108 protein-coding genes and 2 riboswitches (2 of these 110 cut by a window edge) are annotated in these 115343 nt (G+C 43.1%); of the genes, 90 read left to right on the top strand and 18 right to left on the bottom strand.

Features of this window, described 5'->3' with window-relative positions; translation table 11 throughout:
* The 9 genes from NAF01_RS22660 to NAF01_RS22620 form a co-directional block, all read left to right on the top strand.
* Window positions 1-11: the end of a glycosyltransferase family 4 protein gene (locus NAF01_RS22660; RefSeq protein WP_250801200.1), read on the top strand. 1072 nt of this gene lie to the left of the window's left edge; 11 of the gene's 1083 nt are visible here — the last part of the coding sequence; its start codon lies beyond the left edge, outside the window; it ends in the stop codon at window positions 9-11.
* A gap of 270 nt (window positions 12-281) precedes the next feature.
* Complete coding sequence (locus tag NAF01_RS22655; RefSeq protein ID WP_250801199.1) at window positions 282-1394, top strand: DegT/DnrJ/EryC1/StrS family aminotransferase; 1113 nt, start codon at window positions 282-284, stop codon at window positions 1392-1394.
* Window positions 1395-1483: 89 nt separating this feature from the next.
* The gene (locus NAF01_RS22650) at window positions 1484-2497 is read left to right on the top strand and encodes a Gfo/Idh/MocA family protein (protein ID WP_250801198.1); all 1014 of its coding nucleotides are present in this window, start codon (window positions 1484-1486) and stop codon (window positions 2495-2497) included.
* Window positions 2498-2511: 14 nt separating this feature from the next.
* Window positions 2512-3825, top strand: coding sequence for a nucleotide sugar dehydrogenase (locus NAF01_RS22645; protein ID WP_250801197.1), 1314 nt, complete (start codon window positions 2512-2514; stop codon window positions 3823-3825).
* A 24-nt stretch (window positions 3826-3849) separates the two neighbouring features.
* Window positions 3850-4581 (top strand): acyltransferase, encoded by a 732-nt coding sequence (locus NAF01_RS22640; protein WP_250801196.1) that lies wholly within the window; start codon window positions 3850-3852, stop codon window positions 4579-4581.
* 102 nt (window positions 4582-4683) lie between these two features.
* Entirely contained in the window at window positions 4684-5751 is a 1068-nt protein-coding gene (wecB, locus tag NAF01_RS22635; RefSeq protein ID WP_250801195.1) for a non-hydrolyzing UDP-N-acetylglucosamine 2-epimerase, read from the top strand.
* Between the two features lie 104 nt (window positions 5752-5855).
* Window positions 5856-6968: a glycosyltransferase gene (locus NAF01_RS22630; RefSeq protein WP_250801194.1), complete on the top strand. Its 1113-nt coding sequence runs from the start codon at window positions 5856-5858 to the stop codon at window positions 6966-6968.
* On the top strand, window positions 6965-8038 hold the full coding sequence (locus NAF01_RS22625; protein ID WP_250801193.1) for a glycosyltransferase: 1074 nt from the start codon (window positions 6965-6967) through the stop codon (window positions 8036-8038). The genes NAF01_RS22630 and NAF01_RS22625 overlap by 4 nt, the downstream gene beginning before the upstream one ends.
* A 35-nt stretch (window positions 8039-8073) precedes the next feature.
* Complete coding sequence (locus NAF01_RS22620) at window positions 8074-9318, top strand: glycosyltransferase family 4 protein (RefSeq protein ID WP_250801192.1); 1245 nt, start codon at window positions 8074-8076, stop codon at window positions 9316-9318.
* 27 nt (window positions 9319-9345) lie between these two features.
* Here the strand turns inward: NAF01_RS22620 and NAF01_RS22615 are convergent, their stop codons facing one another.
* From NAF01_RS22615 to NAF01_RS22595, 5 genes are all read right to left on the bottom strand, one after another.
* Window positions 9346-10878, bottom strand: coding sequence for a SpoIID/LytB domain-containing protein (locus NAF01_RS22615; protein WP_250801191.1), 1533 nt, complete (start codon window positions 10876-10878; stop codon window positions 9346-9348).
* A 1-nt stretch (window position 10879) separates the two neighbouring features.
* Complete coding sequence (locus NAF01_RS22610) at window positions 10880-11581, bottom strand: SH3 domain-containing protein (RefSeq protein ID WP_250801190.1); 702 nt, start codon at window positions 11579-11581, stop codon at window positions 10880-10882.
* A 90-nt stretch (window positions 11582-11671) separates the two neighbouring features.
* The gene (locus tag NAF01_RS22605; protein ID WP_250801189.1) at window positions 11672-14527 is read right to left on the bottom strand and encodes an N-acetylmuramoyl-L-alanine amidase family protein; all 2856 of its coding nucleotides are present in this window, start codon (window positions 14525-14527) and stop codon (window positions 11672-11674) included.
* 152 nt (window positions 14528-14679) lie between these two features.
* Window positions 14680-15819 carry an LCP family protein gene (locus NAF01_RS22600; RefSeq protein WP_250801188.1) on the bottom strand — a complete coding sequence of 380 codons (1140 nt, stop codon included), beginning with the start codon at window positions 15817-15819 and terminating at the stop codon, window positions 14680-14682.
* 77 nt (window positions 15820-15896) lie between these two features.
* A complete protein-coding gene (locus NAF01_RS22595; protein ID WP_250801187.1) occupies window positions 15897-16529 on the bottom strand; it encodes a YigZ family protein in 633 nt (210 codons plus the stop codon).
* Between the two features lie 413 nt (window positions 16530-16942).
* Here NAF01_RS22595 and NAF01_RS22590 point away from each other — a divergent pair, with 413 nt between their 5' ends.
* Window positions 16943-18082: a sensor histidine kinase gene (locus NAF01_RS22590; protein ID WP_250801186.1), complete on the top strand. Its 1140-nt coding sequence runs from the start codon at window positions 16943-16945 to the stop codon at window positions 18080-18082.
* Window positions 18083-18141: 59 nt separating this feature from the next.
* Window positions 18142-18822 carry a response regulator gene (locus NAF01_RS22585; RefSeq protein WP_095243405.1) on the top strand — a complete coding sequence of 227 codons (681 nt, stop codon included), beginning with the start codon at window positions 18142-18144 and terminating at the stop codon, window positions 18820-18822.
* Window positions 18823-19037: 215 nt separating this feature from the next.
* On the opposite strand, the gene NAF01_RS22580 is transcribed toward NAF01_RS22585, so the two are convergent.
* Window positions 19038-19316, bottom strand: a complete 279-nt coding sequence (locus tag NAF01_RS22580; protein WP_250801185.1) for a hypothetical protein — start codon at window positions 19314-19316, stop codon at window positions 19038-19040.
* Between the two features lie 216 nt (window positions 19317-19532).
* On the opposite strand from NAF01_RS22580, the gene NAF01_RS22575 reads away from it, so the two are divergent.
* The 21 genes from NAF01_RS22575 to hpf all read left to right on the top strand — a co-directional run bounded on the left by NAF01_RS22575 (window position 19533) and on the right by hpf (window position 37707).
* Window positions 19533-20372, top strand: a complete 840-nt coding sequence (locus NAF01_RS22575) for a DegV family protein (RefSeq protein WP_250801184.1) — start codon at window positions 19533-19535, stop codon at window positions 20370-20372.
* Window positions 20373-20600: 228 nt separating this feature from the next.
* Window positions 20601-22070: an ATP-dependent helicase ComFA gene (locus NAF01_RS22570; RefSeq protein ID WP_250802520.1), complete on the top strand. Its 1470-nt coding sequence runs from the start codon at window positions 20601-20603 to the stop codon at window positions 22068-22070.
* A complete protein-coding gene (locus NAF01_RS22565; protein WP_250801183.1) occupies window positions 22060-22767 on the top strand; it encodes a ComFC family protein in 708 nt (235 codons plus the stop codon). Before NAF01_RS22570 ends, NAF01_RS22565 begins: the two co-directional genes overlap by 11 nt.
* Before the next feature lie 195 nt (window positions 22768-22962).
* Complete coding sequence (locus NAF01_RS22560) at window positions 22963-25548, top strand: EAL domain-containing protein (protein ID WP_250801182.1); 2586 nt, start codon at window positions 22963-22965, stop codon at window positions 25546-25548.
* A 71-nt stretch (window positions 25549-25619) separates the two neighbouring features.
* Window positions 25620-26051 (top strand): TIGR03826 family flagellar region protein, encoded by a 432-nt coding sequence (locus NAF01_RS22555; protein WP_095243410.1) that lies wholly within the window; start codon window positions 25620-25622, stop codon window positions 26049-26051.
* Window positions 26052-26196: 145 nt separating this feature from the next.
* Window positions 26197-26463, top strand: a complete 267-nt coding sequence (gene flgM, locus NAF01_RS22550; protein WP_095243411.1) for a flagellar biosynthesis anti-sigma factor FlgM — start codon at window positions 26197-26199, stop codon at window positions 26461-26463.
* Between the two features lie 15 nt (window positions 26464-26478).
* Window positions 26479-26958: a flagellar protein FlgN gene (locus tag NAF01_RS22545; protein ID WP_250801181.1), complete on the top strand. Its 480-nt coding sequence runs from the start codon at window positions 26479-26481 to the stop codon at window positions 26956-26958.
* Window positions 26959-26976: 18 nt separating this feature from the next.
* Window positions 26977-28539: a flagellar hook-associated protein FlgK gene (gene flgK, locus NAF01_RS22540; RefSeq protein WP_250801180.1), complete on the top strand. Its 1563-nt coding sequence runs from the start codon at window positions 26977-26979 to the stop codon at window positions 28537-28539.
* Window positions 28540-28552: 13 nt separating this feature from the next.
* Window positions 28553-29413, top strand: coding sequence for a flagellar hook-associated protein FlgL (gene flgL / locus NAF01_RS22535; protein ID WP_250801179.1), 861 nt, complete (start codon window positions 28553-28555; stop codon window positions 29411-29413).
* Between the two features lie 56 nt (window positions 29414-29469).
* On the top strand, window positions 29470-30033 hold the full coding sequence (locus tag NAF01_RS22530; protein ID WP_250801178.1) for a DUF6470 family protein: 564 nt from the start codon (window positions 29470-29472) through the stop codon (window positions 30031-30033).
* Window positions 30034-30048: 15 nt separating this feature from the next.
* Window positions 30049-30489, top strand: a complete 441-nt coding sequence (gene fliW, locus NAF01_RS22525) for a flagellar assembly protein FliW (RefSeq protein WP_250801177.1) — start codon at window positions 30049-30051, stop codon at window positions 30487-30489.
* Complete coding sequence (gene csrA / locus NAF01_RS22520; RefSeq protein ID WP_250801176.1) at window positions 30489-30719, top strand: carbon storage regulator CsrA; 231 nt, start codon at window positions 30489-30491, stop codon at window positions 30717-30719. The genes fliW and csrA overlap by 1 nt, the downstream gene beginning before the upstream one ends.
* A gap of 145 nt (window positions 30720-30864) precedes the next feature.
* A complete protein-coding gene (locus NAF01_RS22515) occupies window positions 30865-31995 on the top strand; it encodes a flagellin N-terminal helical domain-containing protein (RefSeq protein WP_250801175.1) in 1131 nt (376 codons plus the stop codon).
* Window positions 31996-32438: 443 nt separating this feature from the next.
* A complete protein-coding gene (locus NAF01_RS22510; protein WP_250801174.1) occupies window positions 32439-32735 on the top strand; it encodes a hypothetical protein in 297 nt (98 codons plus the stop codon).
* Between the two features lie 298 nt (window positions 32736-33033).
* Window positions 33034-33393 (top strand): flagellar protein FlaG, encoded by a 360-nt coding sequence (flaG, locus tag NAF01_RS22505; RefSeq protein ID WP_250801173.1) that lies wholly within the window; start codon window positions 33034-33036, stop codon window positions 33391-33393.
* A gap of 14 nt (window positions 33394-33407) precedes the next feature.
* Entirely contained in the window at window positions 33408-35531 is a 2124-nt protein-coding gene (fliD, locus tag NAF01_RS22500) for a flagellar filament capping protein FliD (RefSeq protein ID WP_250801172.1), read from the top strand.
* An 18-nt stretch (window positions 35532-35549) separates the two neighbouring features.
* Complete coding sequence (gene fliS, locus NAF01_RS22495) at window positions 35550-35951, top strand: flagellar export chaperone FliS (protein ID WP_076257527.1); 402 nt, start codon at window positions 35550-35552, stop codon at window positions 35949-35951.
* On the top strand, window positions 35951-36295 hold the full coding sequence (locus NAF01_RS22490; RefSeq protein WP_250801171.1) for a flagellar protein FliT: 345 nt from the start codon (window positions 35951-35953) through the stop codon (window positions 36293-36295). Before fliS ends, NAF01_RS22490 begins: the two co-directional genes overlap by 1 nt.
* 10 nt (window positions 36296-36305) lie before the next feature.
* Window positions 36306-36692 carry a DUF8042 domain-containing protein gene (locus NAF01_RS22485; protein ID WP_250801170.1) on the top strand — a complete coding sequence of 129 codons (387 nt, stop codon included), beginning with the start codon at window positions 36306-36308 and terminating at the stop codon, window positions 36690-36692.
* A 28-nt stretch (window positions 36693-36720) separates the two neighbouring features.
* Window positions 36721-36864: a YjfB family protein gene (locus NAF01_RS22480; protein ID WP_250801169.1), complete on the top strand. Its 144-nt coding sequence runs from the start codon at window positions 36721-36723 to the stop codon at window positions 36862-36864.
* A gap of 285 nt (window positions 36865-37149) precedes the next feature.
* Window positions 37150-37707: a ribosome hibernation-promoting factor, HPF/YfiA family gene (hpf, locus tag NAF01_RS22475; protein WP_048009852.1), complete on the top strand. Its 558-nt coding sequence runs from the start codon at window positions 37150-37152 to the stop codon at window positions 37705-37707.
* Between the two features lie 195 nt (window positions 37708-37902).
* Here hpf and NAF01_RS22470 read toward each other — a convergent pair whose 3' ends face one another.
* The 4 genes from NAF01_RS22470 to NAF01_RS22455 all read right to left on the bottom strand — a co-directional run bounded on the left by NAF01_RS22470 (window position 37903) and on the right by NAF01_RS22455 (window position 41588).
* On the bottom strand, window positions 37903-39564 hold the full coding sequence (locus tag NAF01_RS22470; protein ID WP_250801168.1) for a methyl-accepting chemotaxis protein: 1662 nt from the start codon (window positions 39562-39564) through the stop codon (window positions 37903-37905).
* 12 nt (window positions 39565-39576) lie between these two features.
* Window positions 39577-40551, bottom strand: a complete 975-nt coding sequence (locus NAF01_RS22465) for a BMP family lipoprotein (RefSeq protein WP_250801167.1) — start codon at window positions 40549-40551, stop codon at window positions 39577-39579.
* A gap of 133 nt (window positions 40552-40684) precedes the next feature.
* Window positions 40685-40963: a YkvA family protein gene (locus NAF01_RS22460; protein WP_095243428.1), complete on the bottom strand. Its 279-nt coding sequence runs from the start codon at window positions 40961-40963 to the stop codon at window positions 40685-40687.
* Window positions 40964-41198: 235 nt separating this feature from the next.
* Entirely contained in the window at window positions 41199-41588 is a 390-nt protein-coding gene (locus NAF01_RS22455) for a sporulation protein (RefSeq protein WP_250801166.1), read from the bottom strand.
* A gap of 481 nt (window positions 41589-42069) precedes the next feature.
* On the opposite strand from NAF01_RS22455, the gene NAF01_RS22450 reads away from it, so the two are divergent.
* From NAF01_RS22450 to NAF01_RS22320, 27 genes are all read left to right on the top strand, one after another.
* Window positions 42070-43680 carry a gamma-glutamyltransferase family protein gene (locus NAF01_RS22450; protein WP_250801165.1) on the top strand — a complete coding sequence of 537 codons (1611 nt, stop codon included), beginning with the start codon at window positions 42070-42072 and terminating at the stop codon, window positions 43678-43680.
* A 139-nt stretch (window positions 43681-43819) separates the two neighbouring features.
* On the top strand, window positions 43820-44395 hold the full coding sequence (locus NAF01_RS22445) for a chromate transporter (protein WP_250801164.1): 576 nt from the start codon (window positions 43820-43822) through the stop codon (window positions 44393-44395).
* On the top strand, window positions 44392-44922 hold the full coding sequence (locus tag NAF01_RS22440) for a chromate transporter (RefSeq protein ID WP_250801163.1): 531 nt from the start codon (window positions 44392-44394) through the stop codon (window positions 44920-44922). Before NAF01_RS22445 ends, NAF01_RS22440 begins: the two co-directional genes overlap by 4 nt.
* A 12-nt stretch (window positions 44923-44934) precedes the next feature.
* Window positions 44935-45774 carry a DUF1028 domain-containing protein gene (locus NAF01_RS22435; RefSeq protein ID WP_250801162.1) on the top strand — a complete coding sequence of 280 codons (840 nt, stop codon included), beginning with the start codon at window positions 44935-44937 and terminating at the stop codon, window positions 45772-45774.
* A gap of 182 nt (window positions 45775-45956) precedes the next feature.
* Entirely contained in the window at window positions 45957-47012 is a 1056-nt protein-coding gene (locus NAF01_RS22430; protein WP_250801161.1) for a YecA family protein, read from the top strand.
* A 1022-nt stretch (window positions 47013-48034) separates the two neighbouring features.
* Window positions 48035-50545, top strand: coding sequence for a preprotein translocase subunit SecA (gene secA, locus NAF01_RS22425; RefSeq protein WP_095243438.1), 2511 nt, complete (start codon window positions 48035-48037; stop codon window positions 50543-50545).
* Between the two features lie 286 nt (window positions 50546-50831).
* A protein-coding gene (gene prfB / locus NAF01_RS22420; RefSeq protein ID WP_226618546.1) for a peptide chain release factor 2 occupies window positions 50832-51945 on the top strand; the annotation gives its coding sequence in 2 pieces (ribosomal slippage) (window positions 50832-50903 and window positions 50905-51945; 1113 coding nt in all).
* 480 nt (window positions 51946-52425) lie between these two features.
* Entirely contained in the window at window positions 52426-53475 is a 1050-nt protein-coding gene (locus NAF01_RS22415) for a TRAP transporter substrate-binding protein (protein ID WP_250801160.1), read from the top strand.
* A gap of 66 nt (window positions 53476-53541) precedes the next feature.
* On the top strand, window positions 53542-54075 hold the full coding sequence (locus NAF01_RS22410) for a TRAP transporter small permease (protein ID WP_009331943.1): 534 nt from the start codon (window positions 53542-53544) through the stop codon (window positions 54073-54075).
* A gap of 23 nt (window positions 54076-54098) precedes the next feature.
* Complete coding sequence (locus NAF01_RS22405; RefSeq protein WP_174750551.1) at window positions 54099-55364, top strand: TRAP transporter large permease; 1266 nt, start codon at window positions 54099-54101, stop codon at window positions 55362-55364.
* Window positions 55365-55522: 158 nt separating this feature from the next.
* A complete protein-coding gene (locus NAF01_RS22400) occupies window positions 55523-56551 on the top strand; it encodes a TRAP transporter substrate-binding protein (protein ID WP_248349626.1) in 1029 nt (342 codons plus the stop codon).
* Between the two features lie 70 nt (window positions 56552-56621).
* Window positions 56622-57173, top strand: a complete 552-nt coding sequence (locus NAF01_RS22395; protein WP_250801159.1) for a TRAP transporter small permease — start codon at window positions 56622-56624, stop codon at window positions 57171-57173.
* A 30-nt stretch (window positions 57174-57203) separates the two neighbouring features.
* The gene (locus NAF01_RS22390) at window positions 57204-58478 is read left to right on the top strand and encodes a TRAP transporter large permease (RefSeq protein WP_250801158.1); all 1275 of its coding nucleotides are present in this window, start codon (window positions 57204-57206) and stop codon (window positions 58476-58478) included.
* Between the two features lie 16 nt (window positions 58479-58494).
* Complete coding sequence (locus NAF01_RS22385; RefSeq protein ID WP_250801157.1) at window positions 58495-59745, top strand: nickel pincer cofactor-dependent isomerase, group 22; 1251 nt, start codon at window positions 58495-58497, stop codon at window positions 59743-59745.
* Between the two features lie 57 nt (window positions 59746-59802).
* Entirely contained in the window at window positions 59803-62013 is a 2211-nt protein-coding gene (locus NAF01_RS22380; protein ID WP_250801156.1) for a dihydroxy-acid dehydratase domain-containing protein, read from the top strand.
* 63 nt (window positions 62014-62076) lie between these two features.
* Window positions 62077-62844: an IclR family transcriptional regulator gene (locus NAF01_RS22375; RefSeq protein ID WP_048009833.1), complete on the top strand. Its 768-nt coding sequence runs from the start codon at window positions 62077-62079 to the stop codon at window positions 62842-62844.
* Window positions 62845-62994: 150 nt separating this feature from the next.
* Window positions 62995-63891, top strand: coding sequence for a fumarylacetoacetate hydrolase family protein (locus NAF01_RS22370; protein ID WP_250801155.1), 897 nt, complete (start codon window positions 62995-62997; stop codon window positions 63889-63891).
* Between the two features lie 4 nt (window positions 63892-63895).
* The gene (locus tag NAF01_RS22365; RefSeq protein ID WP_048009831.1) at window positions 63896-64195 is read left to right on the top strand and encodes a UxaA family hydrolase; all 300 of its coding nucleotides are present in this window, start codon (window positions 63896-63898) and stop codon (window positions 64193-64195) included.
* Window positions 64185-65357 (top strand): UxaA family hydrolase, encoded by a 1173-nt coding sequence (locus tag NAF01_RS22360; protein ID WP_226618541.1) that lies wholly within the window; start codon window positions 64185-64187, stop codon window positions 65355-65357. Before NAF01_RS22365 ends, NAF01_RS22360 begins: the two co-directional genes overlap by 11 nt.
* Window positions 65358-65730: 373 nt before the next feature.
* Window positions 65731-67197 (top strand): alpha-ketoglutaric semialdehyde dehydrogenase GucD, encoded by a 1467-nt coding sequence (gene gucD / locus NAF01_RS22355; RefSeq protein ID WP_197247114.1) that lies wholly within the window; start codon window positions 65731-65733, stop codon window positions 67195-67197.
* A 90-nt stretch (window positions 67198-67287) separates the two neighbouring features.
* Window positions 67288-68436: a galactonate dehydratase gene (gene dgoD / locus NAF01_RS22350; protein WP_197218271.1), complete on the top strand. Its 1149-nt coding sequence runs from the start codon at window positions 67288-67290 to the stop codon at window positions 68434-68436.
* 16 nt (window positions 68437-68452) lie between these two features.
* Complete coding sequence (locus NAF01_RS22345; RefSeq protein ID WP_250801154.1) at window positions 68453-69364, top strand: dihydrodipicolinate synthase family protein; 912 nt, start codon at window positions 68453-68455, stop codon at window positions 69362-69364.
* Window positions 69361-70308, top strand: a complete 948-nt coding sequence (locus tag NAF01_RS22340; RefSeq protein WP_071156370.1) for a U32 family peptidase — start codon at window positions 69361-69363, stop codon at window positions 70306-70308. Before NAF01_RS22345 ends, NAF01_RS22340 begins: the two co-directional genes overlap by 4 nt.
* A gap of 67 nt (window positions 70309-70375) precedes the next feature.
* Window positions 70376-71335 carry a C-terminal binding protein gene (locus NAF01_RS22335; protein WP_250801153.1) on the top strand — a complete coding sequence of 320 codons (960 nt, stop codon included), beginning with the start codon at window positions 70376-70378 and terminating at the stop codon, window positions 71333-71335.
* A gap of 18 nt (window positions 71336-71353) precedes the next feature.
* A complete protein-coding gene (locus tag NAF01_RS22330) occupies window positions 71354-72238 on the top strand; it encodes a fumarylacetoacetate hydrolase family protein (protein ID WP_250801152.1) in 885 nt (294 codons plus the stop codon).
* Between the two features lie 5 nt (window positions 72239-72243).
* Window positions 72244-73200 (top strand): sugar kinase, encoded by a 957-nt coding sequence (locus tag NAF01_RS22325; protein ID WP_197218279.1) that lies wholly within the window; start codon window positions 72244-72246, stop codon window positions 73198-73200.
* Window positions 73201-73215: 15 nt separating this feature from the next.
* A complete protein-coding gene (locus NAF01_RS22320; RefSeq protein ID WP_250801151.1) occupies window positions 73216-73845 on the top strand; it encodes a bifunctional 4-hydroxy-2-oxoglutarate aldolase/2-dehydro-3-deoxy-phosphogluconate aldolase in 630 nt (209 codons plus the stop codon).
* A gap of 98 nt (window positions 73846-73943) precedes the next feature.
* Here NAF01_RS22320 and larC read toward each other — a convergent pair whose 3' ends face one another.
* On the bottom strand, window positions 73944-74399 hold the full coding sequence (gene larC, locus NAF01_RS22315; RefSeq protein ID WP_048009821.1) for a nickel pincer cofactor biosynthesis protein LarC2: 456 nt from the start codon (window positions 74397-74399) through the stop codon (window positions 73944-73946).
* A 61-nt stretch (window positions 74400-74460) separates the two neighbouring features.
* On the opposite strand from larC, the gene larB reads away from it, so the two are divergent.
* Genes larB through NAF01_RS22295 form a run of 4 tightly spaced genes read left to right on the top strand, consistent with a single transcriptional unit; the run spans window position 74461 to window position 77480 of the window.
* Entirely contained in the window at window positions 74461-75201 is a 741-nt protein-coding gene (larB, locus tag NAF01_RS22310; RefSeq protein WP_250801150.1) for a nickel pincer cofactor biosynthesis protein LarB, read from the top strand.
* A 28-nt stretch (window positions 75202-75229) separates the two neighbouring features.
* Entirely contained in the window at window positions 75230-75952 is a 723-nt protein-coding gene (locus NAF01_RS22305) for a nickel pincer cofactor biosynthesis protein LarC (RefSeq protein ID WP_048009819.1), read from the top strand.
* 19 nt (window positions 75953-75971) lie between these two features.
* Window positions 75972-76796, top strand: a complete 825-nt coding sequence (larE, locus tag NAF01_RS22300; protein ID WP_174750507.1) for an ATP-dependent sacrificial sulfur transferase LarE — start codon at window positions 75972-75974, stop codon at window positions 76794-76796.
* A gap of 60 nt (window positions 76797-76856) precedes the next feature.
* Window positions 76857-77480 (top strand): HoxN/HupN/NixA family nickel/cobalt transporter, encoded by a 624-nt coding sequence (locus NAF01_RS22295; protein WP_250801149.1) that lies wholly within the window; start codon window positions 76857-76859, stop codon window positions 77478-77480.
* A gap of 168 nt (window positions 77481-77648) precedes the next feature.
* Here the strand turns inward: NAF01_RS22295 and NAF01_RS22290 are convergent, their stop codons facing one another.
* A complete protein-coding gene (locus tag NAF01_RS22290) occupies window positions 77649-78284 on the bottom strand; it encodes a tropomyosin (RefSeq protein WP_346769636.1) in 636 nt (211 codons plus the stop codon).
* A gap of 249 nt (window positions 78285-78533) precedes the next feature.
* On the opposite strand from NAF01_RS22290, the gene NAF01_RS22285 reads away from it, so the two are divergent.
* The 12 genes from NAF01_RS22285 (at window position 78534) to NAF01_RS22230 (ending at window position 92739) form a co-directional block, all read left to right on the top strand.
* On the top strand, window positions 78534-79400 hold the full coding sequence (locus NAF01_RS22285; RefSeq protein WP_197205118.1) for a YitT family protein: 867 nt from the start codon (window positions 78534-78536) through the stop codon (window positions 79398-79400).
* Between the two features lie 52 nt (window positions 79401-79452).
* A complete protein-coding gene (gene cccB / locus NAF01_RS22280) occupies window positions 79453-79806 on the top strand; it encodes a cytochrome c551 (RefSeq protein ID WP_048009814.1) in 354 nt (117 codons plus the stop codon).
* Window positions 79807-80316: 510 nt separating this feature from the next.
* Window positions 80317-81003, top strand: coding sequence for a cell division ATP-binding protein FtsE (ftsE, locus tag NAF01_RS22275; protein WP_048009813.1), 687 nt, complete (start codon window positions 80317-80319; stop codon window positions 81001-81003).
* Window positions 80993-81886: a permease-like cell division protein FtsX gene (ftsX, locus tag NAF01_RS22270; protein WP_048009812.1), complete on the top strand. Its 894-nt coding sequence runs from the start codon at window positions 80993-80995 to the stop codon at window positions 81884-81886. The genes ftsE and ftsX overlap by 11 nt, the downstream gene beginning before the upstream one ends.
* Before the next feature lie 156 nt (window positions 81887-82042).
* Window positions 82043-83410 (top strand): murein hydrolase activator EnvC family protein, encoded by a 1368-nt coding sequence (locus tag NAF01_RS22265; RefSeq protein ID WP_250801148.1) that lies wholly within the window; start codon window positions 82043-82045, stop codon window positions 83408-83410.
* Window positions 83411-83668: 258 nt separating this feature from the next.
* Window positions 83669-85120: a S41 family peptidase gene (locus NAF01_RS22260; RefSeq protein WP_250801146.1), complete on the top strand. Its 1452-nt coding sequence runs from the start codon at window positions 83669-83671 to the stop codon at window positions 85118-85120.
* A gap of 179 nt (window positions 85121-85299) precedes the next feature.
* Entirely contained in the window at window positions 85300-86493 is a 1194-nt protein-coding gene (locus NAF01_RS22255; RefSeq protein WP_250801145.1) for a PDZ domain-containing protein, read from the top strand.
* Window positions 86494-86767: 274 nt separating this feature from the next.
* Complete coding sequence (locus NAF01_RS22250; RefSeq protein WP_250801144.1) at window positions 86768-88063, top strand: IS110 family RNA-guided transposase; 1296 nt, start codon at window positions 86768-86770, stop codon at window positions 88061-88063.
* 487 nt (window positions 88064-88550) lie between these two features.
* On the top strand, window positions 88551-89009 hold the full coding sequence (locus NAF01_RS22245; RefSeq protein WP_197247089.1) for a 2-thiouracil desulfurase family protein: 459 nt from the start codon (window positions 88551-88553) through the stop codon (window positions 89007-89009).
* Window positions 89010-89486: 477 nt separating this feature from the next.
* On the top strand, window positions 89487-90962 hold the full coding sequence (locus tag NAF01_RS22240; protein WP_350457422.1) for a sugar phosphate nucleotidyltransferase: 1476 nt from the start codon (window positions 89487-89489) through the stop codon (window positions 90960-90962).
* The gene (locus NAF01_RS22235; RefSeq protein WP_226618530.1) at window positions 90869-91582 is read left to right on the top strand and encodes a glycosyltransferase family 2 protein; all 714 of its coding nucleotides are present in this window, start codon (window positions 90869-90871) and stop codon (window positions 91580-91582) included. The genes NAF01_RS22240 and NAF01_RS22235 overlap by 94 nt, the downstream gene beginning before the upstream one ends.
* A complete protein-coding gene (locus NAF01_RS22230) occupies window positions 91579-92739 on the top strand; it encodes a glycosyltransferase (RefSeq protein WP_250801141.1) in 1161 nt (386 codons plus the stop codon). Before NAF01_RS22235 ends, NAF01_RS22230 begins: the two co-directional genes overlap by 4 nt.
* Here NAF01_RS22230 and NAF01_RS22225 read toward each other — a convergent pair.
* Together NAF01_RS22225 and NAF01_RS22220 are read right to left on the bottom strand one after the other, a co-directional pair.
* Window positions 92732-93907, bottom strand: coding sequence for a glycosyltransferase family 4 protein (locus tag NAF01_RS22225; RefSeq protein WP_226618528.1), 1176 nt, complete (start codon window positions 93905-93907; stop codon window positions 92732-92734). The genes NAF01_RS22230 and NAF01_RS22225 overlap by 8 nt on opposite strands.
* A gap of 12 nt (window positions 93908-93919) precedes the next feature.
* Window positions 93920-95023, bottom strand: a complete 1104-nt coding sequence (locus NAF01_RS22220; RefSeq protein ID WP_250801139.1) for a glycosyltransferase family 4 protein — start codon at window positions 95021-95023, stop codon at window positions 93920-93922.
* A 136-nt stretch (window positions 95024-95159) separates the two neighbouring features.
* Between NAF01_RS22220 and NAF01_RS22215 the strand changes: the two genes are divergently transcribed.
* Window positions 95160-95711 carry a hypothetical protein gene (locus tag NAF01_RS22215; RefSeq protein ID WP_197218311.1) on the top strand — a complete coding sequence of 184 codons (552 nt, stop codon included), beginning with the start codon at window positions 95160-95162 and terminating at the stop codon, window positions 95709-95711.
* Window positions 95712-95777: 66 nt separating this feature from the next.
* Here the strand turns inward: NAF01_RS22215 and NAF01_RS22210 are convergent, their stop codons facing one another.
* On the bottom strand, window positions 95778-95948 hold the full coding sequence (locus tag NAF01_RS22210) for a hypothetical protein (RefSeq protein WP_197218313.1): 171 nt from the start codon (window positions 95946-95948) through the stop codon (window positions 95778-95780).
* Between the two features lie 245 nt (window positions 95949-96193).
* Between NAF01_RS22210 and NAF01_RS22205 the strand changes: the two genes are divergently transcribed.
* Both NAF01_RS22205 and NAF01_RS22200 read left to right on the top strand, forming a co-directional pair.
* A complete protein-coding gene (locus NAF01_RS22205) occupies window positions 96194-97297 on the top strand; it encodes an AI-2E family transporter (RefSeq protein WP_197218315.1) in 1104 nt (367 codons plus the stop codon).
* An 88-nt stretch (window positions 97298-97385) separates the two neighbouring features.
* Complete coding sequence (locus NAF01_RS22200) at window positions 97386-98141, top strand: NRDE family protein (RefSeq protein ID WP_226618526.1); 756 nt, start codon at window positions 97386-97388, stop codon at window positions 98139-98141.
* 31 nt (window positions 98142-98172) lie between these two features.
* Here NAF01_RS22200 and NAF01_RS22195 read toward each other — a convergent pair whose 3' ends face one another.
* Both NAF01_RS22195 and NAF01_RS22190 read right to left on the bottom strand, forming a co-directional pair.
* Window positions 98173-99588: a PAS domain-containing sensor histidine kinase gene (locus NAF01_RS22195; protein ID WP_197218322.1), complete on the bottom strand. Its 1416-nt coding sequence runs from the start codon at window positions 99586-99588 to the stop codon at window positions 98173-98175.
* Between the two features lie 122 nt (window positions 99589-99710).
* A complete protein-coding gene (locus tag NAF01_RS22190; RefSeq protein ID WP_226618525.1) occupies window positions 99711-101135 on the bottom strand; it encodes a MocR-like pyridoxine biosynthesis transcription factor PdxR in 1425 nt (474 codons plus the stop codon).
* 130 nt (window positions 101136-101265) lie between these two features.
* Between NAF01_RS22190 and NAF01_RS22185 the strand changes: the two genes are divergently transcribed.
* The 5 genes from NAF01_RS22185 (at window position 101266) to NAF01_RS22165 (ending at window position 106724) form a co-directional block, all read left to right on the top strand.
* Complete coding sequence (locus NAF01_RS22185; RefSeq protein ID WP_226618524.1) at window positions 101266-102180, top strand: DMT family transporter; 915 nt, start codon at window positions 101266-101268, stop codon at window positions 102178-102180.
* 72 nt (window positions 102181-102252) lie between these two features.
* A riboswitch (SAM riboswitch) is annotated at window positions 102253-102351 on the top strand.
* A gap of 100 nt (window positions 102352-102451) precedes the next feature.
* A riboswitch (SAM riboswitch) is annotated at window positions 102452-102553 on the top strand.
* Window positions 102554-102711: 158 nt separating this feature from the next.
* The gene (locus NAF01_RS22180) at window positions 102712-103743 is read left to right on the top strand and encodes a methionine ABC transporter ATP-binding protein (RefSeq protein ID WP_197218330.1); all 1032 of its coding nucleotides are present in this window, start codon (window positions 102712-102714) and stop codon (window positions 103741-103743) included.
* Window positions 103733-104383, top strand: a complete 651-nt coding sequence (locus tag NAF01_RS22175) for a methionine ABC transporter permease (protein WP_035329251.1) — start codon at window positions 103733-103735, stop codon at window positions 104381-104383. Before NAF01_RS22180 ends, NAF01_RS22175 begins: the two co-directional genes overlap by 11 nt.
* Window positions 104384-104401: 18 nt before the next feature.
* Window positions 104402-105229, top strand: a complete 828-nt coding sequence (locus tag NAF01_RS22170; protein WP_250801138.1) for a MetQ/NlpA family ABC transporter substrate-binding protein — start codon at window positions 104402-104404, stop codon at window positions 105227-105229.
* A 286-nt stretch (window positions 105230-105515) separates the two neighbouring features.
* Window positions 105516-106724 carry a M20 family metallopeptidase gene (locus NAF01_RS22165; protein WP_250801136.1) on the top strand — a complete coding sequence of 403 codons (1209 nt, stop codon included), beginning with the start codon at window positions 105516-105518 and terminating at the stop codon, window positions 106722-106724.
* Between the two features lie 154 nt (window positions 106725-106878).
* Here the strand turns inward: NAF01_RS22165 and NAF01_RS22160 are convergent, their stop codons facing one another.
* Window positions 106879-107154, bottom strand: coding sequence for an alpha/beta-type small acid-soluble spore protein (locus tag NAF01_RS22160; protein ID WP_048009343.1), 276 nt, complete (start codon window positions 107152-107154; stop codon window positions 106879-106881).
* Window positions 107155-107303: 149 nt separating this feature from the next.
* Here NAF01_RS22160 and NAF01_RS22155 point away from each other — a divergent pair, with 149 nt between their 5' ends.
* From NAF01_RS22155 to NAF01_RS22125, 7 genes are all read left to right on the top strand, one after another.
* On the top strand, window positions 107304-107540 hold the full coding sequence (locus NAF01_RS22155) for a DUF2198 family protein (protein ID WP_048009342.1): 237 nt from the start codon (window positions 107304-107306) through the stop codon (window positions 107538-107540).
* Window positions 107541-107933: 393 nt separating this feature from the next.
* Entirely contained in the window at window positions 107934-109913 is a 1980-nt protein-coding gene (gene uvrB / locus NAF01_RS22150; RefSeq protein WP_226618522.1) for an excinuclease ABC subunit UvrB, read from the top strand.
* A 7-nt stretch (window positions 109914-109920) separates the two neighbouring features.
* Window positions 109921-112797, top strand: a complete 2877-nt coding sequence (uvrA, locus tag NAF01_RS22145) for an excinuclease ABC subunit UvrA (RefSeq protein WP_048009340.1) — start codon at window positions 109921-109923, stop codon at window positions 112795-112797.
* Window positions 112798-113024: 227 nt separating this feature from the next.
* Entirely contained in the window at window positions 113025-113738 is a 714-nt protein-coding gene (locus NAF01_RS22140; protein ID WP_250801135.1) for a DUF459 domain-containing protein, read from the top strand.
* Window positions 113739-114151: 413 nt separating this feature from the next.
* Window positions 114152-114496 (top strand): hypothetical protein, encoded by a 345-nt coding sequence (locus tag NAF01_RS22135; protein ID WP_035329260.1) that lies wholly within the window; start codon window positions 114152-114154, stop codon window positions 114494-114496.
* A 350-nt stretch (window positions 114497-114846) separates the two neighbouring features.
* Window positions 114847-115161: a magnetosome magnetite crystal formation protein family gene (locus tag NAF01_RS22130; RefSeq protein WP_163142209.1), complete on the top strand. Its 315-nt coding sequence runs from the start codon at window positions 114847-114849 to the stop codon at window positions 115159-115161.
* Between the two features lie 23 nt (window positions 115162-115184).
* Window positions 115185-115343: the beginning of a DUF4097 family beta strand repeat-containing protein gene (locus NAF01_RS22125; RefSeq protein ID WP_048009338.1), read on the top strand. It continues 951 nt past the right edge of the window; 159 of the gene's 1110 nt are visible here — the first part of the coding sequence; the start codon lies at window positions 115185-115187; its stop codon lies off the right edge, out of view.

The raw sequence follows: 115343 nt of genomic DNA, 5'->3' as shown, positions 1-115343 counted from the left end.
GAAATAAGTAAAATTTAATAAATATTAAACCGTTTGTTAGCTGCAAAGTGACAAACGGTTTTTTTAAGAAATGTTGTTAGATAAAAGTATTGGCAAGAAATAGTGTGTTTATGCATTTTTTTCACATTTTTGATAAAAATAGATTTAAAGCCTATTTATGCCAGAGGGTTTGCTTGTTATACGTTTTTAGACACAAATAAATCATATAAATACTATGATTTGTGATAAACTAAACATGTTTTTAAACATGTTGATATTTTACATTTTCGGAGGTAAAAAAAATGAAAGTTCCTATGCTTGACCTTAGTGAACAATACCAATCCTTAAGAAGTGAAGTTTTGGAAGTGCTTGATGGCGTAATGAGTTCATCACGTTTTATATTAGGAGATAATGTAAAGAAGCTGGAACAAGATGTTGCTAAATACAGTAATGTTGCCCATGGAATTGGCTGCGGCAACGGAAGCGATGCTATACATATTGCACTGCAGGCATTAGGTGTGAGTGAAGGCGATGAAGTGATCACAACTCCTTTCACATTCTTTGCAACTGGTGGAGCCATTGCAAGAGCAGGAGCTACACCTGTTTACGTAGATATTGACCCTGTTACATTTAATATTGACCCGGACAAGATTGAAGAAGCTATTACAGAAAAAACCAAAGCCATTATTCCTGTGCATTTATACGGGCAAATGGCTGACATGGAGAAAATTGCTGAAATCGCAAAGAAACATAATCTTGCCGTTGTTGAAGATGCAGCTCAAGCTATTGGCGCAAAACATAATGGGAAATCAGTGGGAGAGCTGGGCACTGCAGCTACTTACAGCTTCTTCCCTACTAAAAACCTGGGTGCCTATGGAGACGGTGGAATGGTTGTAACAAATGATGATGAGGTTGCTGAACAGAGCCGTGTTATCCGTGTACATGGAAGCAAGCCTAAATATTATCATCATGTTCTTGGCTACAACAGCCGTTTGGATGAGCTTCAAGCAGCCGTTTTAAATGTTAAATTCCCGCATTTGGATCATTGGAGTGAGCTTAGACGCGAAAAGGCGGAAAATTACACTAAGCTTCTTAAAGAGTCTCTAGGCGATCAAGTTGCTACACCAGTGGAGAAAGAAGGAAACTATCACGTCTTCCATCAGTATACAATTAGAGTGGAAAAGCGTGATGAGCTTCAGGAATATCTGAAAGAACAGGGAGTAGCTACAATGATTTACTACCCGCTTCCTCTACATGTTCAGCCTGTATTCAAGGAGCTTGGATATAAAGAAGGGGACTTCCCTGTTACGGAGAAGGCGGCTAAAGAAGCATTATCATTGCCGATGTTCCCTGAACTAAAATTAGAGCAGCAAGAATATGTTGTGGCGAAAATAGCCGAATTCTACGGAAAATAATTTTTTTAGGAGACGTCGCCGGCAATAAGGGGGCGTTTTCTTTGCTTGTTTCCGTTTAAGATTGGCACCGCAGGAAGGAGAATAAAAGCATGATTAATTTTGCAATAGTAGGAATGGGTCATATAGCCAACAAGCATATCGAATCCATTCAAAAGGTGGATGGCGCAAATCTCTATGCTATCTGTGATACAAACCCTGATAGGCTGGAGCTTGATTTGCCGGGAGTTAAAAAATATACTGACTTAAATGTAATGCTTTCTGAAAACGAAGACATCCATGTAGTCAATATCTGTGTTCCTTCAGGTTTGCATGCAAGGTTGACAAAAGTGGTTGCGGACCATAAGCGTCATATAATCGTGGAAAAGCCGATGTCCTTAAAACTGGAGGATTCGGAAGAAATGATCAAAGTGGCGCAGGAAAATAATATAAAGCTTGCGATTGTTCACCCCAACCGTTTCCGTCCTGCCGTTCAGAAACTGAAAGCAGAGCTTGAAAAAGGTTCTTTCGGTAAACTGAGCCATGCCAATGCAACCGTTAGGTGGAACCGTGGCCAGGCATATTATGATCAAGCCGATTGGCGCGGTACAAAAGAGTTTGATGGCGGCGTTCTAATGAATCAGGCAATTCATGATCTGGATTTAATGTTATGGCTAATGGGTCCTGTTGAATCAGTTCAGGCTATGGCAGCCACTCGCCTCCGCAAAATTGAAACTGAGGATGTTGCAGCTGCTGTCGTACAATTTAAAAGCGGGGCTTTAGGTGTTATTGAAGCAGCAACGACGATCTACCCTAAAAATCTGGAAGAATCCATCTCTGTTTTCGGTGAAACTGCTTCAGTGAAAATCAGCGGCCGAACAGCGAATTACATTGAAACTTGGGATATTGAAGGTGTCTCAGAGGAAGAAGCAGCTTCCCTTAAGGAAGAGGTAAGCAAAGATCCCTTTGGCACTCCTGGTCATCAGTGCATAATTGAGGACATGGTACATGCCGTTAAAGAAGATCGTGAGCCAATTGTTACTGGCGAAGATGGGATAGCTCCAGTTAAATTGATTTTATCCATCCTGGAATCCGCAGAAACTGGAAAAAAAGTCTTTATCCAATAAAGGAGTAGAAGAAAATGAGCCACCATAAAACATTATTAGAAAAAATTAATAATAAAGAAGCTGTCATTGGAGTAGTTGGATTAGGTTATGTAGGATTACCTCTGGCTGTTGAAAAAGCAAAAGCCGGATTTAAAGTTATCGGCTTTGATGTCCAGGCAGCAAGAGTAGAAGAAGTTAACATGGGAATCAACTATATTGGTGATGTTGTGGATGAAGACCTGAAGGATATGGTCAAGGGCGGAAAGCTGGAAGCGACTACGGATTATCAGCGCATCCAGGAAGTTGATGCTGTTGCCATTTGTGTTCCAACGCCTCTTGATGTTTATCAGCAGCCAGATACTTCTTATGTAGAATCATCCGCTAAGGAAATTGCCAAATATGCTCATGAGGGCATGCTTGTTGTTCTTGAATCAACAACATATCCAGGTACTACGGAAGAAATCGTTAAGCCTGCTCTTGAGGAAAAAGGACTTAAAACAGGAGAAACCGTGTTTGTTGCCTACTCACCTGAACGTGTTGATCCGGGCAATAAGCAGTTTAAAACAAAGAATACACCTAAGGTTGTCGGCGGTATTACGGCTAACTGTACGGAAGTAGCAGCAGCATTGTACCGCAATGTGCTTGAAGGGGACGTTTTTGAAGTATCCAGCCCGGCTATTGCGGAAATGGAGAAAATTTTTGAAAATACGTTCCGCCATATTAATATTGCCCTTGCGAATGAAATGGCTATTCTATGCGACAGAATGGGAATTGATGTTTGGGAAGTAATTGATGCAGCGAAAACAAAGCCTTATGGCTTCATGGCATTCTATCCGGGCCCTGGTCTTGGCGGCCACTGTATTCCAATTGATCCTTTCTACTTAACATGGAAAGCAAGAGAATATAATTACCACACAAGACTGATTGAATTAGCCGGAGAGATTAACAATTCAATGCCTGAATTTGTAGTTAACCGTGCGATGCACCTTCTGAATGAAGATGGAAAAGCGCTGAGAGGCTCAAAAGTAACATTATTGGGTGTAGCCTACAAGAAGGATATTGATGATGTGCGTGAATCTCCTGTCCTTAAAATTATTGAATTACTGGATGCCCAGGGCGCAGATTATAAAGTTGTCGATCCTTATGTTAAATCATTTAAATCTTGTAACACACGAGTTGAAACGGTGGAATTAACAAAAGAACTGTTAAACGACTCTGATCTTGTGCTTGTTACGACAGACCACTCTGATTTTGATTATGAAATGATTGCCAGAGAGAGCAAGTCCATCTTTGACACACGTAATGCCATGAAAGATGTGCAAAAGCCTAATAAATACGACAAACTATAATTGTTATATAAGGGAGAGCTCAACATGAACTTTATCGATCCTTCCGCATCAGTAGATTCTTCTGCAAAAGTTGGATATTTTTCAGTTATTGAAAAGGGTGCAAAAATTGGAAAAGATGTAGTAATTGGGAATCGTGTCACGATTCATGAAGATACTGTTATTGGCGATCATACGACGATTGCTGATGGTGCAGTAGTTGGGAAGCCGCCAAAGCCAGCAAAAACAAGTACTGTAAAGCTATCGGACTCCATTCCAGCGCTTGAAATTGGGGAAGATGTCACAATAGGGGCTAACTGTGTGATTTACCGTGGAGCAACAGTCGGTTCTAATACATTGATTGCCGACCTGGCCAGTGTGAGAGAAAATGTGGAAATTGGTGATTATGTGATAGTGGGCCGCGGTGTTACAGTGGAAAACCACGTGAAGATTGGCACCCGGACTAAAATTCAATCCAATTCCTACATCACGGCTTATACGACACTTGAGGATCACGTGTTCATCGCGCCGTGTGTGACCACAACCAATGATAACTATATGGGAAGAACGGAAGAGAGATTCGATAAAATCAAGGGAGCAACCGTTAAACGCGGAGCAAGAGTGGGCGGTGCCTCCATCATTCTGCCTGGTATCACAGTTGCAGAAGAAACATTTGTTGCTGCTGGTGCACTTGTTACAAAAGATACCGAAGAGAAGACTGTTGTGAAGGGACTGCCTGCCAAGTTCCTCCGCATGGTTGATGACAGAGAACTATTATAATTGCCAATAAAGTAAAAACGTATAGGGGGCGGTTACGCTCCTTTACGCTTTTATAATTGTCATTCCCATTTCCAAACTAAGAGTATATGGAGGTTTCGATTCATGAAAATCGTTACAGTTCTGGGAGCACGCCCTCAGTTTATAAAGGCTGCTCCGGTATCAAGGGCTTTAAGGCAAAACCATCAGGAAATTATTGTACATACAGGACAGCATTATGATGCCAATATGTCGGATATTTTCTTTGAGGAATTAAATATTCCAAAGCCTGACTACCATTTGGCGGTTGGGTCAGGAAACCACGGGAAGCAGACTGGCGAAATGATGGCCAAAATTGAAGAAATTGTCCTAAAAGAAAAACCGGATTATGTACTGGTTTACGGTGATACAAATTCAACTCTTGCAGGCTCATTGGTTGCTGCAAAGCTTCATATCCCTGTCATTCATATTGAAGCAGGATTAAGAAGCTTTAATAAGCTAATGCCTGAAGAAGTGAACCGAATCTTGACTGATCATATTTCAGAATACCTTTTCTGCCCGACTGATACAGCGGTTGAAAATCTAAAGAATGAAAATATTACAAGAAACGTCATCAATATCGGGGACGTTATGTATGACGCCGTTTTGTATAATCGTGAGCTTGCAAAGGAAAAGTCGCGTATTCTTGATGACGCACAACTAAACAAGGGAGATTATCTGCTCATCACGATTCACCGTGCTGAGAATACAGATGATCCTGAAAAAATGAAAGGCATTCTTCAGGCATTTTCAAGCACGGAAGAAACCAAGGTTTGGCCTATTCACCCGCGTACAAAACACAAGCTAGCTGATTACGGTCTAAATGTGGAGGAAATCCCTAATCTGAAAATCATTGATCCAGTAGGGTATCTTGATATGTTAACGCTTGAGGCAAATGCACGAAAGATTGTAACAGATTCTGGCGGTGTGCAGAAGGAAGCCTATTTCATGGAGGTTCCATGTGTTACGGTTAGAGAGCAGACAGAATGGGTGGAAACCCTTGAAGGAGAGGCCAATATCCTTGTAGGGACAGATCAGACAAAAATGACTGAAGCCATTAATAAAGAGGTAAAGCCTGAATACAAGCAATTATTCGGAAACGGTGAAGCTGCCAGTAAAATTGTTGAAGTGCTTGAACAGGGGTTAAAGGCGTAAACTTTTTAGTCCTTTTACCAGCAGTGCTATCCGTTACCAAAGTATAACTTGTGCAGTTAAATGGGCAAGCATGTTAGTTAATGCATGAATAAAGGAGTATTAGCATGAAATCAGTTTTAGTTTATTACCCTTTCCCATTATCGGAAAATGCCAATAGCGGATCCAAGCTTCGCCCGCTTGAAATGAAAAAGGCTTTTCATACTTGGGGAACTGAAAATGAGGTTAATATCATCGTGATATCAGGAACATCTGATCAGCGTGATCAGCAGTTTCAGCAGCTCCTTTCATCGGGGAAGCTGGATAACTTATGGTTCTGCTATATGGAGAACCAGACCATTCCCCTCTGGCTTACAGATCCCGGGCACAAACCCAAAAGGCCATTTATAGATCGGAAAATCCTCCGTTATCTCAAGCAGCATAATGTGCCAGTAGGAGTTTTTTATCGGGATGTGTATTGGAAATTCGATCATATCTATCCGCTAACAGGAGCAAAAAAGAAAATCATGCAGTCCATCTACCGGATTGAAGAGAAATTTTACGAAAAATATTGCGATGTAATCTTTCTTCCCAGCCTGGAGATGGGAAAATATGTAGACATTGACCGGAAAATGGCTGACTTGCCGCCGGGCGGCAAAGAGCGGCCTATACCTGCCAGGAAAAAGCATGAGGAGCCTTTCAAAGCTATTTATGTTGGAGCCATTAATGGGGAAGATTACGGTTTATCTTTAATGCTCGATGCCCTAATGGAAACAAATAAGGAATCAGAGATTTGTAAGCTGACGATTGTATGCAGGCAAGGGGAATATGAGGCTGCAGATCAAGCGAATATAGAGAAAATTAAAGAGCTGGATATTGACGTACGGCATATTAGCGGAAGCGAGCTTGATTCACTATATGAGGAGATGGATTTTGCGTTTATCCCGCGAAAATGTACAGAGTATCAGAACTTTTCCATGCCTGTAAAGCTTGTTGAGTACTTATCCAATGGCTTGCCGATCGTTGCAACCGCATGTGATGCACAAAAGCGTTTTCTTGAAAGCAATAGGTATGGTGTTATCTGTGAAGATAATCCTTCTTCCATGGCTGAAGCAATAAAAGAAATGGCTGATTCCCTTGAGCAATATCAGGCAAATATCGAAGCTACATTCCTTAAAAATCATTCCTGGGTGGCCAGAGTGGAAAAAGTTAAAGCTTCGCTGGCAGGGGAACAGTCATGAAGGTAGTGCTGCTTTCGCCGAGTAAATCATCACATACCCACAAATGGGCGCTTTTTTATAAGCAGCAGGGAATTGATGTTACGGTGGTTACCTTTAAGGATCATTACTCCGAAGACAATGCGAAAGAGGTTCATACCGTTGTTCTGCCTAAGCTCTTGCCCGGCAAGCTTTCCTACTTATTTGCTGTTTCTCATTTGCGCAAGCTATTAAAGGACTTAAAGCCGGATATCCTGCATGCCCACTTTGTATCAAGCTATGGATTGGTAGGCGCTTTAACTCAATTTCATCCATTTTATGTTTCCGTGTGGGGTACAGATATTTACCAATTCCCATTAAAAAGCAATGTGAATCGCAGAATCGTAGAATACACATTAGGGAAAGCGGATGTGATCTGCTCTACAAGCCATATCATGGCTAAGGAAACAAGCAAGTATACAGATAAGGAAATAGAAGTAACTCCATTCGGTGTTGACCTTTCCCTTTTTAGCCCTAAAAAGAAAGAAGAGGGGACAAGCCTTAAAATCGGGATTGCCAAAGGGCTGGATGATGTCTACGGGTTCCGTGATCTATTTCAGGCATTCGTCACTTTACACTCTTCTTTTCAGGACTTGGAGCTGATGATTGTTGGCGACGGACCTATGAGGGAAGAGTATCAAGATCTCTGCCGGTCATTGGGAATAGGAGATGCTGTCCGCTTTATAGGCCGGGTGCCCAACCATCTGGTTCCTGACTATCTTCGTGAAATGGATGTGGTTGTAATGCCTTCTCTTGAAGAAAGCTTTGGGGTAACAGCAGTAGAGGCTATGGCTTGTGGAGTCCCGGTTGTTGTATCGGATGCAGATGGATTAAAGGAAGTTGTAAAGAATCGGGAAACAGGGCTGATTGTCTCTAAGGGAAACCCTGAAATGCTTGCAGAGGCTGTTGCAGAATTGCTGAACGATGAAGGCCTTCGCGACATTATGGGACAAAATGGAGTCAAGCATGTTCGTGATCATTACGATTGGCAGGAAAATGCCGGCCGGATGCTAAAGCTTTATAGGGCTTCTATAGTCCGGACAAACAATAAATAATATACGATAAATTAAGACATATTGGAGTTGGGAAAATGAGAGTAATCTATTTATGTCAGCATTTTCCCCCTGAAACAGGTGCTCCTCAAATACGAGTGTATGAAGTGAGCAAGGAACTCATGAATAGAGGACATCAGGTGGAAGTATTAACAGCTTTTCCTCATCATCCGCATGGCATTATTCCGGATGAATATAAAGGCAGGTTTTATCAATTTGAACACTGGGATGGAATTCCTGTCCATCGTTCATGGATCTATCCATCACCGAAAGGAAGCTTTTGGAAAAGGCTTGCTTCCTATTTTTCTTTTACATTTAGTGCTTTTTATTCTCTGGCAAAAGCAAAGCCTACAGATGTCATCATTTGTAATTCGCCTCCATTATTTCTTGGCATAACGGGATGGGTGGGCGCTAAATTAAAGAGGGCCAAATTTGTATTTAATGTTGCGGATATTTGGCCGGAATCTGCTGTTGAGCTGGGATTGGTTAAGAATAAAACCTTTATCAGAATGGCTGAAAAACTGGAGAATTTCCTATACCGCAATGCCTGGAAAATAGCAGGTGCCACAGAAGGGATATGCAGTTATTATGTCAAAAAGGGGAAATCAAGCGAGGATGTTTTCCTTTTGCCCAATGGCGTAAATACTGATTACTTTAAGCCGTTAGATAAAGACCAGGCTATCATAAAAAAAGCCGGGCTGGAAGGTAAAAAGGTGTTCACTTATGCCGGCAATTTTGGATATGCACAGGGCCTTGATTCCGTTTTGCAGGCAGCTGCCCTGGTTAAGGATTCCCATCCGGATGTCCACTTTTTATTTGTAGGGGATGGACAGGAGAAGGATAAGCTGCTCGCATTAAAAGAAGAGCTGCAGCTGACAAACGTCACTTTTTATGGTTCGGTTCCATTAGACGAAATGCCAAAGATTTTTTCTGTATCTGATTTTAGTGTTGTATCTCTTAGAAATATTGATTTGTTTAAGGGAGCGCGGCCTTCGAAGATTTTTCCGGCCATCTCAACTGGAACGCCGGTATTGTATTGCGGAGTTGGAGAGAGTGCCGAGATTTTAAATGAATATAATTGCGGCAGAATCGCACCTCCGGAAAATCCTGAAGGAATTGCTGCGGCAGTTAAAGAATTAGCGGTGATAACTGGTGCGGATTATCAGCAAATGTGTCAGAATGGCCGAAAATTAGCCATCGATCAATACTCCTGGAAGAGCATTGTTGAAGATCTGATTCACCATCTGGAAGGTGAAAATAAAAAGGAGAGAAGCATGGGTTAAACCTTCATGTCTTCTCTCCTTTTATTTTTATTTAGAAACGGTCGTTCCTTTGAAGTAATGCGTTATGATCTGGCTGGCTGTCCAGCCGTTTTCGGCATATGCCTTTGCTCCATATTGACTCATTCCAATACGGTGGCCCCAGCCTTTTCCGTTTAGGGTTACAGAAAGTACCTCTCCTGTCCCGCTTTCACTAGCAATGACCCCAGACGGAGTTTGGACAGATACCTGAGATTCAGTAAGCGTCATTTGTCCGCTCGGTGTTTGTACGGTCTGGCCTTTCATATCTTCGATAGGAAAAGTTCCGCTATTCGTTTGAACAGAAAGGGCAGGCTGTGATCTCGTTACCTCCATTGTAAACCAGTTGGAGTAAAGGAGATTATAATGTGCTGAGCTTGAGACAGGAAATAGCCTTCTGATGACTGACTCATTACCGCTTACCGTCTTCTCTCCTTTAGTGGTTTTAACGGTAACAGCACCTACTTCTCCATTCGCCCCTTTTACTTCAAAGCTAATATCCAGCAATTTTGCCGTACTGTCAATACCGAATGACTTTAAAATTGCAGCAGCTGAGTATTCCTCGCTCCAATTGCTGTAAGGGGATACTTCGTATTTATCCTCGACTGAAACAAGGTAAGGGAAGGAGCTCTGATTGGAATTCCAAACATCTCCCACATTGGCAGTCCTGCCTCCGCTCGTTGAAAAGAAAAATGTTTGGATTGGCTTTCCATTGTATTTTACTAACAAGCCTTCTGTTTCTTTAATTGCGGTATTTGCCCGAGTATCTTCAGAGGTGTATCCCCTGTATACTTGGCTTGCAGCTGTGCTCGTAAGGAGCATCATATTGGCCGCATAGCTTCGGGCTGCGATCGCCTGTGCTTTAAGGGACTCCTTATGCCATGAGGCTGGCATTTCATTAGGGACAACTCCCTTAAGATAATCTTCCATATCCAGCATGTTGATTACTTCAACCTGGGAGCCGTTTTTCTTCAAATAGAAGCTGCCTCTATAAGTAAGGCCATTGCTGACTTTCGCGAGGGATAGCTTGTCCCCTTCTGTTAACTTAGCATTCTTGGCTGGAACCCACCCTGTATAGGACCCCACGGTTACGTTATACCAAAGTTCACCCGTTGTCTTGTTTGTGAAGGAACCAAGGTAATTCGCGCTGTCTCCTGTTTGGAAAGTATATATCTTTGAATAGGAGGCATCGGCACCTCGTCTCATATCCGTCTGGCTTGTGAATACAGCTAATGATGCGGTTCCGGCAAGCTCCTGGACATCAAAGCCGGAAGTCGAGGATTGACTGAATCCGGTATAGGAGACAGTTACGGCTGTTCCATTGCTTGATGACGTAATAGTTGTTCCTGGCGGGATGATGGACTTGCTGCCCGTTTGCCTATTTGTAAGCTGATAGCTTCCATTAAGGGTTAAAGTCAGACTGTTGTTTATGTGCACAGATACATTTACACTATTCGAGTACGTTTTAACTTCAGCTGCACTGGGATATTGACCCCCTGAAAATAGTAAAGCCATAAATAAAATGATTGAGATAAATTTCTTCAACTTATCTCACCTCACCAAAGGTGCTGATAATCCATCCTCTGCTGCCTGATGAGGTTTCAACATTATACCAGGTTTCTCCCTTTGAGTTCTTATAGGTTTGAACTAATTTCAGAACAGTGCCTTTTGGAAGTAATTCTACTACAGCATAATCTGTTGTAGCTCCTCTGCGCATGTTGACATCTGAAGTGGTTACAACAGTTTTTAAAGAATCCGGCTTAGTTGTTGAAACATCACCCGAATAAACCCAGCCCAAAACGGACGGAGATAGCTGCACTCTGTACCAAAGGCCTGAACTGGAGTTGTGGGAGTCTACTACGGTTAAAGCAGTGCTTTTTGAAACAGTTGCTACGACTTTATAGGTTCTTAAAGCACCTGAATGGATTGTTACATTATCCTTAATTGAGTAGACGGCAGATGGCAAGCCGCTTGGAGGTGGTGTTGTCGGAGTCGTTGTCCCGCTATCTGACTTCAGCGCCTCAATCTCTTTCTGCTGTGAAGCGACCTTTGCTTCTAAACTGCTAATCTTTGTTTCTAAAGAAGATAGTTTTGTATTAATGGGATTTATCTTTGTATTAACCCATTCCACGCTTGCCAATACGACATTTGATGCAGCATCAGATCCGGATGGTGTAAACAAAACAGCGCCTGTTCCAATTCCAGCAGTGACAATTCCAGCAACGACCAACTTTTTTATGCGATTCATTTTACGAAATTTCCCCCTAATTATGTTTAGAAAAATGTGCTTTGGGTATGTGTTACCCAAAGCTTAAAAAATTTTTAAAAGCTTAGAAACTTAGAAACTGCTGTAATAATCCTGGAACCCTTTTCTGATTCCCTCAGCGGCCTTTTGGCGGAAAGCTGTAGTACGAAGCAGACTTTCTTCGTTAGGATTAGAAATAAAAGCAAGTTCCACAAGTATGCTTGGAAGATGATTCATTCTATTAACATAGAATTCTTGTTCCTTAACACCTCTGTTATAGGTGCCGAGTGATGATACCATGTACTTTTGAACAGAATCGGCTAGTTCCTCGCTAATAGGGCCGTTAAAGTTCACAGTTGAGTTAAAGAACGTTGTTGAACCTCTGGATGTGCTTGAGAAAGAATCTGCATGAATACTGATAAAGGCATCATAAGTGCTGGAATTAGCAATAGCTGTTCTTTCGGCAAGCTCGAGGAAAATATCTCTGCTTCGTGTTAATAAAACAGATGCACCGTTTCTTTCAAGCTCGGATTTTAATAATAAAGCAGTGGCTAGATTAACATCCTTTTCCATTAGGCCAGTTGGACCAATAGCACCTGCATCTTTTCCGCCATGTCCGGCATCAATAACGATTTGCTTTCCTAATAAACCTGTAGGGATTACCTTAATGGTAACTTTATCGCTATAATCTCGAATAGTGAAGGTATAGCCAGGTTCAAAGGTTAAAATGACCGCCTTTTCGGTGGATGTTGATTGTACCGTTTCAACTGTTTTGATTCCTTTTATTTTAAAGTTAGGCAATTCTGCATCTGTTATGCCTTGCGTCAGCTTTAAGCGATAATCCGATAACTTTGAATAAGTAAAGTCAAAGTTTGTTGGTTTTTTCCATACCAGATAGTTTGCATTGCCCTCTGTGTAAGTAGAAGGGGAAGCCAGCCGTTTCAGCGAAACCTCGGAAGTTTGGGACTCCAGAATCCATCCGCGTATTCCTGCAGCGGTTTCAACGTTTAACCATCCATTCAATTTGCTGAGAACGAGCAGAGGTTCATCTGCTTTTAGTGGAGCAGCTATACCGTATGAGGTTGATGCACCTCTTCTTAATGCTGCGCTGCTCAACGCATATACATAATCCAGTTCTGATGTTGATTTGACTAAGTCTTTTAAAGGAACCCATCCAGTATTTCCAGTCGAAGTGCTTACCCTAGCCCAAGTTTGCAGAGAGTCGTTTATAAACCCGCTCAAAACGGTCACTTTTCCTGTGAAGTTTAGCCTTTCTACCACTCTATAATCATATGTAGCGCCGGAATATAGATTTGTATTCCGATTGCCGACGTAATAAGTTCCACTTAATGAGATAGTGCCTGGTTGAGGTTTTTCAAAAGCAGTGCTGTTAACCCAGCCGATAACATCTCCAAGGTCTGCTCTATACCAAAGCTCACCGCTTGAATTTGTAAATTCGTCGATAATTTTAATCTCTTGATTCCTGCTTACTGCTGCTACAGCTTCATAGCTGGAAGATGCACCTCTGCGTACAGCAGCACTTTCAACTTGTACCACTTTAGTCGTGATTGAATATTGTGGTTTATCAAAAGCGGAACTGATGACCCAGCCGATGATATTGCTGCCAATGTCCACTCGGTACCAGAGTTCGCCTTTGGAGTTTTTATGTTCCCCGATGACTTTGACCGATTGATTTTTGCTTAAGGTAGAGACTGATTCATAATCAGAGGAAGCCCCTCTGCGTACGGCAGTCTTCTCAACTTGTACTACCTTAGTTGTCACAGTATAAGGAGGTACAACAAAAGCGGAGCTGATGACCCAGCCGATGATATTGCTGCCAATGTCCACTCGGTACCAGAGTTCGCCTTTGGAGTTTTTATGTTCCCCGATGACTTTGACCGATTGATTTTTGCTTAAGGTAGAGACTGACTCATAATCAGAGGAAGCCCCTCTGCGTACGGCAGTCTTCTCAATTTGTACCACTTTGGTGGTCACAGTATAAGGGGGGGCTATAAAAGCGGTGTTGATGACCCAGCCGACAATATTGCTGCCAAGATCCACGCGGTACCAGAGCTCACCTTTGGAGTTTTTATGTTCCCCGATGACTTTCACTCCTTGGTTTTTGCTCAAAGTTGCCACTGACTCATAGTCAGAGGAAGCGCCCCTGCGTACATCAGCCTTTTCAACTAGCACTGTCTTAGTGGTGATTGTATAAGCCGGTTTTACAAAAGCAGAGCTAATTACCCAGCCGATCACACTGCCCAAGTCTACCCGATACCAAAGCTCGCCTTTTGAATTTTTATATTCAGCAATGATCGAAACTTCCTGATTTTTGCTTAAAGTGGCAACCGCTTGATAATCAGAAGAAGCGCCTCTTCGTACCGCGGCACTGTCAACCTGCACTGTTTTCTTGATAATGGCAGGTTCAGAGGGAGGCGGTTCTGTTGAGCCTGAGTCCGCTTTTAGGAAATCTGCTATTACCCAGCCTAACTGGCCATTAAATGAAATTCTATACCAAAGCTCGCCTTGGCTGTTTGCGTGCTGATCGATGACTTTTACTTTCTGGCCAAGTGTTAGCTTGCCAATTACTTCATAAGAGGTTGATGCTCCTCTTCTGACATTTACATTCGAACCAGTAGAAACTGCATCCTGGCCAACAAGAGATGCGTCTGCCTCTTGGAATCCTGTAGAGAGTCCCCACCCTGAAATGCCATCACTTTCAACCTTGTACCAAAGTTCACCTGATGAATTTGTAAATTCATCAACTACTACTACACTTTCTCCATCAGGCAAGGTAGTTACAACCTGATCATCAGGCGTTGTTCCTTTTCTGATTTCAACAGCAGAATCCGTTGTCATACTGGCAGGATATGTTGTTTCTTCTGCATATGTAAAGTTGGGAAGCAACGCTGCAGTAGCCAAAACAGAAGAAGCAATAATTTTCTTCACGATAAACCTCCATTTTAATAGTTTTTAAGACCCATGTCATATTCTATCAAAAAATGTCAAATGTTCCAATCTATGTTTTTAGTAGAAATGAAGGAAATATATAACAAAAAAGGAAGCTCTCCATTTAGAAAGCTTCCTAAGAAGTAGATTTATTAATAATTTGAGTCTGAATTATAGTCTGTATCTGTTTCACTTTCAGATTGATACTCAGAATTTTCTTCTGAATTATATTCCGTTTCCGATTCATTAGAATCGTATCCGGATTCAGAGTTTGAATCATATTCTGAATTAGATTCATTCCCAAATTCAGAGTCAGATAATGATGTGCCATCTGATATGGCAAGTGCTGTTTCAAGGGTACTATTAATTTCAAATAGAGAATCTTTATCTGGAATATAATAATATACACCGTCTATATATTCATCCGTACCATTTAGAGTAAGGTTCTGGATTTTGGTGTCTTTGATTTTAGAATATAATTTTACAAAGCTTGCAAATTTTGATGGCGGGATATTCGTCTTGACATTCTTCCCTAAGTCATCCATTACATCATCAATTTTCGTAATGGATGAGAACGAAGTGCCTTTATCAATGATCGCTTTTATGACTTGCTGCTGGCGCTCATTTCTCCCATGGTCTCCGCGTGGATCCGCTTTTCTCATTCTTACATAAGCAAGTGCTTCATTTCCATTTAGGTTCATTTTGCCTTCATAATAAGTCTTCCATTTTAAGCTGCCTGTCAGCTGGGCATCGAAGGTAAATGGTACATCTACGGTTACGCCGTCAAATGTATCGACAATATCCTCAAAACCGTCAAAGTTAGTGGTTATATAATAATCAATCGGAATATCAATCATATCATTGATCGTAGCAATGGTTGTCTCAATACCGCCTGCGCCATAGGAATGATTTAATTTTGTCTTATAGCCGAGGTCTTCTATATATGTTCTTGTGTCACGGGGGATGCTCAGCAGGTAAACTTCTTCTGTTTTTGGATTGACCGTTGCCAGCATCATTACATCTGAACGTTCTCCACCCTCTTGATCTTCTATTCCAACGACTAGAACGGTGAAAGGATCCTTGGTAATTTCGACTTCCTCTGTTCGGTGATTCGGAATTTTACTTCTATCCAACTCCTGAAAAATCTTACTGGAGGCGCTGTTGGCATGAGAATATAGGTTGTAGGCGAAGTATGTTCCGCCGCCAATAACCGTAATGAGTGTCAACAGCAGGAGTACTCGCCAAATTCTGAGCTTTTTCTTCTTGCGCCTGACAATTCTGGTACCAGACATATATTATCCCTACTTTATTTAAGAATTTATCGTTAGCAATAGTTAATTTTATCGAATTTTCACGATATAGTAAACGATTAAATCTGTGTTTCCAAGTATAGTTTATTTCCAGCGGTTGTTTGGCTTTGGCCATTCGTTAATTCCGTCATCCAGCTGGTGAAAGAGTCAATGAGTTCGTCCTTAACATAGGTTTCAATCTCTACTGATTCAAGGTAGTGGATTTCCTTAATCGGATATATGGAGGACCGGAGTTCATTCTCTATTTTTCCAAGCCAGGTATAGTCTATTTTGGTATGCATGATCGTGACTAGTTCTCTTTCGACAATCCCGGTTGTTTGCAATCCTTCCGAAGTTGCTTTCCCATAGGCGCGAATCAGGCCGCCTGCGCCAAGCTTTATACCGCCAAAGTATCGGGTTACGACTACAACGGAATCCTTCAGCTTTTTTTTCTTCAACACCTCTAATATCGGAACACCAGCCGTGCCGCTCGGCTCTCCGTCATCATTCGCCTTTTGAATTTGATCATTTTCCCCTATTAAATAGGCAGAGCAATTATGTGTGGCATTATAATGTTTTTTCTTTATAGATTGGATAAATTCCTGTGCTTCCTCTTCTGAATTCGCTCGGGATACATGTGCAATAAATCGGGATTTATCTATTATTATTTCGTTTTCTCCATATCCCTTAACTGTATAGTAATGAGGCAGCATGTAAACCGCTCCTTCCAGTTTCTCTAAAATAAACTAAAAATTGACCTATTTCATTATAAATCGACAAAGTTTGAAACACACAATTTTCAACAGAATGTAATGAAACTTTAATATAGAACATTTTTTCCCATGTTATAATGTAAGCAATTCTGATGTTTATGCTGCTATAATAAAAAAATGTGCCGATTTTAATCTTTAAGTGGTATAAATATACATATTATTTTCCCTGGTAGTCATGTTTACCCTACTTTTTTATAGGATATAAGACATGGGGTGAAATCACAAGTCTAAGCCTTTTTACCGAATTTTAGGTAACTTGGTATAATTTTCAGACTGGAAAGATAGTATCTTTGCTCATTTAGCGCTAAAATAAAGGTACATAGCGGAAGGGCTGCGCCCTTGGAGGAGTGTAAATGAGTATTAAGAAATTCGATTCCAAGACTCTGGATCTTATTCTTGAAAAAATGGTTCAAACAGTAGGTACCAGTAAAGATGAAATATTCCGTATAGGTGAGCAATGCCGTAATGACCATAAGACTTTGACGGAAGAATTGATGGAAGTTAAGCAAATGGTTCTTAAGGTAATTGAAGAAGGGGATCGGCTTGAAGTGCAAACCCGGTTTGCAAGAAAGCGCCTTTCTGAAGTAAGCATGCATTTTAAGGATTATTCAGAGTCTGAAGTGCGTGAAGCATATGAGAAGGCCCATCAGCTGCAAATGGATTTATCCATGAACCGTCAGCTTGAAAAACAGCTGAGGGATCGCCGTGATGATATTGAAAGAAGGCTTATAGGTGTTAACGACACTATTGATAGAGCGGAAGTCCTTATTTCTCAAATAACGGTTGTGATGAACTATCTGACAAGTGATTTGAAACAAATGGGAGAAATCATTGAAGACGCGAAACTCAAACAGGATTTTGGCCTGAAGATCATCGAAGCACAGGAAGAAGAGCGGAAAAGAGTATCCCGTGAGATCCATGACGGACCTGCCCAGATGATGGCGAATGTCATGATGAGATCCGATTTAATTGAGCGGGTATACAAAGAACGCGGTGCTGATGAAGCCATTACGGAAATAAAAGACCTGAAAAAAATGGTCCGAAATGCTTTATATGAAGTCCGCAGGATTATTTATGACTTGCGTCCGATGGCTCTTGATGATTTGGGATTAATACCCACCCTCAAAAAATACTTAACAACGATCGAAGAGTATCACAGGAGTACAAAGATATATTTCGCGAATGTTGGCGAAGAAAGGCGACTGCCGCCACAATATGAAGTTGCATTGTTCCGTCTGATTCAAGAGTCTGTGACAAATGCTCTCAAGCATGCGGAAGCTAAAGAAATTCAAGTGAAAATAGAGATTAATAATTCTAGGGTAGCTGTAGTCATTAAAGACGACGGGAAAGGGTTCAATATACGTGAGAAGCGTCCGGGCTCTTTTGGAATTATGGGGATGGGTGAAAGGCTTGAACTTTTGGAAGGCCAGATGTCCATAGATTCCAAGCCAGGCAAAGGAACCATTGTCATTATTCAGGTGCCATTGAAATAGGAAACATCTTAAGAATAGAGATAGATAAAAACGAACTGGAGATTTGGGAGGCGAAGCATTTGAATACAAAGATCGTCATAATTGATGACCATCAATTATTCAGAGAAGGGGTAAAACGCATTTTAGATTTCGAAAAGAGCTTTAGTGTAGTGGCAGAAGGCGATGATGGCAGTGAAGCCATGGCTCTTGTCGAAGAGTATGATCCAGATGTGATTATCATGGATATCAATATGCCAAATACAAATGGTGTGGAAGCGACCCGCCAGCTGATTAATAAATATCCAGAATCCAAGGTAATCATTCTTTCCATCCACGATGATGAGAATTATGTAACGCACGCACTTAAGACAGGAGCGAGCGGATACCTGCTAAAAGAAATGGATGCAGATGCATTAGTGGAGGCTGTGAAGGTTGTTGCTGATGGAGGATCTTATTTACATCCGAAAGTGACACATAACCTGGTAAATGAGTACCGCCGCTTGGCAGCAGAGGGAACTAGCAACAGCTCCTATTCACAGGTGGAAATCCGCCGTCCTCTTCACTTGCTGACACGCCGCGAATGTGAAGTGCTTCAGCTCCTAGCTGATGGCAAAAGCAACCGCGGAATTGGGGAAGCTTTATACATAAGCGAAAAAACGGTAAAGAACCATGTGAGCAATATCCTGCAAAAAATGAATGTAAATGACCGTACTCAGGCAGTTGTTGTGGCTATTAAGAACGGCTGGGTAGAGGTGCGATAATTTTATTGAGAGAAAAAGTCCTTTTTGGAAGGGGCTTTTTCTTTTTTGTCTTAAAATGCTTTTTTAGCGAGTCCTCAACTAAAAATAGATGAGGAAACTTCACCTATCTTTATTCACTTCAATATTAATAGTAAATGAAAGGCTGTGCAATTAAAAGGTATTTATACACTTTTAAAGAAAAAATAACCAAATAATGAAGCGATCACTTTGCTTGGCTATTTAATAAGAGCAGCAGCGGCTGTTTGAAATATAGCTTTTGTATTGGAAGATCTCTTTTTGGCTTGGTTCACAATAAAAACAAGCTGCTCAATTTCTTTTGGAGGCAAACTGTCTATCAGCCAGGAAGCAAGTTCGGGTCCGCTTATAGAATGGTCAATATTTGGAACTTTAATATGTTTATATTTACTTAATTCATTATTAAGCATTTGATGAAGAGTATCTAAGCTATATTTATTTGATGTGGTGGTATTTGTGGAAGAAGTGCTTTTACTCAATGTGTTACAGCTCCTTTACAAATTAAAGACACAAAAGGCATTTTATCATACACAAGGGATGGATTTTAAGGTAAAAAATTACCAGTTCTTAAAAGTAGGTATAAAGGGGCAAAGGATTATTTGCTTCCCAATTCTATAACTTAATGCATTTTCCCCCGCTATCATATAAAATGGAACATACAGTAGAGAAAAAAGATAAGGATGGTACCTCTATTTATGAAAACGGCTGTTGTAACGGATAGTACAGCATATATTCCTAAGCATTTAAGAGAAAAGTTAAATATACATATGATTCCGCTGAGCGTGATCTTCGGCGGTGAGACTTACCAGGAAGAAGTGGAAATTACCGCTGAAGACTTTTATGAAGAAGTGAAGCATAAAGAGCTCCCAACAACTTCACAGCCGCCGGTGGGTGAGTTTGCCGAGCTGTTTGAGAATTTATCGAAAGAGTATGATGCGGTAATTTCGATTCATCTGTCGAGCGGCATAAGCGGCACATTTCAGGGGGCAGTTACTGCCGGGAGCATGGTGGACGATATTCAGGTATTCCCCTTTGATTCCGAAATCAGCTGTATGGTGCAGGGGTTTTATGTGATTGAAGCCGCTGAACTGGCTGCTGCCGGTAAGAGTCCACAGGAAATCGTGGAACGGCTTGAGGAAATGAAAAAGAGCATTCGCGCTTATTTCATGGTAGACAACCTTTCACATCTTCAGCGCGGAGGACGTTTGTCCAGTGCACAGGCCTTGATTGGCAGCCTGCTCCAGGTCAAGCCGCTGCTTCATTTTGAAGATAAGAAAATTGTTCCGTTTGAAAAGATTCGCACTCGGAAGAAAGCGATGAAGCGGATGGTTGACCTTTTCTGGGAAGATGTGAAAAGCGGGGAGCCGTATCAGGCGGTGATTATCCACGCCAATCGCGAAGAAGAGGCGCGTGAGTGGAAAGCGGAGCTTGCGGCGCAGTATCCGAATGTTGAGTTTATGATCAGCTATTTTGGTCCGGTCATCGGAACCCATCTGGGTGAAGGCGCTATGGGATTTGGCTGGGTGAAGAAGTAATGTTTGTTTGGAGTTGCGCCATTCTTTGGGATGGCGCAGATTTTTTGGGAGGGGTGATGTGGATTTGCAAATAGATTGAGGACTCCTGCAAATAGAAAGCTTGAATATGCAAATAGCGAGCCTAAATCTGCAAATAGATCGGAGAATTTGCAAATAGAACCGCAAAACTGCAAATAGAGAAATAAACTTTTTAATCAAGAGGTGAACTAATTGAGATTTACCCCTAAAATGACCCCCTATATAAACGATTTTCCTCCAGAAAGCCTCCCGATATCCTCTATTGACACCATTCCAGAGCCGCCACTCAACGAAAACTACCCATTCAACAAAGAACTCCAGCAAGTCCTCTACGGAAAACAGCTTCTACTAGAAAACCTTCAGCATTCATTCGAAGAAATCCATCAGCACTATGAAAATGGCTATATTACTTATCGAAAAGGGATAATTAAGACCAAAAACAAGACAGTTTGTGCCAGGTGCGGCAATAAAGATAGCTCATTGTTCGCAGGCTTTCCTTGTGCCAGATGCGGTGAGAAGGAGTGTACGTACTGCCGGAAGTGCATCATGATGGACAGAGTCAGTGAGTGCACCCCTCTGATTGGCTGGTGCGGACCTGAGCCAGACCGTGAATTAACCGAGCCCCCCTTAGAATGGGATGGCACTCTTTCACCCGGACAGCAGTTTGCCTCCGATCACGTAAAGCAGGCAGTGAAAGAAAATAGAGAGCTCCTCGTCTGGGCTGTCTGCGGTGCAGGAAAGACGGAAGTTCTGTTTGAAGGAATCAGCACTGCCCTCTCTTCCGGAAAAAGAGTCTGCATTGCCACTCCAAGAACAGATGTTGTACTCGAGCTTGGTCCGCGGCTAAAAGCAGTTTTTCCTGGCATCCAGGTGGCTGTCCTCTACGGCGGAAGTGAAGACCGACATATCCAGGCACCTTTAACCATCGCTACCACGCATCAGCTGCTCCGTTTTTACAAGGCTTTTGATACAGTCATTCTGGACGAAGTGGATGCCTTTCCTTATACGGCAGACGAAAGTCTTCAGTATGCTGTCCGCCAGTCCCGCAAAGAACATTCCTCGATGATTTATCTCACAGCTACCCCAAATCAAAAATGGCAGAATGATTGCCGGAGCGGGAAGAGGAATTTTGTCACCATTCCAGCCAGATATCACCGACATCCCTTGACAGTGCCATCTTTCAAATGGTGCGGCAATTGGGAGAAATCCCTTAAGAAAGATAAACTCCCGCCAATCGTCACCCAATGGATCAAAAGGAGGCTAGATTATCAGAAGCAGTGCCTAATCTTCCTCCCCCAAATCGATAAAATGGATAAAGTCCTCACCATACTCCGTAAAACCTATCCTAATATTCAAGCTGTGCACGCAGAAGACCCTGAGCGAAAAGATAAAATCCAAATGATGCGCAATAACGAAATCCCCATGCTCCTAACAACAACCATCCTTGAAAGAGGCGTAACGTTTCCTAACGTAGATGTAGCTGTTCTGGGAGCAGAAGACCGCATCTTCACAGAAAGCGCTCTAGTCCAGATCGCAGGCAGGGTTGGAAGAAGTGCTCAATTTCCAACTGGAGATATTACCTTTTTCCATTACGGTAAAACCGAAAGCATGGTCAAGGCACGAAAGCAAATTCTTAAAATGAACACTGAAGCCAAAAAGAAAGGATTGATTGACTATTAACTGTTTAATATGCCATGAAGAAATCCTGTCCGTTGTCAGCTGGACAACCCTTTGGTCGCGGCCAAAAGAGAATTGTTTATGCCAGACCTGCACCGACAAACTCCCAGTTATCAAAGGCGATACTTGCGGTAAATGCAGCCGCCCCTTCAGCACGCTAGATCCCCAATTTCGAAAAGGGAATCTATGCAAAGATTGCGTAAGGTGGAACCAGGACACAGTCTGGTCAGGACAGCTTGATAAAAACCATTCTATTTTCGGTTATGATGACTTTTTAAAAGAGACAATTGCCCGCTATAAGTTCCGCGGTGATTATATCCTAGCTAAAGCATTCTCCCCTTTCATAATTGAAAGACTCCAGTCTCTTCATTTCGACTTCCTCGTTCCCATCCCGCTAAGTCCTGAGCGGATTTACGAAAGAGGATTCAATCAATCATCTGCCCTTATTCAGGAAGCAGGCTTTACAACTGTAGAGCTTCTTCAGCGCAGCCATTCGGAAAAACAATCAAAAAAATCGCGAAAAGAGCGCATACATCTAACACAGGTCTTCGAGTTATTTCCAGAGACAGCGGTTAAAGACAAGAATATCCTCCTCATCGACGATATTTATACAACTGGATCTACTTTATACCATGCAGCGAAGGTTTTGAAGGAACGAGGAGCTGCATCGGTATGTTCATTTACATTGGCCAGAGGATAAGTAATGGAAGATATTACAAAGTAATATTTTGGATTGATCAGTTATTAGGAAAATACTCCTATGTTAAAATATTCTAATCAAGGGTAATTTTTACCGATGGGAAAGACACCAGCTGGTGATCTAAAGTATTGTAGCTGCCATGGCGACATAAAAATGTTTTTTTAGTTGCCATTTTGTTTGGAAAGGATGTTTGGAGTGAAAGAATTAAACTCGCAGGAAGATGATATCAATCCAAAAGATATGACTGAATATTACATCCATCAAATGGAATTGACTAAAATAAAAAATAACCTCAACCAGGCCCAAAAGATCGCCAACATTGGAAGCCTGGAGTACGATGTTGAAGCCGATAAAGGATTTTGGACTGATCAGCTGTTTCGGATTTTTGGTCTAAAGCCTCAAAAAGATTTTTTCCCGGACTATCAAATGTATTTGAGCTATCTTCATCAGGATGACCGCCCGGCCTTTGAAAAGCAGTTTAAAAGGCTTCTCAAAGAAAAGGACAGTGTGGACCTGGTATGCAGGATGATCAGGCAGGATGGTGAAGAACGGTATATTCACCATCGGGCAGATTATTTTGCAGATGGAGATAGATCGCCCAAAATCATTGCCACCATTCAGGATATAACCGAAAAGCGGCGCATGGAAGAAAAACTCTATGAAAACGAGCGGAAAATTGGACAGATATATGAAAATCTTGATGTGGGCATTTATTCTGCAGATTTACTGGAAAGAAAGGTTCTTCATTTTTCGAGAGGGGTAGAAGGGATTTTCGGCTACACGGCCGAGGAGTTTATTGCCGACTTCGATTTGTGGAACAATGTAATCCATCCGGAGGATATGCAGGTAGTAGAGGCAGAGCGGGTTAAACTTCTGAATGGGAATAGCATCCGCTATCAATATCGGATTGTTCATAAGTCCGGTGAGTTCAGATGGATTAATGATCACAGTATCCCGTATCTGAATGAAAAAGGAGAGCTTATACGCGTTGATGGATTTGTAACGGATATAACGGAACAAAAATGGCTTGAAAAAAGAATGAGGCGTATGGCTTTTTATGATCATTTGACAGATCTGCCGAACCGGCGGTACTTTGATCAGAAGCTCCAAACCCTTATTGAAGACGCTGAACACCAGGGATTTGCCATCTTGTTTTTTGACTTGCAGCGCTTAAAACAGATTAATGATACATTTGGACACTCATCAGGAGATGAACTTCTTAGGCTTGTTTCACAAAGAATGAAGGAGAAGCTAAATTCAGTCTGTTTTTCAGCAAGAATTTCCGGTGATCAATTCGCAGTTATTAAGGAACCTATCCAGGAGAAGGAGGATCCTGCGCAATTAGCGGAGTCCATTAATCAAATTTTCTCTGAACCATTCCATATCAACAGCTTTGAGCTCAGTATTACCCCGTCTATAGGCATTAGTTTATATCCGGATAATGGGAGTACGGCTGATGAATTGGTCAGAAATACGGAATCTTCCCTATACCATGCCAAGCAGAAAGGGAATAATAGATTCCAGGCTTACCATCCCTCCATGGATATTGAATCTTATAAGCTTTTTACTTTGGAACAGGATATGCGGAAAGCACTTCAGAATGACGAGTTTTTTCTTGAATACCAGCCAAGAGTTGATACGAAAACACGGAAAATACTAAGTGCGGAAGCTTTATTAAGATGGAATCATCCGGAATGGGGCAGAGTTTCACCGCTGGAGTTTATCCCCGTTGCAGAAGAAACCGGTTTAATCGTAGATATAGGCGAATACGTGATAAGGAAGGTATGCAGGCAGATTCATTCCTGGAAGGAAAGCGGGCTGCCGATTGTTCCGATATCAGTGAACATCTCTCCGCTGAGCTTTTTGAAAAGCTGTTTTGTTTCCACGATAAAGGCAGCATTGGATGAGAATTGTCTGGACGCATCATTGCTTGAGATTGAATTGACCGAGTCTTCCCTGATCAATTACTCAGAGAACGTGATAGCAGTGCTTAAGGAATTGGGTGAGATGGGAGTGAAAATTGCGCTGGACGACTTTGGAACCGGCTATTCTTCCATCACTCAATTAAAGAAATATAAATTCGATGTTTTAAAGATTGATAAAACGTTTATCCAGGCAATGGATAAAAACGCAGAAGATGCCATCATTACGGCCAATCTGATTCAGCTCGCCCATGGGCTGAATATGAAGGTGGTAGCAGAAGGCGTTGAGACATTTGAACAGTTCTATTCCTTAAGAAAAAATGAGTGTGACCAAATACAGGGCTATCTTTTCAGTAAGCCAATTCCGCCTTCCGCCTTTGAGCAGAATCTGTTAATTGGCACCCTGAAGCCGCGGAATATTAAGGAAGACAATGTGTTTAAAGGTTTGCGCAAGTATGTCCGGGTCGAGTTTCCCTATCCCCTGGAGGCGGACATGACCATCTTAGAGCTTAACAGCAAGCCTGTCAAAATGGGCAGCACGAAGATCCTGATTGAAGATATGAGTGCAGGCGGAGTAAAATTTGTATCAAAGATGAAACTCCCTGTGAGGAAAGATATCATTCTATTAATTGAGACCAAGCTTTCAGGAGAGGATCTTTCCTATACCGGAACGATTGTCCGAAAAGCTGAAATATCAGATGCTCTGACTAATTATGGATTTCAATTTATTATCGAAGAGGCACCAAGAGCGGAATTGACGGGGATGCTTGATATTTTGCAAAGTCAGCTCGAGCAAGACCTCCCCGTTCCCGAATCTCGATTCATAGAAATAGCCAGCAGCCAGCAGTACTTCGAATAACATTTTCCTATAATTATCCTATTCTTCGAGCTATAATAATTTCATCACAAACTGAGAGAGGAAGAAATCATATGGCTGAGTTATCTAACTGCCCGAAATGTGATGCGATTTATGTAAAAAATCAATTCCGCGATGTCTGCCAGGATTGCTGGAAGGAAGAAGAAAAGGCCTATGAGACGGTGTACCAGTTTATACGGAAGCGGGAGAATCGGACGGCAAAAATGCTAGAGGTTGTAGATGCGACCGGAGTTAAAGAAGAGCTCATTATTAAATTCATTAAAACCGGCCGATTGAAGTTGGCGCATTTTCCAAACCTGGGGTATCCTTGCGAGAAATGCGGTACAAGCATCCGGGAAGGCAAGCTTTGCGGCAGCTGTGCAGTAGAGCTGCGGAAGGATCTTCAGCAGTTTACAGCTGAAGAAGAACGAAGAAAAGAAGCAGCCCAGCGGGAAAAACACGGCACTTATTTTGCCGTAAATGAAAAAATTAATAGGCGTTTTTAAGCTATGTGTCCCATTCACATAGCTTTTTCTATAGGCTAATCGATGTATTTTTTTCCAAACTTAAAATAACATTTAAACAAACCGCCCCGTTAGCCGATAATAAACTTAGGGTAAAATTGACCGGAAAAGAAAGTGAGGGGTACACATGAAAATCAATAATTTTGGTCCTTCAGGCGTGAACCCATACAAACGCCAACTGAATAAGCTTGAAAATGCAGGAAAACCAGCCAGAGCGGCATCAGATAAAATTGAAATCAGCTCCACTGCAAAGGAAATGCAGCAGGTATCACAGCTGAGCGAAAACCGTAAAGCAAAAGTAGAAGAGCTTAAAATCCAGGTAGAGAACGGCACCTATAAAATCAATCCAAAAGAAGTCGCGAAAAGCATCGCTAATTTTTATACGAAAAAATAAAGAGGAGGGGATGGCGTGTCAGCCGAAACACTTACTGCATCAATGGAGAAACTGCTTAAGCTTCATAAAAGCCTATATGAACTCGCAGTTAAAAAGACAGATATTATTAAAAACGGTGACATGGACGCCCTGAATCAGATGCTGAAGGATGAGCAGGCTCATATTGCGGCTATTAGCAGATTGGATAAAGAGCGGGAGAAAGCAGCAAATTCCATCGCACCTATGCTGGAAAGCCCAACAGTATCAGATTGTTTAAATATCCTCACACAGTCTGATCGCCTTAGGCTGGAGGCCATCACGGAGGAGCTAGCTGAGCTGGTGTACGAACTGAAAGAGCAGAACTTCCTAAACCAGCAGCTTGTTCATCAGTCGCTTCAGTTTGTGAATGTATCTATGAGTCTATTAAGGCCGCAGCCTGAAAATATCAATTACGGCCCGCCTGCCAGAAAGAAATCTGAAAAGATGAATCCAGGAATTTTCAACTCGAAAGTGTAGCAGAACGGAGGAACTAACATGCGTTCAACTTTCATGGGACTTGAAACAGCCCGCCGCGGCATGTTCACCCAGCAAAGTGCTTTATATACAACAGGTCATAATATTTCAAATGCGAATACGCCGGGATACACCAGGCAGCGCATTAATTTCGCACAAACCGAGCCTTATCCGGGCGTGGGCATGAACCGCCCGCAGATACCCGGTCAAATGGGAACAGGTGTTGAGGCGGGAACAGTTCAGAGAATAAGAGAATCATTCCTGGATCTGCAATATAGAACCGAAAACACCAAAATGGGCTATTACGGTGCCATGAGCGAGTCTTTAACCAAGATGGAAGAAATCATAAATGAACCGTCTGAGAATGGATTGCACAGTACGCTGGAAAAGTTCTGGAATGCGCTGCAGGATTTATCAAGCCATACTGAAAACACCGGAGCCAGAGATGTAGTGGCAGCCACCGGGCAGATGGTTGCGGATACGCTGAATTATTATCATAACTCCCTGTCGCGTGTTCAAGAGGATATTGGCAATCAGGTTGGCGTGAAAGTTGATGAAATTAACGCGATCGTCGCGCAAATTGATCATCTGAATAAGCAGATTGCCTCTGTTGAGCCGCACGGATACATGCCAAATGATCTGTATGACGAACGGGATCTATTGGTCGATAGCCTTTCACAATTGGTTAACGTGAAAGTGAGCGGTGTGGTTCCGAATACATATGGAGATGCCAAACCGATGGCAGCGGGCCTTTATAATATCGAGATTGTCCAAAAGGATGGAAAATCCTATAATCCGCCTATTAACCTCATATCTGTAACAAAAGAGAGCGGCATTGTTGGCACAAACAAGGTGGAGTTGGAAAAAAATGAAGAGAGCGGACTTGTAACAGGATTAAAAATTGGATCCTCTTCATTTACACAATTTGAGACTTTATCAGGCGAACTATCCGGTTTAATTAACAGCTATGGTTATGAAGCAGGTGGTTCTGCTAAGGGTGCTTACCCTGAAATGCTGGAGAAGCTGAATAGAATGGCGTCTGCTTTTGCCAAGGAATTCAATGAGATTCATAAGAATGGATATGCCCTTGGAGCAGATACAACGTCTGGATTGGACTTTTTCGAGTTTGATGAGAAAAATCCGGCGCAAAGCATGAAAGTAAATCAAGCATTGCTTGATGACTCATCTAAAATTGCCGCGGCAGCCGAAAAAGGCGGAGCATCAGGTGATAACAAAAATGCTCAGCTGCTGGCTGATTTAAGGAAAAAAAGCTTTAGTGATTATTCTTCATTGACGGATAATGAAAAATCAAAGCTGAACGGGAGCCTCGATTCCTATTATTCAGGAATTATTGGACGGTTAGGGGTAGACTCTCAGAGTGCTAAAAAGGATCTCAAAAACTCCGCCGTGCTGGCAGATTCAGTAGACCGGAACAGACAATCCGTCAGTGCAGTCTCATTAGATGAAGAAATGACCAATATGATTAAATTCCAACATGCGTATAACGCCTCGGCCCGCAATATCACTGTGGTCGATGAAATGCTAGATAAAATCATAAACGGCATGGGCGTTGTAGGCAGATAAAGGGTGAAATAAAGTGCGTGTAACACAATCAATGCTATCAAATAACATGCTTCGAAACTTAAGCAATAGCTATAGCAGGATGGACAAGCTACAGGATCAAATTTCTACGCAAAAGAAATTTACCAAGCCATCGGATGATCCAGTTGCTGCGATGATGGGGATGAATTATCGTACGGACTTAAACCGGATTCAGCAATTCACCCGCAACATCGGGGAAGTGAGAAACTGGGTTGACAGTACGGATGATGCTCTGGATAAAGGGGTGCTGGCCCTGCAGCGAATAAGGGAACTGACTCTTCGAGCAAGCAACGGCACGCTGGAAGGAGATCAGCGCAAAGCTGTAGCCGAAGAGGTAAAGCAGCTTAAAGAGCATCTGCAGAATATCGGTGATACACAAGTTGGCGGTAAGTATATTTTTAATGGTAATCAGACTAATGTTCGGCCATCTGAATCAGGCTTTCAAAGTGGGACCATTGAACTTGAGGTTTTTTCAGGCATAAAGATACCTGTCAACACTGAAGGAAAAGCTTTGTTTGGGGATATGCTCAGTGATGATGGAGATATTCAAAAACTAATCACAGCTCTCGAAACGAATGACCCAGCCGTTTGGGACATGCTTGAAAGTGTGGATAAAAACATAGATAATTTCTTATCTGCCCGTGCCCTGATTGGTGCCAAACAGAATCGGGTTGAGCTGATGGAGGACCGTTTATCCCAGCAGGAGGTCTTCTCAACAAGAATCCTATCTGATAATGAAGACATCGATATGGAAAAAGCCATCATCGAGCTGACAACTCAGGAAAGTATCCATCGTGCAGCACTAAGCGTTGGGGCGAGAATCATCCAGCCGAGCTTAACCGACTTTTTAAGATAATTAATGAAAAGCTATCCTTAGGAGATAGCTTTTTTTCATAAAATGAGGTGTCTAATATGAACGTTCCGCAAATCAGGCTGGAATCTAACTTTATCAAGATGGGATTAACAATAGAAAAACCGGTGCAGGAAATCGAACAGCCCCCAGCCGTCCAATCCATCCAGCAGCCTAAAGCCATCCTGGAAATCGAAAAAATCCAGGGGAAGCTTACAATCGACCAGACAAAAGCACGCGAGGACGTCGACCTTAAAAGTGTCGGCAGAAGGATAGAGGAATTTGACCAAAACGGGTACCAGGATTGGCTGAAAGGGCTGGAGAGAAGAGCTGCACAGGGAACAGAGCTCATGAAAATTGAAAACGGCGGCAACCCTATCGCCTATCAGGCCAAAGAAAACAGTGAGGGTCCTCCCCTGCAGTTCAATATTGGCTGGGTGCCATCTCATAATAGCGTAAGGATTCAATACGAACCTGCAAAAGTAAACATTGAGGCTCAGCCGCAAAAGCCGAAAATTGATGTTGAAATCAGAAAGCCGGTACATAACTATACGCCAGGTAAAGTCAGTACAGAGATTATTGAGAAAAATAGCCTAAGCGTTGATTTTATCAATCTAACAATATAGCAATGAGGTGAAAAGATGAATATTCAAACAAAGTTTCATGGTGAGCAAGAAATTAATAAGGATGACATTATTTATTTTCCATCCGGGATACCGGGGTTCTTAGACGAGAAGGAATTTTATATTCTCCCTCTTGAAGGGACAGAGTTATTTGTGATGCAGTCAGTAAAAACAATTGAGGTGGTTTTTATTGTTACAGATCCGTTCGTTCTATTTCCTCAGTACGAGTTTGATCTGCCAGAAGAGGCATTAGAAAAGTTAGAAATCCAATCAGATAAAGATGTGGCTACCTTTACGATTTTGACAGTAAAGGATCCATTTGAGGAAACAACCGCTAACCTGCAGGCCCCTTTGGTCATTAACCAAACAAAAAAAATAGGCAAACAAATTATACTTAATCAAACACCTTACCAAACCAAGCATAAAATCATGACACCTCAAGAACAGGGGGAGAGATAATGCTTGTACTCACAAGGAGACTGCAAGAATCGATCATGATTGGTGACGATATTGAAATCTCAATCCTCTCTATCGAAGGCGACCAGATAAAGCTGGGCATCAGTGCACCGAAAAATGTGGATATTCATAGGAAAGAAATATACCTATCCATTCAGCAGGAAAACAGCAGCGCAACTCAAACAGATGCTGGTGCAATTGAAAGTTTAAGCAACTTTTTTAAAAAGCAATAAAAAATTTTTCCAAACCATTAAACTCCTGTCAAAATAAGTCGATATAACCATTGTAAAGCTGAACAGCAAAAAGGCGGCCGACTTTTCTGCTGATTGGTAAACAAACCACATGGATGTGGGATATATACTCAAGGAGGAAATGAAAATGAGAATTAATCATAATATTGCGGCGTTGAATACTTATCGTCAGTTGAATAGTGCTGGTAGTGCACAATCAAAATCAATGGAAAAACTATCTTCAGGTCTTCGTATTAATCGTGCTGGAGATGATGCAGCTGGTCTAGCAATCTCTGAAAAAATGCGTGGACAAATTCGCGGATTAGACCAAGCTTCTAAAAATGCTCAAGATGGTATTTCATTAATTCAAACAGCTGAGGGTGCATTAAACGAAACTCATTCTATTTTACAACGTATGAATGAGCTTGCTACACAAGCTTCTAATGAAACATTATCAACTAATGACCGTAACTCTATCGGTGATGAGATTACACAATTAAATTCTGAACTTAATAGAATCTCTCAAGCGACTAAGTTTAACGGAGAAACATTATTAGATGGTACTTTTGGAGTACAGTTAGGTACATCAGGTTTAGCTGTAGGTAGTAATGGAGTTACTAATATTGATATATCAGGAGCAGCAGCAAGTAACACATATACCATTACTTCTTCAGGTGCTGGTAGCTATACTTTAACTGACACAACAGGTGGTACTGGAACACAAACGGTAACACTTGCAGATAATACAGCAGGTGTATTAAATTTTGAAAAATTTGGAATTAAAGTGTCAGTAAATGGAACGCAAACAGCTGCAGGTATTGCTGGAACAACTGCGGGTGGTGGAGCTACTGGTACTATTATTACAGGGGCTGCTGCTGCAAAGAACATACAAATAGGTTCTGAAAATGCTGGCGCTCAGAGACTAGGAATATCAATTGCTAAAATGGACAGCAGTGCATCATCTTTGAATACTACATCGATTTCTGTTGCTAGTGCTTCAGGCGCAAGAACTGCTATGGATACAGTTCAAACTGCTATTGATACTGTATCTCGAGAACGCTCTAAGTTAGGTGCATTCCAAAACCGTTTAGAACATACAATCAATAACTTAGGTACAACTTCTGAAAACTTAACTGCTGCGGAATCTCGTATTCGTGATGTGGATATGGCGAAAGAAATGATGAACCAAACAAAGAATTCTATTCTTTCTCAAGCAGCACAAGCAATGTTAGCTCAATCCAATCAAATACCTCAAGGAGTTTTACAACTCTTGAGATAATGATTAGAGGGCGTCTAGCTTGGTAACGGGCTAGAGGATAACTGGGTGAATTGCTGGAACTTCCTAAAGCTTCATCAACCACAACGTGACTAGAAATGGTAAGTGTGAAGGTTTGAAAATGATGAAGATGAAACAATGGATAATCAGCAGCCAAGCTCCTGTGAGGAAACTCTGGAGAAGGTTCAACGACTAGAGAACACGGTCTAAGGCAAAAGTTATGATTATGAATCTCGTAGGGCAGCAAAAGCTGTTCGAAGTGCCCAGCCCCTTGAACTATAAGGGTGAAGATATAGTCTATTCTGTAACTGAAAGGTGCAGTCGCAAAGCAAGCGAACCAACAGCCACAAGGAGTTTTACAACTTCTTCGTTAATTTTAGATAATATGAAAGAGACTCTAGTATGGTAGGGTCTCTTTTACTAATTTAGAAGTGTAGGTGGTAGTATTGTTTAGAAGAAATGTGGAACTTTATAGTTACACGTTTAATGGGCATAAATTTATTTTGAAAACGAAATATATTTCTCAAGATCCAATGGATTTTATTGATATTAATTATAAATGGGTATTAAGTCTGCCGAATAAGGACTGTATCCCGATTAAAACAGTAGACAAAGAAATTACTCAAAGTCAATTAGATTCCTTTGAGTTTAATGTTCACAATCAGTTACCTATGTTTGATAGCAAGGTATTTGTCCAAGATGTGCTTAGAAAGATAACAATATTAGAAAAAGGCTTATGTTAATGACGTGCAATTAAAATCGATGCCAATTTTCATGAGAAAAGCTTGTGAACATTGTTAGCTAGTCTGGAGGATGGTTTACAATTTTTGAAACAGTTCTATGGAGAAGTTGATATAAAAAACCAGGTGCCTGACCCCTCATAAAGTAATAAATTAAAACAGAACTACTCTTTAATAGCCTAATAAAAATCCCGCCCGCAATATTTTGATATACTCTCAGTCTAATTTCCTTCTCAACATTACCGCTCCCCTACCGATATAAAAACTAAGAAATACATTTTAATATAGGTAGGGGATTTCCATGATCGATCGGTTATCATCTCAACACACGCCTCTTACACCTAGACTTTCTAATAATAATGAAGTAAATAATGAGTTTACAAAAAAGAAATCTAATATACTCGAACAGCCAACACGTAAACAAGTTGAACCACTGAAGGAAGAACAGCTAACAGAGGTAGTCAATAGCATGAACGAATTCTTACAAGCTTCTCACACCTCATTAAAGTTCGTGCTCCATGATGAACTAAATGAATATTACGTAACATTAGTCGATGATGTTACCCAGGAAGTAGTAAAAGAAATCCCATCAAAAAAAATGCTGGACATGTACGCAGCAATGACGGATTTTGTTGGATTAATGGTAGATAAGAAGATTTAAAGGAGGAATTCGAATTGGTTAGAATCGGAGGTCTGGCGAGCGGGATGGATATTGACCAGCTTGTATCAGATCTAATGAAGGCAGAACGGATGCCTCTTGATAAATTAAAGCAGAAGAAACAAGTATTGGAGTGGCAGCGGGATGATTACCGTACAATGAATTCTCTCCTATTGGATTTTAGAAGTGAATTGACGCAGATGAAGCTGACTACACGTTATCGCTCGCGTCTGACAACTTCTTCAAATGAAGCAATGGTAACTGCAACAGCAAGCGGTGCAGCCAGCCAGTCTTCTTACTCGATTTCAAAAGTAACACAGCTGGCAAGTGCTGAGACTCGAGTGAACGGCGGCAGTATATCTGCGGATGGGAAGTCCTTAGACCCAAGTAAAAGCCTATATGCACAGGAAAGCAGTTTTATGTATAAAGGTAATCATACAGATTCAGGTGGAAACATTGTCGGTAGTGCTTGGAAAAATGGTGCCGTTTTAAGTAAAAATATTGATGTGACTGATCCAGCTTCCATTAGTTTCGGGGATATGTCCAAGGTGGATCTAAGTGCACTTAGCTCCTGGAGTGTAAAAGTTAATGGAGTAGGTTTTAATGCGCTGAGTGAGGCAGAATTGACTGCGGCGAACCGTCCCCTAAAAGAGAATGAAGTGCTAATAAAAGATGATGGAACCCTGCAATTCGGCAAGGAACCTGCAAAGGGAAGTGTCATTAAGATTGATTATGTGGCTACTGAACGGACTGGTTCACACGCTATTTCAAGCAGCACTTCCTCCATTCAATTGGCTCAAGGTGCCCTGAATGAAGTGAAAAGCATTAAGATAAAAGAAACAACGTCCGGAACGACCACTGAGAAAGCTTTTTCAATGGGCAATATCGTGAATGGAGAAAGAGAATTACTCGATGATGCCAATAAAGTGATAGGTACCCTTAACTACGAAACAGGGAAAATCACGTTTAATTCTGATATGCAAAAACCAGCAGATGGATCTGACACAACGATGACTCTAGAGATTGCGTATGACCACAAATACACTGCTTTTTCAGTCGATACGTCAACCTCTAAAGGAGAGCGTCATGATTCCTTCCTTATTTCAGGCAGTGAGTCTCTGAATAATGTCATCAGTAAAGTTAATGCTTCGAGTGCTGGTGTCAATATGTTCTTTGACAGTGCTACTGGCCAAATGACGATGACCCGCACAGAGACGGGTGATTTTAATAAAGGCGGGGCTGAAATCACGACAAGCGGAAGCTTCCTGAATGATGTTCTGCGCTTTAAAGGGGCTGCGGTCAAAGAAGAAGGAAGAAACGCTGAATTCGTGATTAACGGATTGGCTACTAATCGGAGCTCAAACACGTTTGAAGTTAACGGTGTAACCTTTACCCTTAAGCAGACATTTGAAGATCAGCCGGTCAGCATCAATGTCAGCAATGATACCACAAAGGTTTTTGATAATATTAAGGCATTTGTGGATAAATACAATGAAATGATCGATAAGATCCAGAAAAAAACCGGTGAAGAGCGCTATAGAAGCTACACCCCATTAACGGATGAACAGCGTGAGCAGCTTTCAGACAAACAGCAGGAGCAATGGGAAGAGCGGGCGAAAAGCGGTCTCCTGCGCAAGGACTCTACGCTTCAGTCTGTTTTATCGGGTATGCGGATGAACTTTTACCAGCCTGTAGCGAATGATCTTGTTTCTCCGCTTTATAATCAGCTGGCCAGTATTGGCATTAAAACGACCAGCAATTATTTAGAAGGCGGAAAGCTTGAAATTAATGAAGCCGCCCTGAAAAAAGCAATCGAAGATGACCCTGTGTCTGTTGAGAATCTCTTTAGGGGAGACGGGCAGACTGATGGACAAAGAGGAATAGCTCACAGGCTCTATGATACCGTGAACGCTGCAATGGACAAATTGAAGACAAAAGCCGGAAACAGCTTTTCAACCAATCAGCAGTTTACCATCGGCAGAGAACTGAATGATGTAGGCAAGCGGATTGATAGTTTTGAAAATAAATTAAAGCAGGTTGAAGACCGCTACTGGCGCCAATTCACCGCCATGGAAAAAGCGATTCAGCGTTCCAATGAGCAATCCATGTTCCTTATGAACCAATTTAGCGGCGGCATGTAAGAAAAAGGAGTGTTACAAATGGCAGTAAGCAATCCATACCAATCCTATCAGCAAAACTCAGTCAATACCGCATCTCCGGGAGAGCTAACACTGATGCTGTATAACGGGTGTCTTAAGTTTATCCATCAGGCGAAGAAAGCCATTGAAGAAAAGAATATTGAAATGAAAAACACCAATATCCAAAAGGCTCAATCTATTATTCAGGAGCTGATGGTCACATTAAATATGGACATCGAAGTTTCTAAAAATATGATGTCTTTATACGACTTCATGAATCGCAGATTAATGGAAGCTAATATTAAAAATGATGCTTCCATACTGGATGAGGTAGAAGGCCTGGTAACTGAGTTCCGGGATACGTGGAAGGAAGTCATTCAGGTGAACCGCCAGAAGCAGTTCTCGCAGGGTGGGACAGTGTAGTGAGTTCGTTACAAACCTTTTATGATGCCACACAAAAGCTGATTGAATTACTTGAAGATGCAGAACTTGACCGTGATGCGAAAATCAGTCAGGTTGAATATTTGCTTGGAAATCGCCAGCAGGCAATGGCTGGCATGGCTCCTCCATATTCAGACGCTGAAAAGGACCTGGGAGCCAGGCTCATCAGCCTAAATGCAAAAGTCACCGAGCTCATGACAAGGGAAAAGCTGTTTATCCAAAAAGACATCAAAGATTTAAGCGTTAAAAAGGAATCAACCGGAAAATATGCTAATCCCTATCAATCCATGGCAACGGACGGCATGTTTTATGATAAAAGAAAATAGGTGACTAACATTGTTGACTCTGACCGAAGAGCAATACCTTTTCATGAAGGAATACAGCGATCTTTTATATACCATAGATGAAGCATTTGATTATATCGTAAAGAGCTTTAGCGATTTCAGTAAAACAGAGGGAGAGCGGCTTCTCGGTGATATTTTTCAGGCATTTCCTCAAGTTGCTTCAGCCCATGAACAGCTTAGCCAGCTCGTTCAAGACAATCAGCCCATGCTTAAAGCTATTGCTGATATCAGTACAGTCGCGGATCAGGCTGAACTGCTTATTCAGAACTTCGATGATCTTCCTGTTAGACAGGAGATCATCTCGAAAAAGCTCTATCCTGCATTTACGCAGTGGCATAATGACATTCAGCAGGAGTTAAATCCATATATCCAATCATGAATATGGTAACAATTTCGGAGGTGTTCACTTGGATATCCCCTTAATGTCTATGGCCTTATCCCAAGGCCAGGTCCAGCAGCAGGCATCCATCTCAGTTATGAAAAAAGCCATGGACCAGGCAGAAGGAAATGCGGAATTCATTAATAAGATGATGAGCGGGTCTCAGGTATAGGCCCTCCAGCACGCAGCCCAGCCTCATCTGGGGCGGCCATATTGATATAAAAGGATGAGCAGTGAAATCAGCTGCTCATTTTTTATATAAGTCACCAATTCGACAAATATTCTCAATCTTTTTACCAGTTTCAGCAGGAGTTTTTAGGGGTAAAATAGAAATATAAATACATAGTCTTAATATACTTTTAAGACTAGGCATTTCCTTTTCAGAATTACTGGTGATTTTCACAGTAAACGCTAATGAAAAGGCTGTCATTGTATAATGAGAAGGAGGAGTTCACGTATGAATTACAACATTCGTGGTGAAAACATTGAGGTAACTCCAGCAATTAGAGAGTACGTAGAGAAGAAAATTGCGAAGTTAGAAAGGTATTTTACTGAAACTCCTGATGCAAATGTACATGTAAACTTAAAAACGTATAACAATAACCGTTCTAAAGTGGAAGTAACGATTCCGATGCCGAACCTGGTTCTTCGTGCAGAGGAAGATCATGATGATATGTATGCAGCGATTGATCTGATTACCGATAAATTGGAGCGTCAAATCCGCAAACATAAAACAAAAGTGAACCGCAAATTCCGCGAAAAAGGCAATCTGACTGCTGTGTTTGCAGCGTTGGAAAATGAGGCAGAGCCACCTGAACTGGATGAGGAGGATAACGATCTTGAAGTTGTCCGCCAGAAGAGCTTTGACCTAAAGCCGATGGACAGTGAAGAGGCGATCCTGCAAATGAACATGCTGGGCCACAGCTTCTACGTGTTCACAAATGCAGAGTCTAACTTAACGAATGTAGTGTACAAGCGTAAAGACGGCCGCTATGGTCTGATTGAAGCGCAATAATAAAACGTGAAAACCCCGCTGCTGAGGCGGGGTTTTCGTTTGGTGCGGGTTCGCTGTTGGGCTATTTGCAGGAATTGGCCAGCTATTTGCAAATTCGCCGTTCTATTTGCAGATATCAAGCTCTATTTGCGAAAATCGCTTTTCTATTTGCAACGTCCACATCTTCGCCTAAAACGACACTGCCAAAACACGCACCTAAACGGTAAACTTCTCCAATTCTCTCTCCATCACACCAGTCATTTCCTTCAGCTGCTCCACTTTCACCATAACCTGCTCAAACGCGCGAAGCTGCTCTTCCGTAGAAGCAGAGATTTCCTCAGTCCCGGCAGCGGTTTCTTCGGTTACTGCTGAAATGTTTTCCACAGCGCTTATAACCTGCTGACTCATCTCACTGGAGCTCTTCATATCATCAACTAGCTTTTCCAGATGGCTATGAATGCCGGATACATGCTCAGAAATAGTTTCAAAGACGAGTCCTGTCTCGCTCATCGACTGGGATTGTTCTTTTGAAAGAGCATGTCCCTGTTCGGTTGCTGTGTAAATATTGCTGATTCCATTTTGGATGTTGCTGACCATTGAGGCGATCAGATCGGTTGCTTTGGAAGAGGAATCGGCAAGCTTTCGGACTTCTTCTGCCACAACCGCAAATCCTTTACCGGCTTCACCGGCACGGGCTGCTTCAATCGCTGCGTTCAATGCCAGCAGATTGGTTTGATCCGCAATATCTTTAACCGTGTTAGCAGCCCCTTCAATTTCCTTGGTGAACTGGGCAAATTCACTGACTGAATTTCTAATATGGTTAGACGAACTGGAAATCTCGTCAGCAAGTTTCATTTGTTTTTCTAAGGATACTCTGCCATGGTATACAGATTCCAATGCCTGCGTGCTTTGCACAGCACTTTCTGCACTTGACTGATGAACTACAGAAAACTGTTCACCCATCACGCTCATTAACTCGGCGGTTGCCTGAACATCTTCCGAAATGGCCTGGCTTCCTCTCGCCAATTCATCCGTTGAAACGGCCACCTGACTGCTGCTTTCATTTAAGCTGTGCATATAGGAAGCCACATCCCCGGCAAATCCTTTTACATTCTGGCTGACCTCTTCAATGGATTGCACGGTTCCTTTTAGGTTCACAACCATTTTCGAAAAAGCTTCCGTTAGTTTATCCACTTCATATCGGCTGTTCTCTTTAAAGATGAGCTGTGATAAGTCTGCTGTTAAATCGCCCTCTGAAATTTTCTCTGCTTTTTCCACAATCGCATTGATTGGCTTTGTAATTCCTTGGGCTGCCATCCATGAGAATACAGCTGATAAAAGAATAAGCAGCACGCTTCCTATAAGGGATGAATTCGTGATAAAGGCGATTTTCTGGCTGGTTTCCTGAAGAATGCCTTCATACCATTCATTTGTCCGTTTCTTTAAAAGGTGCATATCATTTAAAATGCCGGAAATCCGGATGCTCTGACGCTTGATTTCCGCTTTGTTTCCCTTGTTGAAAGCTTCAGTTGAAACTTTCGATAGCTCTGCATATTTTTCTTCAATGCTGCCGATGATTTTTTTATGCTCTGGAACTGTGGCAACCGAAGAGAGGGAAGCCAGGTTTTCCTGAACTTCTGTCATCATGGTGAGTGCCTGGTCCTTGTTGGCGTCACTTGAATTGTAGGTGTAATTGGCAAGAGACTGGCTTGTCACCACCAGGCTTTGCTCCAGGTCCTTCACTTTTAGAAGAAGTTCCACATCATCTTTAGCGGAGCTTTGGATGTTCAATGTTTGGTAAATGATAAAGCCGATCATGCTGACCGAGAGTGCGAGCGGGATCAGCGTGACAATAATGAGGCGTTTTCGTAATGTCATGTTGGAACTCCTTTATTCAGCTTTTACTGTGATTTTTCCATTGATTATGTCTTCTGTTGCTTTTTTCAATGCAGCATTCTGTTCTTCTGTTAAGGAAATTACCCGGATCTCAGAAAGGCCGACACCGTTTTCTGCCAGTCCCCATTCATACGAGGAGGCTCCGATTTTTCCGTTTTCCGTCAATTCCTTCGCCAGGTTAAAAACAGCAATATCGATGTTTTTGACCATCGATGCGGCAACAGCTTTTTCTGCAACAAAATATTGGTCTGAATCGACACCCCCGGCAAGCACGCCTTTTTCTTCGGCTTTCTTCAATGCGCCAAAACCGGTGAATCCGGCAGCGGGGTAAATAAAGTCGGCACCAGCAGCAATTTGTTTTTCAGCAATTTTTCCGCCGAGAGCGGCATCCCCAAAACTTCCGGCGTATTCCGTCAGAACTTCAATTTTCGGATTGAAGTGTTTAGCTCCTTGTACAAATCCATTTTCAAAATGGTGGATGACGGGCACATCAACACCGCCGATAAATCCCAGTTTGCCTGTTTTGCTTGTCATGGCAGCGAGCATTCCGACAAGGAAGCTGCCTTCATGCTCCTTAAACGTAAGTGAGACCACATTATCAAGCTCTGATACAGCATCAATCAGCAAAAATTGCTTGTCAGGATATTTCTCCGCCGTTTTTTCAAGAGCTTCCTGTGCTGTGAAGCCCAGTCCGATGATCAGGTCATGATCTTCCTTGACCAGCTCTTCAAGCGGCTTTTCAAAATTCCCGTCAGGTGCCTCTTTGTAATCAAACAGAATGCCCAGTTCATCACGGGCTTTTTCCAGGCCCCGGAATGCAGAGTCGTTAAAAGACTCATCTCCAAGTCCAGTGTCTGATAAGAGAATGCCAATTTTATATTCTTTATGTTGGTTTGTGCTTTGTTCAGAGGCAGAGCAGGCTGCCAAAAATAAGCTGAACATCAGCAGGAAGGGTAATAGTTTTTTCAAGGTAAACCTCCATGTTGTAATATTTCGCCTTACATAATATCGGCAGAAAGAAGGAGGTCTTAAGTATGAAGTCAGACCTTTCTTGAAAAAATAGCAAAATAAAAAAGCCTGTATGAAACAGGCTTCAAAAGCATCATTCCTCCAGCACCTTATATTTCTCCTTCAATGACTCCGGTGCCATCTTCACCATTTGCTGAAGAACAAATGACGTGATCACAATATCATCCGTAAATCCGAAGATCGACAGGAAGTCTGGAACAAGATCGAGCGGCAAAAGGATATACAGAAGTCCGGCCGCAACAGGAAAAAGCTTTTTACCGGCTGATACTTCCCTTGAGAGAAAGTAATCCCTCAGGAAGGGCAGAAACTTCCAAAATTTAAATACAAATTTGATGCGTTTAAGAAACTTCATTTCGTTCACCTTTTTCTAGTTCATTCGCTGAATGGGAGCTGCCACCTGAATGCGCGGCGGGTTTTTCACCTCAAGTGTGGCAGCTGATAGATAGCTTGTTTCAAGTATGCTTCAAAAAGTAAATAGAATTAGCCACTTCTGCAAAGTGTTCAATTAGGTATGAATCTCCTCTTTTTATAATTTATACAGATTAAGAGGGGATATGTTACACTCGTTTCTTCCTCCTTAGGGTTGGTTATCGAATTATCGTGATTTTATCCAGGTCGGCACTTTTGACGCCTTCGTTAAAAATTAATCTTGTTTTAAATTGAAAAATCCGGTCAGGCGCAGAGCAGGGAATATCTTCAGGCAGCTGAAAGTTAAAGTCCATTTTGTTGGTTTCTTCTGATTCAATGACTTTGGTGGACAGAATGGTCGCTGTCCCGATCACTTCCTCCTTGTCATCCTCAGGCGATGTCATGACCAGGTCACACTCAATCCGCTTAATCTGCTGTTCAATGGTTCCTCCTTCAATCAGGAAGATTCCACTCACATTTTCCCCAGGTGTATATTGTAGCTTTGGCAGCTGCAGATCAATTTTCGCAGAGCCTATTCCAAGCATTGACATATATTTTCGTAAAATCAACAAAGATCTCTCCTCTAATTTTATATAGGGGGGAGCTGCTCGCTCACACCACAGTTTGGCTGTTTCCTTCTTTACGTTCGGATAATGATAAAGGTTTCAAGCAATTTTCCTTCTACCTATTCCTCCATTTTATAAAGTCAAACGTTCTGCGGTGCGGGCTCGTATATAAAAAGGGCCTTTACCGCGGCGGTAAAGGCCCATAAATAAAGACCTCTACCACATGTGGTAAAGGTCTTGCTAACAATTGTTGAAATTGCCAACAAAGCCGAGAGCATCTGCTCCGTAATGACGACTCTGCTGTAAAAGCTACTCCCCTTTAGGAGAAACTATTCAATTTATAGGTACATCATATTGGATATTTCCTATTTTGTCAATAATTCAAAATAGTTTAGTTTTACGAAATAAATACCAACATAATTTTTAAATAATTTGTTATAATCAGAATTAACTATTTTAACACTTTAATACAGAGGTGAACTCCATGAATTTTGATTTCCAACACCACCCATACCCATCCCAGCGAACGACCGTCATGGCAAACAACGGCATGGTCGCAACGTCTCAGCCGCTAGCGGCACAGGCTGGGTTAGATATCATGAAAAAAGGCGGAAATGCCATAGATGCAGCGATCGCTACAGCAGCAGCTCTAACTGTGGTTGAACCGACATCCAACGGAATCGGCGGCGACGCATTTGCCCTCGTCTGGACGAAAGGGGAACTGCATGGTTTGAATGCAAGCGGCCCTGCTCCAAAGTCCATTAGCATAGAAGCTCTAAAGGAAAGAGGCTACGAGAAAATGCCGACGCATGGCTGGATGCCCGTTACGGTGCCTGGTGCTCCATCCGCTTGGGCTGAGCTTTCCAAGCGATTCGGAAGGCTTCCGTTAAAAGAAGTCCTTCAGCCCGCTATTGATTATGCGGAAAATGGCTATCCGTTAACACCGATCCTCGGCAAGTACTGGCAGTATGCCTATAAAAAGTTTAAGCAGATTCTGACGGATGACGAATTCCAGCATTGGTTTGAAACCTTTGCTCCGGATGGACGGGCTCCTGAAATTGGCGAGGTCTGGCGTTCTGAAGGCCATGCGGCCACTTTAAGAGCCATTGGCGAAACAGACGGCGAAAGCTTTTACCGCGGGGAAATCGCTGAAAAAATTGATGCCTTTTCAAAAAAATACAATGCTTTTTTATCAAAAGAAGACCTTGCAGATTACAAGGCGGAATGGGTGGACCCCATCAAGGTAAACTATCGTGGCTATGATGTTTGGGAAATCCCGCCGAACGGCCAGGGGCTAGTGGCTCTTCTGGGTTTAAACATTGCTAAAGGCTTTGAATTCGGCGATAAAGAAACAGCGGATACCTATCACAAACAAATCGAAGCGATGAAGTTAGCTTTCACAGATGGCAAGGCATTTATTACAGATCCGGCTGAAATGAAAGTGACAGCTGAAGAATTGCTTTCAGAGGAGTACGGTGAATCCCGCCGCAGTGAGATTGGCGAGGAGGCCGTAACACCTGAGCCATATCAGCCGCCGCGCGGAGGTACTGTGTATCTGGCGACTGCAGACAGCGAAGGCAATATGGTTTCCTTCATCCAAAGCAATTATATGGGCTTTGGTTCAGGCCTTGTCGTCCCTGGAACGGGAATTGCCCTTCAGAATCGTGGGCACGACTTCTCTCTTGATCCGGAGCACCATAATGTACTGAAGCCCGGCAAGAAAACGTATCACACGATTATCCCTGGATTCCTGACAAAAGACGGAGAAGCCGTTGGACCTTTCGGTGTAATGGGTGGCTATATGCAGCCGCAAGGGCATATGCAGGTGGTCATGAATACGGTAGATTTCCACCTGAACCCGCAGGCTGCCCTTGATGCGCCAAGATGGCAGTGGATTGAAGGGAAAAAGGTTCAGGTGGAGCCTCATTTCCCGAATCATATTGCGCAGGCACTGGTGCGCAAAGGTCACCAAATCGAGATAACCGTTGACACAGGCGGATTCGGCCGCGGACAGATTATCTGGCGTGATCAAAAAACAGGCGTCCTTATGGGTGGAACCGAAGCGCGAACAGACGGATCAATCGCCGCCTGGTAATAAAAAGTGAGGAAGCAGTACGCATATAAGAGTAAAATAACCATATAAAAGGTAAAGGGGAGCGGATCAGACAAAAGCCGCTCCTTCACCTGCTTTTTCCGGGGTGGAGTACTTTCAAATAAAAAGAGGTGATGGCATCATGAAGCAGGCTGACATCTTTATGGCTTTTTTCCGCGTTGGCATTCTTGGATATGGCGGCGGCCCGTCGTCGATTCCGCTTGTCCATAAAGAAGTTGTTGATAAATATAAATGGATGGATACGGATGAATTCGGCGATGTGCTGGCGCTGGGCAACGCACTTCCCGGTCCGATTGCCACAAAAATGGCCGGCTATATCGGCTATCGTGTTGGCGGCATTCTGGGCATGGTGACTGCACTTGCAGCAACAATGGTACCAACAATTGTCCTTATGATTATTCTTCTTACCGCATTAAATACATTCAAAGACCAGTCATGGGTAGCAGGTATGACAAAGGCAGTCGTTCCAGTTGTGGCTGTGATGCTGGCAACACTCACTTGGGACTTTATTAAAAAGTCCTCGAAATCATCTCTGGGCTGGGGCTGGACACTCCTTTTTGTGGCCGTAAGCTTAGTTCTTCTTGAATTCGTTAATATTCATCCTGCGATTATCATTTTTGTTTTACTGACAGCGGCTCTCCTGAAAAAAGATAAAGTGGATAAAAATGAGGCAAAAAAGGAGAGGAATCTCGCATGATTTACGTTCAGATCTTCTTGGCATTCTTCATTCCGGGGATTCTTGGATACGGCGGGGGACCGGCATCCATTCCGCTGGTTGAGAATGAAGTGGTCGACAATTATGGCTGGCTTACAACAAATGAATTTAGTGAAATGCTGGCAATGGGCAATGCACTGCCCGGCCCGATTGCCACAAAAATGGCCGGTTATATCGGATATGAACAGGGAGGAATCCTCGGGGCCATCGTGGGGGTATTCGCGACTGTAGCTCCATCGCTGATTCTGATGATTGCGCTGCTCGGACTTCTTATGAAATATAAGGAATCGCCGCGCGTGAAGCGCATGACTACTTATATCCGGCCGGTTATCGCGGTTCTGCTTGGCATTATGACGTATGACTTCTTTTTCTCAGCATATGAAGGTGCCGGCATCTGGCAGACTCTTTTCATCGGGCTGGTTAGCTTCTTTTTAATGGAAAGGCTTAAGGTTCATCCGGCTTATGTTATCGCTGGAGCGCTCTTATATGGAGGGCTTGTTTTAGGATAGAGGAGGGTTTATATGACATTTTCCATAATTGGATATGATCCGAAAGAAAAAGAATGGGGAATCGCGGTTCAATCGAGATTTCTCGGAGTCGGTGCAGTAGTACCTTTTGCTAAAGCAGGTATTGGAGCCGTTGCGACTCAGTCCTACGCCAATACTTCTTATGGACCGCGTGCATTGCAATTAATGGAAGAAGGTAAAACAGCTGAGGAAGCATTGGATATCATAACTAAAGATGATCCCGAAAAAGAGCTCCGCCAGGTCGGACTGCTGGATAGCATGGGAAACCCGGCAACGTTCACAGGGGAAGGCTGCTATAATTGGGCTGGAGGCATGACAGGTCCTCACTTTGCCGCGCAGGGGAATATCCTGGTGGATGAAAAAACGGTTGAGGCAATAGGCCAAACGTTTATCTCAACAGACGGCACTCTGGCTGAGCGCCTGCTTGCCGCCTTGAATGCAGGCCAGGCAGCCGGAGGTGACAGCCGGGGCCAGCAATCCGCAGCCCTTCTTGTAGTGAAAGAAGCTGGCGGATACGGGGGATTTAACGACCGCTACATCGACTTGCGGGTTGATGACCATCCGGAGCCGATTACCGAGCTGATTCGGATTTATCATCTGCAGCAGCTCTATTTCGCACCGTCAAAGGCTGAACGGGTTGCGGCCATTGAAGGTGAGGTAAAAGAGGAGCTAGTACTGGAATTAACTCGTCTCGATTATTTAAAGGCTGGTCAGGGTGATGAACAGCTATTGAAAGCATTAACTGCTTTTATTCATACAGAAAACTTCGAAGCCCGCGAGCCGGAAGCAGGGAAGATTGATTTGGATGTTTTGGCTTATATGAAAAAGCTGTGAAAACGGAGAGGGAGCTCTTCGTTTTTTCTTTGGGTTCAGATTAGCTGTTAGATCATGAAGTGACTATTTAATTTAAGCTTCCTTAACCTGCCAAGTGTTTAAATCTACTGAAATAATGCCTTACTTCCCGATAAATGTTAGGATAGTATAGTTAAACGAATTTGGTAGGAGAGATTTAGAAGATGTCAACAGTAAAAGTAAGCAGAAACGAACCGTGCCCATGCGGGAGCGGAAAAAAATATAAAAAATGCTGCGGCAGCAGGGATGCTGTTTCAATTAAGGATGTATTGAATCACGAAGTTATTGAGCTTCAAAAGGAAGCAAGGGTCTTTGCACTTACTCACTTTGCGGAGGACATGAAAGAGGATTTCAAAGATCTTTTGGAAATACTTGAAGACATTGAACCGCAGGAAAAAGACTTCTATGAATTTGTGCACTCCTTCTGGTACGTTCTTTTTGGAACGCTGGACGATGTGGAGTCCGTAATGGATGAGTTCATCCATTCTAAGCTGCCAGCCGTCGCGCGCCCCCGCTTAAAAAACATTTTGAAGTCGTGGGAGGATAGCAAAGCAGCAGCCGGGAAATTAATTGAAGTGACTGAAGACAGAGCAGTTATCGAGGATTGTCTGACCGGAAAGGTTTACAATGTATCCCTATTTGGTGATATGGAAGTTAGTGAAGGGAATTTTGCCTTTGCCATGCTGCTTCCTTATGGAGAAGAGTATGTGGCATTTCCTGCTATATTTGACCTGCCGGGAGATAATGCTGCACAGTTTGCAGATTACATCCAATACTCCTTCGAAGAATCTGGATATGAGAATCCTGAAGAATACATGGCTGAATTCCTCATTGACCTTATGAATGACACGCCAAAATCATTAGCAGGTCCAAATATGGACAATTTTGACTGGCCTACCAAGGGTGCAGAGCAGGTTGCCAACATGTTCCGGGACGATATGATAAAAGCCGATGAAGAACCATGGCTGATCGGCATGGGAATTTCACTTTGGATGGAGTACATCGAGAAAACCGGCAAACAGGTTAAAAAGCCTGATAACTATGTTGCCGGCCTCCGATACCTTGTAAGCACAATAGCTCCTGTAAAGGAAAATCTCACTCAGAAAGAATTCGGAGAGTTATACGGCATCAATGCCAACCGGGTTTCCACTTATTATGGCGAGATTTACGACGCAGTCGAGAAAACTATTGTTGAACTGATTGAATCGTCGAATTCATAAAATGGAGAGCATCGCTGCTCTCTGTTTTTATTTATGGGATGTTGGTCTGAGTCTGATCCAGAGCCAGCTTCGGACCCAAACCCAGGTAATAGGCCATTCTGAGTCTGAATCCAGTCCAACTTCGGACACAAGCCCCTGAAAAAAGTCATTCTGAGTCCGAACCCAGCCCAACTTCGGACACACCTCCTCGTAAAAAGCGATCCTGAGTCCGAACCCAAGCCAACTTCGGACACAAAACCCTGGAAAAAGTCATCTTGAGTCCGAACCCAGTCCAAGTTCGGACACAAATCCCTAAAAAAAGTCATCCTGAGTCCGAACCAGTCCAACTTCGGACACAAATCCCTGAAAAAAGCGAACCTGAGTCCGAACCCAAGCCAACTTCGGACACAATCCTGGGTAAAAAGCGATCTTGAGTCCGAACCCAGTCCAAGTTCGGACACAAATCCCTAAAAAATGTCATCCTGAGTCCGAACCCAGTCCAACTTCGGACACAAATCCCTGAAAAAAGCGATCCTGAGTCCGAACCTAAGCCAACTTCGGACACAAATCCCTGAAAAAAGCGAACCTGAGTCCGAACCCAAGCCAACTTCGGACACAATCCCCAGGAAAATGTCTTCCTGAGTCTGAACCAAGCGCAACTTCGGACACAATCCTGGGTAAAAAGCGATCTTGAGTCCGAACCCAGTCCACCATCGGACACAAGCCCCTGAAAAAAGTCGTTCTGAGTCCGAACCCAGTCCAACTTCGGACCCAACCCCCGATAATAAGCCATCCAGCCCCCGAACGGAAACCAGCGTCCCTATCAGCAAACTAACGACCTCGATTAACCCCGCATGCGGCATAAGTTGTCACCCCCCTCTCAAAGTGGTAATATTAATAAGAAATAATGTGAATTTTCATGGGAGGATTCTGCCGGGAAATAGCGAATTTATTACTACCTGTGCAATGATATTAACTATGAAATCAGATATGTCCAGCCCTGGATAAAGAGCTGTCATATCCAACATAAAGGAGCGTTTTTAATGCTTGGGATTTTAAATAAAGTGTTCGATCAAAATAAACGCGAAATAAAACGCCTCACCAAAATGGCAGAAGAAATCGATGCCCTTGCATCTGATATGGAAAAATTATCGGACGAGCAGCTGCGCGAGAAAACGGAAGAATTCAAAGCCCGCTATCAAAAGGGCGAAAAAGTTGATGATCTGCTGACTGAAGCATTTGCGGTTGTCCGTGAAGCAGCAAAGCGCGTTCTTGGCTTATATCCATATCCGGTTCAGTTAATGGGGGGGATTTCCCTTCATGACGGAAACATTTCCGAGATGAAAACGGGTGAAGGTAAAACTCTGACTGCAACTATGCCGGTTTACCTTAATGCCTTAACAGGAAAAGGCGTGCACGTAGTAACGGTCAACGAATACCTCGCAAGCCGTGACGCCACTGAAATGGGTCAGCTCTACGAATTCCTTGGCCTGACTGTTGGTCTTAATTTAAACGGACTTTCCAAAGAAGAAAAACAGGCTGCCTATGCGGCTGACATCACATACAGCACTAACAATGAGCTTGGGTTTGATTACCTTCGCGATAACATGGTTCTTTACAAAGAGCAGAAGGTCCAGCGTCCTCTTCACTATGCTGTAATCGATGAGGTTGACTCCATTCTTATTGACGAAGCGCGTACACCGCTGATCATTTCCGGCTCAGCCCAAAAGTCTACACAGCTTTATATTCAGGCCAATGCGTTTGTCAGCCGCCTGAAAAAAGACGAAGATTTTACGTATGATGAAAAAACAAAAGGCGTGCAGCTGACTGAAGAAGGGATGACAAAAGCAGAGAAGGCTTTTGGAATCGATAACCTTTTCGACATTTCGCATGTTGCACTTAACCACCATATTACACAGGCACTAAAGGCACATTCCAGCATGCACCTGGATGTCGATTATGTCGTTCAGGATGATGAAATTGTCATCGTTGACCAATTTACCGGCCGTCTGATGAAGGGCCGCCGATACAGCGATGGGCTTCACCAGGCGATCGAAGCGAAGGAAGGCCTGGAAATCCAGAACGAAAGCATGACCCTTGCAACTATTACATTCCAGAACTATTTCCGTATGTACGAAAAGCTTGCCGGTATGACTGGTACGGCGAAAACGGAAGAAGAGGAATTCCGAAATATCTACAATATGAACGTTGTGGTGATTCCGACAAACCGTCCGATCGCCCGTGATGACAGAGCAGATTTGATTTATGCTACAATGGATGGCAAATTCCGTGCTGTCGTAGAAGATATTGCCGAGCGTCATAAAAAAGGACAGCCTGTGCTCGTCGGTACAGTGGCGATCGAAACATCTGAAATCATCTCTAAATACCTGAGCAAAAAAGGTGTTCCGCATAACGTCCTAAATGCGAAGAACCATGGCCGTGAAGCGGAAATTATCCTGGATGCCGGTAAGCAGGGTGCTGTAACGATTGCCACAAACATGGCAGGTCGAGGTACAGATATCAAACTCGGTGAAGGTGTAAAGGAAATTGGCGGTCTTTGCGTTATTGGGACAGAGCGTCATGAAAGCAGACGTATTGATAACCAGCTCCGCGGACGTTCCGGACGTCAGGGAGACCCGGGTGTCACGCAATTTTACCTCTCCATGGAAGATGAATTGATGCGCCGTTTCGGTTCTGATAATATGAAATCGATGATGGAACGCCTTGGAATGGATGACACTCAGCCAATCCAGAGTAAAATGGTTTCAAGAGCTGTTGAATCTGCGCAAAAACGCGTTGAGGGCAACAACTTCGATGCCCGTAAGCAGCTTCTTTCTTACGACGATGTTCTTCGTCAGCAGCGTGAAATTCTTTACGGTCAGCGAAACGAAGTTCTGGAGTCTGAGAACTTGAGAGAGATTGTTGAAAAAATGATCATGACCAGCATTCAGCGCAATGTAGAAGGATATGCACCTGGACATGAAGATGAAGAAAACTGGAACCTGCAGGGTATCATTGACTATGTAAATGGCAACCTTCTTAATGAAGGTGACCTTACTGTAAATGACATCCGCGGCAAGGATACGGAGGAAATTGCCGAAACCATCTTTGCCAAGGTTAAAGAACGCTATAATGAAAAAGAAGAAATGCTTAGTCCTGAACAAATGCGTGAATTTGAAAAAGTTATCGTGCTTCGTGCCGTTGACTCCAAGTGGATGGATCACATCGACGCAATGGATCAGCTTCGCCAGGGAATCCATCTGCGTGCGTATGGCCAGACAGATCCGCTCCGTGAGTACCAGGGAGAAGGCTTTGCCATGTTTGAAAACATGATTGCATCCATTGAAGAGGATGTAGCCAAGTACATCATGAAAGCTGAAATCCGCAACAACCTCGAGCGCCAGGAAGTGGCCAAAGGCCAGGCAGTCAACCCGAAAGAAGACGGCGAAAAGGTTAAGAAGAAACCTGTCGTTAAACAGATGGACGTTGGACGCAACGACCAATGCATCTGCGGCAGCGGCAAGAAATATAAAAACTGCTGTGGAGCAGAATAGAAAAGCGGAAGCGCCTTGCCCACCCCCGACAAGCACAAGACGAGCCTCCCGGAAAGGCGTTCTTTGCCTTTTTGGGAGGATTGGCTTGTGACCTCGAGGGGGTAGGCGCTGGAGCTAGACAGTTATCGACGTTGAAAATTTATTTCTCACTTAAAATAAACATCCGAGCCGGCAACAGCTTTGCCGGCTTCTCTCTTTGGAAAAAGCTTGTATATGCATATGTTGATATAGGCTTTTACAGATAATCACGCTATAATAGGTAAAAATAATTTTCGAGGTGACCAAAATGGAATTAGCAGATATTCGCAATGAACTTGAAAAAACAGCTAAGATTTTAGCGGACTTTAGGGGGTCTCTTTGACTTAGAAAACAAAGAGGCACGCATCGCTGAGCTTGACGATGTCATGCTGCAGCCTGGATTCTGGGATGACCAGCAGGCCGCACAGGTTGTGATCAGCGAATCAAACTCACTGAAAGACCAGGTAGTTGAATTCCACGATTTATACGAAGTGTTTGAGAATCTGGAATTAACTTATGAGCTCGTAAAAGAAGAGAGCGACGCAGAATTGCAGGCCGATCTTGAGGAAGAGCTTAAGGACCTGGTAAAGCGCCTGAATGACTTCGAGCTTCAGCTTCTTTTAAGCGAAGAATATGATAAAAACAATGCCATTCTTGAACTGCATCCAGGTGCAGGCGGAACCGAGTCACAGGACTGGGGCAGCATGCTGCTTCGCATGTACACACGCTGGGCTGAAAAGAAAGGCTTCAAGGTGGAAACCCTTGATTACCTGCCGGGAGATGAAGCGGGAATCAAGAGTGTTACACTTAGCATCAAGGGACATAATGCTTATGGCTACTTGAAGGCGGAAAAAGGGGTGCACCGCCTTGTCAGGATTTCTCCATTTGATTCATCAGGACGCCGCCATACTTCATTCGTTTCCTGTGAAGTGATGCCGGAATTCAATGATGAAATTGAAATCGATATCCGTACCGAAGACCTCAAAATTGACACATACCGTGCAAGCGGCGCCGGCGGTCAGCATATCAACACAACTGACTCTGCAGTCCGCATCACCCACTTGCCGACAAATGTCGTGGTAACCTGCCAGACAGAGCGTTCCCAGATCAAAAACCGTGAACGTGCCATGAAGATGCTCCAAGCAAAGCTTTATCAAAAGAAAATCGAGGAGCAGGAAGCAGAATTGGCTGAAATCCGCGGTGAGCAAAAAGACATCGGCTGGGGAAGTCAGATCCGCTCCTATGTTTTCCACCCATATTCCATGGTGAAAGACCACCGCACCAACACGGAGTCAGGTAATGTCCAGGGAGTTATGGACGGAGACCTGGATACTTTTATTAATGCCTATTTGCGTTCAAAATTGATTTTGCCTCAGGATTAATATTTGGAGATAAGAAGCCAATGCCGGCAGAGAGACAGGCATTGGCTTTTTTTTGTGCAGAATTAAAATATAAAATCCCTATATTCTGCCTCCCCGTCTCCAGCCAGATAAAAAATGCAGAAAATTTTTCACTGAAAAAGTTTTGTCAGCATATCATTAAATCCTTTTCCCCTTTAATACTTCATAGCATCATATATTCCAAACATTTTATTGAAATAGTTTTATTTTCACAACCATTTTTGAATATAAAAAATAGTTTGACAAATAAAATAAGCTGACGTTAAAATACAAATATGTTCACGAATACAGAACTGAGTTTTATAATGTAAAACAAAATGATTTGAAGGAGTGATAAACTTCAAAATATTTAATGGTTTTTTTGTAAGCGTTTTTATAAGTTAAATATGTTTTTTTGAACTTCCAATGATAGCGCAAACATAGAGTCACTATCATTTTTAAAAATAATGAGGGGGAAGATTGATGAAGAAGTTGTCTATTTTATTTATGAGCATTCTTATGTTCAGTACTATGGTATTGGCAGCCTGTGGAGGAAATTCAAACTCGACCGGCGCTTCTGAAAAAGGATCCGATGGTGCCAGCGGAGAAGGGGGCAAGCGGACAATCAAAGTTAGTATTGGGGTCAATGACAAGCATCCGGAATATGAGGCATCCTTGAAATTTAAAGAGCTTGTTGAAGCAGAGTCAGATGATTTAACAGTGGAAGTCTATCATTCCGGCCAGATTGCCGATGACCGTTCAGCAATTGAAATGCTTCAGTTCGGTACGCTTGATGTGACCATTCCATCAACTTCACCGCTTGTAAACTTTATACCGGCGTATGGAGTTTTCGATCTTCCGTTCACGGTTCCAAATGAAGAAGTGGCAGATAAGGTTTTGGATGGGCCTTTTGGAGATAAGATGCTTGAAATGGTTGACCAGCAGGGATTAGTTGGTTTGGCCTGGTGGGAAAATGGTTTCCGTAACTTAACAAACGATGTAAAACCAGTTGCAGGTATGGAGGATGTTAAAGGATTGAAAATCCGTACCATGGAAAATGAAATCCACTTAGATGCCTGGAAAGCCCTTGGTGCTAACCCAACTCCAATGGCATTCACTGAATTATTCACAGCTATGCAGCAGGGTACGATCGATGGTCAGGAAAACCCATATCCAACAATATTGTTAAGTAAGTATCCTGAAGTTCAAAAGCATATCTCGAATACAAATCATGTGTATACACCTTTTATTTTCTTATTCAGCAAAAAGATTTGGGAAGAGCTTTCTGCAGAACAACAGGATATCATCTCTAAGGCAGCAGTAGAAGCAGGTAAGTTTAACCGTGAGCGTACACGTGAAGTAGCGGACGAATCACTTGAAACGTTAAAGAAAGAAATGACTTTTACAGAAATCAAAGAGGGAGAATTTGAAAAGTTCCAGAAAGCTGTGAAGCCGGTTATTGATAAATACAAAGATAAAATCGGTGCCGAAATTGTAGATGAGTTCCTTGCTGAGGTTGATAAGGCAAAATAAATTTGAAACGAGCAGCCGGTTGTCGCCCGATGGCCGGCCGCTTTTTGAAGAAGAGAGGCGATCAGTTTGCTAAAAGTACTAAGATGGCTGGACGAAAACTTTGAAAAATACATACTATTCGTTTTATCGTCGATTATGGTTTCTGTCATTTTTATACAGGTGTTTATGCGCTATGTGATGTCAAATTCCCTGTCATGGTCTGAAGAGCTTGCGCGGTACTGCTTCATCTGGCTTATCTATATCGGTATCAGCTATGCTGTTAAGCATCATCGCCATATCAAAGTGGATGCCGCACTCATTCTTTTTAAAGATAAAACGAAAATTTATTTTTCACTCATCTCTAATATCCTCTTTTTAGTATTCTGCGTATATGTAGTGTTCTATGGCTACGGTATTGCATCCCAGCTCTTGATGTTTGGCCAGACAACACCTGCACTTCAAATTCCGACAGGCGTTGTATATCTTGCTCCACCGGTTGGCATGGGACTTGCGGGCATCCGATTGATTCAAAATATCATAGGCAATATTATATCGATTAAAAACTTTGATAAAACTCATGAACTGCCTAAAGATGCTGAACAAAATATAAATGTGATCTAGACTTTAAAGGGGGTAGGTTCTGAATGGCAGGGGTATTATTTGGTTCATTTGCCGCATTTCTATTTTTAACTGTTCCAATAGGAATCGCAATCGGGTTAGCCGTATTATTCACCATTTTATATACCGGCAGTATGCCAGTTGAATTCCTGATGAAAGAATTAACCAACTCAGTTGACTCTTTTCCGCTGCTGGCTGTTCCATACTTTATTATCGCTGGCGAAATCATGGGGAAGGGCGGAATATCCAAGCGCCTGTTCAATGTAGCTGATTCAATGGTCGGCAATAAAACGGGCGGGATTGCAATGGCAACGATCATCACTTGTATGTTTTTTGCAGCTATATCCGGTTCCGGTCCGGCAACCGTTGCAGCGATCGGCGGAATAATGATACCGGCCATGGTTCAAAAAGGGTATGATAAACGTTTTGCGACTGCAGTTGTTGCAGCAGCGGGGTCAATTGGCGTCATTATTCCTCCGAGTATTCCAATGGTTATATACGGTGTTTCCGGCAGTGTTTCAATCGGGGATATGTTTATTGCCGGAATCATTCCAGGGATATTAGTGGGAATTGGATTAATGGTTTATTCTTATATCCATTCTAAAAAAATGGGCTATACGGGATCAAATCAAGAAACAACCTTAAAAGGCATCCTAACAGCTCTTTGGCAAGCTAAATGGGCCCTTATGATTCCGATTGTTATTTTAGGGGGCATATATGGCGGTATCTTCACACCAACAGAAGCAGCCGTTGTTGCTGTTGTTTTCGGCTTAATCGTCAGTGTGTTCGTATATAAAGAATTAAAGCTCAAAGATTTGCCGCAGATTTTCGTTGATTCTGCCTTAACGACTGCATCAGTATTGGTTATTGTTGGAGCCGCTACAGCATTTGGCCGGTTATTGACACTTGAACAAATACCAAATCAAATTGCTGAAGCCATGATTTCCATTTCGAGCGAGCCGCTTATTATCATGATGCTCATTACCTTATTGCTCTTAATTGTAGGGTGTTTCATGGACACGATTGCAGCAATTATCATTTTAACGCCAATCCTCCTGCCGGTTGCCCTTCAAATCGGGTACGATCCGATTCATTTCGGGATTATTATGATCGTAAACCTGGCAATTGGGTTCATAACACCGCCGCTAGGAGTAAACCTGTTTGTAGGTGCAGGGATTTCAGGGCTGTCACTGGAACAGTTATCTAAGGCAATTGTGCCATTTTTCTTTGCAATGGTATTCACACTGCTGATCATTATTGTCATTCCGCAGATTTCACTCTTGTTCTTATAAACGGCCAAATCAGTGCTCTGCGGATATTAAATTAAACAGCATTTTTGTAAAGAGAATGGCTGTTTCCTTTTTGAGTATATTACAAAACTCGATTTTATATTATAGAACAATGAATAGTTTTAGAGATTTGCAGCAAAACTAACAAAGGGGAGATGAAGATGAAAAACAAGAAGTTATTTGGATTGGCAGCCACTGCGCTTGCAAGCTTCCTAATCCTCACCGGCTGCGGCGGGGAGGAAGCAGGAGGCGGAGATGGAGGGGGAAAGAAAAAGGTAATCAAGGTAGCCCATTACTTTGCTGAGGACCATCCCCAAAACGTGGCATTGAAAGAAAAGTTTAAAACAATAGTAGAAGAAGAAACGAACGGCGAGCTGGAAGTTCAGCTTTACCCGAACAGTACATTGGGTGCCGAGAAAGAATTCTATGATGGTGTCCGAAACGGGACAATCGAAATGGGAATTCCGGGTTTGATCATGCAGGCTGACATTCCGAAAATGGCCGCCCCGGAATGGCCATTCTTATTTAAAGATTTTGACCATGCAAAAAAGGTATTGAATGGGCCGATTGGCGATGAATTGACAGAAGACCTTGAATCTGAACATGGTGTAAAGCCCCTTGCCTGGAGTGCAAATGGATTTAGGATGATTTCCTCAAACAAAACGATTGATAGTTTAGAAGATCTTGATGGACTCCGCCTGAGAATGCCGAATATACCAAACTATATTGAGCTGGGAAAATTACTTGGCGCTAATGTGACTCCTCTTCCAATCTCTGAAGTATTCACAGCGATGGAGCAAAAAGTAGTTGATGGCCAGGACAACCCAATTGCTACAGTTAGGGCATCCGGCTGGTATGAGGTACAAAGCGATATTTTGGAATCAAAGCATATGTTCAGCCCTAACTTATATATTATCAACAGTAATTTTTGGAACGGTTTGACGGAAGAGCAGCAGAAAATTATTGAAAAGGCTTCAAAAGAAGCTGCAGATTATGAATTTGACCTCCTTGAGAAGAGCTATGAAGAAGATAAGAAATTTCTCGAAGACAATGGCTTAAAGTTTACAGCTCCTTCAGAAGAGTTTTCAGCTGAGATGGAAGAAGCAGCACAGCCTTTGTATGAAGACATTTACAGTGAATTTGATTGGGCGAAGGATTTAGCTGATCGCATCCGTGCGGAAGCAGAGTAGCAGGAAGAAGAAGCCTGGAGGATATAACCCTGTTATTCCTCCGAGCTTAAATTGCAGGGAGGAGAAAGCTGTGTTTAGCAAAATTAACTCTTTTTCTACCAAACTATTAAACATTGCGATTGCCTTTTCACTGGCAGCCATGTCCCTCTCCGTCTTTGGAAATGTTGTTTTGAGATATGTATTCAATTCAGGTCTTACCTGGTCTGAAGAAATGTCCCGCTACTTTTTTGTCTGGATGGTCTTTCTGGGGGCCATTGCTGCATTGAAGGATAGAATGCACCTTGGCGTGGACATCGTTGTCAATGCCTTGCCAAAGGGACTCCAAAAAGTTGCCTTTCTGATCAGTAATGCAATAGTCCTTTACCTGCTATGGCTGATCTTGGAGGGAAGCTGGAAAATGACTCTTCTCAATATGAACAGTACCGGTCCGGCGACAGGCATGCCCCTTTCCTTTTTATATGGGATAGGTGTTCTGTCCAGCATTTGGATGATGATTATCATAATAGCAAGCCTCTTTAAGGCTATCCGGGGAAAATCTGATAACCTGACGATCGTTCAATCCCCTGATGATGTCTTAGCAGAAGTTAACACTGACCAGGAAGAGAAAATCATTGCAAAATAACAGCGTAGGGAAAGGAGGGGAATTTTCGCCATGATTGGAGTATTTTTAGGGTCGCTGTTTGGGTCACTGACATTAGGGGTGCCAATTGCATTTGCCCTGCTTGCCAGCGCGGTTATGCTGATGTTTGCCATGGGAACGTTTGATAGCCAGATCGTTGCCCAGAACCTGATCAATGGAGCTAACAACTTTTCATTAATGGCTATCCCGTTTTTTGTTTTAGCTGGAGAACTGATGAATGCAGGAGGAATCTCCAAGCGCATCGTAGACTTTTCCATGGCGCTGGTAGGGCACATTCGTGGCGGCCTTGGTTTTGTAGCCATTATTGCCAGTATTCTTTTTGCAGGGTTATCGGGTTCCGCTGTTGCAGATACAGCAGCACTTGGGGCAATTTTAATTCCCATGATGATCGCAAAAGGTTATAACGTAAACACCTCAACAGGCATCATCTGTGCATCAGGTATTATAGCTCCTGTTATACCGCCAAGCATTCCCATGATTTTATTTGGGGTAACCGCGGGTGTATCCATCACAGATTTATTCATGGGCGGCATCATTCCCGGAATAATGATGGGAGTCGGGCTCATGATTGGCTGGTTCTTTATGTCACGGAAGGATACAAGTGAGCTTCCCCCGCGAAAATCAGCCAAAGAAATTTGGAAAGCGATTCAGGATGCCAGTTTTGCTTTAATGCTTCCAGTCATCATTATTGGCGGTCTGCGGGGCGGCGTTTTTACCCCTACTGAAGCTGCCGTTGTAGCTGCATTTTATGCCTTGTTTGTTGGCTTATTCATTTACCGTGAGCTGAAGCTGGAAGAGCTGTATCGGGTTTTAATTGCTTCAGCAAAAACAACGAGTGTTGTGATGTTTGTGGCCGCTGCTGCCATGGTATCAGCCTGGCTTATTACGGTCGCAAATGTTCCTGCAGAGATTGCGGGCTACATGGGATCATTAGTTGAAAGTCCTCTGATCTTAATGATGGTCATAATGATTTTCCTGCTGCTGATTGGCCTTGTGATGGATCTGACACCGGCTATTCTTATTTTCACACCAGTGCTGCTGCCGCTTGTTAAGATGGCCGGAATCGATCCAGTCTACTTCGGAATTGTCATGGTTATCAATCTATGTATTGGATTGATTACACCTCCGGTGGGCACTGTTTTATATGTTGGCTGCGGAATCAGCAAAATCAGCCTGGTTGAGTTGACGAAAGGAATTTGGCCATTCCTGGTTGTTCATGTCATTGTGCTTCTTCTATTGATCCTATTCCCAGAAATTATTACAGTGCCGCTTGCATGGCTGAATTAATGAAGGAGAAAAGGTAATGGACATTATTAAAGAAATCTTAAAGGATATTCCTATTCCCAGAATGGTAAAAGTAAGACAGAATTTCCACGCACCCCAGCTGGAAGATGTGGCGGATGCGGTACGGAAAACCCTGAATGACACCAATGTGCTGGCAAGAATTAATCAAGGAGATTCCGTGGCGATTGCGGTTGGAAGCAGGGGACTGGCAGATTTGCCTGTTCTGGTTCGTGAAACGGTCAGAGAAATTAAACGTGTCGGAGGGCAGCCGTTTATCGTACCTGCAATGGGAAGCCATGGCGGTGCTACCTCGGAAGGCCAGATTGATGTGCTTCACCAATTGGGTGTAACGGAAGGTGCTGTTGAGGCACCGATTAAATCCTCCATGGAAGTTGTCAAGATTGGCGAGCTTCCAAATGGGCTTCCGGTCTATATTGACCGAAACGCCTATGAAGCTGACAAGATTGTTGTCATTAACAGGATCAAACCTCATACAGCATTCCGCGGACCGGTTGAAAGCGGCCTTATGAAAATGATTACCATCGGGCTCGGAAAACAAAAAGGGGCGGAAGCCGCTCATGCCTTTAGTTTTAAATATATGGCAGAGCATGTGCCGGAAATGGCCAAAATTTCATTATCAGAAGCTCCAATCATTTTCGGCCTTGCCTCTCTCGAAAATGCTTATGACAAGATTGCAAAGGTTGTTGCAGTTCCGTCAGAAGACCTGGAGACAGTGGAGCCGGAACTTCTGAAAGAGGCCAAATCTTTAATGCCCAAAATTCACTTTGATGAGTTTGATGTCCTGATTGTCGACGAGCTTGGAAAAGATATTTCAGGTGACGGGATGGACCCGAATATTACAGGGAATTTCGCTACGCCATATGCAACCGGCGGACCGGATATAAAAAGAACCGTGGTGCTGGGCTTAACCGAAAAAACGCATGGAAATGCGAATGGCATCGGCATGGCAGACATGACTACAAAAGCGGCCGTAGATGGAATTATATGGGAAAAAGGCTATGCAAATGCTCTGACCAGCACCGTCATCGAAGTCATAAAGCTTCCAATGGTGCTTGAAACAAAGGAGCTTGCTGTCAAGGCTGCGATTAAAACCTGCAATGCCTTTGACTTAAACAAGGTAAAAGCTGTTCGAATCAAGAATACATTAGACATCGGAGAAATCTGGATCTCAGAGAGTTTGATTGAGGAAGCGAAACAAAACAGCAATTTGGAAATTATTTCCGATCTCCAGGAATTGGTGCTCGATTAATCAGAAGATTATCTGCAAAAAACTATTCTTGCAGATTGATAGATAAGGAGTGTTCATATGACACATTTATACCCGCTTATAGATAATCCTGTAAATCCATACCGTGACAATGTGCAGGGAAAAGCAAATGAACCGATTACGGTAGCTGGACTGCTGGACCGGGCAAAACAGACACTTGGTTCTTCCTATGAAGGAGGAAAGCCGGATTGGACACTCGAGGAAATTTACAACCGCCTTGAAGTAAATGCTCCGCGAATTGCCATTATCGGAGGTTCATCTGACCATCCCGCTCACATCATGGACTATCAGACCTCTGCACGTGCAGCCATCCGCATCTGGCAGAATGGCGGGGTTCCCTTTTATTTTTCCACCCCGGTTATGTGTGATGGCACTGCCCAAAGCAATCAGGGGATGAGCTATTCCCTTCAAAGCAGGAACGCTGTTGCCCAAATGGTCGTCAATCAGCTTGAAGCACATAGTTATCATGGTGCATTCGTCATTCAAGGCTGTGATAAGCAGCCGCTGGGCGTTGTCAGTGCGCTGGCACATGTTGATCGGGTAAGACGCAGCCGCGGAGAAGCTCCATTTTTTGCAACATTTGCCCCTGCACATGTTCTCGAAGGCGGATCGATTCCGGACGATGTAATCGCAGAGCTTGAAGAGCTGGCGAAAAAAGCTGAATTGAATGGAGCGGCTGATGTGGCGGCTGATTTGCGTGACACAATGGCATATATTTTGCAATGTTCATCAAATACAGCGTTCCAGGGTGTGTTCGAGCGTGCATATGAGCGGGGCATCTTAACAAAGGAACAGCATAAGTATTTTGAAATGAGGCTGGCAGTTGCGACATGTGATGGACAGGGAGGGGTTTGTGCCTTTAATGGAACTGGAAATAGCTCCAGGCATCTTGTAGCTGGACTGGGCCTTGTTCATCCGGCGGTGGAGCTTCTGACAGATCCGCCGACACAAAGGCAGATCAATTCGGTTCTTGACAGCTTTGCCACTATGATTAATGAAGAAAAGTATGGTGTTTCCAATATTGTGGCTGCCAATATCAAGAATGCGATCCGCATTCATAGTGCATCCGGCGGTTCTACTAACCTGATGATGCATATTGTTGCGGGCATGCTCTATGGCGGATACAATTTTAGTCTATGGGATTTGGACCACATACATCATGAGCATCCTATTCCGGATTTGTTTGACTACAGTCTGACAGAAGGCCGTGATATTTACTCGCTCGCCATGCAGTGCTGCAGCGGAACGAGCAGGGGAATGGAAACGCTGTTTTACGAATTGCTTGAACATGGTGTACCGATGGATCAGGATGCGCCAACAGTTGCAGCCCGAACCTGGAGAGAGCGTCTCGCCATCACAAGAAGCCTCCAGGCATTAAATGTAAAAGAAAATCCTGTTATATTATCTGCTGAAGCACCGCGCAGGGCATTTAGCGGAGTGGACGTCCTGCAGGGCAATTTCTTTGAAAGCGCAGTGGTAAAAATCAGCGGAATGCCGACACCGCAGCTTGATCAATTCGATGATAAGCTGGCATTTGTTCTTTATTTTGAGAATGAAGATGATGCAAACAGAAGCCTGCTTGACTCGAATCTGCTTAACGATATTAAAAAGGATAAGCTATTTGACCATAACCTGCTGCTTGAAACACTGAAATATAACAACAGAGGGGAATGGGAACTTTTAAAAGAAGAATCATACGAAAAGCTATTTGACGAGATGGCTGAAAAAGGCATATTGAAAATTTCAGTTGTCATTGCCGGTCAGGGTCCGGTAGCATTTGGAATGCCGGAAATGTTTACACCTATGCAGCATATTAATGCCAACCGGGTCATGAAAAAGGTCGCAACCATTATCAGTGACGGGCGCTATTCCGGCGTTACATACGGTGCTGCAATTGGACATATGACACCGGAAGGATATGAGGGCGGCGGCATTGGCTTCCTTCAGACAGGTGATGTTGTACATCTTCAGCTTCGGGGACGGCGCATTGATTTTGTAGACAAAACCCAGCTTTTCGCAGGGAAGGTTGTCCATGCCTTTACTGACAGCTTAAAAGCAGATCGCCAATCTCTTGTGGAGGAGAGAAAGCAGCGAATGAAGGCACGCCAGAAGCTGGTTGCAGCAAGCAATCGCATGTATGGCCATACGGATGCTGCAAACGGAGTGGTTCCGCTGGCCGTAGCCGAGGATGCAGTTCTGGATTATGAGACAGATGTTTTGCTTCAAGAAGCAGGCACTGTTGCAAATTAAAGAGGCAAGCTCGTCAAAATTCCTGTAAAATTAGGCTAAATAGAACTAGGAGAGTGAGCGGAAATGCCTATTATCCAATCAGTGGAACGTGCATTAAAAATTATGGATTTATTTGACGAGCGGGAAAGAGAATTATCCATTACAGAAATCAGCAAAAGAATGAATCTGCATAAAAGCACGGTTCATTCTCTGCTGAAGACTTTGCAGGAACAGAGATACATCTCCCAAAATGAGGAAAATGGAAAGTATCGTCTGGGGCTTAAGCTTTTCGAAAGGGGCAATATGGTCCTGAGTAATCTTGATTTGCGGAAAGTTGCCAGAAAGCATCTTGAAAGGCTATCCGCCATGACGAACTTAACGGTCCACCTGGTCATTCTCGATGGACAGGAAGGTGTTTATATCGATAAGGTTGAAGGAAGCGGAGTTACGGTTCTATACTCCCGCATCGGACGCCGGGTTCCCGTTCATACAAGTGCGGTAGGCAAATCGCTCATTTCGACGAAAACAGATGCCGAACTGGATCAGTTTCTTGAAAACTATCAGTACACAAGACAAACACCAAAATCAATCTCATCGAAAGAAGAACTACTCTCGGAGATCGCTCATGTCCGCACGGCTGGCTATTCAGTGGATAATGAAGAAAACGAACCGGGCATTGTCTGTTATGCTGTTCCGATTAAAGACTATTCCGGTGAGGTAATAGCAGGGATAAGCATGTCCATGCCTGCTGCTAAAGTAACGGATGAAGTCCGTGAACACCACGTGGGACTCCTGAAAGAGTGCAGCACCAGCATATCGCAGGACCTCGGGTATGAGTACCAAAAAATTTAGGTGAGTAAAAGATTATCATTCCTTGCCGGCCGGGAGCCTGCTGAGAAGGGTTCCCAATGGTTGGCTTAATGCTGAAGGCATAGCTCTAATGCATGCAAAATTAATTAAAAATTTAAAAAAATGGCAAATAGTCATTCAGGAGGAGTTAACATGAGAATTATCCGCTATCTAAAAGGAAATGAAAAACAACTGGCAGCTGTAACGAATGCGAATGAAGCAGCCGACCTTCCATTCAGCGATTTTATGTCACTGATTGCTAAAGCACGCGAAGATAACAAAACAGCGTTTGATATTGTAAAACAAATTGCCGATAAATCAGAAAAACTGCCGCTGGAAAATCTTCAGTTAACCACTCCAATTGATGCTCCGGAAGTTTGGGCTTCAGGCGTAACCTATAAAAAAAGCAGGGAAGCGCGAAACTATGAAGCGACACAAGGAAAGCTTGACAGAGAGACCTTCTATGACAAAGTCTATGATGCTGTGCGTCCGGAAATCTTTTTCAAGTCAACATCTGCAAGAACGGTAGGTCCCAATGATCCTGTATATCTTCGATCCGATTCCAACTGGCAAATCCCGGAGCCTGAGCTGGGGCTTGTCATTGATAAAGATGGCAAGGTGCTTGGCTATACGGCTGGAAATGATATGAGCTGCCGGGATATAGAAGGGGAAAATCCTCTGTATCTGCCGCAGGCAAAGGTTTGGAAGAATTCCTGCTCCATAGGGCCGGCCATTGTATTGGCCGAGACTGTTTCAGATCCTTATGAATTTCAGATTATTTGCCGCATCTACCGGGATGAAGAGCTTGTATTTTATGGAGATGCCCAAGTCAGCCAGCTGAAGCGCACTCTGGATGAGCTGGTCCAATACCTGGTGCTGGATAACCAAATCTTTGACGGAACGGTCCTTCTTACAGGAACCTGCGTTGTGCCGCCAAACGAATTTACTTTAGCGGAAAATGACCGGATTGAAATTGAAATCCCTGGCATTGGCATCCTGAATAACCCGGTTGTCCAAAGTGAAAAAGTGGGGCAAGCCGCTAAGGGGTGAGGAAATGAGTGAGTACAAGACACTTTTTTTAAATGAAAAGGATAGTGTAGCTGTAGCTCTTTCCGATATACCTGCGGGAGCGGAAGTGATTGTTAAAACAGAGGGCATCGAAAAAACAGTCAGAATTCTTGAGCCTATCCGCTTTGGCCATAAATTTGCAGTCCGGGCCATTCCCCAGGGAGACGACATTATTAAATATGGTGAGGTAATCGGGGCGGCAGTCGCCCCGATCGATGCCGGAGAACATGTGCATGTTCATAACCTTGAAGGCAAAAGAGGAAGGGGTGACAAGATTGTTCAATGAAAAACTTCAGTTTTGGGGTTACCGCCGTCCTGATGGCCGTGTTGGAGTAAGAAACCATGTGCTGATCCTGCCTACGATTACTTGTGCAACGCAAACGGCACAGCGGGTGACGGAGCTTGTAAGCGGAACGGTTACATTCATACACCAGCATGGCTGTGCACAGGTTGGAACCGATTATGACCAGACGGCCAGAACATATGCCGGAATGGGAATGAACCCAAATGTTTACGGTGTGATTGTTCTCGGCTTAGGCTGTGAAACCCATCAGGCACACCGTATCGGCGACGAAATTGCCAAATGCGGCAAGCCGGTCGAGACCGTATCGATACAGGAACATGGCGGCACACTTCAAACCATTGCCGAGGTGGCTAAAATTGCGGTGAAAATGGTTCAGGATGCATCTATGGTGCAGCGTGAGCTATGTGATTTCAGCGAATTGATTGTCGGTACAGAATGTGGGGGCTCTGATGCATGCTCCGGCCTTTCGGCAAACCCGGCTGTCGGGCGTACAAGCGACATGCTGGTTGAACAGGGCGGCACCGCCATTTTAGCTGAAACAACTGAATTAATCGGTGCAGAGCATTTGCTGGCCAACCGTGCAGCTAATGATTCGGTCGCAAAAAAAGCGTATGCCGTCATTAAAATGATGGAAAACCGCTCCATCCAGATGGGTGTTGATATCCGTACCGGCAATCCAAGCCCGGGCAACATTGAGGGCGGATTGAGCTCTCTTGAAGAAAAGTCGCTTGGAGCTGCAACAAAGTCAGGCTCGACACGTTTGGAAGAAGTGATTGACTATGCAGAAAGGCCAACCAAAAAAGGGCTGGTCTGGATGGATACCCCGGGCCATGATATTGAACAGCTAACGGGTATGGTTGCAGGCGGAGCACAAATCGTTCTTTTCACCAGCGGGCGCGGAACACCAACCGGATCGCCGATTGCCCCTGTTATTAAAATCTCGACAAACACACCAATGTTCGAACGCATGAACGAAAACATGGATCTTGATGCCGGAACCATCGTTGACGGCAAAGAAACAGTCGGAGAAGTCGGCGGACGGATCATGAAGGAAATCCAGGCTGTCGCAAATGGCAAATTGACAAAAGCGGAAATATTGAAGCAGCATGACTTCGGAATTTGGCGTATTGGTCCAACATTTTAATAAGAGGTTCTGCAGTTACCGGCTGAAATTAGAAAAAATCGGCTAAATGAACGAAATTACAAGATTTTCTAACTCGAATTAGCGGGCAGGGTAACATTTACCGGCCATTTTTAGAAAAATACCGGCCAAACCAGGGCATTTACCGGCCGAAATTAGAAAAATACCGGCCAAACCACCGGATTTACCGGCCAACGGTATTCTGCAGAAACTCAAATTTGGTTCATATTTGCAGGGTTATTTCAGCATCCAAAGACCCGCAGACCCAAATGCGCCGAACGTCAGACCGCCAATAGTTGGCAGAGCCCATGAAGCAGATATCAACAGGCAAGTTTATAGGAGCTAAAAAAGCCTATTAAAAAGGAGAGATTATAGCATGAAAACGACAATCGAAACAAAAACATACAGCAACTTCATTAATAACGAATGGAAAGAATCCGCATCCGGTAATGTTATTGAAAGCATTAACCCTGCTACAAAGGAAGCAGTCGGCTACGTTCAAAAATCTACTGAAGAAGAGCTGAACCAGGCTGTAGAAGCGGCATTCAATGCGAAGAAAGCATGGCGCAAGCTTGGCCAGGCGGCAAGAGGACAGCTATTGTTCCAGACAGCAAACATCCTGGAATCTAGGCTGGATGAAATTGCGGAAAGCATGACAAGGGAAATGGGAAAGACCCTTCCTGAAGCAAAAGGAGAAACAGCCCGAGGTATCGCCATCCTCCGTTATTATGCAGGAGAAGGAATGCGCAAAGAGGGGGACGTGATTCCATCAACTGATAAAGATGCCCTTATGTTCACAAAGCGTGCTCCCCTTGGGGTTGTAGGTGTTATCACTCCCTGGAATTTCCCGGTTGCGATTCCAATCTGGAAAATCGCGCCTGCCCTTGTGTACGGAAATACAGTTGTATTCAAGCCTGCGAGCGAAGCGGCTGTCACTGCTGCTAAGGTGGTCGAGTGCTTTGCAGAGGCCGGCTTCCCTGAAGGTGTCTTAAATTTTGTAACGGGTTCAGGCTCTGAGATTGGCCAGGGATTGATCGATCATCCTAAATTGAATGCCATTACTTTTACAGGGTCAGAAAGTGTCGGACAAAGCGTAGCGAAAGCAGCTGCTGCGCGCGGAATCAAATTCCAGCTTGAAATGGGCGGAAAGAACCCTGTTATTGTTGCGAAAAATGCCAACCTTGACCAGGCTGTTGAAGCGGTCATCAGCGGCGGATTCCGCTCATCTGGACAAAAATGTACGGCTTCAAGCCGCGTTATCGTAGAAGCCGATGTTTATAACGAATTCAAGCAAAAGCTTATCGAAGCTTCTGAAAAAATCACAGTCGGAAACGGCCTTGAAGAAGGCATCTGGATGGGGCCTTGTGCAAGCGAAAGCCAATTCAACACATTCAATAAGTACGTTGAAATCGGTAAAAATGAAGGAGCCAGACTGGTTCATGGCGGCGAAGTACTTACAGGCGGAGAATATGATAAAGGCTTCTTCGTAAAACCGGCGATTTTTGAAGAAGTGACACCAGACATGACGATTGCACAGGAAGAGATTTTCGGGCCAGTGATTGCTCTTATTAGAGCCGTTGACCTGGAAGAAGCAATCGAAGTGGCAAACAATACAAAATATGGATTGAGTGCATCGATCTTTACTTCCGATATCAGCTCGATCCTGGAATTCATCGATGAAATTGAAGCGGGTCTCGTCCGGATCAATGCGGAAAGCGCCGGTGTAGAACTTCAGGCGCCATTTGGCGGAATGAAGGCTTCAAGTACAGGCTCACGTGAACAAGGTGAAGCTGCAAAAGAATTCTATACAGCCATTAAAACAGTTTTCATAAAGGGCTCTTAAACCGGCTAATTGAGGAAAACCATTCAAACCTAAAAAGGAGATTTCCAAAATAGAAATCTCCTTTTTATAAAAAAGTTGCGAGGTGCCCATATGAAAATTACGAAACTTTCATTATATAAAGTTCCGCCGCGCTGGCTGTTTTTAAAGATTGAAACAGATGAAGGCATCTCCGGCTGGGGAGAGCCTGTTGTTGAAGGGCGCGCTGAAACCGTGAAGGCAGCTGTCAATGAACTGTCAGATTATATCATTGGCCGCAATCCTAATGACATTGAAGATATATGGCAAACATTGTACCGTGGCGGTTTTTACCGTGGCGGCCCAATTTTGATGAGTGCGATCTCCGGGATCGAGCAGGCGCTCTGGGATATTAAAGGCAAGTATTACAATATACCAGTCTATGAAATGCTCGGGGGCAAAGCGCGCCAGAAGATTAAAGTGTATTCCTGGATCGGAGGGGACCGGCCGGCTGAAGTTGCTGCGGAAGCAAAAGTAAAGCAGGAACAGGGCTTTCAAGCGATTAAGATGAATGCCTCTGAAGAAATGAACTACATAGACAGCTTTTCAAAAGTGGAAGCGGTTATTGAGCGTGTGGCTTCCATTCGTGAGGCACTCGGCAAGGACTTCGGCATAGGGGTTGATTTTCATGGCCGCGTTCATAAAACCATGGCCAAAACATTAGTGAAAGAGCTGGAGCCATATCGCCCAATGTTCATTGAAGAACCGGTGCTTCCGGAAAATAATGAGGCTCTGCGTGAGATTGCCCTGCATACAACCTGTCCAATTGCCACCGGTGAAAGGATGTATACACGCTGGGGATTCAAGCAGCTTCTGCAGGACGGATATGTAGATATTATCCAGCCTGACCTTTCGCACACAGGCGGTATTCTGGAAGGAAAGAAAATTGCCGCAATGGCTGAGGCGTATGATGTGTCGATTGCACCGCATTGTCCTCTTGGACCAATGACACTGGCATCTTCGGTTCATCTGGATGCTTCTACTCCAAATTTCATCATCCAGGAACAAAGCCTGGGCATTCACTATAACCAGGGAATGGACATTCTCGATTATATTAATAATCCTGAAGTATTCGCCTATAAAGATGGCTATGTAAACATTCCGGATCAGCCTGGACTAGGTATAGAGATTAACGAGGAAAAAGTAAAGCAGGCAGCGGAAGCCGGACATGATTGGAAAAATCCTATTTGGCGCCATGAAGATGGCAGCATTGCCGAATGGTAAATGAGGAGGAAATCGAATGAGCTTTCATGGAATTATTCCCCCGGTTGTCACTTTATTTGATGAAGCGGGAAATTTGGATTTGGAGCTGAATAGAAGGTATCTTGATAAGCTGATTTCTCAGAATATTCATGGGATATTGCTGATGGGCAGCTCAGGTGAGTTTTCTTCTCTTTCCATCGAAGAGCGGAAGCTTTATGTCAGGGAAATGATTAAACATATCCATGGGCGCGTAAAAGTTATGGTTGGTGTGGGCCATACAGCTCTTAAGGAAGTCCTTGAACTGACTTCTTATGCAGAGGAACAGGGAGCAGATGGTGTGCTTGTTGTCAGCCCTTACTATTGGAAGCTTTCAGATGATCAGCTTTATCGCTTTTATTCAACAGTTGCCAATCATACAGAGCTCCCTGTGTTTATTTACAATATCCCGCAATTAACCGGCCAAAATTTGCCGGTTGAGCTAATCGTCAAATTGGCCAAAGACTATCCGAACATTTCTGGCATTAAAGAAACTGTCGGTGATTTTGGCCATATTCGGCAGATAATTACAGAAGTGAAAAAGGTCCGTCCTGATTTCCTTGTTTTCTCAGCCTTTGACGAGCATATGCTCCCGGCCCTGATGATTGGCGCCGCTGGCAGCATCAATGGCAGTGCTGTATTTGCTCCAGAGGTCTCAGTGGATTTATATGAATCTTATCAAAGAGGGGATTTAGCCGAAGCCCGGACTAACCACCAGCAAATCTCCAGGCTAATGGATGTTTATACGTATTGCCCGACCTTTTTTACAACGATGAAAGAAGCTGTTCATCAGCGATGGTTTGAAACAGCAGCAGGGCATCGTGTTCCGTTTGATGTATACCCTGCCGATTTACGTGAAAATGTTCGAAGTTTATTAAAAACTATTGAAACGAAAGAAGGCGTCCAATTATGAAAGAATCCCGCGAATTGCTTGAACAATTAGGCTACCCATCCAGCGATTTTCAAGAATTGCCGACATCGGCAAAAAGATTCCCCGACGGTGCACAATACCGGGTTGAGATTCCAAGCGTTGAAGGGCCTGAAGCGTTAAAAGCCACGCTTGAAGAAATCGATCGCCTTGGCTTGACGATTCACCGTGTCTCACAGGGAAGCGGAATTATGCTTCAAACAGATGAGGAAATCAAAGAAATGTGCGAGCTGACTGCAGAGCGCGGAATGGAGCTGAGCTTATTCGTTGGTCCGCGAGGTACATGGGATATCAGTGCTGCTCCGTTTACATCGGGGGGCAAATCACAGGCGCTTCGCCACGAGGGAGCGGATCAGCTTGTTTATGCCATGGAGGATTTAAAGCGCGGTGCTGAACTGGGCTTGAGAGGCGCACTTGTAGCTGATGAAGGACTTCTTCTATTAACAAAAGAAATGAAGAAAAAGGGCCAGCTCCCAGAAGACTTCGTAGTAAAGGTATCTGTGCAAATGGGCTCGGCAAACCCTGTTTCAGTAAAACTGATGCAGGATATCGGAGCAGATACGTATAATGTACCTTCCGCCTTACCGCTCGCAAAGCTTGCTGCCATCCGCCAGGCCATTGATATTCCGATTGATTTGTACGTGGAGGTTCCGGATAATTTCGGCGGTTTCCTGCGCTACTACGAAATCCCGGAAATCATTCGGGTGCTCGCTCCAGTTTATATTAAATTTGGCCTTCGCAATCACCCGGATGTGTATCCTTCCGGAAAGCAATGGGAAAGCACGAATATCTCACTCGTAAAAGAGCGTGTACGACGTGCTTCTATTGGTATTCAAATGATTGAACGCTACTATCCGGAAGCTGTTACTTCAAAGCTTGGTGCAGAAGGGCTTGGGGTTCCGAAGGCTGAAAAAACGCTAGCTAAATAATTTTCAATCCCTGAACGGTTCCAATCCGTTCCAGGGATTTCTTACTATTATTCCAGGGGTGAAAAGAATGGCATTTAAAGTACTTTTAACAGACTATGAATTTGAAAATCTCAAATATGAGGAAGACGTATTTAAAGAAAGCGGTCTTGATATTGAATTCGTCAAAGCGCAGTGCAAAACGGAAGATGAGGTGGCCGAGCAGGCCAAATATGCAGACGCCATTTTAAATCAATACGCGCCAATCTCCAGACGTGTAATAGAATCCCTTGAGAATGCCAAGGTGATTTCCCGCTATGGTGTTGGTGTGAACACGATTGATTTAGATGCAGCCAATGAAAAGGGCATTACCGTTGCTAACGTCCCTGATTATGGGATGGAAGAGGTATCAAACCATGCACTGGCTCTTCTTTTATCATGGGCCCGTAAAGTGACTCTATTAAATAATGAAGTGAAAAAAGGAAACTGGGATTTCAAAGCCTGTGTCCCTATTCACCGTTTTAACAGCCAAACAGTAGGGGTTCTTGGATTCGGGCGCATTCCACGAAGGTTTATTGAAAAGGTAAAGCCTCTTGGTTTTAAATTGGCTGCATATGATCCCTTTGTTTCCGCAGAGGATATGGCATCTGCCGGAGTGCAGAAAATGGAGCTGGATGAAATCATAAGGGAAGCCGACTATTTGTCGGTACATGTTCCGTTAATTAAGGATACCTTCCATTTATTAAATGCAGACCGATTTAGCCAAATGAAGAAAAATGCTGTCATCATTAACACTGCACGAGGTCCGATCATTGATGAAAAGGCCCTGATAGAAGCGCTTGAAAATGGCATTATAGCAGGTGCCGCTCTCGATGTAGCCGAAGAAGAGCCAATTAGCATCGATAGCCCGCTTCTTCATATGGATAATGTCATTATTACTCCGCACAGCGCCTGGTATTCAGAGGAAGCCATGGTGGAGCTAAGACAAAAGGCCGCGAAAAATATCGTACAGGTTTTAAAAGGTGAAAAAACACCTTATGCCCTTACGTAAGAAAGGATAGTGCCGAATATGAAACTTGCTGCTTTCACGATTAATTCTCAACAGCATATTGGTGTTGTCCAGGGAGATAAAGCCATCAGCTTAACAATACTTGCCGGAAATCAATTTCCTTCCTGCCTGAAAACCTTTATAGAAAGAAGTGAAGAACTGCTGCCGCTTGCTGAAAAGCTTATTAGCCAGGGTACCAATGAGGAGGCTGTTTTTCCAATATCCGATGTGAAAATCCTTCCGCCGATGCAGGCTCCGGAAAAAATCATTTGTGTTGGCTTGAATTACATTGATCATTGCAGAGAAACCGGAATGGAGCCGCCTGCTTCACCGGTGATCTTTTCAAAATATGCGAATGCCATCGTCGGCCATCATGACGCGGTGGAGATTCCTATCAATTCAAGTGAAGTTGATTTTGAGGCAGAGCTTGCTGTTGTCATTGGAAAGGAAGCTAAGCGGGTAACGGAAGAAGAGGCAAACGATTATGTTTTTGGCTACACGATCATGAATGATATTAGCGCGCGCGATCTGCAATTTAAGGACGGACAGTGGTCCCGGGGCAAAACAGCCGACACCTTTGCGCCAACAGGACCAGTGATCGTGACAAAGGATGAAGCAGGGAATCCGCATAGTCTATCAATCTCACTCGAACTCAACGGGGAAATTATGCAAGATTCCAATACAAGCAACCTGATATTCACCATACCGCAGATTATTTCCTTTTTATCGCAGTCTATGACGCTAAGACCGGGTGACTTAATTGCAACAGGAACGCCTCCAGGAGTTGGAATGGGCCGGGATCCAAAGGTGTGGCTGAAAGACGGTGACAAAATGAGTATTACCATTGAAAACATTGGAACACTATCCAATTCCGTAAAAGGTGATTCACAGAAGAAAGAGGGCTGATAGACATGGATGTAGTAACAATCGGGGAAACGATGGCTCTTTTTACACCGAATGAGGAGGGCATGCTTCGCCATGCCCATTCTTTTTCTATGAAATTTGGCGGGGCAGAGTCCAATGTCGCCATCGGATTGAGCCGTCTCGGACATCGTTCGAGATGGATCAGCCGTCTTGGGGAGGATGAATTTGGTGATGCAATGCTGTCATTCATCCGCGGCGAAGGAGTGGATGTTTCCTATGTGACGCGCGATCAAAATGCGCCGACAGGCGTATTTTTTAAAGAGTTCAGGCGCATGAATGACACGCGTGTCTATTATTATAGAAAAGATTCTGCGGCCAGCAGAATGAATGCCGACTGGCTTTTGGATGAGTCCATTTTAGATGCTGAGTACCTTCATCTTACAGGCATTACGCCAGGACTCAGCCCCTCATGCAGGGAAATGCTTGAAAAAGCAATCCGGATAGCAAAAGGAAATGGAACGAAAATCGTTTTTGATCCAAACCTCCGTTTGAAAATTTGGCGTGATGAAGCAGAAGCACGCCATTTTTTGAAAAAATATGCCTCTGAAAGTGATATAGTCCTTCCTGGCATTTCCGAAGCAGAGTTTCTGTTCGGCGCATTATCACCTGAGGAATATGTGGAGAACTTTCATGATCTTGGGATTGAAACAGTCATTATGAAATTGGGAAAAGAAGGATCGCTGATTTCATCTCCATCCGGTTTGGTGAAGATAATTCCAGGCTTTATGGTTGAGCGGGTAATTGACCCGGTTGGGGCGGGTGATGCATTTGCTGCAGGTGTTCTTTCAGGACTGCTGGACGGAAAAATGCTTGAAGAAGCAGTACTGCAGGGCAACGCTATGGGAGCAATGGTAACAATGGTGAATGGCGATGCAGAAGGCTTGCCAACTCGATCTGATCTTGTGTCCTTTATGAATGGCAATCTGGAAGATGTTACGAGATAAAAAGGAGGAAAATCAGTGAGCAAGTTAGAAGAGTTAAAGAAGAGCAAGATTGTTGCTGTTATTCGCGGTGCAAACCAGGATCAGATTTTGCCCATTGCTCATGCGCTGCTGGCCGGCGGTGTCAGCACATTTGAGATAACAGTTGAAACACCAAAGGTTTGCTCGTTAATAGAAAAAGTAAGAGAAGAGTTTGGAAACCAGGCAATCGTAGGGGCAGGGACCGTGCTGGATCCTGAAACAGCGCGTGCAGTCATTATGTCTGGAGCGGAGTTTATCTTTTCGCCAATCGTTCATGCGGAAACCATTAAACTGGCAAAACGTTACGGTGTACTCAGTATCCCTGGTGCTCTCACCCCAACTGAAATCCTGACAGCCTATGAAAATGGCGGAGATCTTATTAAGGTGTTCCCAGCCGATGTCATGGGTGTCTCTTATTTCAAAAGCCTGCAGGGCCCGCTTCCGCATATTCCGCTGATGCCAACCGGGGGTATTGATGTTCAAAATATCCGTGAATATTTAAAAGCGGGGGCAGTTGCCGCAGGAGTAGGCAGTTCGTTAGTAAATGCAAAAAATCTAAATTCGGATGAGGATTATTTGAAACTGACTGAAAAGGCAAAGGAATTTTCTGAATTAATAAATTTATAAATCATTGGCAGTTTCGGAAGCTAATTCAAGTCAAAAGGACCTGCCATTTGGATAGGTGGAGGTCCTTTTGCCAGATTGTTGGATTAGTTGATTTGGATTTATTTCAGCTGCTTCCAAACCTCTTGAAAAACCAATTTTAATGGTATTCCGTATTGCTCAGATATAGCTTTGCAATCACTGAATTCCGGGGCTTGCTGAACAATTTCACCTTGCATCAGCCCCTCTTTAACAGAGACGGTCCCCCATGGTGTTTCAACCTTTCGAAATTTTCGGCCAAGACGATTTACAGAAAGTGGGTAGTATCGCACGCCCAATGTGGTGGTTTCTCTAAAAATGATATTCATCATCTCGGATTTTTTCTTATTTTCACACAAAACCTGGAGCATGGTACCCGGCCGATTTTTCTTCATGTAAATCGGTATATAAAAGACATCATTGGCCCCGGATTGAAACAATAAGTCCATAACATGTCCCAGCCATTCTCCAGGAATGTCGTCCAGATTTACTTCAATTTTGATCATGTCATGATCAGTATGCTCTTGGCCATGCTGCATTTTTTACGAGCCTCCTTAAGCTGGTATAAATTTTAGATGAAGAAAAGAAAGGAAGAAATGAATGCAATCTTATACTACACATATTTTAGCACAATTAAAAAATGGCCATCTTTCAATTGAGGAAGCTGAGGAACAATTGAAGGGCTTTACAGATTACGGATTTGCCAAAGTGGACGATGAGCGTGAATTCAGACAAGGATTTCCTGAGGTTATCTTTGGGGCAGGTAAAACCACAGAACAAATTTTACATATATTTAAGCATTTGGTTTATAAGGGGAATACCGTTTTAGCTACAAGGGTTGACCCAAAATCTGCAGAAGAAGTATGCAGGCAGGTGGATGGAGCTGTATATGATTCATCCGGCAGAACACTTTTGTATAAGCCTGAGGATTATGAACTGAAGACGGAGAAGAAAATTGGGGTTATCTGTGCAGGGACTTCTGACATTCCTGTGGCCCGGGAGGCAGAAGTGACGATTGAAGCTATGGGACACCATTACGCAAGTTTTTATGATATTGGAGTAGCGGGGATTCATCGTTTATTTGTGCAAATTGACGAGATTAAAAAGTGTGATGTGTTGATTGTTGTAGCGGGAATGGAAGGTGCACTTCCCAGTGTAGTCGGGGGATTGGTATCCACTCCTGTTATAGCGGTTCCGACCAGCATAGGATATGGTGCACACTTAAATGGCATTACATCTTTGTTAAGCATGCTTAACACATGCGCTTCCGGCGTAACGGTGGTGAATATAGACAATGGATTTGGTGCAGGCTATTCAGCTTCTTTGATGCTAAGAGTCTAAACATAAAAAACAAAGCGGGGTAAATGTAATGAACATATTATTTATAGATTGCGGTATTTCCGGCATTGCTGGAGATATGTCTCTGGCAGCCTTCACAGAATTGGGCGTTGATTTATCAATTGTAGAAAGAAAGCTTAAATCTGTAATTAAGGAAGAGTTTTCGCTAGGGACAAAAAAGGTTGTAAAGAAGGGAATCTCCAGTACGGAATTAGTCATTCATACAGAAGAAGAAAAACACTCACACCGCCACTATACACACATAAAAAAAGCAATTGAAGAATCTGACCTTGAAGAGGCAGAAAAAGAAACGGCCTTAAAAATGTTTGAAACGATAGGGTCAGCAGAGGCAAAAATACATGACAGCACTCTCGAAAAGGTGCATTTCCACGAAGTTGGAGGTGTAGACTCGATGATTGATATTATAGGTACCGCAATTGCTTACAATACATTAAACATTGAAAAGGTAGTCTGCACTCCGGTTGCTGCAGGAAATGGATATATCAAAATTGCTCATGGCCTTTATCCTGTGCCAGCCCCGGCAACATTGGAAATTCTAAAAGATATTCCATTGCGGAAAACTGACATTCAAAGTGAATTGACGACACCTACTGGTGCTGCCATTGTCCGTACCCTGGCTAATGAGTTCGGGAACATGCCTTCCATGAAAGTTCAGAAAATAGGATATGGCGCAGGGTCAAAGGATTTCAAATCCCACCCAAATGTTGTCAGGTTTGTGATCGGAGAACAATAACAGGAGGGGAAGTGTCCAAATGAATATACATAACAGTTTAGTCAAAGAACAAAAGCTGAAGGAAATACTTTCAGAGATGGAACGGATTATTATTGCATTTTCAGGAGGGGTAGATAGTACCTACTTATTAAAGGTGGCTTTAGATACATTAGGAAAAGAAAATGTGCTTGCTATTACAGCTGACTCGGAATCTTTTCCTCCTTCCGAGCTGGAAGAAACTATTCGAATCGCCAATGCCATTGATGCCCCGCATCAAATTATTAAGATGTCAGAACTCTCCATTCCCGGATATTCGGAAAATGATTCAAACAGATGTTATTACTGTAAAAAGGGACTGTTTGAAAATTTGTATCCAATTATGATTGAAAAAGGTTATCATAACTTGACCTTTGGTCTCATTAAAGATGATTTAGGAGAACATCGGCCTGGTGTGAAGGCTGCTATTGAAAAAAATGTAAGAGGCCCTCTTGCCGAGGCTGATATTACGAAAGACGATATCAGGATCCGTTCCAAAGAGCTGGGACTTGATACATGGGACAAACCCTCACTAGCATGTTTATCCTCCAGAATAGCATATGGTGAAAAAATCACAATTGAGAAGTTGAGGAAAGTTGATGAGGCCGAGCAGTTTATTAAGGGATTTGGAATCAAGCAGGTCCGTGTCAGAGTTCACAATGAAATTGCAAGAATCGAAGTTGATCCGTCAGATATGAATGAACTCTTAAAGTATCATAAAGAAATCTCTGAGCAATTAAAATTGATTGGATTTAAATATACAGCTATGGACCTGGCTGGGTATAAAAGCGGAAGTATGAATAAATTGCTGGAAGGAACAGCTATATAATGAATGAACTTAACTGTATTGGAGAGGGAAAAACGGAATTTTGCCGCTGGGGGAATTTAGATGCTTGAGAGCGGATTACTTTCTATTTTATTGCTGGGTTTCACATTAGGAATAAAACATTCAACAGAGCCCGATCACATTATCGCGGTTTCAACAATTGCAAGCCAGACAAAGCGCTTGGTTCGCTCTTCGCTCTCAGGTGTTTTCTGGGGGCTTGGCCACACGTTAATGCTCCTGTTATTTGGGGTAACGGTTATAGCACTTAATCAGCATATCCCTGGCCCTCTTGCTCTTTCTCTTGAATTGGCAGTGGGCATAATGCTTATATATCTTGGCTTTACTGGCTTTAAGGACAAAAAACAGCAAAGGCCGAACACAAAGCATTATCACAAGAAGTCTTTTATCATTGGAGGGATTCATGGTCTGGCTGGCAGTGCAGCTTTAGTTCTATTAACAACTGCACAGGCTCAAACAGAGTTGCAAGCTTTTCTTTTTATCCTCATTTTTGGAGCAGGAACAATTATTGGAATGCTTCTCTTTACTACTGTTCTTGGGTTGCCCTTTTTAATCACTTCTCAAGCTCAAAAGAAAATACACTCAAATCTTATAAGGATCTCTTCAGCAGCAAGTGTACTATATGGGGTTTATTATATTTTTGAGGTTGGCAGTGATTTATTTCTTTAGAAGTTTAGGTCGCAGAGGTAATTAGCAAGTGATGAGTAGGTTATTAGTATGTTTAACGATCAAGATTGGGTTCGCCTCAGGATAAGATGCAAGAAAGCCTATGCTTGCATATTACCGGCATAGGCTTATTTTTTATGGGACTGAGCTAGCCGGTGAATGGGGAGTGCTCTAGGAGTGGATACGCTTTTTGAGCTGGTTTATTTCCATTTCTTGAACCCCGCTCTTTTCACTGAGGTGAACGATATCAATTTTTGTGCCTTTTATTGCGTCAGAGATGACGTTAAAAGTCTCTTCATGCTGATCCAGCTTTATTTCAATATGCTTAAAATGGCTTCTGAATTCGGTCGCATTGTTCTCAATCTGTTCAGACAGTACTTCAATTTTATTTTCAACATTCCCAAGCCTGTTCTCAACATTTCCAAGTCTGTTCTCAACATTTCCAATCCTGTTCTCAACATTCCCAAGCCTGTTCTCAACATTTCCAAGTCTGCTTTTAACATCAGAGATTTCATGGTCAATCGAATCAAACCTCTTATCTATTGAATCAAACCTCTGATCAATCAAATCAAACTTTGTATCAATCGAATCAAATTTCTGATCTATCGATTCAAATCTCTGGTCAATCGAATCAAATTTCTCATCAATCGAATCAAATTTCTTGTCCATAGAGTCGAATCTTTTATCAATCGAATCGAACTTCTCGTCAATACCATCAAACCTCTTTGAATGGTCCTTCAATGTACTTAAAATTTCATTAAGAATCTTCTCCAATTTTCTCACCTCCTTTTCGACATTATACCACATGCTGCTGTATTTCATGCTGATGAGAAGGCGGCCTGGAAGTATTCTTCCACAATGTTCATAAACATTTCACACATTAATATTGCATGATAAATTGAACGCTTTTATCGCAACATAATGAAAAGGCAGGGCAGAGTCCTTTAATACGGCAGTTCAATGGCATTTACAGGCCTCAAACTCCATGCTATACTCACTGACGGTAAAAATGGAATATCGTATTCTGCATAGATCGGGACACCGGAGGGAGAAGAAATGGGCAAATATAAAAGAGGATATACTTATAGTACAAAAGCGGAGAGATTGCTGGAGTATTTATACGTTTTGATAGGGTCAGGTATTGTAGCGGTCGCGTTTAATGTGTTTTTGCTGCCCAACCGGATTGCATCAGGCGGGGTAAGCGGGATCAGTACAATCCTGGATGCAGTTGTTGGCTGGGAGCCAGCTTATGTACAGTGGGCATTTAATATACCGCTTTTTATTGCTGGTGTGCTGCTGCTTGGAAAACAATTTGGAGCCAAGACTCTGGCCGGGACAATCTTCCTGCCGTTTGTTGTGTTTCTGACAAAGGAATACGAGCCATGGACATCTGATCCGCTGCTCGCATCGCTGTTTGGCGGAATTGGCGTCGGTCTTGGTTTAGGAATTGTTTTCAGGGGTAAAGCATCAACAGGAGGGACAGACCTTGCAGCACAGATTATTAACAAGTATACAGGTTTGTCTCTTGGCACTTGTGTTGCGATAATCGATGGATTGATCGTATTGTCGGCTGCGATTATTTTTGACATAGAGCAGGGGCTGTATGCCTTAATTGCTTTATATGTAACAAGCAAAACAATTGATCTGATCCAGCTTGGTTTCAGCCGGACAAAGATGGCTTTAATCATTACTGAAAATCAAAGTGAAGTTCGTGAAGGAATTTTGAATAAAATTGACCGCGGTGTGACAAAACTATCAGCATACGGTGGTTATACCGACCATGAACGTCCGGTCCTGATGTGTGTAGTGGATCAGACAGAGTTCACAAAATTGAAACAACTGGTTCAAACCATTGATCCTACTGCATTTATCATTGTTACGGATGCTTCCGAGGTGTTGGGCGAGGGTTTCAAACGAGCGTAGTGTTGGTATAATATAGCTGTACTTAGTATTTTTTCCTGAGGGGGAATTATAGGTGAAAAAGAAGCTATTAGCACTACTAATGGGTACATCTTTAGTTCTTGCAGCCTGCGGCGGCGGAGACGATGCTGCTGAGGACAAGGACACTTCCACAAACGGCGGCGGCGAAACAACAACGGATACGGCTGACGCTGGCGATGCACAAAAGCTTTATGAACAGAAATGTTCAAGCTGCCACGGTGCAAATCTTGAAGGCGGTGTAGGACCTGCGCTTGATAAAATCGGTGCAAACCTATCACAGGAAGATATTGAAAACACGATAGCTAACGGTAAAGGAGCAATGCCTAAAGGATTGCTTCAGGGAGAAGAAGCTTCTGCTGTAGCGTCTTGGCTGGCAGGCAAGAAATAAGAGGATTCACATGAAAACGTTCTGTTTACCAGGGCGTTTTTATTTTTTTCGCTAAGCGTTTTATGGCTTAATATAGACACCGCTAATCCATCCAAAGTTAAAACGAGCTGCATCAAAACCTAAGGTAAACTCCCCGTATTGAACAAAAGTTGCAATAACCAATCTCAAAGCCCAGGATAGCATCACAGAATTTATGACAAATATCGAGTAAATGCAATATGAAAAAAGAAGGAAAAATTAGTCGATTTTGAAAATAAAACACTAGAATATTAAAGAAATTAAGGAAAAAAGTAACAATAGTATCAGGTTTGAAAAGAAACTGTAATAATTTTTTCCGTTATTTTGACAACTTATGATGTTATAATGGGTTGTGTGAGAATTTTAGATGGCTAATTAGGCAGTATTTACAAGTATTTTGTCATCCTCTATGTCGAAAGGATGTCGTTTTTTAGCGAAACAAGCCATCTGTTATTTAAATTCTTAATACACACTAGATGCTAGGTGATATATATGATCGAAATGAAAGACGTATATAAGAGATACCCCAATGGCGTTACAGCTGCCAGCGGGATAGATATTCATATTAAGCAAGGTGAGTTTGTTTATGTAGTAGGGCCGAGTGGTGCCGGTAAATCCACTTTTATCAAAATGATGTACCGGGAAGAAAAGCCTTCGAGCGGAACGATAACCATTGACGGAGTGAATCTGGCTACATTGAAGAATGCAAAGGTGCCGCTAATGCGCCGTAAAATCGGTGTCGTTTTCCAGGACTTTAAGCTCCTCCCGACATTGACAGTTTATGAGAATGTAGCTTTTGCTCTTGAGGTTATTGAAGAGCATCCGAAGAATATTAAAAAACAAGTTATGGAAACATTGGACCTTGTAGGTTTAAAACATAAGGCAAGGATGCTTCCGACCGAACTGTCAGGCGGGGAGCAGCAGCGTGTTTCCATCGCCAGATCAATCGTAAACTCTCCAAAGGTCGTGATAGCGGACGAGCCTACAGGAAACCTTGACCCGGATACCTCATGGGAAATCATGAACATCTTCGATGAAATCAACACGAGAGGAACGACTGTGGTCATGGCAACTCATAATAAAGAAATTGTTAACACGATTAAGCACCGCGTTATTGCCATTGAAGGCGGAAGAATTGTGCGTGACGAGCAAAGAGGTGATTACGGCTATGAAAGCTAGAACATTGGGCCGGCACTTCCGCGAAAGTTTTAAAAGTCTCGGGCGAAACGGCTGGATGACATTTGCTTCTGCAAGTGCGGTCACAGTAACCCTCATTTTAGTTGGCGTATTTTTCGTCATTATGATGAATCTCAACAAGGTGGCTACAACCATTGAAGAGGACGTGGAAATCCGCGTTCACATCGATGTTGCTGCAAATGAGCAGGATCAGGAAGTTTTACGGCAAAAAATCGAAGGAATACCCGAAGTCAAAACGGTTGAATACTCAACTAAGGAAAAAGAGCTTGATAGTTTAATAAACAGCCTTGGTGAAGAAGGCGAAGCCTTCAAACTGTTCGAACAGGATAATCCGCTGAACGATGTATTTATCGTAAAGACGAAAAACCCGGCAGACACAATGAAAGCTGCAAAGCAGATTGAGAAAATGGAATATGCGGCAAAAGTAAAATATGGGCAGGGGCAGGTTGAAAAACTATTCAACTTTATCAATGCCGGACGAAATGTTGGCCTTGTGCTGATTATCGGCTTATTATTCACTGCCATGTTCCTGATTTCCAATACCATTAAGATTACGATTATGTCACGAAGAAAAGAAATTGAGATTATGAGATTGGTAGGAGCAACCAACTCGTTCATCAGATGGCCATTCTTCCTTGAAGGTTTATGGCTTGGGCTGCTAGGATCCATTATTCCTATTGCGCTTGTTTCATCAGCATACTATTACGCCTATGATTATTTGGCGCCAAAGCTTGAAGGACATTTTGTCAAGCTGCTGGAGTTTAGTCCGTTTGTTTATCAGATTTCCGGGCTTCTTATCCTGATGGGTGCCCTCATTGGTGTATGGGGAAGCTTAATGTCAGTCAGAAAGTTCCTGAAAGTATAAACAAGCTTAGAAGGCCCTGCGGTGGGGGGAACCTGTCCAGGCGCCTTCAAGCTTCATTATATTAGACGATTCAGAGAAGCTAAATGTTTCAGACTTGGAGAAATATAGAACGATTAACCTGTACATATGGTGTTCATTGAAAGGAGAAATCGGAAATTGAAGAAATCCATCATCACATTATCATTAGCTGCCGTTCTGGGTTTTGGCAGCATAACAGTTGGGATGCCTATTGAGAAGGCGTCTGCAGCAAATAAACTAAACGATCTAAACAGCCAGCAGGAAAAAATTAACCAGCAGCGTTCCGGAGTAGAATCAAAGTTAAACGATACAGATAAAAAGATCAGCGAAAACCAGAGCGAGCAGCAATCTGTACAAAGTGAGATTGAGCGTCTGGATAAAGCGATCAGTGATGCTTTAGCTAAAATTGAAGAAAAGAATCAAGAAATTGCAGATACAAAAAAGGAAATTGAGAAACTTGAAGCAGAAATTAAAGTATTAGTAGAGCGCATCAAAAAGCGTAATGAACTATTAAAAGACCGTGCACGCAACTACCAGGAAACTGGCGGAATGGTGAGCTATATTGATGTTTTAATGGGTGCGCAGAGCTTTGGAGATTTTGTTGAACGGGTTGGAGCAGTTGCAACAATCGTAGAAGCTGACCAGGAAATTTTACAAGCGCATCAGGCGGATAAAGACGAGCTTGAGAAAAAACAGAATCAGGTAAAAGAAGAGCTAGCCTCTTTAGAAACAATGCGTGCAGAGCTTGAAGGCATGAAAAAGAGCTTAAACGCACAAAAAGCAGAGAAAGATAAATTACTTGCATCTCTAAAGCATAAAGAAGAGGAAATGCATGCTCATAAGCTTGAATTATCCGAAGAAAATGAGATTCTTGCAGCCCAGGAAGCAGCGATTCAAAAAGCAATCAAGCTAGAGCAGGAAAGACAAGCAGAAGCAGCAAGACAAGCAGAGGCAGCAAAACAAGCTGAACTGGCAAGACAAAAGGCTGCAGCAGAAGCGGCTAAGAAGAGCTCTTCATCAGCGGGAAGCAGTTCATCAGCAGGAAGCAGCTCCTCATCTGACAGCGGATCTTCAAGCAGCCCGCAGGTATCTGCACCTTCTGTAGCAAGCGGTGCCTGGACAAGACCAGCAGCAGGAAGACTTTCTTCCGGTTTCGGCAGCCGTTCATTAGGCGATCATTTTGGAGTAGATATTGCTTCAGGCGGCACAGTTCCGATCGTGGCCGCAGCCGATGGTGTTGTCATCCGTTCATATTACTCCAGCAGCTACGGAAATGCGATTTTCATTGCTCACTCTGTAGGCGGACAAACGTATACTACCGTATATGCTCACATGAGAAGCCGTTCTGTCGGCTCTGGCCAGACAGTTTCTAAAGGCCAGCAAATCGGTATCATGGGTAATACTGGACAATCTTACGGTCAGCATCTGCACTTTGAACTTCACAGAGGTTCTTGGAATGCAGCAAAATCAAATGCGATTAATCCTGTAGGCATTGTGCCTCTATAAAAATAGCGTAAAGTGGAAGGAGCATAGCTTCTTCCACTTTTCTTTTACCCGAAAAGAGGGTCTTTAATCCTATTAGACGTCTGTTTTTAAAATACTCTCAAGCAAAAGAAATCATAACTCGTCCATACCAAACATAGGATGAAATAAGCGAAGACATCCCGCTCCCTTTGCGGGTTGTTTTTATTTATTTAAAAATCGGGGAAGGCCGCAGACGCTGAAAATATACAGGAACGCAGCAAACTGGAAAGGGAGATGACGATGAGCAGAAGATGGATCGCCGTGCTGATGACGGGATCATTGCTGACAGGGGCTGGCGGTACATATGCAGGCATGCAGTGGCTGGCAAAGGAAGCTCCGCAGACAGGAGCCCCAAATCAATTACTGGATTCCAAGGAAAACGGAAAACAGTTAGATCAAGAGAAGGTTGAAAAGATGGAAACGGCCTATCAGCTGATTTTGAATAGCTATGTGGAAAAAGTAGAGGAAAAGCAGCTCGTGGAGGGAGCCATCCAGGGCATGCTTGCAACCCTCGAGGACCCATACTCTGTTTATATGGATGAAGAAACGGCAAAACAATTCAGTGATACATTGGAATCTTCTTTTGAAGGAATCGGTGCGGAAGTCAGCATGGTGGACGGAAAGATCATCATTGTTGCGCCTTTTAAGGACTCACCGGCGGAAAAAGCGGGGCTAAAGCCAAAAGATGAAATCTTAAAAGTGGATGGGGAAAGTGTAAAGGGTCTTGATTTATATAAAGCGACCATGAAGATCCGCGGTAAAAAAGGAACAAAGGTAGAGCTTGAAGTTGCGCGCCAGGGACTAAAGGAGCCTTTAAAGGTGGAAGTAAAAAGAGATGAAATTCCTCAAATTACTGTTTACTCAGAAATCAAGAAGGAAAGAGGAAAAGAGGTTGGGTATCTGGAGATTACCTCCTTTTCCGAAGATACATCCAAAGAATTTGCGAAACAGCTGAGTGAAATGGAACAGGATGGGATCGAAGGGCTTGTCATTGATGTGCGCGGAAATCCCGGCGGTCTCCTGACCTCTGTTCAGGAAATCCTGAAGGAATTGGTTACGGCTGACAAACCATATTTGCAAATTGAGAAGCGGAATGGGGAGAAGATGAGGTATTTCTCCACACTTGAAAAGCCAAAAAGCTATCCGATTGCCGTTCTTGTGGATAAAGGAAGTGCCTCTGCATCAGAGATTCTGGCCGGCGCATTAAAGGAAGCGGAGGGATATGCCATTATCGGTGAGAAATCATTTGGAAAAGGGACTGTTCAGCAGCCTGTTCCGATGGGTGACGGCAGCAATATCAAGCTCACTTTATTTAAATGGCTGACGCCAGACGGAAACTGGATTCATAATAAAGGAATCAAGCCTACCCTTGAGGTGAAACAGCCGGATATCTATCAGACTCATCCTTTGCAGGTGGAGAAGCCTTTAGAGATTGATATGAATAATGAAATGGTGAAGAATGCACAGGAAATTCTGGCCGGACTCGGTTATGCCCCTGGCAGGACAGATGGCTATTTCAATGATTCCACTGAAGCAGCAGTGAAAGTCTTTCAGCAGCAAAAAGAGCTTGAAGCAACCGGCCGGATAGACAAGAAAACCGCAGCAGTGCTTGAACAGGCCGCCATCGAAGAAATGAAAAAAGAGCAGAACGATTTGCAGCTGCAGACGGCTTTGAGATATATAGCCAAATAGTGACAGGCACCACCCGGATTTTGCCGATTGAAGCAGGAGGAATTTTCCTTCTGCTATTTTTTATTTAAAGCGAGATTGTAATAGGTTTTGCAAGGTGCTTTTGGTAGAATATAGAGTAATAGAGTTTTCTGCTGTTTACATAATTCATGAGAATTTATTAATAGAGGCTGGTGGCAATTTTGATAGAGGAGTGGATTTTTGAGTTTTTAAAAGGAACGGGAAAGCTGCTGTTAAATCCGGTATTTTATTACCTGTTTTTTGTGGCAGCCTTTTTAGGTATTTCCCGTGTAAAGCGAGAGCGAAAGGACTTTTCGGTCCGTGCTGAAAATGCTTATTTTGAGCTGAGGCAGCTTCTTCCGCTGGGGATTCTGGCAGGTCTTGCCGTAAGCGTGGTTATGGTGGGAGCGGGACTTGTCCTGCCAATGGAGACGATTGTGTTTACCGCTGCACTTACATTCCTGTGGAGCTTAACGGCAAAAGTGAGATGGATGGCGCCAGTTTATACGCTGGGCTTCGCCTTTTTCGCCACAATGTTTGCTTTTGAACAGCAGTGGCCTTTGCCGTCATTCGCCCAGTCGGCATCAGATGTTGACTCTTCCATCTTCCCATCCATCGCTGTTCTCCTTGCCCTTCTGGTGATTGCAGAAGGCTTCCTGATTATAAGAAACGGCCGAAAAGGGACATCTCCCAGGCTTGTAAAGAGTAAGCGGGGTCAAACCATCGGCATTCATGAATCCAAAAGAATCTGGATGGTTCCTGTATTTCTGCTGATACCGGGTCAGGCGCTGCAGCTGCCGTTTGAGTGGTGGCCAATGATACCGATTGGCGATGAAATGTATTCACTCATTCTTGTCCCGTTTTCAATCGGGTTTCATCAGAGAATCCAAGGTACGCTTCCTAAAGAGGCAACAGCCCTGCTTGGACAAAGAATCAGCGTGTTTGGCATACTTTTATTGCTGATTTCAGCTGCAGGCTACTGGTATCCGCTTGCTGCTGTGGGTGCAGCTGCACTTGCGATCATCGGGCGAGAATTCATCTCGCTCCGCCAGAGAATGGCAGAGGATCAGGCGCCATTTTACTTTTCCAAGCGCAATCAGGGAATCATGGTACTCGGCGTAGTTCCCGATTCACCTGCTGATAAAATGTCTCTTGGAGTGGGAGAGGTTGTTACAAAAGTCAATGGCGTGAAAATCCATGATGAGAAAGGCTTCTACGAGGCCCTGCAAAAGAACGGCGCTCACTGCAAGCTTGAGGTCTTTGATGTGAACGGACAGGTTCGTTTCGTTCAGCGTGCTCTTTATGAAGGTGACCATCATGAACTGGGGCTGCTGTTTGTGCAGGATGAGAAGAAGTGGGATAGTGAAGCGGTGTAATTGTTATTTTTCATTAATAGTCGGATTACGTTCTAAGTCTTCCGAAATGATTTTCATAATTTAACGGAATTAAAATTTTTGAGACCCTTCAAGTAATTTTGAAGGGCTTCTTTATTTAGAATGTGTGAAGTTTTGTACTTAAACTAACGGGGCAGCATTCCTGTAATGAATGAAAATGGAGTTTGAACAAAAAAATAACCTCTTGGTAGAATGAGAGAGTCCTGAAGCCGGCAAGCAAAAAGGACAAAAATCTCAAACACCAGGAGGCTTTACAATGAATTATAACCAGAATAAGAAGATTGCTCAAATCACTTCTCAAACTCTTATTATAGGAGTCGATATTGCGAAATTCAAACATGTGGCTCGTGCCCAGGATTTCAGGGGAATGGAGTTTGGATCCCCGTGTCAATTTGAAAATACAAAAGAAGGATTTGAACACTTTCTTAAATGGATTTCGGAAATCAAAAAAGAACAGCGTATGAGTAAAGTGATGGTTGGCATGGAGCCAACAGGCCACTATTGGTTTAATCTGGCCCATATCTTAAAAGAAAATGGGATAAAGTTTGTCGCAGTAAACCCGTTGCACGTCAAGAAAAGCAAAGAGTTGGATGATAACTCACCCACCAAAAATGATGTGAAAGATGCCAAGGTCATAGCCCAGCTGGTCAAGGATGGAAGATACGCCGAACCAACAATACCGCAAGGTGTTTATGCAGAACTCCGTGTGGCAAAGAAAATACGCGATCTTTTAACTGAAGACCTACAAACGGTCCAAGGACAGGTGCACAACTGGATTGACCGGTATTTTCCGGAATTCCTCAAGGTATTTAAGAAATGGGAAGGTAAGGCTGCTTTACAATTCTTAAAGCTCTATGCCTTGCCACATGAAATAGCTGTATTCACCGAAGAAGAACTACTCGTCCATTTGAGAAAGTCCGTATCTCGGAGTGTTGGATTAAACAAGATCCGTGAATTAAAACAGGCAGCTAGTCAGTCCATCGGACTTCGACAAGGTGCTGAAATGGCCAGGCTGGAGCTAAAAACCATTCTGGCTAAGTATGAATTAATTCAGTTACAATTCGAAGAATTGGACGCCAAAATAGACGGCCAGCTTGATGAAATACCAGGTGTACAACAAATGTTAGCGATAAAAGGTGTAGGCAGGGATACAATTGCCGGCTTCTTTGCGGAAGTAGGAGATTTAGGCGAATACAATCATCCAAGGCAGATTATCAAGCTGGCCGGCTTAAGCTTAAAAGAAAATACATCCGGCAAGCACAAAGGAAAAACGACCATCACAAAAAGAGGCCGAAAGAAACTCAGGGCCCTGTTATTCAGGGTCTGTATGATTCTCGTCGCCAAGAATTCTGCATTTAAAGCATTACATGCTTACTATACTCAACGTCAGGATAATCCTTTAAAGAAGATGCAGTCCCTGATTGCTTTGTGTAATAAACTAATTCGGATTTTCTTCAGTATAGGAAAAAAACAATTTGATTTTAATGAGGAAAAGATGCTAAAGGACATCCCTCATTTGGCAGTAACAAAGAAGAAGGAAATGGCAGCTTAACTTTGGTTTAGATTAGATAAGTAGTAGTTCTTGCTTTTATAGTTTTGGAGACATTTGAAGCACGGATTAGTCGGCAAAGCAACTAAATTACGGGCTTGGACCCTGTGGGGCAGCATGGCTGACATCCACCTCATGGAAAGGTTGGACGAAGGAATTTGAGAGCGAAGACTCTGTGAGACATGGGAGGGTTGACCTCCATGAGTAAATGTGGACATCCACCAGTGCGGATATATTTTTACTCATCCACCATTTTCTGTAAGGGATTGGTTAGTGGGTTCTAACTCTTTTTTCTCACTCTGTCCAAAAATATCCTTTCAAGTGAAGATCCTCCATTTATAAAGTGAGTTACCGAAAGGTAAATAACTATGAAATTCTAAGAAAACAAGAGTAAATAAGTGTTTTCGCTTCTTTTATTGAGGGAGGTTAGTTCAACAAAGAAATTTTTGATAAAATTTACTAAGGAAGATTTATTCGGGGGGTTATATATATGATATTGGTAAGTTCTTGCTTAGCGGGGTTGAAGGTGAGATATAACGGCACACACAGTTTAAATAATGGAATAGCTAAACTTGTAGAAGAAAATAAAGCTATTACAATATGTCCAGAATTACTCGGTGGATTTTCAACTCCCAGAGAACCTGCTGAAATAATAGGTGGAAACGGAGAAGATGTACTCAATGGAAAGGCTAAAGTAATTGAAAAGTCAGGAAAAGATGTCACGGAACTTTACATAAAGGGTGCTTACGCTACTCTAAATAAAGCTAAAGAAATAAATGCGACCGTAATAGTTCTAAAGGAACACAGCCCATCCTGTGGCAGTTCAATGATTTACAACGGTGAATTCATTGGTAAAAAACTTGAGGGGATGGGCGTTACTTCTGCTTTATTAAAAAGAAATGGATTAAAGGTAATTTCAGAAGAACAATTTGCTGAAACCTTTCTTTAACTAAAATTAGCAGAGATCGTTTGTCCACATTTACCTTATAAGAAAATGCTACTTCTATTTTCAAAGGCAAGTTTGTGAAAGAATGTACTTAAAGTAACGGGTGCTATAGTTCCACAAGGTTGTTACTAAAACTTATTCCGTCTGTTTATGAAAAAAACTATTTCATCCGAGTCAGCAGGTATCTAATTCCGTGAAATTAAGAATATTGGTACAAGAAAAATCATTGATATTATATGGTTCAATTCCGGAGGTTTATAAAATTAAAGTAATTCATTCATATGTAAAGGTATAAAAAAGGCTTACCGATTGGTGAGCCTTTTTCTTTTTGCGCTAAGGTGCCAGATCCATTGACTGCCAGAGAAACCTGACAAACGGCTTTCTTTCTGCTTTCCTCAAAAGCATCAGTTTAAAAGACCATAGCCGAATACACTCAATCTCATACAATAGTAATAAAGAATCTGCATTGGAAATAGGGAGGTGGAAAATCTGAGAATTCTGCTATTATCAGGAGGCATGGGCAAGAGGCTTTGGCCTTTATCCAATTCGGTCCGTTCAAAACAATTCTTAAAGCTTTTGCAAAGGGAACAGGGAGAGTATGAATCGATGATACAGCGGGTCTGCCGGCAGCTTGATGACGCCGGACTTCTATCATCAGCATATATTATTACCAGTGAGAGTCAAGTGGATATGATTTATAACCAAATAGACAATGACATCCCCGTTATCTGCGAGCCTAGGCAAAGAGGTACATTTCCTTCCATCGCTTTGGCCTGTGCTTATCTCCGCTCCAATGATCATATCAGTGTTAACGAAACCATTTGTGTCCTTCCAGTGGATTCTTATGTGGATCCGCCGTTTTTTGAACAGCTGCAATCTATTCCGGATATTCTCCAGAAATCGCAGGCTGAACTGGCTCTTATGGGGGCTGTGCCCCAATTTCCGTCAGAGCAGTTTGGATATATCGTACCTAAGCCTGCACAGAAAGAGGAAATGGATTACCTTACAATCGATCAATTTATAGAAAAACCAAATCCTGACACAGCGCGGATGCTAATCGAAAGAAATGCTCTCTGGAATTGCGGTGTATTTGGTTTTTCCATGAATTTTATGCTTGATTATTTAAAAAATATGGGGTTTCCAACTTCTTACAGCCGGCTGCTGAAAAGTTATGATCATCTGCCTGGAATCAGCTTTGATTATCAGGTTGCCGAGAAGAATAGCAGGTCCATTGTGATACCCTGCACCGGACAATGGAAGGATCTTGGGAGCTGGGAAGCATTAAGCGGCCAGTGGGCAAGTTCAATTTTGGGAAAAGGTTCCTTATCAGAGGATTCCCGAAATACACAGATTGTCAATGAGCTGTCCATTCCGATTCATGCTATTTCTATCTCTAATAGCATCATTGCTGCCAGTCCGGATGGAATTTTGGTAGCGGATAAGCAAAAGAGCAACTCTATCAAGCAATTAGCGGAAATTGCCCGGCCTATGTGTGAAGAAAAAAGATGGGGGACCTATAAGGTTTTGGATTTTACCAGTACAAACGAAGGTATGCAATCTCTTACTAAGCTGCTCAAAATAAATCCCGGCGAAAATATCAGCTACCAGACTCATCAGTTCAGACAGGAGACTTGGACAGTCATAGCAGGAGAAGGGGAATTTATAATGGACGGCAGGCTTTTATATATAAAAGCTGGGGAGGTCCTTCAAATTCCTGTTGGAACAAGGCATGCAGTAAAGGCTATTACCCCCCTTGATATCATAGAAGTTCAATGGGGAGAAAAGCTGATGGAGGAGGATATTAACCGTATAGCGGATTCCTGGAAGGATATCGTTAAGCATAGTAAAAAGGAGCGTGAAAGATGGTCTCTATCATTTGCTGTACAATGCGCCAGAACTATATGGAAAACGTGTTTAAAAACTATGAAAACCAGGTTTGGAAGGAAAAAGAATTAATCATTATATTAAATAAGGATGAGATGAATCTATCATCATGGCAAAAGCGGGCCCAGCAATATCACAATGTAGCTGTTTTTCAACTGCCCGAAGAAATTACACTCGGAGAATGCATAAATTTTGCTGTTCAGAAATCACGGTATGATTTAATCGCAAAATTTGATGATGACGATTTTTATGCTCCACATTATCTGACTCAGTCTATCCTTACTCTGAAAAAATCATCTGCAGATCTTGTGGGCAAAAGAACCGTGTATATGTACTTTCAAGAAGAGGAGGTACTTGCAATCCATAAGCCGGGAAAGGAAAATCAGTTCGTCAGAATCGGGATAAAGGGAGCTACAATGGTATTCAGGAAGGAAATTATGAATATCGTCCAATTTCCCAAAAGGAACCTGGGGGAAGATACCTTCTTCTTAAAGCTTTGCAGCAAACAGAACTTAAAAATTTACTCGGGTGATAAAAACAATTATGCATGTTTAAGGATCTCTCAGCCAGGACACCATACCTGGGCTGCAAATAACGCCAAGCTTCTAAAAAAGTCTGTTCCGGTCAGCAGAACGACCGACTTTAACCTGGTACAGCAAATTATCAGCGATGATAGGGAGGGGGAGATGTGACTGATTATCAAGTCATTTGGAAAGGCCCGGTTCTTGATGCAAGCGGATACGGAATTGCAAGCAGAGAATATGTTCTGGCCTTGGACCGCCTAGGTGTTGATCTAAAGATCCAGCCATATACATGGAATTTTCCCTATGAGTTTAACGATCAAAACAAGAAAGAGAGACTATTGCAATTAATAAACAGCCCATACAAAGAAAACAGACAAAAAATTCTAATCTATCATTGTCCGCCTGGGATTGTTAAAGATATTGAAAATGATAGAAAAAAATATGATCGGATACTATTAAATACAGTATGGGAAACAGCAGGGGTTCCAGGTTCCTGGCTGCCTGTTATAAATGCATGTAATGGGATATGCGTCCCATGCTCTCTAAATGTAGATGCCCTCAAAAAAAGCGGCGTGAAAACTCCTGTGTATCTGGTTCCCCATGGAGCAGACACACAAACATTTAACCCTGAAAATAAAAAGTTTACTTTTAAAGAAGCAAAGAATAAGTTTGTTTTTGTTTCGATCTTTGATTTTCAGCATAGGAAGAATCCTGAAACCTTGTTAAAAGCATATTGGAGTGAGTTCACTTCGAGGGACAATGTGCTAATGATTATTAAAACCTATGGGAGCAGCCGCAGGAAAATAGTAAACTCTATTTCCAATTATAAAAGGAGGCTTGGCTTTACTGGCGGAACAGCCCCTTTGTGTGTATTAACCGGCATTCTGCCGGAAGAACAGCTTAAAGGCTTATATACGCTGGGCAATGCCTTTATTCTTCCCACAAGAGGGGAAGGGGTTGGGTTGCCGTATATGGAAGCTTTATCAAGTGGAATACCCGTCATTGCTACAGGATGGGGCGGACAAATGGATTTTTTAAATGAACAAAATTCCTTCCTAATTGACTATAAGCTTGAGGATCCAAGGAAAAGTATGTACGGCGGCAGTGCCATATCAAGGCAATATCACCGTTTATTTGGGCAGGGTGACCAGCTTTGGGCTGAAGCTGATTTCGATGATACAAAAAGACAGATGAGATTAGCTTATGAGAACCCGCTTCTATGTAAACAGAAGGGGAATAAAGGGAGACTGGATATGCTGAACCTTACGTGGGATAAGGCTGGAAGCTCAATGAAAAGAGCTATAGAAGAGACTCTTCTTAAGTAGAAAGTGTCTCTTCTATAGCATCGTAGATGTTCCCCGCTATGCTTTTCCATGAAAAACGGCTGTTGATAGATTTCTGACCGTTTGCCGCCACCACGTTCAATAGTTCGTGCCTGCCGGAAAACTTATTCAATATATCCGCAAAGTCTTCATGCTCTGCATGGATATAATGTTTTTGATCAACGAGCTCTAATCCCCGTACACCACATACCGTGGAAAATAGGGGAATTCCTGCAGATAGAAATTCAAGTGTTTTTATATTCACTCCTGAACCAGCTATAACTGGGTTAATGGCGATATCTGCTTCGGCAAATAATGTTAATTTTTGTTTGTGCCGAACAGAGCCCAATAATTTCACATTCCCCTTCCTGTGCTTTCGAAAAGGACTGCAGCATCCTCCTGCAATGATAAAATCCATATTCGGGCACTTGTCGGCGAGCTGGTCAATGATAAACTTCACTGCCTGAATATTGGGTGGGTAATGGGCACCGATAAACACAGCTTTTGGCCTTCCGGCGGCCTTTTTTCTGCGTGGGAGCCATTCATCCGTATTAATTCCGTTAGGAGCAAGCCTTACTTTTTGAGAATCCAGTCCATAAGAACGAATAAACTCCTCTCTCTGCTCCCCGGATGTAGCAAAAATCAAATCAGCATATGAAGATAATCGCTGTTCTGCTTCATAAAGCCTGGAAAGGTATTCTCTTGCCTTTTCATCCTGCCAAATCTGCTTTGCCAATGCGTATTCATGGTTATGGCTATTATAAATTCTTGGCTTCTTATCCTGGTTAAAATAGATGTCATAATCCAGTAAGTAGGGGGATTCATGAATGATGATATCACTTGAGTGGTAAAGCTTTTTAAAATACTTTTTGTACAAAGCGGGATGGTTGGCAAGCTCCAAACACATAATTAAAGGAAGTTCATAGGAACGTGCGGCAACATGGAGCTGCTGCCTGATTTTCAGATAGAGAGGATCTCTTTCTGCTAAGTACTCCCGAAAACTTGGGGAGTATTCAATAACGCTGCCTTTATTATTGTTCGATTGGGATAATAAAGTAATATCATAATAATGGCTTAATTCGTGATATATATGAAAATACCTCAATGTGCCTCCGCTTGCAGGCGGAAAAACCGTTGGGAAAATATTAAGGACAAGTAATTTTCTCCTCATTCTCTTCTCCTCTCAACGTTTCTTGATCACACTTCGAAAAACGTGCAGCGTTTCTTCGGCAGTCTTTTTCCAGGAAAATTGCTGTGATCGAAGGCGGCCTTCTTCCCTAAGCCTTTCTCTTATTAAGGGATTTAACATTTCTTTCATTTTCAACGCCATTTCCTCGGGGCTTTCCGGGTTAAAATAAAGGGCTGCATCGCCTGCGATTTCCGGTATGCTCCCCCTGTTTGAACAAACGATCGGCCTTTGGGCCTTAAGTGCTTCCACCAGGGGAATGCCAAAACCTTCATATAAGGAAGGGAAGACTAAAAAGCTGGAATTCCAGTAAAGAGAAGGCATTTCATCCGGCTTTATATACCCTAAAACCCGGATTTGATTTTCTAATGAGTGTTCTTTTATAAACAGCCATACAGACCGATAAATTCCACTTTTCTTATCTGCATAACCAGTCAGGACAAGAGGTAAGAATGTTTTGTATTTTTCCCTTAATATAAGAATGGCTTTTAGGAGATTTTGATGGTTTTTGTGCGGATTAAAACTGGAAGGATAGATGGCATATGTTTCAGGCAGCTGATATTTTTGTTTTACCTTTTTTCTTATCACATCTGCAGGAACTTTATCAAATATAGCTGGTGCACTGGGGTGAATGGCATGAATCTTCTCTTTTGGGATAGAGAGCTGATTAGCAATGGCATTCCTGGAAAAGGCCGAGACTGTAATCACTTTATTAAAAGACGGGGCAAATTGATGATAGTACCGGTTATTTTCTTCTCGTCCTCCCTGTACAAAATCGGGATATGCTGTATGAAGAACATCATGAATCGTTACAATGCAGGGAACACGAATATTTGGAATATACGATTTGTGCACCGGACAAAACCAGAGGTCCAGCTGGCATTGCCGGATGCATTCATGAATTTGAGCCGGGTCTTTTACCGTTCGGATTTGAATTTTTTCATGTGGGGGAAAAATATTCTTCATCTTCTTACTGAGAAAAAGGAATAAGGTAAGGTTTTCTCCGCTGTCAGCAAGATGGGCAATCAAATTCTTTATATACTGTTCTACACCTCCAAAACGCTCTTGTGTGAGAGTGAGCAGATTAATTCCGATCTTCATGCTTCAGCCTCCTTAGAAGAAAAATGGCCTTTTTATTGATAATCTATACTATTCGCCTACTCCATTTGCCATCACATTGAATTTAATAATAAAAAGGAGAATAACGCTTTCCATTCAATAGTAAAGGAGTTTAATTATGTTAAATAATTACAAAGAAAGGCACCAGCAAGAGGATAAGGCAGTCATAACAACGGGACCGTTTCTTGTTCCTTTGGAAACCGATTGTGAATATCAGGTTGGAAGAGAGAATGAGAGGATTATTATAATCATCAGCAACCCAACAGGCAGAAAGTTGAAGGCATCTGTAAAACTGGGAGTATGTGTACAGCCTTACACACCTGCACTAAAAAAGGGTGGAATCTGTGTAATCAAAAACCTGCCGGAAAAAGAATTTAATTTGGGGACATTTGAGTTAAAGCCTCATACATGCACCAGAATTGAAAGCGATATTCCAGAAGTGTGCAGCTTGGGAAGCAATGAAGGAAATGCGGTGGTCCGTATTGTAGCAAAGGGAGATTTTCTATTATGCGGCCATGATTGTAAACCGGCATGCGGTCTTCTGGAAATATCCGTTGTGGGAGGAAGCATCTATAATCCCGGCGTGCCGGGGCTTGAGCAGGCGGATCCGGTCACATTATTCCGGTATCATGATTTTGTAGTGTGTGAAGGTGAGGATTGCTGGTGTTAAGAAGTTTTATTAATTTATGGCAAAGAATAGAGAGCTGCTGAGCGGCTCTTTTAATTTCGGGCTCTGTTAAACTTTTTTATGAATAGCTCGCTCAGCAGTTTTGAGAATGTCTATAACTGCACTCTGGATGAGAAGAATATCACTAAGAATTTGATTTTTTATTCTTGAATTATTACAGCGCTGCATTTCAACTGTCAGCAGATTGAGTTCTTTCTTAAAAATGTCTAATGTGGTCATATGTCTGTTCACTCCTGGAATTTATATAGTTCTTTATACCCTGTTTTATGTGAGTTATAAACCAAAAAGTGTTATTTTGGTAAGTGATATTCCCTGATGTGGAAATTTGTGAGTCCAAAAAGAAATTTCTCATCTTTTCCGAAACCTTTTCCATCCCTATTCGTAAAAGAAGTAGCATCTTCGTAGGAGCAAACACGCGAATATGGTATCCTTTAGTTAATCCATCCAAAGAAAAAGGTGACATTGTGGCAAAGAAAAAATTGCAGTACTGGACTTTGCAATTGCTGATTATCTTAACCATTATCTATGTATCAACAAAAATTTCTTTTCTGTTTGAACCGGTTGGCATCTTTGTATCTACTCTCTTTTTCCCAATCATTATATCAGGGTTTCTGTATTTCCTATTGAATCCGCTGGTCAGATTGCTGCAGCGCTATAAGGTGCCAAGGACGGCAGCTATTTTAATCATTTATGCAGCTGTTATCGGTTTAGTGATGCTGGTGATTGGCAACATTGCTCCGCTTATCAGCAGACAGGTGACTGAATTATTCAACGACCTGCCGGGATATGCAAAAACGACAAGAGACTTTGTCACTTCAATGTCTAACACTGAAGAGTTTAAATGGTTTTTGACGCAGGACTACATATTGCTTGAAGAAATTGAAGCCCGCATTATGGAATATGCCAATACCCTCCCAAGCCGTGTGACGCAGGGGGTAGCAGGAATTGTCAGCCTGGTCACCAATATTGCGATCACGATTGTAACGGTGCCATTCCTGTTGTTTTATATGTTCAAAGATGGCGATAAGTTTCCTGCCGCCGTTTCAAAGTTTCTTCCTGTTGCTTACAGAGAAGAAGGGGTTAAAACCCTTAAGGAAACAGGCGAAACCCTTTCTTCTTACATTCAGGGGCAGATTACTGTTGCGCTGTTTGTAGGGACACTATCATTTATCGGTTATTTAATCATCGATCTGCCTTATGCGCTGGTTATGGCGCTGATTGTGGCCATCACAAATATCATTCCTTATGTCGGACCATTTCTTGGCGGTGCCCCGGCCGTAATCGTCGCACTTTTTGACTCTCCGACTAAGGCCCTTCTGGTTGTCGTGGTCATCGTGATTGCCCAGCAGGTTGAAGGGAACGTGCTGTCACCGCTGATTCTCGGCAAAACCTTAAACACACATCCGGCCACCATCATTATCCTATTGCTGGTTGCAGGCAACCTTGCCGGAATTCTTGGTATGATCCTGGCGATTCCTACCTATGCTGTGACTAAAACGATTGTTTTAAATACAATACGGTTTTTAAGGGCGAGGAAAGCAGCTCGGCTCGAGGAGACGGTTACGTGAAGATGGGGAAGCTCCTTTGCAGAAAGGGGCTTTTTGCTGTATTTGCATGTAAAGTTATAATGAAAATAAAACGAAAGCAGTGATCCCCATGTGTCTAATCCTTTTCGCATACAAAGCCCATCCGAAATATAAGCTGATTGTTGCAGCCAATCGCGACGAATTTTACGAGCGTCCGACTGCACCTGCACATTTTTGGGAGGACCATCCCCACATTCTCGCCGGACGTGATTTGAGGAAGATGGGAACGTGGATGGGTATCACTAAGAATGGCAGATTTGCAGCTCTGACAAATTACCGTGATCCAAATGAAGTGACAGAAGGCAAGAGGTCAAGAGGGGATCTGGTGGGGGACTTTTTGATAGGCAGTGCTTCGCCTGCTGACTTTATGAACAGAGCATCTGAACATCGCAGCAGCTATCCCGGCTACAATCTGCTGGCGGGAAACTTGGAGGAACTCTTTTATTATTCGAACGTGGAGGATAGGGTAGAGTTGCTTCAGCCGGGGATATACGGGGTCAGCAATCATGTGCTCGATACCGAATGGCCAAAGGTAAAAAAAGGGAAGGAGGGCTTATCTGCTCTATTAGATAATGCAGAGGGAAGCTTAACAGAGGAACTGTTCACACTTCTCCGGAATGCAGATCCTGCCCCGGATGAGCTGCTTCCGAAAACAGGAGTTTCACTTGAATGGGAACGGATGCTGTCTCCATTATTTATCAAAAGCGATGGCTACGGAACCAGGAGTTCAACTGTGCTGCTGATGTCAAAGGACGAGATTTTTTACAAGGAAAGGATACATATTGGGGATGAGAGGCAGGAACAGGAGTTCATCCTTCAAAAATAAGAAGCCAGCTCAGTCATCTGGCTTCTTTTGTTCAGGCAAGCGGCAGTGTAATCCGGACCGTTGTGCCTTCATTTTCCCTGCTGTGGATGTATAGGTTTCCGCCGTGGTTTTTAATGATTTTTTTGCAGATCATGATGCCAAGGCCTGTCCCTTTTTCTTTTGTGCTGTAAAACGGCTCTCCCAGTTTGTCGAGGCGTTCTTCCGGTATGCCGATTCCTTCATCCTCGACGGTGATGATGACAGAATGGTCCTCCTGGCGGATATCGACGTTTATTTTGCCGCCCATTGGCATGGCTTCCATTGAGTTTTTAATGATGTTTATCAGCACCTGTTTAATTTTATCTTTTTCACAATTCACAAAGAATTCGCCGGGTGACTGAGTTAATTCGATCAGAATATTTTCCATGACTGCCTGGCTGTTTAAAAGAGTAATCACACTCTTTACTACGTTTGTCAGGCAGGTTTCTTCCATTTCGGTTATTTGAGGTTTGGCAAGAACGAGCAGGTCATTGACAATCCCTTCAATCCGCTCCAGCTCATTTAGAATAACCTCTGCGAAATTGTCCTTATGTTCTTCGTATAATAACTGTGTAAAGCCTTTTATGGCTGTAAGCGGGTTGCGGATTTCATGGGCAATGCCTGCCGCAAGCTGGCCGACCACGGAAAGTTTTTCAGCATTCTGCAGCTTTTCTTCAGTCTTCTTTTGTCCGGTTACATCTTTGATAATGATCTGGTAGACCTTTCTGTTCTTGAAAGTGGTTGGAATCAGCTGGACTTCGGCTTTTCTTAATTGTCCGTCAGTCCGGATCAGATTAAGCTCAAAATTCACGCTCAGCTTTGTTTGCAGAAAATCATCGAGGGTGGAATGATCTGAAGGAGGAGTGTAGTCGTGGAGGGAGGTGCCGATCATCTCTTTGATGCTCGTGTACCCGAAGAGCTTCTTCCCTTCATTGTTGATATAGGTCCAAATCCCCTTTTGAGTCACCATTCCGATCGTATCCTTGGAGTACTCCACCAAAAAACGGTACTTCTCCTGTGTTTCAAGAATTTCCTCTTCCATGATAATTCTCTGTGTCATATCCCGGATAATGCAAATCATTTCTTTATCGTCATTAATGACTGAAAAATTGGCTTCCAGCCACAAATAATGTCCTTCCTTATGCCTGAAACGAAAAGTCTCCCGATTATGCGGAAGCTGTTCGAGCTCGGCCAGTGCATCTCTTAGAAGATCCCGGTCATTTGGATGGCAGTATGAGTAAAGGCTGCTCCGGTAAAAATCCTGCGGTGAATACCCCAGTGTGGGCAGGCAGGAAGGGGAGACATATAAAGCAATGCCTTCTTTTGTCACTCTTGCAATTACGTCGCTGGAATGCTGAATGGCCAGCTGCATATTCCTCGCTTCGACTTTGTCCGCGAATAAATCTGCCGGATTCTCGGTCCTAATCATTTTGTCCCTCCTTTTTTGAAAAATGACACTTTTCCATCATTATACAATACATGTTTAGATTGACATATAGGATAAATTTCACTCTATGCCAATCGAAAAGGATACCTCGTTAGGTACTATAATCACAGGAGCTTTTTTATTTCCTCTCCAAGGATGAATATCCCTTCCTCCAGTTCCCCCAGCGGGGCATAAGCATACGAAATCCGTATATAATGATTCGGTCCGTCACTGTATATGCTGCCTGGATTCATCAGCAGCTTTCTTGAAATAGCCTGCCGATAGAGACTTCGAATTGGAATATTGGACGGTACTTTCAGCCATATAAAAAAACCTCCTTCTGGAGAATTCCATTCTGCTATCCCGGACAAGTGAGCATCTAATGCATCCAGGGCAGTATTACGACGAATTCTTAACTTCTCACGTACATTTTCCATATGCTTTTGATAGAGGCCGGTGGACAGCCATTTTTCAGCTACCCTTTGTGAAAGTGAACTTGAACCATAGTCAGTCTGCATTTTAAGATCGGCAAGCCGGTCGATAACAGGTTCAGGTGCTGCTACCCAGCCTATTCGAAGTCCGGGGCTCAATGTTTTTGACAAGCTTCCCATATAAAGGACCTGGCCGTTTTTGTCCATTGCTTTTAATGGCGGCGGAGGCTTTTCATCAAGCCATAGCTCACGGTAAATATCATCTTCCACAATTGGCAGCTGTTCTATTCTGCACACATCAAGCAGTTCCCTCCTTCTTTTTTCTGTCATTAAAATTCCAGTAGGATTATGATAGGAAGGAATCGTGTATAAAATGGATTTCCCTTTTTCGTATTTCTTCAAAGAGATGCTTTTCGTGATAATTCCCTCCTTATCCATTGGCAATCCTTTTAAATTCATGCCAGAAGACCGGAAAAGCTGTAAAGAATATAGGTAAGAGGGCTTTTCCAGAAATACGGGTGCCCCTCTTTGCACAAGTCCGAGTGAAACAAGCTGCAGTGCCTGCAGCCCTCCCGAAACAATAAGTATCGAGGAAGGAGAAGTGAAGATTCCGGATGCTGCCAAATACTCACTGACTGCCTGTCTTAATGGCAAAAACCCTTTTGGTTCCTCATAACCGAGTTCACTCAATTCATCAGCAGCTTCCTTTAGAACTTTCTGCATTGTTTGTACAGGGAAAATTTCTGGGGAAAGCTCTCCTTTGCTGAGCTGTATAAAAGCGGGGTCCATTTCTAAGTCATTAATTTCCTGAACGATTTTTTCGCTGGCTCTGTGTATCCCTGTATCGATATACTCGCTCCAGCTGGCAGACTGCCTGGAAGAGAGCAGAGTCCATGTATTATTAATAACCTTTGTGCCGACCCCCGTTTTCCCCTCTAGTAATCCATCTGCTGCAAGTTCTTCCAGAGCAGTGATAATGGTGCTTCGGTTTACTCCAAACTCTTCAGCCAGTTTCCGCTGGCTTGGAATTTTACTTCCGATTGGCCATTCTCCTTTGGAAATCTTTCCTTTAATCGTTTCCATAACTTGCTGATATTTTGGCAATTGTGCTTTGTCCATCCATATAACCGCCTTTATGAAATTGGCTGGCAAAATTCTTTTCTAATTGGTTGAGGACATTGTATCAGTTATTGATTATCCTGAAAAGCAGCACTGATAATGGCTGGAAATGCTGATAAGGGGGATGAAGATGGCAAATAAAAAATTTATGATTATCGGGGCGCATAGTTCTATTATCATTCTCTGGGCATCCGCATTCCCGGGAATCCGGGCTGGGCTTGAATCGTACTCACCGGAACACCTTGCCCTTTTCAGGCTATTAATTGGCTCCATTGCACTTGGTGTCCTCGCACTGGTGACGAAGATGCGCCTTCCGGATATAAGGGATCTTCCTGCTATTTTTATGCTGGGATTCCTTGGTTTTACGGTTTATCATACAGCACTGAATATGGGGGAAAAAACAGTAAGCGCAGGGCCGGCAAGCTTGATTGTCTCAATGACTCCAATCTTTTCGGCTGCTTTGGCTGCTTTATTTTTAAGGGAAAGGTTTGGAAGAGTAAGGTGGATTGGTTCCGCTGTCAGTTTTGCGGGTGCCGCACTAATATCGCTTGGTACAGGAGGCGGGTTTGTGATCCAAACCGGTACTTTATTCGTCCTCCTTGCTTCCATTTCAGAAAGCATCTATTTCGTGTTTCAGACTAAATATTTAAATAAATACGGATTTTTGTCATTTACATCATATACAGTATGGGCAGGGACTGCTTTTATGCTGGTTTATATTCCCGGGCTCGGAAATGAGATCTTTCATGCTTCGGCCGAATCCACTTTAAGTGTCCTCTATTTGGGGATTTTTCCGACGGTAATTCCATATATTGCCCTGGCTTTTCTTGCATCCATAGGGGGAGCGTCTGAAGCGGTGAGCTCTCTATATCTGACTCCAGCAATGGCGTTTGTCATTGCGTGGGTTTGGCTGGGGGAGGTGCCGGCTATGTTATCCATTATGGGTGGGATGTTCGCTCTAGCAGGTGTGGTGATTATTCACCGTAAAGATAGCTCTAAAAAAGTTACGGAAATTTATGAAAATGAATCAAGTGAAAATATTTGAAAAATATGATTGACATCCTTTTCTTTAAGATGGTAAAGTAATAAACATATTAACAACCGCATATTAAAAATCTTCTTATCAAGAGAGGTTGAGGGACTGGCCCTATGACACCTCGGCAGCGGACAGTATGTACCGTGCCAAATCCAGCAAGCACTGCTTGAAAGATAAGAAGAGGACCATTGATAAATGCTGCCCTCTTCTTTCTTTAGAAGAGGGTTTTTGTTTTACGCGGAAAAATACATCAAGATTCTATTCATAAACATATGAATAATTCTTATCAAGAGAAGCAGAGGGACCTGGCCCAATGAAGCTTCGGCAGCAGGCAGAAGGCACTGTGCCAAATCCAGCAGGCGAAAAGCCTGGAAGATAAGGAGAGGATTTCAAAAAACCTCTTCTGACGGAAGGGGTAAATTTCAGGATATAATTCTTAGTTTTCGCATAGGAATAATTAGATAACAAAAGGTGACAGGCACCTATACCAGTTCATTAAAGTGGTATTGGTACCTGACACCATCAAAGGAGAGATGCTGTATGATAGAGTTTCAGAATTTAAAGAAGGTCTATGAAAGCGGAGGTCAGCAGGTAGCTGCTCTGGATGGAATAGATTTAAAGATTAATAAGGGTGAGATTTTCGGGGTGATCGGCTTCAGCGGTGCGGGAAAGAGTTCTTTGATCCGCTGTGTCAATTGGCTGGAGAAGCCGACTTCAGGAAAGGTCATTGTCAGCGGACATGATCTGACGGCTTTATCTGTAAGAGAAATTCGTGAAGTGAAAAGAAACATCGGGATGGTCTTTCAGCATTTTAACCTTTTAAACTCCAAAACCGTGTTTGCCAATGTGGCGATGCCGCTCACACTGGCTAAGATCCCTAAGGATGAAATAAAACAGCGTGTCCATGAACTGTTAGAATTCGTGGGGCTTGCCGACAAGGCGAATAGCTATCCCGATCAGCTGTCAGGCGGGCAAAAGCAGCGGATCGGAATTGCCAGGGCGCTGGCAACACAGCCTTCCATTCTATTATGTGATGAAGCAACCTCAGCTCTGGATCCGCAGACAACCAGCTCGATCCTGCAGCTGCTGAAAAAAATAAATAAAGAATACAACATTACCATTCTGATCATTACCCATGAAATGTCTGTAATCAGGGAAATCTGTGACCGTGTCGCTGTCATAGAGGCAGGAAGAATTATTGAAGAAGGAACCGTCTTCAATGTCTTTTCTTCACCAAAAACCCCAACAGCGAAAAACTTTGTCAGCACGGTTATGAATGATCAAATACCTGACTCCATTAAGCAAGTGATTGAAAAACAGGAGGGGCTTCAAAAGGTATTTAGAATCAACTTTGTCGGAAACTCTGCCGGACAGCCGCTGCTTTCTCAGGTTGCCAAAAAGTTTAATATCGACTTCAACGTCCTGTTTGGAAATATTACTGAACTGCAGGGAACTCCATTTGGCAACCTGATTGTCGAATTCCAGGGTCCGGACAGTGAAATCAGGCGTGCTATTCAGTACATCAGCCAGGAAAAAGTTTCAATAAAGGAAGTGACATCACGTGCTAGTTAACCAGGAAAAAATCATCGAAGCCTTAATCGAAACGGTCCAAATGGTGGCATTCTCCTTGCTGTTTTCAGCTCTTATCGGACTGCCGCTTGGCATTTTGCTTGTTGTGACAAGGAAAGGGCATCTGCTGGAAAACACCGTTGTTTTTAACATTATAAACAGCATTATTAATATTTTCAGATCAGTCCCATTCATCATTTTAATGGTAGCCATCATCCCAATCACCAGAATGATTGTCGGAACATCGATTGGAACTGCTGCAGCCGTAGTGCCGCTCGTCTTTTATGCAGGACCATACATTGCGAGATTAATAGAAAATTCATTACTTGAGGTTGATCCGGGAGTCATTGAAGCGGCAGAAGCAATGGGAGCGACACCGGGACAGATTATCCTTAAATTCCTGATTCCGGAAGCACTCAGTTCGCTGGTATTAGGCTTCACCATTGCGACAATCGGTCTGGTCGGAGCATCAGCCATGGCCGGGGCAGTCGGAGGCGGCGGCCTTGGTGACCTTGCCATTACATACGGCTATCAGAGATTCGATACAACCGTCATGCTGATTACCGTTGCAATCTTAGTGGTCATGGTTCAAGGCCTGCAGTCATTCGGAAATATTTTATCCAAAAAAATCAGAAGAAGATAACTTAGGAGGAAACACATCATGAAAAAACTATTTTTATCATTCATTATTTTAGCATTGGCTGTGTTCACTGCGGCATGCTCAAGCACAACTGGCGGAGAAGAAACAAAGAAGGTTAAATTGGGCGTCAGCGGATCAGATACACGCATCTGGGACTTTATTGCAGAAAAGGCTGAAAAGGAAGGCATTGAAATTGAGGTTGTTACATTCTCTGATTATGTACAGCCAAACGTTGCTCTTGCAGAAGGTGATCTTGATGTAAATGCATTCCAGACAGTCGCTTATTTCGACACTTTTATTAAAGAGCATAATATGGATCTTACACCGATTGCGACAACTGTTTTAGCACCAATGGGTCTTTATTCTGAGAAAGTAAAATCTGTAGGAGACATTCCGGAAGGCGGCAAGATCGCCATTCCAAATGATGCTTCTAATGGCGGAAGAGCCCTTCTTTTACTGGAGGAAGCCGGCCTGATCAAATTATCCGAGGACTATGACGGAAATCTGGACTTGAATAAAATCGTTGAAAACAAGAAGAACCTTGAATTTGTAGAAATGGTATCAGCGCAGACGCCGCGTGCCCTTCCAGATGTCTCTGCATCTGTAATCAATAACGGAATTGCTGTAGATGCAGGCTTTAACCCAACTAAGGATTCAGTTTTTATTGAAAGCGAAACCGCTACACCTTATGTAAATATCATTGCTGTCAGAACAGAAGACAAGGATAACAAAACGCTTAAGAGAATTGCAGAACTTTACCAGGAAGATGATGTAGCTGATTTCATCACGAAAGAATATGACGGAAGCATGATCCCGACTTTCATCCCATTAAGTGATATTGGCTGGTAATTAATTTATCGCAGTCTAACGGGCAGTAAGACCCCCACTTCAAGACTCAGAGGAATCAAAGGAGGATAAGTGGGGGTCAAACTGCCTGTAAAGGCCCGATTGGTGAGATACAGTGAAACTTGCCGACGCGCAGGCAGAGGCTTAGTTGAACCAATCGGGTTCGTAGTGTCGATTGATCGAAGCGCTAGCGGAGATCTTAGCGACACTAGAACGCGACTAACAATCAGTGGGGGATAAGGAAAACCCCCACTGATTGAAGTTTCACTTTATAAAAGGAGGAACAATAATGACGGCACCTGTAAAAGCACTATCCGAACTGAAAGAAGTAATCAAGAAGAATGTTGATGATAACAAGGAACTTTACCTTTCCGCAAGCCACCAGATCCATGCAAACCCGGAAATAGGGAATGAGGAGTTTTTTGCCTCGGGCTTGCTTTCAGGCATTCTTGAGCAGGAAGGATTTGATGTAGAGCGGGCAGTGGCCGGTCATGAAACAGCTTTCCTGGCCCGGAAAAAATCCGCTAAGCCGGGGCCGTCCATTGCTTTCCTTGCAGAATACGATGCCCTTCCCGGGCTGGGCCATGGATGCGGCCACAATATTATCGGCACGACAAGTGTGGCAGCAGCCATTGCATTGAGCAAGGTTATTGATGAGACCGGAGGAGAAGCAGTAGTATTGGGGACCCCGGCGGAAGAAGGCGGGCCAAATGGAAGTGCAAAAGGAAGCTTTGTGAAGCATGGATTGCTTGAAGGCATTGATGCCGCCCTTATGGTTCATCCATCAAACCATACCCGCCTGACCAGTTCATCACTGGCAGTTGATCCGCTTGACTTCGAATTTATCGGAAAGCCTGCCCATGCAGCAGCTTCACCGGAGGAAGGAATCAATGCTCTGGATGCAGTTATTCAGCTGTTCAACGGAATAAATGCTCTCCGTCAGCAATTGAAGGATGATGTGCGAATCCATGGAATTATTACTCATGGCGGGGATGCACCAAATATTATCCCTGAGTATGCAAAAGCCAGATTCTTCATCCGTGCTTCAACCAGAACAGGTTTAAATGAGGTAACAAGGAAGGTTAAAGCTGTCGCAGAAGGCGCAGCCCTGGCAACAGGAGCCAAGCTGAATGTGATTGCTTTTCAAAACCAAGTAGATAACCTGCTGTTAAACAAAACATATGACCAGGTGTTTAAAGAAGTGATTGAAGACTTGGGGGAAACCGTAGTGGAAGGGGACCGGGATGGAATTGGTTCGACGGATGCCGGCAACATCAGCCAGGTGGTGCCAACCATTCATCCTTATATTAAAATTGGTGCGGATGATCTTGTTGCCCATACAGTTCCGTTCCGGGAAGCCGCCGCATCTGAAAAAGGTGATGAAGCGCTGATAACAGGAGCAAAGGGGCTGGCTCTCACAGCATTCAAGCTGGTAACGGACCCGGAACTGCTTAAATCCATTCAACAGGAATTTTTAGAGCGAAAAGCTGCTGAATAAGAACAAAAGCTATCTTTTGCGGATAGCTTTTCCTCTTTTTTGTGAGTGTTTTCCTCATATTTGAGGGTTGTTTCCCTAGTTTGCTGAGTCTTTTCCTCAAATCAAGTGTTCGTTTCCCTAATTTCAACATCCTTTTCCCGAATTTCACATTTGCCTACTGTTCCTTCATCCGTTCCTGTGCCATCCGGATAAGTTCCTTCACCATGCTGCCGCCAATCTTTCCGCCAACAGTGCCTGCCTGTTTGGATGTAAGCCGGCCATTATAACCTTGCTTCAAAGGCACACCTGCCTCCTCAGCAATTTCATATTTCACTGCGTCAGGATTTTCTCTGTCAACATGATATCCCTGGTTTGCCATTACCTGATTTTTCAGCTGGTCCAATGCACCTCTTGATTCCGGTACTAGCGGGCGTCTTTTTCTTCTGGCCATGATGCATTCCTCCATAATAAGTTCTTTTTCTTATTATGTGAAAGAACGTTTGGATTAACACTGAAAAAACTTGTACATCCTCCGGTGAAAAGCTATTCTAATGGTAGAAACCTTGAATTTTTGTGAAAAATCAAAAGAAGGTGTTTTAAATGGCATTAAAATACTTGTCAGCTCTTCTGCTTCCTGGACTGCTGGTATTGTTTTTTACGAGAGTCAGCTATAATCGTGTGATCGGGCTGGTGCTGACGGTGGGGCTTATTGCTGCTTCTGTATATAAAGGCTACACCAATTCATTTGCCTTAATCGTTTTAGACGCACTTTCACTGACTGTCGGGTTTTGGTATGCCCAAAAATTGAAGCCGAAAATCAAGCCAAGTGCGGAATAAATTTTGCAGAGCCTGTCGAACAAACCTATCGACAGGTTTTTTATTTAATGAGTTAAAACTGTAATTAGGCATACGTCATATAAGCTTATAATGAAGTTCAATCAAACGTTTGATTAAACTGAAGGCAATCAATCAAACGTTTGATTAACCTTTCTTCGACAATCCCCTCAATAATTCGGCATATTTCCCAAGCAATATTTTCTTGGTAAAAACACAAAAACGAATATCCGTTCGCATATTATTGGTTTGTTTTAGGCTCTTTGTGGTAGAATGATGATATGAGTTTTGAGTAAAAAACTGACAAATCAGCGGTGCATCCCGGATCTTAAATTATTTCAATGCTGGTTTGTGATTAATAAATAGATAAAAGTAATTTGAACGGGAGGCTTTTAGGTGAAGGATCAATTTGAATTAGTCTCAAAATATTCCCCACAGGGCGACCAGCCGGGGGCAATCAAAGAAATAGTGAAGGGAATCAATTCCGGCAAGAAACACCAGACACTTCTGGGTGCGACAGGAACGGGTAAGACCTTCACGATTTCGAATGTCATAAAAGAAGTAAACAAGCCAACGCTTGTTATTGCCCATAATAAAACACTCGCAGGACAGCTATACAGTGAATTTAAGGACTTTTTTCCAAACAATGCGGTTGAGTATTTTGTCAGCTATTATGACTACTATCAGCCTGAGGCGTATGTACCTTCTACAGATACTTTTATTGAAAAAGATGCAAGCATCAATGATGAAATAGATAAGCTTCGCCACTCGGCGACTTCCTCCCTGTTTGAGCGGAATGATGTCATTATTATTGCCAGTGTCTCCTGCATATATGGTTTGGGTTCACCTGAAGAATACCGTGAAATGGTGCTGTCCCTCAGAACCGGAATGGAGATTGAGAGGAACCAGCTTCTTCACAGGCTCGTTGACATCCAGTATGAGCGCAATGATATCGACTTCCAGCGCGGTACCTTCCGTGTACGCGGAGATGTAGTCGAGATTTTCCCGGCATCACGGGATGAGCATTGTATCCGTGTGGAATTTTTCGGAGACGAGATAGACCGGATCCGTGAAGTGGATGCCCTTACAGGTGAAATAATGGGTGAACGTGAACATGTTGCGATTTTCCCGGCATCCCACTTCGTAACGCGTGAAGAAAAAATGCGGATCGCCATCCAGAACATTGAAAAAGAGCTGGAAGTGCGCCTTGCTGAATTAAGAGAAAACGATAAGCTTCTTGAAGCACAGCGCCTCGAGCAGCGGACCCGCTATGACCTTGAAATGATGAGGGAGATGGGTTTTTGTTCCGGAATCGAAAACTACTCCCGTCATCTTACGTTAAGACCTCCTGGTTCAACACCGTATACCCTTCTGGATTACTTTCCGGAAGACTTTTTGATTGTGATTGATGAATCGCACGTAACTCTGCCGCAAATCCGCGGTATGTTCAATGGTGACCAGGCAAGAAAATCTGTGCTTGTGGACCATGGTTTCCGTTTGCCTTCAGCGATGGATAACAGGCCGCTTACGTTTACCGAATTCGAAAAGCATGTGAAGCAGGCTGTTTTTGTTTCGGCAACACCCGGCCCTTATGAGCTTGAGCATACACCTGAAATGATTGAGCAAATTATCCGTCCAACCGGTCTGCTTGATCCTACAATTGATGTCCGTCCAATCGAAGGTCAAATTGATGATCTCATTGGCGAAATCCAGGATCGTGTTGAGAAAAACGAACGTGTTCTTGTTACCACTTTAACGAAGAAAATGTCTGAGGATTTAACAGACTATTTAAAGGAAATCGGCATTAAAGTCCAGTACCTGCATTCTGAGGTAAAAACGCTTGAGCGGATTGAGATTATCCGGGAGCTTCGTCTTGGCAAGTACGATGTGCTGGTCGGGATCAACCTTCTGCGGGAGGGACTGGATATTCCTGAAGTATCCCTTGTTACCATACTGGACGCTGATAAAGAAGGCTTCCTCCGTTCAGAACGTTCACTCATCCAGACGATTGGGCGTGCAGCACGTAATGCAAACGGCCATGTCATCATGTATGCAGACCGGATTACGGACAGCATGGAAAAAGCCATCAGTGAAACAAAGCGCCGCCGTTCCATTCAGGAGGAGTACAATGAGAAGCATGGCATCACGCCAATGACTATCCAGAAGGATATTCGCGATTCGATCCGTGCAACCCATGCGGCAGAAGAGCAGGAAGAATACCAGCCGTCAGCAAAGCTCGGCAAGCTGAGCAAGAAAGAGCGCGAGAAGCTGATCGGCGATATGGAAAAAGAAATGAAGGAAGCGGCAAAATCCCTCAATTTCGAAAGGGCTGCCGAGCTTCGTGATTTAATATTAGAGCTGAAAGCGGAAGGATGACGAAAAAATGGCGATGGATAAACTGATTGTAAAGGGTGCCAGAGCCCATAATCTGAAAAATATAGATGTCACCATTCCAAGAGATAAGCTTGTCGTCCTGACCGGACTTTCAGGTTCAGGAAAGTCCTCTCTGGCCTTTGATACAATTTACGCAGAAGGTCAGCGGCGCTATGTGGAATCATTATCTGCTTACGCACGGCAATTCCTCGGTCAGATGGATAAGCCTGATGTGGATGCGATCGAAGGACTGTCTCCGGCAATCTCGATTGACCAAAAGACAACAAGCCGAAATCCTCGTTCCACAGTGGGAACAGTGACAGAAATTTATGATTATCTGCGATTATTATTTGCACGGGTGGGGCGTCCCACCTGTCCGATTCACAATATCGAAATCTCTTCACAGACCATAGAACAAATGGTTGACCGGATTATGGAATACCCTGAGAGAACAAAGCTCCAGGTTATGGCTCCCCTTGTTTCCGGCCGAAAAGGGACACATGTAAAAGTGTTCGAGGATGTGAAAAAGCAGGGATTCGTCCGTGTCCGTGTCGACGGAGAAATGATGGATCTCGGTGAAGAGATTGAGCTGGAAAAAAACAAAAAGCATTCAATAGAAGTAGTAATCGACCGCATTGTCGTAAAAGAAGGCGTAGCGCCAAGGCTTGCAGATTCATTGGAAACTGCTTTGAATCTGGGCAATGGCAAGGTGCTTGTAGACGTCATTGGGGAAGAAGAACTGCTGTTCAGCGAGAACCATGCCTGCCCCCAATGCGGGTTTTCAATCGGTGAGCTTGAACCAAGAATGTTCTCATTTAATAGTCCATTTGGTGCCTGTTCGGAATGTGATGGATTGGGCTCTAAGCTTGAGGTTGATGTTGATCTGGTAATACCCAATAAGGATCTTTCATTAAAGCAGAATGCCATTGCGCCATGGGAACCGACAAGCTCTCAATATTATCCTCAGCTGCTTGAGGCCGTCTGCAATCATTATGGGATTGATATGGATGTGCCGGTTAAGGATATCCCTGAACACTTGCTTGAGAAGGTTTTATACGGATCAGCCAAGGACAGTATCTATTTCCGATATGAAAACGACTTTGGCCAGGTAAGGGAGAATTATATTCGTTTTGAAGGTGTCATCCGCAATGTGGAGCGCCGCTATAAAGAAACAAGCTCTGATTATATCCGGGAGCAAATGGAGAAATACATGGCCCAGCATCCATGTCCTACCTGCAAAGGCTACCGCCTGAAGCCGGAAACACTTGCGGTCCTTGTATCCGGAAAGCATATTGGCCATGTAACAGAATATTCGATTGAGGAAGCATTCAGCTTCTTTGAGAATCTTACACTGTCTGAAAAAGAAATGAAGATTGCCAATCTTATTTTCCGTGAGATTAAGGAAAGGCTTGGGTTCCTCATCAATGTCGGGCTTGATTACCTGACATTAAGCAGGGCAGCGGGAACTTTATCAGGCGGTGAAGCCCAGCGTATTCGCCTGGCTACACAAATCGGCTCGCGCCTGACGGGTGTACTCTATATTCTGGACGAGCCTTCCATTGGTCTCCATCAGCGTGATAATGACCGGTTGATTGATACGCTCAAAAATATGCGTGATATCGGCAACACCCTGATCGTGGTGGAACACGATGAAGATACAATGGTGGCAGCCGACTATTTAATTGATGTGGGCCCGGGAGCGGGAGTTCATGGAGGACAGATCGTCTCAGCGGGTACGCCTCAGGAGGTAATGGACGATCCAAACTCCCTCACAGGGCAATATCTGTCAGGCAAGAAGTTCATTCCGCTTCCAATTGAGCGCCGCAAGAACGACGGACGCTTTATCGAAATTAAAGGGGCTAAAGAAAACAATCTTAAAAATGTGAATGTTAAGTTCCCGCTCGGCACCTTTATTTCTGTTACGGGTGTTTCCGGTTCAGGAAAAAGTACGTTAATCAATGAAATTCTTCATAAAGGGCTTGCCCAGAAGCTTCATAGAGCCAAAGCTAAGCCGGGTGAGCATAAGGAGATAAAAGGTATTGATCACCTGGATAAAGTCATTGATATTGACCAGTCTCCTATCGGGCGGACACCTCGTTCCAATCCGGCAACCTATACAGGAGTGTTTGATGATATTCGCGATGTATTTGCTTCAACCAATGAAGCAAAAGTTCGGGGCTATAAAAAGGGGCGATTCAGCTTCAATGTAAAAGGTGGACGATGTGAAGCATGCCGCGGAGACGGAATCATTAAGATTGAAATGCACTTCCTGCCTGATGTGTATGTGCCATGTGAAGTTTGTCATGGCAAGCGCTATAACAGGGAAACACTTGAAGTTAAATACAAAGGGAAGAATATTTCGGAGATTCTCGATATGACAGTGGAAGATGCACTGGAGTTTTTCGAAAATATTCCTAAGATCCGCCGCAAGCTGCAGACGATATATGATGTTGGCCTGGGATACATTACATTGGGGCAGCCTGCGACAACCTTGTCCGGCGGTGAAGCGCAGCGTGTTAAGCTTGCTTCTGAATTGCACCGTCGTTCAACGGGCCGCTCCCTATATATTCTTGATGAACCGACAACAGGTCTTCATGTGGATGATATCTCCAGACTGCTAGTGGTCCTTCAGCGTCTGGTTGAAAATGGAGATACCGTACTGGTTATCGAGCATAATCTCGATGTCATCAAGGCCGCTGATTATATCGTCGACCTTGGGCCTGAGGGTGGAGATAAGGGCGGCACCATTTTAGCCGCAGGTACGCCGGAAAAAATTGCGGAAGTTCCGGAATCCTATACAGGCAAATATCTTAAGCCGATTTTGGAAAGAGACCGTCAGAGAATGAAACAGCAAATAAAAGAAAAAGAGGGCGTGACAAACGCTTAGTTACAGGGGCAGTACCTTTTTGGTACTGCTTCTTTTTTATGATAAGGAAGTATAATTTTAACTTTGAGAACTGTCTAGCTCCAGCGCCTACCCCCTCGAGTTGTCGGGGGTGGGCAAGGCGCTTGCGCTTTTCTTTTGGAAATGAGATTAAACAACTGGGATGCGGGGTAAAGAACATGCGTCTGCAGCAGCCCTTAATTATCTCAACCAAGAAAGGAACTTACACTATGAAAAATAAAATTTACCTTTTAGCAGGCATTATCCTGTTAGGGATCGGCATCTATCTTTCCATCACATTCCTTGGAGATGAGAAAAAAGCGGAAAGCAGCCAAATGATTGTTGCTTTTGGGGATTCACTTACCTATGGATATGGAGATGAAACAGAAGAGGGCTATATTGGGAGGCTGCAGAGCAAGCTGGATAAGGAATATCAGGATAAGAATTACTGCATAACAAATCATGGAGTGTATGGCTATAAATCGTCTGATGTTCTCCAGCAAATGCTCAAACCGAAAGTGGCAGATGATATCAAAAATGCAGATATGTTCATTGTATATATTGGCACAAACGATTTGCTGAAAAGCAATGGCGGGGATCTGTATCCGCTCCATCACGAAAATCTTGTTGAAGCTAAGGACATATATGAAGATAAACTGAATGGGATCCTGGAAACACTCGAAACCGCCAACAGTGATGCACCTGTTATCCTGATTGGACTATACAATCCTTATCCTGACGGCGACCGGATTGAAAAGTATATTGACCATTGGAACAAATCCATCAGAAAAAAAGCGGCAGAAGATAAACATATCACCTACATTTCCACCAATGAACTGTTCAAGGGAAAAAACAAAAAACAATACTTCGCTGATTCCCTTCATCCAAACGGAAAGGGTTATGAGCTGATTGCTGAAAAAATTATAGATAATTACTCATTTTAAGTTCTTGGTAAGTCTTATAAAAATTGCTTCTGCGTAGACTTTGTTTTCTTATATCTGTGAAAACGCTAATATGATATTTTTGTGTGTTGATTGGAGCGGAAGGTGCGAGATCCTCGAAAATGCTGCCGCATTTTCTTCGTGCGGTGATTATTCGTGGATGCTTATTCAAAGTCCTGCGGGAGTAGCGGGACAGGTGAGACCCCGCAGACGCAGAGCGTCGAGGAGGCTCACCGCCTGCCCCGCGGGTTTGCTGAGTGCCTGCAGCGGAAATCAACACTCCCACATCAACAGGCAATATCTCCTCCTTTTAATTGATAACACAATGTAATGTTCCAGCAAAATCTGTGTAACCAAGCAGCGTTATACTCCTATATAAGGGAAACTATTGTCTGGAAACAGAAGGGGAGGTCATTATGGAGGATTATTTAGCGAAGTCACTGGAAGAATGGAAAGAAGATATTTCTGAAGTTTTGGACCAAATTAATAATGAATACGAGGATGTTAAAAAAGAGCTGAAAGTATATTCCTACAAATACGGAATTACAAAGCAGGTTATCCAATCTACTGTGAACGAAGAGATCATTGATAATATCCGTGAAATGTATCATAAGCCTTTTGAAGAGAAGTATAACGAATTGAAAGAGTACATACGTGATTTAGATGAAAAACGAAAGGTTTTCCAGATGTTTGTCAATAAGATCGACGAAGTGAAAAAGAAGGAAGCGCCGCGCACCGACCTGGCAGCTGCCTATAAATAGCCAATAAACCGTCTTTGAATAAAAGGCGGTTTTTTTATCGCAGTCTAACGGGCAGTAAGACCCCCACTTCAAGACTTAGAGGAATCAAAGGAGGATAAGTGGGGGTCAAACTGCCCGTAAAGGCCCGATTGGTTCAACTAACAATCAGTGGGGGATAAGGAAAACCCCCACTGATTGAAGTTTCACTTTATAGAAAAGGCTATGAGACTTGAGGCCATGGAGCCCATCAGCCTGCAGATGTATTTTTAAGAATATGGAGGAAAATGCTCCGTTGATTTTCTATAATGAAGAGGGAGCTGAAACTTTTACCGCGCCAGTTCCGTATTACACAGATAAAGGAGCTGAGAACATTGGAAACAAGAAAGGTTCTATCTGCTTTAAGTTATTTTAGCATTATGTTCGCAGGATTTATTTTTCCGCTTATTGTATTTTTTGCTTCAGAAGACAGGGAAGTGAAGCGGCATGCAAAGAGTGCATTCTTATCACATTTGATCCCGCTGGTTCCTGTTCCATTCATTGTTTTTGCAGCGGTAACTCAGTTTACAGTATATGATCAGGAAATTCCGGTATTTTTTCTTGCAGCTGTCGGCATCACAATCATTCTGCTATTAATTGTATTTATATGGAATATCATTAAAGGGGTAAAAGTCCTGATACAGGAATAGAACTAATAGAGGAGGGCCAGAAAATGAAAGAGGAACGTAAACGTATTTTGAAAATGGTCGAGGATGGAAAGCTTACAGTTGATGAAGCTTTAACTCTGCTGGAACAGCTTGAGCAAACAAATCAGACGATGGAACAGAAGCAGGAGGACTTAATTAAGGAGCTATCTGCTGAGGTTAAGTTT

The organism is Cytobacillus firmus (genome assembly GCF_023657595.1).
Classification (GTDB): domain Bacteria; phylum Bacillota; class Bacilli; order Bacillales; family Cytobacillaceae; genus Cytobacillus; species Cytobacillus firmus_B.
Note: the sequence above shows the minus strand (reverse complement) of the source record. Positions and strands in the feature narration are given on the sequence as shown.

What these genes read in the sequence shown, in the direction of transcription:
- NAF01_RS22650 (WP_250801198.1), top strand. Translation starts at nt 1,484, where the DNA reads ATGATTAATTTTGCAATAGTAGGAATGGGTCATATAGCCAACAAGCAT.
- NAF01_RS22225 (WP_226618528.1), bottom strand. Translation starts at nt 93,907, where the DNA reads ATGAGGAGAAAATTACTTGTCCTTAATATTTTCCCAACGGTTTTTCCG.
- NAF01_RS22385 (WP_250801157.1), top strand. Translation starts at nt 58,495, where the DNA reads ATGGACATTATTAAAGAAATCTTAAAGGATATTCCTATTCCCAGAATG.
- NAF01_RS22390 (WP_250801158.1), top strand. Translation starts at nt 57,204, where the DNA reads ATGATTGGAGTATTTTTAGGGTCGCTGTTTGGGTCACTGACATTAGGG.
- NAF01_RS22440 (WP_250801163.1), top strand. Translation starts at nt 44,392, where the DNA reads ATGATTTACGTTCAGATCTTCTTGGCATTCTTCATTCCGGGGATTCTT.
- NAF01_RS22335 (WP_250801153.1), top strand. Translation starts at nt 70,376, where the DNA reads ATGGCATTTAAAGTACTTTTAACAGACTATGAATTTGAAAATCTCAAA.
- NAF01_RS22305 (WP_048009819.1), top strand. Translation starts at nt 75,230, where the DNA reads ATGAACATATTATTTATAGATTGCGGTATTTCCGGCATTGCTGGAGAT.
- hpf (WP_048009852.1), top strand. Translation starts at nt 37,150, where the DNA reads ATGAATTACAACATTCGTGGTGAAAACATTGAGGTAACTCCAGCAATT.
- flaG (WP_250801173.1), top strand. Translation starts at nt 33,034, where the DNA reads ATGATCGATCGGTTATCATCTCAACACACGCCTCTTACACCTAGACTT.
- NAF01_RS22470 (WP_250801168.1), bottom strand. Translation starts at nt 39,564, where the DNA reads ATGACATTACGAAAACGCCTCATTATTGTCACGCTGATCCCGCTCGCA.
- NAF01_RS22380 (WP_250801156.1), top strand. Translation starts at nt 59,803, where the DNA reads ATGACACATTTATACCCGCTTATAGATAATCCTGTAAATCCATACCGT.
- NAF01_RS22405 (WP_174750551.1), top strand. Translation starts at nt 54,099, where the DNA reads ATGGCAGGGGTATTATTTGGTTCATTTGCCGCATTTCTATTTTTAACT.
- NAF01_RS22530 (WP_250801178.1), top strand. Translation starts at nt 29,470, where the DNA reads ATGAACGTTCCGCAAATCAGGCTGGAATCTAACTTTATCAAGATGGGA.
- ftsE (WP_048009813.1), top strand. Translation starts at nt 80,317, where the DNA reads ATGATCGAAATGAAAGACGTATATAAGAGATACCCCAATGGCGTTACA.
- NAF01_RS22610 (WP_250801190.1), bottom strand. Translation starts at nt 11,581, where the DNA reads ATGAATCGCATAAAAAAGTTGGTCGTTGCTGGAATTGTCACTGCTGGA.
- NAF01_RS22640 (WP_250801196.1), top strand. Translation starts at nt 3,850, where the DNA reads ATGAACTTTATCGATCCTTCCGCATCAGTAGATTCTTCTGCAAAAGTT.
- csrA (WP_250801176.1), top strand. Translation starts at nt 30,489, where the DNA reads ATGCTTGTACTCACAAGGAGACTGCAAGAATCGATCATGATTGGTGAC.
- NAF01_RS22195 (WP_197218322.1), bottom strand. Translation starts at nt 99,588, where the DNA reads ATGATTAGGACCGAGAATCCGGCAGATTTATTCGCGGACAAAGTCGAA.
- dgoD (WP_197218271.1), top strand. Translation starts at nt 67,288, where the DNA reads ATGAAAATTACGAAACTTTCATTATATAAAGTTCCGCCGCGCTGGCTG.
- NAF01_RS22630 (WP_250801194.1), top strand. Translation starts at nt 5,856, where the DNA reads ATGAAATCAGTTTTAGTTTATTACCCTTTCCCATTATCGGAAAATGCC.
- NAF01_RS22600 (WP_250801188.1), bottom strand. Translation starts at nt 15,819, where the DNA reads ATGTCTGGTACCAGAATTGTCAGGCGCAAGAAGAAAAAGCTCAGAATT.
- uvrA (WP_048009340.1), top strand. Translation starts at nt 109,921, where the DNA reads ATGGCGATGGATAAACTGATTGTAAAGGGTGCCAGAGCCCATAATCTG.
- NAF01_RS22445 (WP_250801164.1), top strand. Translation starts at nt 43,820, where the DNA reads ATGAAGCAGGCTGACATCTTTATGGCTTTTTTCCGCGTTGGCATTCTT.
- NAF01_RS22645 (WP_250801197.1), top strand. Translation starts at nt 2,512, where the DNA reads ATGAGCCACCATAAAACATTATTAGAAAAAATTAATAATAAAGAAGCT.
- NAF01_RS22215 (WP_197218311.1), top strand. Translation starts at nt 95,160, where the DNA reads ATGTTAAATAATTACAAAGAAAGGCACCAGCAAGAGGATAAGGCAGTC.
- NAF01_RS22260 (WP_250801146.1), top strand. Translation starts at nt 83,669, where the DNA reads ATGAGCAGAAGATGGATCGCCGTGCTGATGACGGGATCATTGCTGACA.
- NAF01_RS22575 (WP_250801184.1), top strand. Translation starts at nt 19,533, where the DNA reads ATGAAAACGGCTGTTGTAACGGATAGTACAGCATATATTCCTAAGCAT.
- larE (WP_174750507.1), top strand. Translation starts at nt 75,972, where the DNA reads ATGAATATACATAACAGTTTAGTCAAAGAACAAAAGCTGAAGGAAATA.
- fliS (WP_076257527.1), top strand. Translation starts at nt 35,550, where the DNA reads ATGGCAGTAAGCAATCCATACCAATCCTATCAGCAAAACTCAGTCAAT.
- NAF01_RS22245 (WP_197247089.1), top strand. Translation starts at nt 88,551, where the DNA reads ATGATATTGGTAAGTTCTTGCTTAGCGGGGTTGAAGGTGAGATATAAC.
- NAF01_RS22135 (WP_035329260.1), top strand. Translation starts at nt 114,152, where the DNA reads ATGGAGGATTATTTAGCGAAGTCACTGGAAGAATGGAAAGAAGATATT.
- NAF01_RS22590 (WP_250801186.1), top strand. Translation starts at nt 16,943, where the DNA reads ATGAGTATTAAGAAATTCGATTCCAAGACTCTGGATCTTATTCTTGAA.
- NAF01_RS22160 (WP_048009343.1), bottom strand. Translation starts at nt 107,154, where the DNA reads ATGGCCAGAAGAAAAAGACGCCCGCTAGTACCGGAATCAAGAGGTGCA.
- NAF01_RS22460 (WP_095243428.1), bottom strand. Translation starts at nt 40,963, where the DNA reads ATGAAGTTTCTTAAACGCATCAAATTTGTATTTAAATTTTGGAAGTTT.
- NAF01_RS22140 (WP_250801135.1), top strand. Translation starts at nt 113,025, where the DNA reads ATGAAAAATAAAATTTACCTTTTAGCAGGCATTATCCTGTTAGGGATC.
- NAF01_RS22325 (WP_197218279.1), top strand. Translation starts at nt 72,244, where the DNA reads ATGGATGTAGTAACAATCGGGGAAACGATGGCTCTTTTTACACCGAAT.
- NAF01_RS22370 (WP_250801155.1), top strand. Translation starts at nt 62,995, where the DNA reads ATGAGAATTATCCGCTATCTAAAAGGAAATGAAAAACAACTGGCAGCT.
- NAF01_RS22515 (WP_250801175.1), top strand. Translation starts at nt 30,865, where the DNA reads ATGAGAATTAATCATAATATTGCGGCGTTGAATACTTATCGTCAGTTG.
- NAF01_RS22555 (WP_095243410.1), top strand. Translation starts at nt 25,620, where the DNA reads ATGGCTGAGTTATCTAACTGCCCGAAATGTGATGCGATTTATGTAAAA.
- NAF01_RS22430 (WP_250801161.1), top strand. Translation starts at nt 45,957, where the DNA reads ATGTCAACAGTAAAAGTAAGCAGAAACGAACCGTGCCCATGCGGGAGC.
- NAF01_RS22450 (WP_250801165.1), top strand. Translation starts at nt 42,070, where the DNA reads ATGAATTTTGATTTCCAACACCACCCATACCCATCCCAGCGAACGACC.
- NAF01_RS22330 (WP_250801152.1), top strand. Translation starts at nt 71,354, where the DNA reads ATGAAACTTGCTGCTTTCACGATTAATTCTCAACAGCATATTGGTGTT.
- NAF01_RS22345 (WP_250801154.1), top strand. Translation starts at nt 68,453, where the DNA reads ATGAGCTTTCATGGAATTATTCCCCCGGTTGTCACTTTATTTGATGAA.
- NAF01_RS22250 (WP_250801144.1), top strand. Translation starts at nt 86,768, where the DNA reads ATGAATTATAACCAGAATAAGAAGATTGCTCAAATCACTTCTCAAACT.
- NAF01_RS22295 (WP_250801149.1), top strand. Translation starts at nt 76,857, where the DNA reads ATGCTTGAGAGCGGATTACTTTCTATTTTATTGCTGGGTTTCACATTA.
- NAF01_RS22170 (WP_250801138.1), top strand. Translation starts at nt 104,402, where the DNA reads ATGAAAAAACTATTTTTATCATTCATTATTTTAGCATTGGCTGTGTTC.
- NAF01_RS22595 (WP_250801187.1), bottom strand. Translation starts at nt 16,529, where the DNA reads ATGCTGCCTCATTACTATACAGTTAAGGGATATGGAGAAAACGAAATA.
- NAF01_RS22200 (WP_226618526.1), top strand. Translation starts at nt 97,386, where the DNA reads ATGTGTCTAATCCTTTTCGCATACAAAGCCCATCCGAAATATAAGCTG.
- gucD (WP_197247114.1), top strand. Translation starts at nt 65,731, where the DNA reads ATGAAAACGACAATCGAAACAAAAACATACAGCAACTTCATTAATAAC.
- NAF01_RS22165 (WP_250801136.1), top strand. Translation starts at nt 105,516, where the DNA reads ATGACGGCACCTGTAAAAGCACTATCCGAACTGAAAGAAGTAATCAAG.
- wecB (WP_250801195.1), top strand. Translation starts at nt 4,684, where the DNA reads ATGAAAATCGTTACAGTTCTGGGAGCACGCCCTCAGTTTATAAAGGCT.
- NAF01_RS22340 (WP_071156370.1), top strand. Translation starts at nt 69,361, where the DNA reads ATGAAAGAATCCCGCGAATTGCTTGAACAATTAGGCTACCCATCCAGC.
- NAF01_RS22435 (WP_250801162.1), top strand. Translation starts at nt 44,935, where the DNA reads ATGACATTTTCCATAATTGGATATGATCCGAAAGAAAAAGAATGGGGA.
- NAF01_RS22625 (WP_250801193.1), top strand. Translation starts at nt 6,965, where the DNA reads ATGAAGGTAGTGCTGCTTTCGCCGAGTAAATCATCACATACCCACAAA.
- NAF01_RS22155 (WP_048009342.1), top strand. Translation starts at nt 107,304, where the DNA reads ATGGCATTAAAATACTTGTCAGCTCTTCTGCTTCCTGGACTGCTGGTA.
- flgK (WP_250801180.1), top strand. Translation starts at nt 26,977, where the DNA reads ATGCGTTCAACTTTCATGGGACTTGAAACAGCCCGCCGCGGCATGTTC.
- NAF01_RS22180 (WP_197218330.1), top strand. Translation starts at nt 102,712, where the DNA reads ATGATAGAGTTTCAGAATTTAAAGAAGGTCTATGAAAGCGGAGGTCAG.
- NAF01_RS22655 (WP_250801199.1), top strand. Translation starts at nt 282, where the DNA reads ATGAAAGTTCCTATGCTTGACCTTAGTGAACAATACCAATCCTTAAGA.
- NAF01_RS22400 (WP_248349626.1), top strand. Translation starts at nt 55,523, where the DNA reads ATGAAAAACAAGAAGTTATTTGGATTGGCAGCCACTGCGCTTGCAAGC.
- NAF01_RS22570 (WP_250802520.1), top strand. Translation starts at nt 20,601, where the DNA reads ATGACCCCCTATATAAACGATTTTCCTCCAGAAAGCCTCCCGATATCC.
- secA (WP_095243438.1), top strand. Translation starts at nt 48,035, where the DNA reads ATGCTTGGGATTTTAAATAAAGTGTTCGATCAAAATAAACGCGAAATA.
- fliW (WP_250801177.1), top strand. Translation starts at nt 30,049, where the DNA reads ATGAATATTCAAACAAAGTTTCATGGTGAGCAAGAAATTAATAAGGAT.
- NAF01_RS22620 (WP_250801192.1), top strand. Translation starts at nt 8,074, where the DNA reads ATGAGAGTAATCTATTTATGTCAGCATTTTCCCCCTGAAACAGGTGCT.
- NAF01_RS22285 (WP_197205118.1), top strand. Translation starts at nt 78,534, where the DNA reads ATGGGCAAATATAAAAGAGGATATACTTATAGTACAAAAGCGGAGAGA.
- larB (WP_250801150.1), top strand. Translation starts at nt 74,461, where the DNA reads ATGCAATCTTATACTACACATATTTTAGCACAATTAAAAAATGGCCAT.
- NAF01_RS22210 (WP_197218313.1), bottom strand. Translation starts at nt 95,948, where the DNA reads ATGACCACATTAGACATTTTTAAGAAAGAACTCAATCTGCTGACAGTT.
- NAF01_RS22220 (WP_250801139.1), bottom strand. Translation starts at nt 95,023, where the DNA reads ATGAAGATCGGAATTAATCTGCTCACTCTCACACAAGAGCGTTTTGGA.
- NAF01_RS22235 (WP_226618530.1), top strand. Translation starts at nt 90,869, where the DNA reads ATGGTCTCTATCATTTGCTGTACAATGCGCCAGAACTATATGGAAAAC.
- NAF01_RS22375 (WP_048009833.1), top strand. Translation starts at nt 62,077, where the DNA reads ATGCCTATTATCCAATCAGTGGAACGTGCATTAAAAATTATGGATTTA.
- NAF01_RS22415 (WP_250801160.1), top strand. Translation starts at nt 52,426, where the DNA reads ATGAAGAAGTTGTCTATTTTATTTATGAGCATTCTTATGTTCAGTACT.
- NAF01_RS22185 (WP_226618524.1), top strand. Translation starts at nt 101,266, where the DNA reads ATGGCAAATAAAAAATTTATGATTATCGGGGCGCATAGTTCTATTATC.
- NAF01_RS22190 (WP_226618525.1), bottom strand. Translation starts at nt 101,135, where the DNA reads ATGGACAAAGCACAATTGCCAAAATATCAGCAAGTTATGGAAACGATT.
- larC (WP_048009821.1), bottom strand. Translation starts at nt 74,399, where the DNA reads ATGCAGCATGGCCAAGAGCATACTGATCATGACATGATCAAAATTGAA.
- flgM (WP_095243411.1), top strand. Translation starts at nt 26,197, where the DNA reads ATGAAAATCAATAATTTTGGTCCTTCAGGCGTGAACCCATACAAACGC.
- NAF01_RS22365 (WP_048009831.1), top strand. Translation starts at nt 63,896, where the DNA reads ATGAGTGAGTACAAGACACTTTTTTTAAATGAAAAGGATAGTGTAGCT.
- ftsX (WP_048009812.1), top strand. Translation starts at nt 80,993, where the DNA reads ATGAAAGCTAGAACATTGGGCCGGCACTTCCGCGAAAGTTTTAAAAGT.
- NAF01_RS22290 (WP_346769636.1), bottom strand. Translation starts at nt 78,284, where the DNA reads ATGTGGTATAATGTCGAAAAGGAGGTGAGAAAATTGGAGAAGATTCTT.